Origin of the sequence: Stenotrophomonas sp. TWI819 (assembly GCF_039673075.1) — a bacterium.
Classification (GTDB): domain Bacteria; phylum Pseudomonadota; class Gammaproteobacteria; order Xanthomonadales; family Xanthomonadaceae; genus Stenotrophomonas; species Stenotrophomonas rhizophila_B.
In genome coordinates this window covers 1-114,711 of record NZ_JBDJKY010000010.1, presented here as the reverse complement: position 1 = coordinate 114,711, position 114,711 = coordinate 1, and the positions used below count along the sequence as shown (strand labels likewise).

Below are 114,711 nucleotides of genomic sequence, written 5' to 3'. Positions count from 1 at the left end.
ACCTGGGCAAGCCGTTCGATTTCCGCGAGTTCGAGGCGCGCTGCCGCGTGCTCTTGCGGCGTACCCGCGGCCAGGCCAGCGAGGTGGTGCAGATCGGTGGCTTCCAGTTCGACAACGCCGCGCACCGGGTCAGCCTGGATAGCCAGCCGATCGAGCTGCCCAACCGCGAGTACCGTCTGCTGGAGATCCTGATGGGGCGCCTGGGGCAGGTGGTGGGCAAGGACGAGATCGGCAACGGCCTGTTCGGCTTCGATGATGAGGCCGGTCCCAACGCGATCGAACTGTATGTCGGGCGTCTGCGCCGCAAGCTGGCCGAGGCACCGCTGCGCATTGTGACCGTGCGCGGCAGCGGCTATCTGCTTGAGGCGCACGATGCGGCGGCCGAGGGCAGCGCCGATGGTGACTGAGGCCCGCGCACCGACCTCGATCCGGCGCACGCTGTGGCTGTATCTGGGCGGTTTGATGGCGCTGTTCGCGGTCGCATTGTTCTTCGGTGCGCGTGACTACGGCCAGCGGGCCGCCAACCGTTCCTACGATCACCTGCTGGTGTCCTCGGCGCTCTCGATCATCGATTCGGTGGCGCTGGTGGATGCGCAGTGGCAGGTGGATCTGCCGTACGCCTCGCTCGACCTGCTGGCCATGGCGCCGGAAGACCGCGTGTTCTATCGCGTTTTCGATGCGCGCAACCAGACCGTGACCGGCTACGACGATCTGCCGGCGCCACCGCGCACGCCGACCGATCGCCCGCAGCTGTTCGACGCCCCCTACAGCGGCGAAACCGTGCGCTTCGTGGTGGTGTCGCGGCGGGTGTCATCACCGTCCGCGCAGGCCGAAGTGCGTGTGCAGGTCGGGCAGACCCGGCGGGCGCGCGAGGCGCTGGCACAGGACATGGTGACCCGCGCGCTGGTGGCGATCGTCGTGCTCTCGCTGTTGTCGCTGGCGCTGGTCGCGCTCGGCGTGCATCGGGCGCTGCGCCCGCTGGTGAGGGTCGAACGCGAGTTGTCCAGACGCGAGCCCTCCGATCTGCGCCCACTGGATGCGACCACACCGCAGGAGATGGACCAGATGGTCGGCGCCTTGAACCACTTCATGGGCCGGCTCTCGACCAGCAATGAAACCCTGCGTGCCTTCATGGCCGAGGCGGCGCATCAAATGCGCACGCCGCTGGCCGCATTGCGTGCACAGGCGCAACTGGCGCTGGATGATGAAGACCCCGAAGACATGCGCCGCAGCCTGGAGGCGATCGAGCGCAACGCGACCCACATGAGCCGCCTGCTCAACCAGCTGCTCAGCGATGCCAGTGTGATCCATCGCGCCAACCTGCAGCGTTTCGCCCTGGTCGATCTGGCCGAGATCGTGCACCAGGCCCTGCACGAGGCGTTGCCACAGGCATTGCCGGCACCCCGCGTGCAGCTGGCCGTGACCAGCGATCCGGCGTGGGTCAACGGGGATGCCCTGCTGCTGCGCGAAGCGATCAAGAACCTGATCGACAATGCGCTCAAATACGGTGGCGACGGCGCGTTGCAGCTCGCGTTGACCACGGAGGATACGCACTGCGTGCTGACCATCGCCGACCACGGCCCCGGCATTCCACCGGCCGATGCGGAGCGGGTTTTCGAGCGCTTCGCGCGTGGTGAAGGGGCGGCCGCCGGTGGTGCAGGGCTGGGGCTGGCGATCGTCAAACGCGTGGTGGACAGCCATGGTGGCCACATCGATCTGTCCAACCGGGTGGGCGGCGGCCTGATCGCCACCATCCGGCTGCCGAGGAGACACGCATGAAACGCTGGCAGGGCCTGTTGATGTTGATGTCGCTGTTTGCCGCCACGGCTTACGCCGATCCCGGCGACGTGCAGCGCTTCCCCGCCCAAGGCGCGCCGACCGCGCAGCTGCGCATCCACGGCTCGACGGACATCGAAGTGTTCGGCACGGTCATTGCCGATTACCAGCGGCTGCATCCCGGCACGGAGGTGATCTACGAAGACATCATCACCCAGGACATGTACGCGCGCTATCTGCGTGATCGCAGCGGCTCGGCCGCACCGGACATGCTGATCAGCAGTGGCATGGACCTGCAGGCCAAGCTGGTCAACGATGGCCACGCGCTGGCGCATCGCTCGGCGCAGACCGATGCGTTGCCCGCCTGGGCGCAGTGGCGGCACGAGGCATTCGGCATCAGCTATGAGCCGGTCGCGATGGTCTACAACACGCGTACGCTGCCCGCGTCGCGCGTGCCGCATACACGCCGCCAACTGCTGGAGCTGCTGCGCGCGCCGGATGCGCCGCTGCTGGGCCGGGTCGGCACCTACGATGTCCAACGCAGCAGCGTTGGGTATCTGCTCGCCACCCAGGATGGCCAGCGCGGCAGCATGGCCGGCGCGCTGCTGGGCGCACTGGGGGACAACCAGGTGCAGCTGGAGGAGCGCACGGGCGTGCTGCTCGACCGGGTCAGCAGCGGCCAGCTCTCGCTGGTCTACAACGTGCTGGGCTCCTACGCGCAGGCACGCATCGATGCCGGCGCGCCGCTGGGCATCATCGAGCCGGAGGACTACACGCTGGTGATGCTGCGTACCGCGGTGATCCCGCGCGGCGGAAAGCACCCAGAGGAAGCCCGCCGGTTCCTGGATTACCTGCTGTCGCCCCGTGGGCAACAGGTGCTCTCCCGCGAGGCGCGTTTGATGCCGATCCTGCCGGCGGCGGGCCAGCGCCGGGGCGCCTCGCCGGAGCGCAGTTATCGCCCGATCCAGCTCGGCCCGGGCCTGCTGGTGTATCTGGACGCGCTCAAGCGCCGCCAGTTCCTGGAGGCATGGCGCGGCAGCATGCAGCAGGGGCGGTGAGGCCGTTGGCGCGCCCCCTTCAACACGAAGGGGGCTCTTCTCCAGACACTCAACGTGTATCGGCAGGTTGGGTCCGCTACGCCGCAGGGATGCCGGTAGTGACGGCCGCTGGCCGTCAACCTCATTACAATGGCCCGCATGAGTGACATCACCGTTCTGGTCGCCGACGACCATCCCCTGCTGCGTGCCGCGGTCGTGCATTCGCTTCGCCAGGCGCTGCCACAGGTCACTGTGATCGAAGTGGCCAGCGCCGCCACGCTGGAGAGCGCGCTCGATCAGCATGCGGAGATCGAGCTGGTCCTGCTCGATCTGACCATGCCCGGGGCACGCGGGTTCTCCTCGCTGTTGCATGTGCGCGGCGCGCATCCCGACGTGCCGGTGGTGATCGTGTCCTCCAACGACCACCCGCGGGTGATCCGGCGTGCGCAGCAGTTTGGTGCGGCCGGTTTCATTCCCAAGTCTGCCCCGGCCGAGACCCTTGGCCAGGCGGTGGCGGCGGTGCTCGATGGCGGGGTGTGGTTCCCGGCGATGGCGGCCGAACGCTCCGAATCCGATGCGCTGCTGGCCACGCGCCTGGCGCAGCTCACCCCGCAGCAGTTCCGGGTGCTGTTGTGCCTGGCCGATGGCCTGCTCAACAAGCAGATCGCCTATGAGCTGGGCCTGGCCGAGAACACGGTGAAGGTGCACGTCACCGCGATCCTGAAGAAGCTGGAATGCCACAGCCGCACACAGGCGGCGGTGCTGGTGAAAGCGCTGGAGCCGGAAGGCGATGCGGGTGCCGGCGTCTAGCGGTACGGGCTCAGCTGCGGTGGCGTAGCAGCAGCTGTGTCATCAGGGCCCGCAGCGCGGGCGGGCGCACCGGTTTGGACAGGAAGCCCCAGCCGTTCTCCGCAGCCTGGGCCTTCAACGCGTCATCGCGCTCTGCGGTGACAAGGATCACCGGCGGGCGTGCGTGCCACAGGCCGCACAGGTGTTCGTACAGATCCGGGCCGTGCCACTGGCCCATGCGCACGTCCAGCAGCAGAAGCTTGGGCACGTTGAAGGCCGAGGCGATCTCCAGCGCGGCCTGTGGTCCATCGGCCAGCTCCACGACACAACCCCAGCGCTCCAGCAGCGCGCGGGTGGCGGCGCAGACACGCGGGTCGTCGTCGATGCTCCAGACCCGGCAGTGGCGCAACGGGCTGTCATCGCCGCTATCGACCACCGGGGCGACCGCGAGTGCCGGTGCGATCACCACGTCCGCGGCCTCACCCAGGGGCAGACTCACTGAAAACACGCTGCCACGCCCCAACGTCGAACGCAGCCGGATCGGGTGGCCGAGCAGGCGGCCGATCCGCTCCACGATCGCCAGGCCCAGACCGGCGCCACGTTCCTGATCCACGCCGTCATCGAGGCGTCGGAACTCTTCGAAAATCTCGCCCTGCAGGCTCTCCGGAATACCGGGTCCCTGGTCGTGCACCTCGATGCGCAGCTGACCGCCGTCGCGGCGGCAGCCGATCAGCACGCGGCCGCGCGGGGTGTAACGCAGTGCATTGGACAGGAAATTCTGCAGGATCCGGCGCAGCAGGGCCTCATCGCTGACCACCACCGCACGGGTGTCGACCCAGCGCAGCTGCAGGCCGCGGCTGTCGGCGGCCAGCCCGAATTCACGGGCAAGGGTTTCCAGCAGGGGCGACAGCGCGAACGCGCGCACATGCGTCTTCAGTGCGCCCGATTCCAGTCGGGAGATGTCCAGCAGGCTGTTGAGGATGGCGTCCTGCGCGGCCAGCGCGGCGTCCACATGTTCGCTGAGCTCCCGGGCATCGCCCTGCAGCTTGCCGCGCAGCACCGAGACGAACATCCGCGCAGCGTTCAACGGCTGCAGCAGGTCGTGGACGGCCGACGCCACGAAGCGTGATTTGTAGCGATTGGCCCGCTCGGCTTCCCGGCGTGCTTCATCCAGATCGCGGGTGCGCTCGGCGACGCGATGCTCCAGCGCATCGGCGAGCGAGCGCAGCTCGCGCGCGGTGTTCTTGTAGGCGGTGATGTCGGCGTAGCTGGTGACGAAGCCGCCGTCAGGCAACGGGTTGCCGCGGATCTCCAGCACGGTGCCGTCGTCTTTCTCGCTCTCACGCATGTGCGGGCGGCCGCTGCGCAGGTGGTTCAGGCGGCGCTCGATGGCTTCGTCGATCGGCCCGGGGCCGAGCAGGCCACGCCGCGCGTTGAAGTGGAAAATCTCTTCGATCGGACGGCCCACCCGGATCAGCCCGGTCGGGAAGCGGAACAGCTCCAGATAGCGGGCATTCCACGCCACCAGCTTCTGCTCGTTGTCGATCACCACCACGCCCTGTGGCAGGTGCGCCAGGCTGCGGCTGAGGCCGCTGTCGGCCTGCTGGGCGGCCTGCAGTACGCCGTCCTGGGCGGTGCGCAGCTCCTGTGCGTGCTGCTTGAGCACGCTCTCCAGCTCGCGCCGGCTGCGCTGCCGGTGTGCCGCCAGCCGCCGGCGCTGCTGCACGAACAGGCCCAGGAAACACAAGGCCAGCCAGATGCCGCCGGCAGCCAGCGCGGCGCTGCGGCCGACCGCCGTGCTGGCACTGGCGTCATGCAGCAGGTGCAGCTTCCATTGCGGCTCGCTCAGCACCAGGGTCTGCCACAGCACCGGCCGTGGCAGTGCGGGCTGCTCGATGCGCACCATGCGCCCGCCATCGGCCAGTACCTCCAGCGTACGTGCCTGCAGCGGCTGCAGTGAGCGATCCGCGTACTGGCGGGTGGCCAGCATCTCGTTGCGCTCCTGTGGGCCGAGTGGGCGCAGCAGGCGGTAGCGCCACGCATCACCGTTGGCCAGGAACACCACGTCATGCGCATCGGTGGCGAGCACGATGTCCGGGCTCTGCAGCCACTCCTGCTCCAGCGCGCGCAGCTCGATCTTGATCGCGACCACACCCAGCACGGCGCCGCGTTCGTCGTAGATCGCCTGGGAAAGAAAGTAGCCGGGCACGGCAGTGGTCATGCCGATGCCGTAGAAGTGCCCGCTGCCCTGTGCCATCGCCTGCTGGTAATAGGGGCGGTAGCTGTAGTCCTCGCCGACATTGGTGGTCGGCTGGTCCCAGTTGCTGGCCGCCACGGCGATGCCGTGCTTGTCGATCAGCGTCAGGGTCGAGGCGCGGGTGACATTGTTGGCCTGGGCCAGTTTGAGGTTCAGCCGCTGGCGTTCTGCGGCGGTGAGCGGGTGGGACACGGCCTGGTGCAGGTCCGGGTCCAGCGCCAGCACCTGCGGCAGTGTGCCGAAGCGATCGATCCGCTGCTGCAGGGTCTGCGCGTACAGGCCCAGCTGGCGGCGGACCTGCAGGCTTTCGTCATCCAATGCCCGCTGCTGCGCATAGCGCCCGGCCAGCAGCGCGCACAGCACTGTGCCGCCGAGCATCAGGGCGATGATCAGCAGCCAGGGGCGATAGCGGGAGACCCGGTACATGCCGTCAGTCTAGGCAGGACACGGCGGACGCGCGTCAACGCGTCCGCCGGGCGGGATCAGAAGTGCATCTGAGCGCGCAGTTCGAAGATTTCCGGCTGGCTGCGCACGCCGCGACGGCTGGCGTCGACCTTCACGTAGTTCGCCTGGAACTTGAAGTGCGAGGTCAGGTACCAGTTGGCACCCAGGGTCCAGTCGTGCTGACGGCCGCCAAACACATCGGCTTCGTCCAGATCGATGCGGCTGTAACGGGTCACCAGCTCGACCGCGCCATAGCTGTGGGCCGGCTTCACGTTGGCCACGGCACCGGCGTTGTACGGGCGCGATTCGCCGGTCAGGATCCAGCTCGCCATCGCGTACTGGCCGTTGCCGGTGTAATCCGGCTTGCCATCACGGCTGACCGTGGTCTGCAGCGCTTCGCCCTGCAGCGAGAACGGGCCGCGGATCCAGATGCCTTCCAGACCGGTACGGACGATCTTGTCGGCGGTGGTCAATGCACCGGAGTCGACCAGGCGGATATCGGTCAGGCCGGCTTCCGGGCGTGCGCGCAGGCGGGCGCTGGCCGGGTGCGAGACATCGCGGCCATCGCGGTAACCGCGCGGGTTTTCCTGCGAATAGGCCAGACCCAGGTGGATCACGTCGCCTGCGGCCTTGACCGGGGTCCACACCGCACGCACGGCCTGGGTGGTGCCGGGATTGTCACCCTGCAGATCCTTGCCGCCGTAGGCACCGGCCTGCAGCAGGTACTGCGGGCGCTCCAGCACCCATTCGGCACCGGTGCGGCGGCCTTCGTAGAACGCCTGCACGGGCAGGGCGGTCTCCAGGAAGCTGCCGGCGCGCGAGGAGGTACCCGCGTCCAGGCCGACCGGGGTCTTCATGTAGCCGAAGCGGAAGCGCCCGATGTCGCTGCCGAAGAAGGCCTTGCTTTCGAAGCGGACGAAGACGTCCAGCCAGGTATCGGACTGGAAGTCGTAATAGACCATGGCGTCATACACGCCCTTCTTCTTCAGGGTCGCGCCGAATTCCTTGCGGCGCACGGCGTCGGCATCTTCAATGCCGCTGTTGCCGGAGAAGTCGTTGAGGTCGTAGGCGATGTTGGCGGTGGCGGCCAGTTCGGTGCCATCGCTGAAAGTGGCCTTGGTCGGCCAGTTGTCCCAGTCGGCCGCGGTGGCGGCGAGCGGGGCCGTGGCCAGGGCCAGGGCAATGAACAGGGGTGTAGAGCGCATGGGCGGTAGCTGCAAGTAAGAGTGGGGCAGAACAACAACGGCCGCGAACGGCAAATCTTTGGGAATTTTACCCTTGATCCGCCGCAGGGCCACCCGCCGCCGTGGGGGCGCGGTGCCGGGCCAGTGTAGGCAGTGCGGTCAGCTGAACCGGGGGGCTAGTACCAATAGGTTATCTGCGTTGGCCGGATGCGGGCGTAAAAAGGCCACGCCAGATGCCGCCCAGCGCGGCCGGCATCCTTCGTGACACTGCCGGAGCTTCCCATGCACGTTCCCACCACCGCCCCGCTGGCAGCCAAGCCGCTGCCGTTCTACCGCCAACTGTATTTCCAGGTGGTGGTGGCGATCGTTCTCGGTGCCATCCTCGGCCATTACGAGCCGGCCTTCGCCGAATCGCTCAAGCCGCTGGGCGATGCCTTCATCAAGCTGGTGAAGATGATCATCGCCCCGGTGATCTTCCTGACCATCGTCACCGGTATCGCCGGCATGACCCACCTGCGCACCGTGGGCCGGGTCTTCGCCAAATCGATGGCCTACTTCCTGTTCTTCTCCACGCTGGCCCTGATCGTGGGCATGGTGGTGGCGCACGTGGTGCAGCCGGGCGCGGGGATGAACATCAACCCGGCCGATCTGGACCAGACCGCGGTCAACGGCTATGTGCAGAAGTCGCATGAGCTGACCCTGGTCGGCTTCGCGCTGGACATCATCCCGGCCACCCTGGTCAGCGCCTTCGTCGAAGGCAACATCCTGCAGGTGCTGTTCGTGGCGGTGCTGTTCGGCATCGCGCTGGCCCTGACCGGCGCCAAGGGTCGCCCGGTGCTGACCTTCCTGGAGGCGCTGACCGCCCCGGTGTTCCGCCTGGTCCACATCCTGATGAAGGCGGCCCCGATCGGCGCGTTCGGGGCGATCGCCTTCACCATCGGCAAGTACGGGGTCGGCTCGCTGGTCAACCTGGCCTGGCTGGTCGGCTCGTTCTACCTGACCGCCTTCCTGTTCGTGGCGGTGATCCTGGGTGTGGTGTGCCGCCTGTGCGGGTTCTCGGTATTCAAGCTGGCCCGTTACCTCAAGGCCGAACTGCTGCTGGTGCTGGGCACCTCCTCCTCCGAATCGGCGCTGCCCTCGCTGATGGAGAAGATGGAAAAGGCTGGCTGCAGCAAGTCCGTGGTGGGCCTGGTGGTCCCCACCGGGTACTCGTTCAACCTGGACGGCACCAACATCTACATGACCCTGGCGGCGCTGTTCATCGCCCAGGCGACCAACACCGAACTGACCCTGGGCCACCAGATCGCCCTGCTGCTGGTGGCGATGCTCAGCTCCAAGGGCGCCGCCGGTGTCACCGGTGCCGGCTTCATCACCCTGGCAGCGACCCTGGCGGTGGTGCCGGAAGTGCCGGTGGCCGGCATGGCGCTGATCCTGGGCGTGGACCGCTTCATGAGCGAATGCCGCTCGCTGACCAACTTCATCGGCAATGCCGTGGCCACCGTGGTGGTCTCGCGCTGGGAAAACGCACTGGATCGCGACCGCCTGGCGATGGTGCTGGACGGCCGCGAAGCCGAGCTGCCGCCGCTGGTCGTCGCCGACCTGCCGGACACGCTGCCGGCCCCGGCGCACTGAGCCCGCTGACCTGATGGTGTGGTGCGTGGTCGTGTCGTTCCTGCCGGGGCGGCACGGCCATGTTTTGTTCTGAAGGCTCGGTGCGCACTGTCATCTGTGCGCGGCAGGCTGGTCCGCATACGCCGGCGAACGGCCTGTGCGCTGCGTTGGATTATGTGCGGTTGCAACATCGCCGCGACAGCGTAGCGACAGGTCCGTCCACGCCAACGGGGGTATGATCCCCTGTTCCTCTCGCCCATTCATCTGCAGAAAGCGATGTCCAACGAAGATTTCAAACAGGCTGCCCTCGATTACCACCGCATGTCGCCGCCGGGCAAGATCCGCGTCGCAGCGACCAAGCCGATGCTGACCCAGCGTGATCTGTCGTTGGCGTATTCGCCGGGCGTGGCACACGCCTGCGAAGCGATCATGGCCGACCCGCAGCAGGCCAGTGAACTGACCGCCCGCGGCAACCTCGTCGCGGTGATCTCCAATGGCACCGCCGTGCTGGGCCTGGGCAACATCGGCCCGCTGGCCGGCAAGCCGGTCATGGAAGGCAAGGGCGTGCTGTTCCAGAAGTTCGCCGGCATCGATGTGTTCGACATCGAGATCGATGAAAACGACCCGGACAAGCTGGTCGACATCATCGCTTCGCTGGAACCGACCTTCGGTGGCATCAACCTAGAAGACATCAAGGCACCGGAGTGCTTCATCGTGGAGCGCAAACTGCGCGAGCGGATGAACATCCCGGTGTTCCATGACGACCAGCACGGCACTGCGATCATCGTCGGCGCGGCCGTGCTCAACGCCATGCTCGTCACCGGCAAGAAGATCGAAGACGTGAAGCTGGCCACCACCGGCATGGGCGCGGCGGGTATCTCCTGCGTCAACATGCTGGTGTCGCTGGGCCTGAAGAAAGAGAACATCCTGGCCTTCGACCGCGACGGCGTGATCCACACCGGTCGTACCGACCTGGACCCGGAAAAGGCGCGTTATGCGCGTGATACCGACAAGCGCACGCTGGCCGAGATCGTCGACGGCGCGGACATCTTCCTGGGCCTGTCGGCCCCGGGCATCCTGACCGCGGACATGGTCAAGACCATGGCCAAGGATCCGGTGATTTTCGCGCTCGCCAACCCGACCCCGGAAATCATGCCGGAAGTGGCCCGTTCGGTCCGCCCGGACGCGCTGATCGGTACCGGTCGTTCGGACTACCCGAACCAGATCAACAACGTGCTGTGCTTCCCGTACCTGTTCCGCGGTGCGCTGGACGTCGGCGCGACGGCGATCAACGAAGAAATGAAGATCGCCTGCGTGCACGCGATCGCCGCGATGGCGCGCCGCGAGGCCAGCGACCTGGGCTCGGCCTATGGCGATGAGACCCCGAGCTTCGGCCGTGACTACCTGATTCCGCGTCCGTTCGATCGCCGCCTGCTGGTGGAGCTGTCGGCCGCCGTGGCGCAGGCCGCGATGGATTCCGGCGTAGCCACCCGTCCGGTCGCCGATATGGGCGCCTACCGCGAGAAGCTGGCCCAGTTCGTCTACCGCACCAGCCTGATGATGAAGCCGGTCTACGACCGCGCGCGGTCGGACAAGCAGCGCGTGGTGTACGCCGAAGGCGAGGAAGAAGTGGTGCTGCGCGCGGTGCAGAACGTGGTCGATGAAGGCCTGGCGCAGCCGATCCTGATCGGCCGCCCGGACGTGATCGAGGCCCGTGTCGAGCGCCTGGGCCTGCGCATGAAGGCCGGTGTCGATTTCGACATCACCAACATCAACGACGATCCGCGTTTCAACGAGTACTGGCAGTACTACCACAACCTCACCGGCCGTCGCGGTGTGACCGTGGCCGCCGCCAAGAACCTGATGCGGTCGCGCCCGACGCTGATCGCCGCGGTGATGGTGGCGCGTGGCGAAGCCGACGCGATGCTGACCGGCGTGGTCGGCCGCTTCCACAAGAAACTCGGCTACGTGCGCAGCGTACTGCCGTTGGAAGCCAAGGTGACCTCCACCTCGGCGATGACCGGCGTGATCAACCAGCAGGGCGTGTTCTTCTTCGTGGATACCCACGTGCAGGAAGACCCGACCGCCGAGCAGATCACCGAAGCGACGCTGCAGGCGGCGTACCGCATGAAGCTGTTCGGCATCGAGCCGAAGGTGGCGCTGCTGTCGCACTCCAACTTCGGCAGCCACGACTCCAAGGACGCGCTGAAGATGCGGGCGGTCCGCGAGATGCTGCTCAAGCGCAACCCGCGCTTGAACGTGGATGGCGAAATGCAGGGGGATACCGCATGGGATGAAGCCCTGCGCCAGAAGCTGCTGCCCAACAGCACGCTGAAGGGCCGTGCCAACCTGTTCGTGTTGCCCAACCTGGAAGCGGCCAACATCGCCTACAACCTGGTGCGCGTGTTCACCGACGGCGTGGCGATCGGCCCGATCCTGATGGGCGTGGCCAAGCCGGTGCATATCCTGACCACCAGCGCGACCTCGCGCCGCGTGCTCAACATGACCGCCATCGCGGCCGTGGATGCGCAGATCCGCAAGCAACTGGAGGCGGAGAAGAACGCGTAAAGCGTTCTTCGCCTCTCAGTTGCCAGAACGCGCCCTTCGGGGCGCGTTCTCGTTTCGGGCAGCGAAACCGGTAGCTGCCGACCGTGGGTCGGCAGGCCCTGTTTGCCTTCGGCCTGAGTCGTTGTGGCGTGTGTATCTGCCACACGCGCGCCGCACAGCCGTCACCGCCCTGCAACGTCCCAAGCGCCCAATACCCCCACGCGGCCCGGCCGTGGTGGCGCTCCGGTGGGGGCGTCGCCACCCTGGGCCCGACCAGATCCTCCACGATCAGCCACGGGAACGGTGTCATGCGCCATCAACGGACGAAGCGGTATTTCCAGCAGTTGTTCGCGCTGTACGCCGGGTTGGTTGGCGCGCGCTGAAGACGGCACCGATGGCGCCGGTAGTGACGGCCGCTGGCCGGCTCCTGGCAGACGCCGACCGGCCACCGGCAGTAATCAGCGTGTCCGCACGTACTGCGCCCATAAGGCCGGCAACGTCACGCCGCTGAGTGTTTCCCACAACGCCGGCGTATAGCGGCCCTCGCGCAGCGCACCATCAAGCGCCTTCACCAGCCCGGGATGCTGCGCCTCGCTCCACGCCAGGAACGCACCGGTGACCCGGTAGCCGGTATCGACGTTCTGCTCCGGTTTGACCTGTGTCGGCAGTGCCCAGCCCGCCCCGGCGTTGTCGCTGCCATAGCGGTCGCGGGCGTAATCGGCGATACCTTCCACCAGCCAGCCCGGCACACGCGCATTGGCGTACTCCGGGTAGCCCTGCACGATGTGCATCGCCTCATGCGTGACCAGATCGATGTCGCCCGGGTGCTTGGCCAGCCAGGCCGGATTGATCGTGATCGTCGCCGCCTGCGCCTTCTCGCCGACGAAGGCGATGCCGTCGTACGCCGGGTCGATGACGATGCCGACCTGCGTCGGTGCGGCCGGATGGAAATCGGCGCGCTCGCGCAGATAGGCACCGAAGAAGGTCTCGATGATCCGCTCACGTACAGGCGCGGCCAGCGCATCGCTGGCGTCGCGGTAGTGCAGGGTCACGCCCTCGCGGGTCTGGGTGGTCTCGAATGCGTGTGCATCGGCGAGCCCGGCGGTGACGAGCAGGGCGGTCAGCAGGCACCGGGTGATGGGCAGGGCAGTCCTCATCGCACCGCCGCCGGGGCGAGCAGCTCGACTTCCGCCAGTTGCAGGCGACCCGGTGCACCGATGCGCAGCCGGTACTCGGCGTAGCGGCCCGGGTGGGCGATGCGGAACGGTCGGGTCTGCATGGCCCACGCAAAGGCTTCGCCACGGCGTTGGTCCACCTGCACCCAGCGGCCACCGGTGGTGCGCGCCTCCAGCGTCCAGTCGCCGTCGCGGATCGGGCCGTTGCCGCTGGTCAGCGTGTACATCGACGGCGTACCCGCCGCGACATTGCTGAAGGTGATCGTGCTTGAGCTACCCAGCGGCAGTGACGTGGAAGCATCATCATCGATCAGCGCAGCCGCCGCGCGGCCATCGCCGAGCTGGGCGGTCGCGCCGCTGCCGAGAAGATCATGCAGCAGGGCCGGCTGCTGGCCGCGCGCAGTGAGCGAGCGCGGCGCATCGTCCGGGCTGCTGCCCCAGCGCGAGGGTTCCGGGCCCATGACGAAGTCCAGCGTGGCGCCCTTGGCGAGCAGGTCGTGGGGCAGCCAGGTCTTGGTCCACGGCGTGCCGTTGACCTTCAGCGACTGCACGTAGATGTTGCGGTCCGAATTTTCAGGCGCGTTGACGGTCAGCACCGCACCGCCCTGCAGTTCCACGCGGGCATGGCGGAACAGCGGCGAGCCGATCACGTATTCCGGTGCGCCCATGCGCAGCGGGTAGATGCCCAGCGAGGCGAACAGGTACCACGCCGAGGTCTCGCCGTTGTCCTCATCGCCCGGGTAGCCCTGGCCGATCTCGCTGCCCAGGTACAGGCGTGAGAGGATCTCACGCACATGCTGCTGGGTCTTCCACGGCTGCCCGGCATACAGGTACATCCACGGGATGTGGTGCGCCGGCTGGTTGCTGTGCGCGTACATGCCCATGCGCACATCGCGTGCTTCGGTCATCTCGTGGATGGTGCCGCCGTAGGAGCCTGCAAACGCGGCATCGGCGGTTTCCGGGGTGGCGAAGAAGGTGTCCAGCTTGGCCGCCAGCTGCGCGCGGCCGCCGTACAGCGCCGCCAAGCCTTCGCCGTCGTGCGCGGCGGTGAAGGCGAACGTCCAGCCGTTGGATTCGGTGTAGTCATGGCCCCACACGCGCGGGTCGTAGTCGTTCGCATCCAGGCGCCAGCTGCCATCCGGCTTGCGGCCCTGGAAGAAGCCTGCGGCAGGATCGAACAACGTGGCATAGGTACTGGCGCGGTGACGGAAGTAGTCGGCCTCGGTCGCATAGCGTTCGCGCGCGGCCGGCGTATCGGCCTGCTTGGCCAGCACCTCGGCCATGTTGGCCACACCGAAATCGTTGAGTGCGCCTTCCATCGTCCACGACATGCCTTCGTGCACATCGGCGGTGGCATAGCCACGGAAGGTGGAGCGGTCCATGCCCTTGCGCCCGACATGGCGGTCCGGCGGCACCACGGTCGCGTTCTTCAGTGCGGCAGCGTAGGCCTCCTGCGGGTCGAAGCCGCCGATGCCCTTCAGCCACGCATCGGCGAAGGCCACGTCCGAACTGGTGCCCACCATCAGGTCGGCATAGCCGGGCGAGGACCAACGGGCGACCCAACCCCCGGCGCGGTACTGCTCGATGAAGCCCTGCACCAGCGCGCCGGCATCGTCCTTGGTGAACAGGGCGTAGGCCGGCCAGGTGGTGCGGAAGGTGTCCCAGAAGCCGTTGTTGACGTACACCTTGCCGTCGCGCACCGGCGCGAAGCTGCGCGTGGCGCTGCCGTCGGTGTTCTCATCCGAGGCGCTGGCCTGGCTGGCATAGCGCCAGTCCGGTGCCGCCGCGGTGCCGGCGTTTTCATGGCCGGAATTGGGATAGAGGTAGAGGCGGTACAGGTTGGAGTACAGCGTCGTCTTCTGGTCATCGCTGGCATCGCCCACGTCGAACCGGGCCAGGCGCTGATCCCACGCCTCCTGCGCGCGCGCGGCCACGCGATCCACATCGTCGGCAGCCGCCACTTCCAGCGCGAGGTTGTGGCGCGCCTGCTCGACCGAGATCAGCGACGTGGCGATGCGCATGGAAACGCGGCGGTCGGTGCCCGCATCGAACTTGATGTAGCCGGTCGGGCGGCCGGTCTTCACCGTGCCGCTGCTGCGCCACGGTCGGTCGAAGCTGGCCACCACATACATGCGGGTGGCGCCGGTGGACAGGCCACTGCGCGTATCGGTATAGCCGGAGAGTGTCTGGGTGGCCGCATCCAGCGTCAGCCCGCCGCGTGCGTCGACGTTGTCGAACAGCAGGTTGGCATCACCGCCTTCGGGGAACGCGAAGCGGAAGACGGCGGCGTGGTCGGTCGGTGCGATCGAGGCGGCGATGCCGTTGTCGAAGCGCACGTCATAGCGGTACGGGCGGGCCTGCTCGTTGTCGCGCGAGAAGCTCAGCGCACGCTTGCTGCGGTCGGCCTCGGGCACGCCACGGGTCGCCGACGGCATCACCTGGAAGGTCTGGCGGTCGCCCATCCACGGGCTGGGCTGGTGGCTCAGCGCCAGCGCCTGCAGGCGGGGCCGGTTGGCCGCATCGTTCTGTTCGTTCCAGCGATACAGCCAGGTCAGTGAGCCGGCGTCGGTCACCGGTGTCCAGAAGTTGAAGCCGTGCGGCACGGCGGTCGCCGGGAAATTGTTGCCGCGCGAGAAGGTGCCATTGGCCTGCGTGCCGCGGGTGGTCAGCACCCAGTCCGAGGGGCGCTGCGGCGTGCTGCGCGGTTGCGCGTCCAGGCGGACATCGTCGATCCAGCCGGCCACCGGCGCGCCATCGGCGCTGGCCACCTCCAACTCCAGCGCGACCACGCGACGCCCGCGCAGCGCCGGGGTATCGCCCAGGCGAACGGCTTTGCGCGCCCACTGCTGCGGGTACAGCGTCTTCGAGTCGCCCTGCGCACGCGCACCCAGCGCCACGCCGTGGTGATCGCGCGCGGCGCTGGCCGAGACCCGGGTGCCGTCGTCGAGCACCAGATCGAGCGAGACGTAGGTCGAGGCGACGGTGTCCTTGCCGACGATCTCGGGCAGCACCAGCCAGGACAGAGTGGTATCGGCTTCGATGGCCAGGTCGGTCGTGAACAGCTGGCGGCGCGCCTTGCCACCGGCGCTGGCGTAATGCAGCGCATGCAGGCCGCTGTAGCCGACGCCGGGCTTGGCGGCATAGGGCGCCGCCGGCCCGGTGCCGATCCGCACCTGTAGCGCGTCGTCGCCGGCGGCCGGGGCGGGCTGACCCGGCTCGAACGAGGTCTGCAGCCCCTGCGCGGCAGCCGGCAGGGCGATCAAGGTGCAGGCCAGGGCCAGGGCGAGCGGAAGGGCGCGGCGGGCAGGGCGCAGGTTGGACAGGGTCATGCAAGGGTCTCCCGGGAAGGGCAGGCGGCAGGCAGGACCCGCATCGATGGCCACGGCGGACGGCGTCGCCCCAGCCATCGGCAGACGGCAGGAAAAAGGCGATGCATGTCCGGTGGGGGTCGGGCAGGCGATCGGGTCGATGATCGGTACCGGTCGATCCTGCATCACGGGAACGGGCGCTGACAAGTGCAATTAGTTCGATCTAAATCCCGCAAATTCGTTTCATCGGCCATTGTTGACAATGCATTTGGATCGATTTAAAACCACCGGTGGTCGGTTGGACGAGAGCCGGCCGTCCCAACCCGGGCCGCTTCGCTCCAGCGGCCGTCCGCAGCCGCCAGATGCTAGAATCGGCGGTCTCGCAACCCCCTTTGTGTGTCCACGCCATGAGCCATACCGCCACCGCGCCCGCCAATGCCGAGAAGCGTTACACCGTGCACCGCAGCGATCTGCCGCTGAGCTGCCCGACGCCGGAAATGGCGCTGTGGAACTCGCACCCGCGCGTGTACCTGCCGATCGAAGACGAGCCCAACTGCGAGGCTGCGTGCCCGTACTGCGGCGCCGTGTTCGTGCTCGCCGACTGATCCGCGGACCACACTGTGCGCCGACTGACCGTGGTGCAGCTGCTGCCGGCGCTGCACTCCGGCGGGGTCGAACGCTCCACCCTTGAGATTGCCTCCGCCCTGGTGGCCGCCGGCCACCGGGCCATCGTCGTGTCCGCCGGTGGGCGCCTGGTCGAGCCGTTGCTTGCCAGTGGCGCCGAACACCTGACGCTGGATATCGGCCGCAAGTCGCTGCTGACGCTGCGCCATGTGCTGACCCTGCGCAATCTCTTCAACGAAGTGGGCGCGGACATCGTGCACGCGCGTTCACGGCTGCCGGCCTGGCTGGGCCTGTACGCCGTGCGCAACCTGCCGGCGGCGACCCGTCCGCACTGGGTCACCACCGTGCACGGGCTCAACTCGCCGGGCCGCTACAGCGCGGTGATGACCAGCGGCGAGCGCGTGATCTGCGTCTCCAACAGCGTGCGTGAGTTCGTGCTTACTCACTATCCCAGCGTGCCGGCCGAGCGCCTGCAGGTGATACCCCGCGGTGTCGATGTCGCGCAGTTTCCACGCGTGGGCCGGCAGGATCGGCGTGCGCGCCTGGCCGTGGGCGAGCAGCATCCCGGGCTGGCCGGCGATGCGCCGTTGCTGTTGCTGCCGGGCCGTGGCACCCGCCTGAAAGGGCATCGCCATGCGCTGAGCCTGCTGGCCGGGTTGCACGCCGCCGGTGTGCCGGCCACGCTGTGGATGCCGGGCACGCGCGAGCCCGGTCGCGAATCCTATGTCGCCGAACTGGAGGCGCAGGCGCGCAGCCTTGGCGTGTTCGATGCGGTGCTGATGACCGCGCCGACCTCGCGCATCGCGCAGGCCTATGCAGCCAGTGATCTGGTCCTGCAGTTGTCGGACAAAGCCGAAGCGTTTGGTCGCACCGTGGTCGAAGCATTGTCGGTGGGTCGCCCCGTGCTGGGCTGGAACCATGGCGGCGTCGGCGAGTTGTTGACTCAGCTGCAACCCTCCGGCGCGGTACCCTTGGGCGACGCTGATGCACTGCTGGCGCGCGCGCAGCAGTTGCTGCTGCAGCCGCCCTCACTGCCGACGCGGATTCCGTTTACCTTGCAGGCCATGCAGCGTGACACGCTCCAGCTCTATACCTCCCTCATCAGCTGAGCCCGTCGTCCTTCCCGGTTCGCCGGGCTCCCGCGCGGGCCGCTGGGCCCCGTGGTGGGTGATTGCGTTCGTCGCGTTGTGGCCGCTGCCCGGCATCGCCGAGGGCGTGCTGGTGCTTGGCGCGCTGTACGCGGCGGTGCGCATGGTCCAGCTGCGGCTGCAGGGCAATCAGCGCCTGCTCAGCAGCCCGGCCTGGGCGCTGACCAGCATCCTGTTGCTTGGTTATTGGTTGCCGCAGGCGTTCTCCGCGTTTGATGCGATCGATCCCGGCACGGCATGGCGCAAAGCCGCTGCCGGCCTGCGCTATCTGCCCTTCATGTGGCTGGTGGCGATTGCCGTGGCCACCCCGCAGCGGCGCGCGCTGACGCTGGGCGGGCTGGCGGTGATCACCGGGCTGTGGACGGTGGATGCGCTGGCACAGGCGATCGTCGGCAGCAGCCCGCTGTTCTGGTCGATGGACCAGCTCAAGTGGGCGGTCAGTGGCCATGGGTTGTGTTCACCGCAGGAGATGGCGGCGGCGGATCGCCTCAGCGGCGTGCTCGGCCCGTGCAACCTCAAATTCGGCCAGGTGCTGGCCAGCCTCTCGCCGTTCCTGTTGTTCGCCGCCTCTCGGCGTGCGGGCATTCTCGGCTGGTCACTGGTGGCCGCCGCGGTGGGGGTCGTGCTGGTCTTGGCGGGCTCGCGCGCGGCGTGGCTGACCTATGCGCTGGTGCTGGTGTTCTCCGGCTGGCGGTTGATCGGCGTGCGCGGGTTGCTGGCCTGCGTCGCCGTCGGTGCGGTCGCGGCAGTCGTGCTCACCGTGAGCGTGCCCCAGGTCGGTGACCGCGTCACGCGTACCGCCATGGCGTGGGAAGGCGAGAACGACGGCGTCAATCAGGCCTTGTCCGGGCGCGCCCAGATCTGGGCCGCAGCGGCGTGCATGATCGAACAACACCCGATCAATGGTGTCGGCGCACGTGGCTTCCGCGATGCCTACCCGGGCTGCAATCCGGCCCCCGCCACGCAGGACGTGTGGGGTGCTGGACCGGCGCTGCACGCGCACCAGATCCTGCTTGAGATCCTGTCCGAAACCGGCATTCTCGGCCTGCTGCTGTGGCTGGCCGCCGTGGCTCAAGCCTGGCGCGCATGGCGGTTCGCCCCGCCGCAGGCGCGGGAGCATGCACGCCCGGCGATGCTGGCACTGGCGGTGACGGTGTTCCCGCTCAACACCCACTTGGCGTTCTATTCGACTTTCTGGGGCGGCCTGACCCTGCTGTTGGCCGCATTGTATGCGGGCAGCCTGTTGGCGAAAGACGACCGGTAACCGCGGAAAACGTCCGGCGTTACCGGTAGTAATCGCTCCGCCCACCGGGCTGACGCTTGAACCGGCGGTGGATCCACAGGTACTGGTCCGGGGCCTCGCGCACCATGGCTTCGATGGCCTGATTGACCCGGGCGGTATCGGCCTCGACATCCTCGCTGGGGAAATTCTCCAGCGGTGCGCCGATCTTCAGGAAATACTTGCCGCCTTCGCGACGGTGGAAATACGGGATCACCGCGCAGCCGGTCATCCGTGCCAGCTGGTGCGTGGCCGTGATGGTCGAGGCAGTGTGGCCGAAGAACGGCACGAACACCGTGTCCTTGCCGCGCATGTCCTGGTCCGGCGCATACCAGAGGAAGCCGCCCTTCTTCAGATGCCGCACCGTGGCGCGGATGTCCTCGTTGGCGTACATCGCCTTGGCGTAGCGCAGGCGGCCGAACTTCACCGCCCACTCGTACACCGGGTTGCGGTGCTTGCGGTACATGCCGGACAGTTCAACGTGATCGCACAGCAGGCGGCCGCACATCTCCAGCGTCATGAAGTGGCCGGAGACCAGCAGCACGCCACGGCCTTCGGCCTGCATGCGGTGCAGATGCTCCAGCCCTTCGATCTGTACCTGCGGGCGGATGCTGTCGATGCTGCCCCACCAGGCACGGGCGAATTCAAAGATGCCCACGCCCAGCGCGTCGAAGCTGTCGCGCAGCAGGCGCTGGCGCCAGGCGTCGTCCTTCTCGGGGAAGCACAGCTTCAAGTTGACCTCGGCGGCACGCCGGCGGCTGCTGGCCAGCCGGTAGGCGACCGTGCCGACACCGCGGCCGAGCGCGCGCTGCAGCATCCACGGCAGGCGGGCGATCGCGAAGGCGACCAGCATGAAAGCGAAGGTCGGCCAGTGGCGCGGATTGCGCAGGGACGGCCGGGTGGCGGTGGAAGCGTTATCGGACATGCCTCGATTCTAATGGATGCGCCCGGATGCGTCCCGGCAGGGCCATCACGGCGGCGCGGCGTGTCTTCCCCGCGCCGCTCCCGTATCCTTTGTCCATGCGTAAAAGCCCTGTCGAATGGATCCTGCGCGGCCTGTACTCGGCCGTGCTCTACCTGCTGTTGCCGATCACCGTGTACCACCTGGTCTGGCGGGGCTTCCGGGTGCGCGAGTACTTCCAGCGCTGGGATGAGCGGTATGCCTCCTATCCACACTCCAGTGGCCAGCCGCGGGTCTGGCTGCACGCGGTCTCGGTGGGCGAGGTGAACGCCGCAGCGCCACTGGTTAACGCCTTGCGTGCGCTGCGCCCGGACATCCGCTGGGTGATCACCACCATCACCCCGACCGGCTCCGAGCGCGTCCGCTCGCTATGGGGCGATGCCGTCGATCATGTCTATCTGCCGTATGACGTGCCGGGCAGCGTCGGCCGCTTCCTGGGCCACTTCAAGCCCAGCCTGGCGTTGATCCTGGAAACGGAGCTGTGGCCGAACCTGCTGTTCGGCTGCCGCGACCGCAAGATCCCTGTCTACATCCTCAATGCCCGCCTGTCGGCGCGCTCACTGCGCGGTTACCGGCTGCTCAGTGCCCTGATTGGACGTGCACTGCGCACGGTCACCTGCGTGGCCGCGCAGTCGGCCGACGACGCCGAGCGGTTCATCCAGCTCGGTGCCCGCCCTGAACAGGTGCAGCCGCTGGGTAATCTGAAATTCGATATCGCCACACCGAACGTGCAGGACTTCATCGCGCGCTTCCATGATCTGGTGCCGGCCACGCGTCCGGTCTGGATCGCCGCCAGTACGCATGAGGGCGAAGAGCAGGCCACCATCGATCTGCACCGCCGCCTGCGCCAAGCGGTGCCGGGCCTGCTGCTGTTGTGGGCGCCGCGTCATCCCGAGCGCTTCCCGCGGGTCGAAGCACTGGCCCGCGAGCAGGGCTGGAAGGTGGCCACGCGCCGCCAGCAGCAGTGGCCGCAGGCGGATACGGATGTGTTCGTGATCGATACGCTGGGCGAGCTGATGTCGTTCTACGGTTGTGCGCAGGTGGCCTTCGTCGGTGGCAGCCTGCAGGCCATCGGCGGCCATAATCTGCTGGAGCCTGCGGCCATGGGCACGGCCGCGGTCACCGGGCCGCACCTGCACAACTTCGCCGAGATTTCCCGGCGCATGCGCGAAGCCGGCGCGGTGGTGATCGCCGAGGATGCCAACGGGGTCGGCGATGCGCTGCTGACCCTGCTGCGGGACCCGCAGGCGCGCGAAGACATGGCCCGTGCGGGCTGCGAGCTGGTCAGCAACGGCCGCGGTGCGTTGAAGCGCACCGTGGCATTGATCGCACCGCAGTTGCCGCCGCCGGTGGCGTGATCGCGACCCGCCTGGCCGTCTTGCATGGCGACCAGGCCGGCCGATCGATCAGCCCGCGGCGACCAGCAGATCCCCCAGGAAGGCATACGCAAACCCGAAGTAGATGAACACGCCGATGAGGTCCATGACCGAGGTGATCATCGGTGCCGACAGCGTGGCCGGATCCGCCCCGATGCGGCGTGCGGCGAAGGGCAGCAGTGCGCCGATGATGCCGCCCAACGCGGTGCACACCAGCATGCTCGAGCCCACCACCAGCAGCACGTCCATGCCCACACCTTTGCTGAAGTAGGCCAGGATCGCTTCGAGTACGGCGATGGTGATGCCCAGTCCCGCCGCGACCGGCAGTTCGCGCTGGATCACGAACCACACATCGCGCCAGCTCAGTTTCAGCTCGCCCAGCGCCATGCTGCGGATCACCAGCGTGGCCGACTGGCTGCCGGTATTGCCGCCCATGTCCACGATCGGGGCGATGAAGGCGGCCAGCACGATCACCTGCGACAGCAGCTCCTCCTGCGCGGCGACAAACGTACTGGTAACGATGCCGAAGCAGGTCAGGATCGCCAGCCAGAACACACGCACCCGGAACATCTGCTTCAGTGGCGTGCTGCGCACATCAAGATCGTTCCCGTTTCCGCTGACCGTCCCGCCAAAGCGCGCCAACTGGGAGGCATCCTGTTCCTTCTCGATGTCCATCGCATCGTCCACGGTGACGATGCCGATCATGCGGTCACCGCCATTGGTCACCGGCAGCGCGAGCAGATCGTAACGACGGATCAGTTCGGCGGCCTGCAGCCTGGGCCAGTGCGCCTTCGCTGACACCGGCTGCTCATGCATGATCGAGGTGATCGTGCGGTTCTCGTTGGCCAGCACCAGATCACGCAGGGCCACCGTGCCGCGCAGCCGCAGCGTATGGTCGAGCACGAACAGGATGTTCACCGTCTCGCTGTGCAGCGCCGTGGCGCGGATATGTGCCAGCGCCTGCGCCACGGTCATTTCCGGTGACACCCAGACATAATCGGATGTCGTCGCCGAACCGACCGTGCCTTCGGGATAGGACGCCATCTTGAGGATGTCGTCGCGCTCGACCTTGGTCAGTGCGGGCAGCAGCTTCTGCTTGGCATCTTCGCCGAGCCGGTTGTACAGGTCGGCGCGATCATCCGAAGGCATGTGCTCGAACAGTTGCACCACCGCCTCACGCGGCATCGCCGCCAGCAGCTGATCCTGGCGGATCTCGGTGAAGTGTGCGAACAGCTCGGCGCGCACCTGCGGCTCGAGCATCATCAGCAAGGGGAGTGTCTTGTCCACGCTCAGTGCATCGAGTGCATCGACCAGATCGGAGGGATGCGTGGTCGCGGCGATGCTGACAAAGCCGGCCGCGTCGAGCGAGAGCGAGAGGGTGCGGATCGAGAACAGGAGGTCTTCGCGGTTCATGGTGGTTCTCCAGCAAAAAGCAGCGCAGTGCGCTGAGGTACACAAGGCCGACGCACGGGCAGGGCTCGAGCGGGGCAGGTATCGGTGGGTGCATGGGCCGTGTGCTGACGTGCGCGCGGTCCGGTCGATCGGTGCCGTCAGGCGGCACGCAGGGCGTTACGGTGCAGAGGCCAGGTTGAAGCCGAGCGTGATCCAGTGACCGTCACGCTGGTGGTGGACACGACCGGCGAGCAGATCCACGCTGGCGCCGCGCCAGAGTTGATGGCGGACACCGAGCTGACTGCTGCGCTGGCGTGTCGCGTCACGTGCGGTTTCGGCCAGCAGCGACCAGTGCGGCGCGGTGACGATTTCCAGGCCGATGCCATCGGTGCGGCCTCGTGCGCCGGCCGTGCGGGCCCAGCCCAGGTTGAGGTGCAGCAGTGTGCGATCGCTGGCGCCAAGGGCGAGGGTCAGGGGCGCGTTGATGCCCCAGTCATCGCCACGCAGGTGGCGCCAGTCGCTGCCGACACCGGCACTCAGCGCCAGGCCCCAACGGCGCTGGTCGATGTCGCGCAGCACGCGCTTGGCACCCAGCGCCCATTGCGTGGACGAAGCAGCATGTTGATGGCTCAGGCCGAGCGACCACTCGGTATCGGCGAAGGTGCAGGCCGGTACGGCGGTCCACTCCGCCCCGGCATCGGTGTGGCGGGCCCAGCTTTCCAGCTGGCAGCGGCCGGCATCGGTGATCGAGGCATCGTCCACCATCAGGCTGGCGGCGGCGCGGGTGTCGAACGGAAGCATCGCCACGGCCACGAGCGGCAGGGCGAACACACGGGAAACGTGCATGGGCAATCTCCAGGCAAACGGAAACGCCAGCGGCACCCTTCTTGGGGTCGGTGGAACGGCGATACGGATGATGCGAGGCGGGCGAGCGTGTCAGCTGCGCCGGTGGGCCCCGTCCTGTGCGGACGGAACCGACCTTGGGGTCAGTGGGTCCGTCGGCTCAGGAGCAGCAACGAGATCGACTATGACTGTCCAAGGAGGGGGCCTCTGGAGGGAAAGGGAAGGTGGTGCGGGGCGGACCATAGTCGGCCCATGCCGAGGGGTCAAGCCATTTTCAACGGCACGTACCGGACTGTGGACCGGTTCACGGTGGAGACTGTGCGCGGGTCTGCATTACGCGATGAAATCGCCGCGGCAGTGATCGCGTGCGTGACGCGCGCGACGTGTCGGAATCAACAACCTGCACGCAAAAAAAACCACCCGCATGCGGGTGGTTTTTCTGTCTCGCCCTGCGCCGTCGATCAGTTGACGGTGGTGCTCGGCGTGGCGGCCTTCTGGGTCAGCAAGCGGTTGATGTCCTGCAGTTCGGCGATGTCCAGCGTGCCGACCGCCTGGCCCAGCTGCAGGCGGTTCTGCAGGAAGGTGTAGCGGGCGTTGGCGTAGTCCAGCTGTGCGGAGAACAGGATGCGCTGGTTCTGGATCACGTCCAGCACGGTACGGGTACCGACTTCCAGGCCGACCTGCGAAGCGTCATAGGCGCTCTGTGCCGACACGACCGCCAGACGACGCGCTTCCACTTCGCTGATGCCCGCGACCAAGGTCTGGTAGGCATTGCGGGTGTTGCGGTCCAGGGCGCGCTTCTGCTGCTCGTAGCCGTCCTGGGCGATGTCACGCTGTGCCAGCGCCTGGCGCACGCCGGACTGGGTAGCGCCGCCGGAGAAGATCGGCACGTTCAAGGTCAGGCCGACGCTGTTGGTGCGGCGGTCCGGGCTGAAGCTGCCGCTGTCGCCGACCACATCACCCCAGCTGGCCGACTTGCCGGCGCTGGCACCGAGCGACAGAGTCGGGTAGTGCGCGCCGCGGGCGGCCGAGACGCCGGATTCGGCGGCGTTGACCTTCAGTTCCTGCGCCTTCAGCGCCGGGTTCTGTGCCACGGCCTCGTTCACCAGCGTATCGATGGTGGCGTACTTGGCCGGCAGTTCCGGACGGAAATCGGCCGGCAGGGCGCGCAGGTCGTTGACCGGCTGGCCGGTCAGCTCGGTCAGCGCCTGGTAGGCGTCGGCCAGCGTGTTCTGCGCGATGATCGTGTTGGCACGCGCCTGGTCGTACTGGGCGCGGGCTTCGTGCACGTCGGTGATCGGGGCCAGGCCCACTTCCAGGCGCTTGTCGGCGAAGTCGAACTGTTTCTTGGCAGCGGCTTCGTTGGTCTGCGCGGCCGACAGCGATTCAATGCCCACCAGCACGTTGAAGTACGCCGCCGAGGTGCGCACGATCAGGTCGTCGTTGGCCGAATCCAGGGTGAAGTCGGCCGCCTTGCTCAGCTCGCGCTGCGAACGCAGGTTGGCGAACTGGGTGAAGTTGAAGACCGTCTGGCTGCCGTTGATCGTGTAGTTCCGGCTCTTGGTGGTGAATGAGCTGGAGGTCAGATCATGGTTCGGGTTGGTGCGGCTGCGGTTGAGCGAGGCCTCGCCGTTGAGCTGCGGCAGCAATGCGGCACGCGCCTGCACGGCGCCTTCCTTGTCATACAGGCGGGTCGACTCGGCAGCCGAGAGCTGCGGATCGCCATTGCGCGCCATTTCGTAGACCTGCAGCAGGTCGGCAGCAGAGGCGGTCATCGGCAGCAGGGCGGCGGCCAGCGCAAGGGCGAGGGATCGGCGGATCATTGCGGCTTCCTTGGACTCAGAGTTGGAACTGGGGTGCCGGGGCGGCACCGCGCAGGTAATCGATATCGGTTTCGAACAGCGATTCAGTGGTGCCGTCCGCCTTGACCAGCACCGCTTCCATGACCGGCGACCGGCCACGGATCACGAACAGTCGACCGCCGGGACGCAGCCACTGGGCGAAACGTGACGGGATGACATCCACCGCGCCGGTGACGCAGATCGCATCGAAGCGGCGCTCGGTGTCCCAGGTCAGGGCGTCGGCGGTTTCGATGCGGACGTTGTTGCCAAGGCCGGCCGCGTCCAGACGCGCACGCGCGGTCGTGGCCAGCTCGGTGTCGATTTCCAGGCTCAGCACTTCGCGGGCCAGCTCGCCCATGCAGGCGCTCAGGTAGCCGCTGCCGGTGCCGATTTCCAGTACTTCATCGCCCGGCTGCAGATCCAGCGCCTGCAGGGTGCGGCCTTCGATGACCGGCTTCATCATCTTCTGGCCGTTGCCCAGCGGCAGCTCGATATCGGTGTAGGCCAGGGCCCGGTGCGATTCAGCGACGAACGCCTCCCGCGGCAAGCGTGCCAGTACATCGAGCACGCGAATTTCCAGCACATCCCAGGGGCGGATCTGCTGTTCGACCATCAGTTCGCGGGCGTGGGAGTAATCGATCGTCATGAGGTTCTATATCCAGCGCAGTGGGCCGGCCATTTTACCGGTGCCGGGAGCCGGCGGCGCGCTGAGAGCATCGCTGCCGTCGCGCCGGGGTCGCAGTGCCGGAAGTCACCGCGACCTCCGGTCCATTCAGTTTAGTCCCGCCGGGCATACGCCCGCAGGAAAAAGTCGACGCTGGCGCTCACGTGGGCGTCGGCATCGCACTCGGCCGGGGCCGGCCGCAACCCGCACATCATATGCGTATGCAGCTCGCCCTTGATCAAGGTCAGGAACTGGATCGCGGCGGTCGGGAAATCGGTGATCTCCAGCTCGCCGCGGGCGGTGCGGGCACGCAGGAAGTCGGCCAGCGCGTCGGTGGTCCGCTGCGGGCCGGCCAGCCAGAACATCTCGCGGATCCGGTCATCGGTATCCGGGGACATCATCACCCGCTGCACGGCGACCGCCGCATCGGAGGTGATCAGGCTGAAAAAGGCGTGGCCGATGCCCATCAGCTGGTCACGCAGCGGGCCTTCGATGTCGGTGACGAACAGCTCGTCCGGCAGCATCTCGACGCACTTGGATTGCACAGCTTCGGTGAACAGGGTTTCTTTGTCGCCGAAATGGCTGTAAACAGTCAGCTTCGAGACACCTGCCTGGGCGGCGATGCTGTCCATGCTCACACCGTTGTAGCCCTGGTCGACGAACAGCGATTTGGCGGCTTCCAGAATGGCCGCGCGCTTGCCCAGATCCTTCGGGCGCCCCGGTCCGGCGGCCTTGGCGGGCGGCTTGGAGGGCGATGTAGAGGGGGTAGCATCAGTCATCCAAACAATACTAGACCAATCGGTTCGATATTTATACTATACCGGCTGGTTCAATATTGAAGCGGCTGGAACAGTGTGTCTCCAGCGGCTTTTCCCGGGTTACTTTTCAGGTCCAGGACCTCATGAAAAACATGCGATGGATGGGTGGTGGGTTGCTGGCGATCGCGCTGGCAGCATGTGGCAAGCAGGACGCCGAGCCGGTTGCGCCGATTCCGGTGCTGGTGGTCCACGCCGGCACCGTGGCTGGCCAGGAAGTGGCTGCCTATCCCGGTGAGATCCGGGCCCGCGAGGAGAGCCCGCTGTCGTTCCGCGTCGGGGGCAACCTGATCAAGCGTCATGTCGATGCCGGCCAGCGTGTGCGCAAGGGCCAGCTGCTGGCCGAGCTGGACGCCGCCGACTACGCCTCCCAGGCCAGTGCGTCGCAAGCGCAGCTGGCTGCCGCCGAAGCCGACCTGGTCCGCGCCCGGGATGACCAGAAGCGCTACGCCACCTTGGCCGAGCAGCAGCTGGTCAGCCAATCCGCGCTGGACAGCCAGACCGCTGCCTTCAAGGCCGCGCAGGGCCAGGCCAATGCCGCCCGCGCCAATCTGGCCGTGGCCCGCAACCAGGCCGAGTATGCGCAGCTGCGTGCGCCGGCCGATGGTGTGATCGCCAGCCGCCAGGCCGAAGCCGGGCAGGTGGTCAGCGCCGGGCAGACCGTGTTCACCCTGGCCGCGGATGGCGGCCGCGAAGTCGTGATCGCGCTGCCGGAAAGCAACATCCGCGATTACCAGGTGGGCCAGCCGGTGCAGGTGGAACTGTGGAACCGTCCGGGCCAGCTGCTGGCCGGCACGATCCGTGAGATCGCCCCGGCCGCCGATGCCCAGGGGCGTACCTATGCCACCCGCGTCAGCCTGGCCCCGGAAGCCCTGACCGAAGTGGAACTGGGCCAGAGCGCGCGCGTGTTCGCCGCGGCCGGCCGCCAGGGCACGCTGCAGTTGCCGCTGGCGGCGGTGCAGCGCGGCGCCGATGGGCGCAGCAGTGTGTGGGTGGTCGATCCGGCCAAGCACACGTTGAAGGCCACGCCGGTGACGGTCGGGGCGTATGGCGTTGAATCCGTTCCGGTGCTGAGCGGGGTGAATGCGAACGACTGGGTGGTTGCCGCCGGTGGCCATCTGCTGCGCGAGGGCCAGCCGGTGACGGCAGTGGACCGCCAGAACCGCCCGGTGCTGGCACCGGCAGCCAAGCCTGCCGCCGCCGCCGCGCCTGCCACCGGCAAGGGAAACTGATCCCGTGCGCCGCTTCAATCTTTCCGAATGGGCGCTGGGCAACCGGCCACTGGTGCTGTTTGCGATGCTCGCCTTCGCGATCATCGGCGCGTGGTCGTACAAGCACCTGGGCCAGTCCGAGGATCCACCGTTCACCTTCAAGGTGATGGTGGTGCGCACGAACTGGCCCGGCGCGACCGCCGAACAGGTCTCACGCCAGGTCACCGAGCCGATCGAGAAGGCACTGCTGAACACCGGGCAGTACGAGTTCATCCGCTCCTACTCGCGCCCGGGCGAATCGCAGGTGATCTTCGTGGCGCGCGACAGCCTGCGCTCCAAGGCGATTCCCGACCTGTGGTACCAGGTGCGCAAGCGTGTGGGCGACATCAAGCCGACCCTGCCGCGCGAAATCGTCGGCCCGTTCTTCAACGACGAGTTCGGCGATACCTTCGGCAACATCTACGCGTTGACCGGGCAGGGCTTCGACTACGCAGTGATGCGCGACTACGCCGACCGCATCCAGCTGGAACTGCAACGCGTGCCGGATGTGGGCAAGATCGAACTGGAAGGCCTGCAGGACGAGAAGGTCTGGATCGAGCTGTCCAACACCAAGCTGGCCACGCTGGGCGTGTCGCTGCAGCAGGTGCAGCAGGCATTGGCCGACCAGAATGCCATTGCCGCCACCAGCTTCTTCGAAACCCCGACCGATCGGGTGCAGCTGCGCGTCACCGGCCAGTTCAAGAGCGTGGAGGACATCCGCAGCTTCCCGATCCAGGCTGGCGACCGCACCGTGCACCTGGGCGACATTGCCGAGATCAAGCGCGGTTTTGCCGATCCGGCGTCGCCGAAGATGCGCTTCATGGGCGAAGACGCCATCGGCATTGCGGTGGCGATGAAAGACGGCGGCGACATCCTCAAGCTGGGCAGTACGCTGGATGCCGAGTTCGAACGCCTGCAGAAGACGCTGCCGGCCGGCATGCAGCTGCGCAAGGTCTCCGACCAGCCGCATGCGGTGGAAGAGTCCGTCGGCGAGTTCGTGCAGGTGCTGACCGAAGCGGTGGTGATCGTGCTGCTGGTGAGCTTCTTCTCGCTCGGCCTGCGCACCGGACTGGTGGTGGGCGTGACCATTCCGCTGGTGCTGGCGATGACGTTCTTTGTCATGCATTACTTCGGCATCGGCCTGCACAAGATTTCCCTCGGCGCGCTGGTGCTGGCGCTGGGCCTGCTGGTGGACGATGCGATCATCGCCGTGGAGATGATGGCCACCAAGATGGAGCAGGGCTACGACCGCCTGCGCGCGGCCAGCTTTGCGTGGGAGTCGACCGCCTTCCCGATGCTGACCGGTACGCTGATCACTGCGGCCGGCTTCCTGCCGATCGCCACGGCTGCCTCCAGCACGGGCGAATACACCCGCTCGTTGTTCCAGGTGGTGACCATCGCGCTGGTGGTGTCGTGGATCGCCGCGGTGCTGTTCATTCCGTACCTGGGCGACAAGATGTTGCCGGACCTGTTCAATCCGCAGCCGCCCAAGCCGGACAGCCTGGCGGGGCGCTGGCATGCCCGTCGCCTTCGGTGGGCCGACCGCCATCCCGCGTTCGCGCGCTGGATCGCGCCGAAGGTGCATGCGCACGACCATGATCCGTACCAGCGTCCGTTCTACGTGCGCTTCCGCAGGTTCCTTGATGTGTGCCTGCGTCATCGCTGGTGGGTGATCGCCGCCACGGCCGCGCTGTTCGTGTTCTCGCTGCTGATCTTCCGTTTCGTGCCGCAGCAGTTCTTCCCGGATTCGACCCGCCCGGAACTGATGGTGGACATCGAACTGGCCGAGGGTGCCTCGTTGCAGGCCACCCAGGCGCAGGCGACCAAGCTGGAAAAGCTGCTCAAGGACCGCGAAGGCATCAGCAATTACGTGGCCTACGTGGGCACCGGCTCGCCGCGCTTCTACCTGCCGTTGGACCAGCAGCTGCCGGCCACCAACTTCTCGCAGTTCGTGGTGCTGACCGAGAATGCCACCGCACGTGAGGCGACCCGCGACTGGCTGCTCAAGGATGTGATTCCGCAGTTCCCGGACGTGCAGATGCGCGTGACCCGTCTGGAGAACGGCCCGCCGGTCGGCTACCCGGTGCAGATGCGCATCTCCGGCGAGCATATCGAGCAGGTGCAGGCCATCGCACGGCAAGTGGAAGCCAAGGTGCGCGCAAACCCGCACGTGATGAACGTCAACCTGGATTGGAGCGAGCCGAGCAAAGTGGTGCGGCTGGTGATCGACCAGGACCGTGCACGCGCACTGGGTGTGAGCAGCGCGCAGGTGAGCCAGCTGCTGGGCACCTCGTTGTCGGGCATGAGCGTGAGCACCTACCGGGAGGGCAACCGCCTGATCGAGATGCTGCTGCGTGGCCCGGACAACGAACGTGTGCGGCTGGACATGCTGGGCAGCCTGGCCATTCCGACCGCCAGCGGCACCTCGGTGACGCTGTCGCAGGTGGCACGCCTGGAGTACGTGTTCGAGGACGGCATCATCTGGCACCGCAACCGCCTGCCGACGGTGACCGTGCGCGCCGATATTGCCGACGCGAAGCAGCCGCTGGACGTCGTGCAGCAGATCCTGCCGACGCTGGAGAGCATCCGTGCCGAACTGCCGTCCGGCTACCTGCTGGAAACCGGCGGTACGGTGGAGGATTCCACCCGTGGCCAGGATTCGATCAAGGCCGGCATGCCGCTGTTCCTGATCGTGGTGGCGACCTTGCTGATGCTGCAGCTGCGCAGCTTCTCGCGTGCGGCGATGGTGCTGGTCACCGCACCGCTGGGCATCATCGGCGCGACCCTGTTCCTGCTGCTGTTCCGCGCGCCGTTCGGCTTCGTGGCGCTGCTGGGGACGATCGCGCTGGCCGGCATGATCATGCGCAACTCGGTGATCCTGATCGATCAGATCCAGCAGGACATCGACGCCGGGCATGACCGCTGGCACGCGATCATCGATGCCACCGTGCGCCGCTTCCGCCCGATCGTGCTGACCGCGCTGGCGGCGGTGCTGGCGATGATCCCGCTGTCGCGCAGTGCCTTCTACGGCTCGATGGCGATCTCGATCATGGGCGGCCTGATCGTCGGCACCGTGCTGACCCTGGTGTTCCTGCCGGCGCTGTATGCCGCGTGGTTCCGGGTGAAGCCGGATGAGGCGAAGACCAGCGAAGGCTGAGGGACGATGAAGCCGGCCGATGGCCGGCTTCATGCTTTCAGTGCGAAGCGAATGCCTGTCGTCTTTGCGGTGCCAGCAAGCGCACAATGCACGCCGGGTTTCTTCGGTCGCGCATGATGTCTTCACGTTCCTTTTCTCGGTTCGCCACTGCGGCGGCGATCGTTCTGCTGATGTCTTCCGCGTTGCCAGCGCAGGCAAACCCCGCTGCCAGTTTCCAGCGCGATCTCGTCGAGCTGCTGGAGTGCCGTGCCTCACCGGCAACGATGCAGGCGGTGACGACCGCGTTGCGTGGCGCACGGTATGGCACGCCGCAGGAACGACCGGCCCATCTGCTGGGCTGGAGCTTCACGCCCAGCGGTGACGAGGAGCACGCGACGACCCTCATCGACATGCCGGTGACGTTGACGGCACACGGCATCACAACGCACCGCGTGGTGGCGGATGACATGGGCTTCTCGATTCCCATCGATGCCGGGCAGCGTGCGCGCATCGTCACCGGGAACGGGCTACGGATGCGGTCGAGTAGCCTGCGTGAGCCGTTCCAGGTCTGGTCACCATCAGAGGCATCCCGCGATGCGTCATCGCCGGGCGCCATCGTGGTGAGCAGCGACGGTGAGGGCTATCGGGTGGGATGTGATTATCCCGGTCCGATGCAGGACGCGCGTGTTCCACCGCGATGGCGCGAGACGGCCACGGCAAGTGATTTTGGCGCCGCGCTCGAATGTCGGGCTGACGACGCTGCCATGCAGCGCATCGCCAATCTGTGGGAGCGTGTGTCGGAACTGTCGCCGCTGGCATGGCCGGACAATGTCCGCGCGGTGACCGAGCGTGAGTACCGTGCTGATGGCCAGGAGATGCCCGTCATGGTCATCACCCTGGAGCAGCCGGTGGCGTTGAAGGGCTTGGCTGCGACGTCGATCGTCCTCGCGTATGGCGGCTATCTCGCAGCCGACATGGGCGATGTGCCGCTGAAGGCGGTGCTCGACGCCACTGGCCTGGGCGCGGCGGATCGTCAGGCGGAAGGGTATTGGATGCGCGAAGCTTCCCGGGAGGCGTCCTCCGGATACACGCGTGTGCAGGCATTCAGCGTGATACCCACCGACGGCGGCGCCCTGCTGGCCGGGTGCATGACGAGCGAGGTCCGCTCGGCGGACTGACCGCTGCGGCGGGAAATGCTGCAGGGCGCAGCGGATGAAAACCGCTGCGCCGCTTCACCCATCTGTCCTTAGTAAACGCCCTGCGCCAGCATTGCATCGGCGACTTTCACGAAGCCGGCGATGTTGGCGCCATCGACGTAGTTCACGCTGCCGTCGGCACGTTTGCCGTGGCGCACGCAGTTGGCGTGGATGTCTTTCATGATCCCGTGCAGCCGCTCGTCGACATCGGCGTGATGCCACGACAGGCGCTGCGCGTTCTGGCTCATCTCCAGGCCCGAGGTGGCCACGCCGCCGGCATTGCTGGCCTTGCCCGGTGCGTACAGGGTGCCGGCCTCGAGGAAGACCTCCACCGCCTCCAGCGTGGAGGGCATGTTGGCGCCTTCGGCCACGCACAGCACCCCGTTGTCCACCAAAGCGCGGGCATCGTCTTCGTCCAACTCGTTCTGGGTGGCGCAGGGCAGGGCGATCTCGGCCGGGATATGCCAGGGGCGCTTGCCGTCGAGGTACTCGAAGCGTGTGTCATCGGCCAGTTCGGACAGGCAGCCGCGGCGCTCGTTGCGCAGTTCGACCACCTCCTGCAGCGCCGCGTCATCGAAGCCATCGCGGGCGTACAGCGTGCCGCCGGAATCGGAGAGCGTGAGCACTTTCGCGCCCAGCTCGATGGCCTTGATCGCGGCATGCTGGGCGACGTTGCCAGCGCCGGAAATCAGCACCTTCGCGCCATCGGTATCGCGGCGGGCATGGTGCAGCATCTGCTCGACGAAGTAGACCGTACCGAAGCCGGTCGCCTCCGGGCGCATCAGGCTGCCACCGTAGGACAGGCCCTTGCCGGTGAACACACAGGAAGCGTCGTTGGTGATCTTCTTCATCATGCCGGTCATGTAGCCGACCTCGCGTGCGCCCACGCCGATGTCACCGGCCGGCACATCGGTATCGGCACCAAGGTGACGATGGAGCTCCAGCATCAGTGCTTGGCAGAAGCGCATCACTTCGGTATCGCTGCGGCCTTTGGGATTGAAATCCGAGCCGCCTTTGCCACCGCCCATCGGCAAGGTCGTCAGCGCGTTCTTCAGGGTCTGCTCGAACGCGAGGAACTTCAGGATCGACTGGTTCACCGACGGATGGAAGCGCATACCGCCCTTGAACGGACCGATCGCCGAACTGTGCTGCACGCGCCAGCCGCGGTTCACATGGGTCTTGCCGGCATCATCTGCCCAGGCGACGCGGAACTGGATCACCCGCTCCGGCTCCACCAGCCGCTCCAGCAGGCCTTGTTCCAGGTAGCGGGGGTTGCGCTCCAGGAACGGCCACAGGCTCTGGATCACTTCTTTGACGGCCTGCAGGAATTCCGGCTGATGCGGATCGCGCTGGGCCACGTGGTTGAGAAAGTCGGCAGAGGAACGATGGTTCAAGGGCTTTCCTTGTTGGGGGCCAGCCGCTGGCAGCGACGTGACCGACGGGACAGGGAGGCCGTGCGGGATGTGGAAACACGAACGCGGCCCTCAGGCCGCGTCCTTGCGATCATTGCAGCTTGGCAAGGACCGCGTCGGTCGCTGCGGCGGTACTCACCGCATAACCCTTGGCGGCGAGATCGGCGGTGAACACGCCGTCATCCAGCACGGCATACACCGCTGCCTCGACCGTAGCAGCCTCTTCGTCCAGCCCCAGTGAATGCCGCAGCAGCATCGCCGCGCTGAAGATCGTGGCATACGGATTGGCAATGCCCTTGCCAGCGATGTCCGGCGCCGAGCCGTGGATCGGTTCGTAGATGCCGACCGCGCCGGGTTCACCCAGCGATGCCGAGGGCAGCAGGCCGAGCGAGCCGGCCAGCATCGAGGCTTCGTCGGTGAGGATGTCGCCGAACATGTTCTCGGTGACGATCACGTCGTACTCGCGCGGTTTGGCCAGCAGATGCATGGCCATCGAATCGACCAGCTGGTGCTCCAGCGCGATCTCCGGGAATTCCTCCCGGCCGATCCGTGCAGCGACATCACGCCACAGGCGCGAGGTCTCCAGCACGTTGGCCTTATCCACCGAGGTGACCTTGCCGCGGCGGGTCTGTGCCAGCGCGAACGCGGTGCGCATGACGCGCTCGATCTCGCCCACGCTGTAGCTGCACAGGTCGCTGGCGGTATCGGCAGTGCGGGTCTTCTCACCGAAGTAGATGCCGCCGGTCAGCTCACGCACGACCACGAAGTCCACGCCCTCCAGCAGCTCTGCCTTGATCGGCGAGGCGCCGAGCGCAGCGGCATGCGTGCGCACCGGGCGCAGGTTGGCGTACAGCCCCAGCGCCTTGCGGATCGCCAGCAGGCCCTGCTCCGGGCGGACCTTGGCATTCGGGTCGGACCACTTCGGCCCGCCGACCGCACCGAGCAGGATGGCGTCTGCCTTGCGGCAGGCGTCCAGCGTGGCGGCCGGCAGCGGCTCGCCGTGGCGATCGATGGCGATGCCACCGATGTCGTGTTCCTGGAACCCGAAGGTGTGCCCGAAACGGGTGGCGACGGCCTCCAGCACCGCCACGGCGGCAGCGGCGACTTCCGGACCGATGCCGTCACCCGGCAATACGACAATTTCAGCGTGCATGTTCACTCTCGTAACGTTCAATATCAGGGGTACGGCCCAACAGATACCCCAATTGGTCCACGCCTTCCAGCAGACAGGTCTGTGAGAAGCCGTCCAGCGGGAAGGCATACACGCGCCCATCGGGGGTGCGCAGTTCGCGCGCGGCCACATCGATGGTCAATGCGTCATCCGGGCGCTGCATCAGCGTCTGCACATCGGCTTCGTCCAGCACGATCGGCAGCAGGCCGTTCTTCAGCGAGTTGCCGCGGAAGATATCGGCGATCTCGCTGCTGACGATGGCGCGCAGACCCAGGTCGGTCAGGGCCCACGGCGCATGTTCACGCGAGGAGCCGCAGCCGAAGTTGCGGCCGGCCAGCAGGATGCTGCGGCCAGCGTTATGCGGCTGGTTGAAGGCGAACGCCGGGTTCGGCACGCCCTCGCTCTGCCAGCGCCAATCATTGAACGCGTGCTTGCCCAGGCCGACGCGCTCGGTGGTGGACAGAAAGCGCGCCGGAATGATCTGGTCGGTGTCGATGTTGGTCTCGCGCAGCACCACGCTGGTCGAGGTCAGGGTACGGAAGCCGCTCATCAGGCCACCTCCAGCGTGGCATACAGTTCGCGTGGGTCGGCCACGCGGCCGTTCACCGCGGCCCAGGCGGCCGTCATCGGCGAGGCCAGCAGCGTCCGCGAGCCGGGGCCTTGGCGGCCTTCGAAATTGCGATTGCTGGTGCTGACCGCCAGTTGTCCCGGCGCGACCAGATCGCCGTTCATGGCAATGCACATCGAGCAGCCCGGCTCGCGCCATTCGGCGCCGGCCGCGCGCACCACCACATCGATGCCTTCGGCTTCGGCCTGGCGCTTGACGATTTCCGAGCCCGGCACCACCAGCATGCGCACGCCCTCGGCGACGCGGCGGCCCTGCAGCACCTGCGCCACTTCGCGCATGTCGCTCAGGCGGCCGTTGGTGCAGGAGCCGACGAAGACCACATCCACCGGCGTGCCGGCCAGGGTCTGCCCGGCGTGGAAGTGCATGTAATCCAGGCCCTTCTGCGCGGCCGCGTCGTTGGCCGCCGGGATCGGCTGGTCCACGGCGATGGCGGTGCCGGGGTGCGTGCCCCAGGTCAGGGTCGGCCGGATGTCGGCGGCCTCGATGTGGACCTCGACATCGAAGCGCGCACCTTCATCGCTGCGCAGCTGCGACCACGCGGCCACGGCAGCATCGAATTCGGCGCCCTTGGGACCACGCGGGGTGGCGGCCACCCAGTCGAAGGTGATCTGGTCGGGGGCGACCATGCCGGCACGTGCCCCGGCTTCGATGGACATGTTGCACAACGTCATGCGCTGCTCCATGTCCATCGCTTCGATCGCGCTGCCACGGAACTCCAGCACATGACCGGTGCCGCCGTTGACGCCGATCACACCGATGATGTGCAGCACCACGTCCTTGGCACCGACGCCCTGGGCCAGCGCGCCATCGACGGTGATCGCCATCGTCCTGGCTTTACGCTGCAGCAGGCACTGCGTCGCCAGCACATGGCCGACCTCGCTGGTGCCGATACCGAAGGCCAGCGCGCCAAATGCACCATGCGTGGAGGTGTGGCTGTCGCCACAGACGATGGTCATACCCGGCTGGGTGAAGCCCTGTTCGGGGGCGATCACGTGCACGATGCCGCGGCTGGCCGACTGCAGGTCGAACAGCTCGATGCCATGCGCGGCGCAGTTGTCGGCCAGCATCGCTACCTGGGCTTCGGAGGCGGCGCTGGCATAGGGCAGCTTGCCGTCGGCGCCGGCCGGCAGCGTGGGGGTGGAGTGATCCATCGTGGCCTTGGTCCGGTCCGGCCGGCGCGGGGAGAGGCCGCGCTCACGCAGTTCGGTGAAGGCCTGCGGCGAGGTCACCTCATGGATCAGGTGCAGGTCGATGTACAGCACGGCGGGCGCGCTGTCGGTCTCGGGAACGACGACGTGGGCATCCCACAGTTTGTCGTACAGGGTGCGGGGAGCTGGGGTCATGGACTGGCCTTGCTGCGGTTCGGGGTACGTAGTGGGGGCTCAGGCCGCGGCGGTGGCCGCAGGCTGCTCGGCCGTCGCGTTGCGCTGGCGCAGCAGACGGTTGGCGACCTCCAGCCACGCCAGTGCGGAGGCTTCGATGATGTCGCGGCTGGTGCCGGTGCCTTCGTACTCCACGCCCTCATGGCGCACGCTCAGGTTGGCTTCGCCGCGCGCATCGGCGCCGATGCCCACACTGTGCACGTGGTAGCTGTCCAGCATCAACTGCACGCCGGTGGCGGCCGACAATGCGCCGAACAGTGCATCGACCGGACCATCGCCTTGGGCCGTCTCGGCAACGCGGTTGCCCTCCGGATCGGACAGCTCGACCAGCGCGTTGGCCCGGCTGCCCACATCGCTGATGGTCATCGAGGCCAGGCGATAGCCGTTCTGGGTCGCGCTGCCCTGCATCAGGGTCTGCAGGTCGGCGTCGGTGACCACGCGCTGCTGCTCGCACAGCGCCTTGAACTGTTCAAAGACGTGTTTCAGTTCCTCCTCGTACAGGAAGAAGCCCAGCGCACGCAGGCGTTGTTCGACCGCAGCGCGGCCACTGTGGCGGCCCAGCACCATCTGCGAGGATTCCCAGCCCACGTCTTCCGGGCGCATGATTTCGTAGGTGCCGCGGTGGCGCAGCATGCCGTGCTGGTGGATGCCCGACTCGTGGGCGAAGGCGTTGGCGCCGACGATCGCCTTGTTGCGCTGGACCGGCATGCCGACCAGGCGCTGCAGCAGCTGCGAGGTGGCCACGATGCGCGGGGTGTTGATGCGCGTGTCTTCGTCGTAGAAGGCGTTGCGGACCTTCAGCACCATCGCGATTTCTTCCAGCGAGCAGTTGCCCGCGCGCTCGCCGATCCCGTTGACGGTGCATTCGACCTGACGCGCACCGCCTTCGATGGCAGCCAGCGAGTTGGCCACGGCCAGGCCCAGATCGTTGTGGCAGTGCGCGCTGAAGATGATGCGGTCGCTGTCCGGCACGCCGGCGATCACGCGCTGGAACATGCCGCGGATCTCTTCCGGCGTGGTGAAGCCCACGGTGTCGGGCAGGTTGATGGTGGTCGCGCCGGCGGCCACGGCCACGCGGGCGACCTCGATCAGGAAGTCTTCCTCGGTACGCGTGGCATCTTCAGCGGAGAACTCCACATCGCCTACGTAGCTGCGGGCCAGGCTGACGTGCTTGTGTACCGACTCCAGTACCTGCTCGCGGGTCATGCGCAGCTTGTGCTCGCGGTGCAGCGGGCTGGTCGACAGGAACACGTGCAGGCGCGGGTTCGCCGCTGTCTCCAGCGCCTTGGCCGAGGTTTCGATATCGGCGGCCAGGCAGCGCGACAGCACGGCCAGGATCGGGCGGCGGACTTCGCGGGCGATCATCGCCATCGCTTCGCGGTCGGACTGGGAGCTGGCCGGGAAGCCGGTTTCCATGACATCCACGCCCAGTTCGTCCAGTGCGCGGGCCATCACCAGCTTCTGCTGCGGGCTCATGCTGCAGCCGGGCGATTGTTCGCCGTCGCGCAGGGTGGTGTCGAAAATTCTAATTCGGGGGGAGTTGGGCATGGTCACCAGGAGGTCTCCTCGACGGCAAGGTCGGATGGGATGGCAGAGGTAGGATTCGAAGCGGAAATCGGGGATGTCGCGAGCACGGTTGGTAGGGGCGGGCGTGTTCGCTCGCTGGCGCGGCGGCGCGGTTTGCGCGGGGGGCGGGGACGGATGTCGGCCAGCAGCTGGGCCAATACCAGCGCATCGATGTTGCCACCGGAGACCACCGCGCACTTGCGCTTGCCGGCGACGCGGCGACCGGCGGCCAGTGCCAGCGCGCCGGCACCTTCGGCGATGACGTGCTCTTCCAGCGCCAGCCGCACCAGCGTCTCGCGCAGCTCGGCTTCACGCACGATCACCACATCGTCCAGCAGTGCACTGCACAGCTTGCGGGTCAGGAAACCGGGAATCTTCACCTTGACGCCGTCGGCCAGGGTGGCGACCGGGGCGATCTCACGCACGTCGCCGCGGATGGCGCGGGCCATCGAATCGACGCCCTCCACCTGTGCACCAACGATGCGCACGCCCTGCGATTTCAGCGCCAGCGCAACGCCGGAGGCCAGACCACCACCACCGATCGGCACGATCACCACGTCCGGCGCATGCGGGGCCAGTTCAATGCCCAAGGTGCCTTGGCCGGCGATCACGTCCGGGTCGTCGAAGGCGGACAGGAAGCGGTAGCCGTGCTGGTCGGCCAGGGCACGGGCGAAGGCGTAGGCCTCGTCGTAGCTCTCGCCGTGCTGGCGTACGGTGGCGCCCCAGTGGGCGACCCCGGCGATCTTGGTGGCCGGTGCACCGTGCGGCATCACTGTGATCGCCGGAATGTTCAAGCGGTAGGCGGCCCAGGCCACGCCCTGGGCGTGGTTGCCGGCCGAGGCGCAGATGACCGGGCGGTCGTCGCCGCGCTCACGCCCGGCCAGCAGGGCGTTCAATGCACCGCGCACCTTGTAGGAGCCGGTGCGCTGCAGGTTTTCCAGCTTCAGCCACACGCCGAAACGCTCGGCGTAATGCAGGGGCGTGGGCGGCAGGAAGCGGCGCAGCCGCGCCTGCGCGGCGAGCACATCGGCGACGCTTACGTCGCCTACGTCCGGTTCCTGCGGGGTGCGGCTAGCCGGCATCACGCACCCGGCCATGGTGATCGTCGCGGAGCGACGCGCGCTGCCACGGCGCACGGTGCGACGTACGACCGAGAAGACACCTCCGTACCGGCACCGATGCAACGGTGCGGGCGTTCATGCGGATACTCCAGTACCGGGCTCCAGTGCGCTGATGCGCACCGACACACAGTCGTAGATCTTCTCGATCTGGCGGCGCAGCGTCTCCGGCGGACGCGTGCTGTCCACCACCAGCTGCAGGTGCCAGCGACCATCGTCGGCGGCATTGGGCGCACCGGCGATCGCGCGCGGTGCGAAGCCGCGGCGTTCGGCCATGCCGATCACGCGCAGCAGCGCGCCTTCGGCTGGGGTCAGCACCAGGTCAAGCCGGTATTGCATTGGGGAACTCCTGGGACTGATGAGCGGGGTTGCTTTCCAGCATCGTGCTGTTGGCATTGTTGGGCGGCACCAGCGGCCACACGTTGGCACGCGCATCGATGGCCACATGCAGCAGAGCCGGGCCAGGCTGGGCCAGCATTGCGGCCAGGCCACCTTCGACATCGTCACGTGCTTCGATGCGCGTGGCCGGAATGCCGAACACCTGCGCCAGCGCGGCGAAGTCCGGGTTGTCGGACAGATCGATCTCGCTGTAGCGCTCGGCGAAGAACAGCTCCTGCCACTGGCGGACCATGCCCAGCGAGCTGTTGTCCAGCAGCACGATCTTCACCGGCAGGCGGCAGCGGGCGATGGTGACCAGCTCCTGCACGTTCATCATGAAACTGCCATCGCCGGAGACCAGCACCACGGTGCGGTCGGGGCAGGCGAACTGCGCACCCATCGCTGCGGGCAGGCCGAAGCCCATGGTGCCCAGCGCGCCGCTGGTCAGGTGGTTGCGCGGGTGGGTGAAGCGGCAATGCTGGGCGACCCACATCTGATGCTGGCCGACATCGCAGGCGATGATCGCATCGCTCGGCGCCAGCTCGCTCAGGCGCTTCAGCAGCGCCGGGGCGTAGATGTGCTTGCCCGGTGCGTCGTAACGCGGGGCGAAGCGTTCACGATGGCCCTGGCAGCGCTTGGTCCAGGCCTCCTGCGTGGCCGGGGCGGTGGCCGCGGCGGTCAGTGCGCGCAGCGCCGTACCGACATTGCCCGGCACCGCGATGTCGGCGGTGCGCAGCTTGGAGATCTCGTACGCATCGGCATCGATATGCACGACGCGCGCAAACGGGGCGAACTCGTTCAACTTGCCGGTCGCGCGGTCATCGAAACGGGCGCCGACCACGACCAGCAGATCGCTTTCCTGCACGGCCATGTTGGCCGCGCGGGTGCCGTGCATGCCCAGCATGCCCAGGTAGTGGGGATGCTGCGGCGGCAGCGCGCCCAGGCCGCGCAGGGTCAGCACGGTCGGAATACGGGTCGCCTCGACGAAGGCACGGAAGTCCTCCACCGCATCGCCCAGCGCCACGCCACCCCCGGCATAGATCACCGGCTTCTCGGCCCCGGCGATGGCGGCGATGGTCTGCGCGATGGCGTCGTCATTCGGGGCAGGCGGTGCGACCACCGTGGACGGCACGTGGTCCGGCAGGTGCGACGCATCGGCCACCTGCACGTCTTTGGGCAGATCGATCAGCACCGGCCCCGGGCGACCCTCGCGGGCGATACGGAACGCATCGGCGACCACCTGCGGCAGGTCATCGACCGAGCGCACCAGCCAGCTGTGCTTGACGATCGGCAGGGTCAGCCCGAACACGTCCAGTTCCTGGAACGCGTCGGTGCCCAGCAGCGGGGTTGCGACCTGGCCGGTGATGCAGACCATCGGCACCGAATCCAGCATCGCATCGGCGATGCCGGTGACCAGGTTGGAGGCGCCCGGGCCGGAGGTGGCGACGCAGACGCCGACCCGGCCGCTGGCACGGGCGAAGCCGTTGGCGGCCAGTGCCGCGCCCTGCTCATGGCGGACCAGGATGTGCTTCAGCCCGGAGTCCACCAGGGCGTCATAGAACGGCATGATGGTGCCGCCCGGATAGCCGAACAGCGTATGCACGCCCTCGGCTTCCAGGGCCTGCGTCAACCAGCGTGCGCCGTTGCGGGGCGCGGTGCTGTGTGCGGAGGTATTCATGCGGTGACCTTTACGAAAGCGGTGGGGGAGCCGCGCGTTTACGCGGCTTGACTTTGCAACCAGACCATCTTGGCGCGCAGTTCTTTGCCTACCTTCTCGATCGGGTGCTCCAGGTCGGCCTGCTTGAACTTGTTGTAGTTCGGCAGGCCTGCTTCGTACTCGGCCACCCAGTTCTTGGTGAAGGTGCCGTTCTGGATATCGGTCAGCACGTCCTTCATGCGCGCCTTGGTGCCGGCGTCGATCACGCGCGGGCCGCTGACGTAGTCGCCGTACTGCGCGGTTTCGGAGATGAATTCCAGCATGCGGGTGATGCCACCTTCGTAGAACAGGTCCACGATCAGCTTCAGTTCGTGCAGTACTTCGTAGTAGGCGATCTCCGGCTGGTAGCCGGCTTCGACCAGGGTTTCGAAACCGGCCTGCACCAGTGCCGAAGCGCCACCGCACAGTACGGCCTGTTCGCCGAACAGATCGGTTTCCGTCTCTTCCTTGAAGGTGGTCTGGATCAGGTTGGCGCGCGCGCCACCCAGGCCGCCGGCGTAGGCCAGGGCGAACTCGGCGGCCTTGCCACTCTTGTCCTGGTATACCGCCCAGATGCACGGCACGCCGCGGCCGATCTCATACTCGCGACGCACCAGTGCGCCCGGGCCCTTCGGCGCGACCAGCACCACGTCCAGATCCTCGCGCGGTTTGATCATGTCGAAATGCACGTTCAGGCCGTGCGCGAACAGCAGCACCGCGCCCTGTTTCATGTTCGGCGCGAGCACGTCTTCATAGAGCTTCTTCTGCACCATGTCCGGGGTCAGCACGGCGACCAGATCGGCATCCTTCACCGCCTCGGAAGGGGCTTTGACGGTGAAGCCGTCGGCCTGAGCCTTGACCTCGGTCGGACCGCCCGGGCGCAGCCCGACGACGACATCGAAACCGGATTCACGCAGATTCAGCGCGTGCGCGCGGCCCTGGCTGCCGTAGCCGACAACAGCGATCTTGATCTGGGGCAGGTCGTTGGTGCTCATGGGGGAGGTCCTTTGGAGGCAAGAAAAAAGAGGGCCGACGGTCAGCGACGCGTCGGCCCATCAGGGGAAGGGGTGGCACCGGCCTGGCCGCGAGCACACGCGAACGCATCCGCCGTGGGGGCGGTGGGCGTTGGCTGGCTCGAGGTGGGCTGGCGGGTCATGGTGGAAGGCAACTCGGCGGGGAGGATGGAAATCGAAGGGTTCTGAAACGAAAAAACCCGCACCTGGTCGGGTGCGGGTTTTGATGGATACCTGGCAGTCTTGCTTACACGCCGGTCCGTCCCGCACCTGTTGGTTGGGTAATAAGTACGAGTACGAGAAGCGAACGGATGGAGGCCGCGCCGTGGTCGGCGTGCTCGATGGATTCGCGGGTGGCTGTGCGCTGCAACATGAGATCGAGAAAACCACACGGGTTTCGGCGGTGTCAACCTTGGAAAGACAATTTCCATCGGTTTCGCCTGCATCCACCGCAAGCCCCCGCTGTACAAGGATGGTTGCGGCTGAAAGCGTTCCGGTGAACCGGAATTCAGCATTTTGCCGGGCGCGATTGCGCGGATTCGGGGCCGATTTGTGTGAGGTGCATGACCATAGTGGGATGTCCTCCGGCGGCATCTGCCGCCACCATCAGCTCGCTACCACCTCTCAGGAACCACCCCGTGTCCTCACGCCTTGCCCGCGGTCTGCTCGCCGCCGCCGTCCTGTGTACGCTGCCCGCCGCCGCCATCGCCGCTGACCGGATCACCGGCCACACCTTCGCCACCCGGTCGGAGGTGATCGCTCCGCATGCGATGGCCGCCACCTCCCAGCCGCTGGCGACCCAGATCGCCCTGGACGTGATGAAGTCCGGCGGCTCGGCCGTGGACGCCGCGATCGCGGCCAATGCCGCCCTCGGTTTGATGGAACCCACCGGCAACGGCGTGGGCGGTGATCTGTTCGCGATCGTGTGGGACCCCAAAACCGAGAAGCTGTATGGCTACAACGGCTCGGGCCGCTCGCCGAAGTCGCTGACCCTGGCCGAGTTCCAGCGCCGCGGCCTGAAGGAGATTCCGGCCACCGGCCCGCTGCCCGTCTCGGTCCCCGGCGCGGTCGATGGCTGGTTCGCCCTGCATGATCGTTTCGGCCGCAAGCCGATGGCCGACAACCTCGCGCCTGCGATCCGCTACGCCCGCGAAGGCCACCCGGTCGCCGAGGTCATCGCCTACTACTGGGACCGCTCGGTGCCGCGGCTGTCCAAGTACCCTGGCTTCACCGAGCAGTTCACGATCAACGGCCATGCCCCGCGCAAGGGCGAGATGTGGAAGAACCCGAACCTGGCCCACACCCTGGAGCAGATCGCCCAGGGCGGCCGCGATGCCTTCTACAAAGGCGAGATCGCCCGCACCATCGGCACCTACTTCAAGGCCAATGGCGGCTACCTGAGCTATGAGGACATGGCCAGCCATCACGGCGAGTGGGTGGAGCCGGTCAGCAGCAACTACCGTGGCTATGACGTATGGGAACTGCCGCCGAACAGCCAGGGCATCGCCGCGCTGCAGATCCTCAACGTGCTGGAAGGCTACGATTTCTCGAAGATCCCCTTCGGCTCGCCCGAGCACGTGCACCTGTTCGTGGAGGCCAAGAAGCTGGCCTTCGCCGACCGCGCGCGCTTTTACACCGACCCGGCGTTCCACCCGGCCCCGGTCGATACGCTGATCTCCAAAGGCTACGCCGCCGAGCGCCGCACGCTGATCTCGATGGACAAGGCGCTGAGTGAAGTGCAGCCGGGGACGCCGAAGCAACTGAAGGAAGGCGACACGATCTACCTGACCGTGGCCGATGCGGACGGCATGATGGTCTCGCTGATCCAGTCCAATTACCGGGGCATGGGCAGCGGCATGGCGCCTCCGGGCCTGGGCTTCATCCTGCAGGACCGCGGCGAGATGTTCGTGCTGCGCAAGGATCATCCGAACGGTTATGCGCCGGGCAAGCGCCCGTTCCAGACCATCATTCCGGGCTTCGTCACCAAGGACGGCAAGCCGTGGATGAGCTTTGGCGTGATGGGCGGTGCGATGCAGCCGCAGGGTCATGCGCAGATCGTGATGAACATGGTCGACTTCGGGATGAATCTGCAGGAAGCCGGCGATGCGCCGCGCATCCAGCATGAGGGCTCGACCGAGCCGACCGGGCAGGCGACGGCGATGAGCGACGGTGGCGAGGTGAATCTGGAAACCGGCTTCCCGTATGAGACGGTGCGCGCGTTGATGCGCAAGGGCCACCGCGTGGTGTTCGCGGATGGTCCGTACGGTGGGTATCAGGCGATCCTGCGTGATCCGGAGACCGGGGTGTACTACGGCGCGTCGGAGAGCCGCAAGGATGGGCAGGCGGCGGGGTACTGATCTGCTGGCACCCCGTAGAGCCGACCGTTGGCCCGTAGAAGCGCACAGCAGAGCGTAGAGCGTTGCGCGTTTGGGGCTGCGGACAGTGGGCCGACCTGGGTGGGTCTGCGGGACCCGCCGCAAGTACGTCCATGTAGGCTCGTATGCCGCCATCCATGGCGACATACGGTCCCGCCAACCCACCCAGGCCGACCCACCCACAGTGGGTCGGTGCGCATGGCAAAAGCGGTAGCAACTGTGTTGCTGGAGGAGCTTCAGCCCCCCAGCGGATGGGCACGGTAGTGCCGGCCGCTGGCCGGCAGCCGTTGGAGATGTGCCTAGGCGTGCTTCAGGCGGGGATCGATTCGCTTTGAGCGTCGCGCATCCGGGCGTTGAGGATGACCAGCATCTTGCGCATGACAGCTACCAAGGCGACCTTGCTCGCCTTTCCTTTGGCTTTCAGGGTCGCGTAAAAGTCACGTAGCTTGGGCTCGTAACGGATGGCAGTTAGCGCCGCCATGTAGAGCGCTTCGCGCACTACGGCCCGGCCCCCGGTGATGCTGCGCTTGCCCTGCCAGGTACCGCTCTCGCGGTTCATGGGGGCCAGGCCGACCAGCGAAGCAATGGCGGAACTCCGCTAGGCTGACAGGGTCGAGAGCTCCCCCCGCTTGCCCAGTCTTATCAGTCCGAGCGCCAACTCGATCAACTGTTCGGGCGGATCAGGGAGAAACCGGCGTGGGGACCCAAGCTACCGAGCGGTCGCAAGACCTAGAGCCACACGGTCGCCCACGCCGGGCTCTCGGCACCTAAAGTGCCAGATCGGCAAGAGATAAGAGCCACGCCATGCGTGGCTCCTTTTACTTAACGATGATCCGATGCGTCGGGTGCACGCTGCTGTGCCGAGCGTTGCTCGGCTGCTCGCGTTGGAACCACCCTGAAACTGTGAGTGGGGCGCGCTGTGCCAGGCTTTGCTCAGGGCTCTCCTCAGAACCACCTTGAAACCGTGAGCGGGACGGGGCGGGTGGGTTGTCGGGACCATGAGCGCCATGGATGGCGCGACATGAGCCTCCATGGACGGATTCACGGCGTGTCCCGCCAACCCACCCGTCCCCGCCCGCCCACCCATAGCCCCGGAACCGGGCCGCACGAAGCGACCAACCCGACCACCCTAAGGCGCTCGAGCCGCCTCATCGCGCGTCTCTTCCTGCGCCGCGATCTCCCGCTCGATCCACTCATCCATCAACCGCCGCGCGCGCTGCGCACGGCGGCGCTGCAACGCATGCTCCATATCCAGCACCCGGTACAACGACCACATCACCGCCAGCATCAACAACGCAAACGGCAACGCCGCGATCGTGATCATCCCCTGCAGCGCATTGAGTCCACCGGCCAACAACAGCACGCCCGCGATCAACGCAATCGCCACGCCCCACACCATCCGGCGCGCCAGCGGCGGATCACCGGACTCCTCCGTCGACATCGTCGCCAGCACCAGCACCGCCGAATCGGCCGAGGTCACGAAGAAGATCATCAACAGCACCAGCGCGATCACCGACAGCACCGTCGGCATCGGCAGGCTGTCGAACATCGTGAACAACACCGTCTCGTAGCCATTGCCCAGCGCCTGGGCCAGATCCACGTGGCCGAAGATCTGCGACCACAGCGCCGTGCCGCCGAATACCGAGAACCACAGGAAGCCCAGCACGCTCGGCGCGATCACCACGCCCAGCACGAACTCGCGGATGCTGCGCCCGCGCGAGACGCGCGCGATGAACGAGCCCACGAACGGCGCCCACGCGATCCACCACGCCCAGTAGAAGATCGTCCAGTCTGCCACCCACGTGCTGCCTGAGAACGGGGACATCCGCAGGCTCATCGTCACCAGTGAATTGAGGTACGAGCCGATCGTGGTGGTGAACGTATCGAAGATGAAACCGGTCGGCCCCAGTACGAGGATCAGCGCGAGCAGCAACGCCGCCAGACCGAGATTGAAATTCGACAGCCACTTGATGCCGCGGTGCACGCCACTGGTGGTGGAGGCCATATACAGCACGAATGCCACCGCGATGATGGTCAGCTGCACCGGCACCGAGGCCTGGATGCCAAACACGCGCTCAAGGCCGGCCGCGATCTGGATCGTGCCGAAGCCCAGCGTCGTGGCCACACCGATCGCCGTGGCGACCACGGCGGCGACGTTGACCACCGTGCCCATCCAGCCACGGTGATGCGCGCCGATGATCGGCTGCAGCAGATCGCTGATCAGCCCGCGCCCGTTGCGGTTGAACTGGAACCAGGCCATCGCCAGGCCGATCAGCGCATAGATCGCCCACGGATGCAGGCCCCAATGGAAGAACGCGTAGCGCATCGATGCGCGCGCCGCCTCCATGCTCTGCGGTGCCAGTCCTTCCGGTGGCTTCACGAAGTGCGAGATCGGTTCGGCCGCGCCCCAGAACACCAGGCCGATGCCCATGCCGGCGGCGAACAACATCGACATCCAGCTCGCATTGGAAAAATCAGGCTCGGCATCCTCGCCGCCGATGCGCAGCGAACCGAAGCGGCCGAAGGCCAGGTACATCAGGAACGACAGCGTGATGAACACCACCAGCAGATACAGCCAGCCGGTACTGCGGATGATGGTGGACAGGCCGCTCTGGACGACCTCGTTGAAGGGGCCCGGCGCGAGGCCGGCGATCAGCACCAGCAGTGCGACCAGTGCGATGGAAATGCGGAACACCATGCAGGCGTGTCTCCGATCAGTTGGGGGCGAGCCGAGGCTTGCAATCTCCAGCGGCACAACGGCAACGACTGGGGCGGATCAAGCCGGTCGAGGCCGGTCAGTACGGACGTCACTGGCGTCGAGCAGAGCGCGGTGTGCGCACGATCGGGAAGCTACCCCCCTGACCGCACCGCATACCGCGCTGCAGCATGGTAGTGCATGGGGTGTCGGTGCTCTGTTCACATGCAAAGGCCGATCACGTCAGTGTGGGGCGTGGTCGTGCGCCCGTGGGCGTCGCTTTGTGCTCTAATTCGCCCCGAAGCGGGGGTACCGCGGCCCAGTGGCCAAGGTTGAGACAGTCCCTTCGAACCTGATCCGGTTGATACCGGCGTAGGGAAGCTTCGCATCTGCAGATGCATTGCGCCGTAGGGCCACCGCGCCCGGAGACCGCCCGCAATCCGTCCGTCGAGCGCCGCCGTTTCGTCCCTCCCATGCGAATCCCTCGCATAGAACCGCACAGTCCCTGTGCGGGGATTGAACCTAGGACGATGCCTCGATGAACGCACAGCTCTCCGCCCTGCAGCAACAGGCCCAGCAACTCTCCGAATCGGTCACCCGGCCGATTCCCGGCTCGCACAAGATCCACGTGCAGGGCTCGCGCCCCGATCTGCAGGTGCCGATGCGCGAGATCACCCTGACCCGCACGCCCACCTTGTTCGGTGGCGAAGAGAACGCGCCGGTCACGGTGTACGACACCTCCGGCCCGTACACCGATCCGGCTGTCGCCATCGACCTCTCCGCCGGTCTGCCTGCGCTGCGCGCCGCCTGGGTAGCCGAGCGCGGCGATACCGAGGTGCTGGAAGGCCTGAGCTCGGCATTCGGCCGTTCGCGTCAGACCGATGCACGGCTCGATGCGGTGCGCTTCCCCGCGCGGTTGCAGCCACGCCGTGCGCGGGCAGGCGCCAACGTCACCCAGATGCACTACGCACGCCGCGGCATCATCACGCCGGAAATGGAGTTCGTGGCGATCCGCGAGAACCAGCGGCTCGATGCGATCCGCGACGCCGCACTGCTGAAGCAGCATCCCGGCGAGTCCTTCGGTGCCTCGATCCCCAGGATCATCACCCCCGAGTTCGTCCGCGATGAAATCGCGCGTGGCCGTGCCGTGCTGCCCAACAACATCAACCACCCGGAAAGCGAGCCGATGATCATCGGCCGCAACTTCCTGACCAAGATCAACGCCAACATCGGCAACAGCGCGGTGTCCTCGGGCATTGCCGAGGAGGTGGAAAAGCTCGTCTGGGCGATCCGCTGGGGCGGCGATACCGTGATGGATCTGTCCACCGGCAAGCACATCCATGAAACGCGCGAATGGATTCTGCGTAATTCGCCGGTGGCAATCGGGACCGTGCCGATCTACCAGGCGCTGGAGAAGGTTGATGGCCGTGCCGAGGAACTGAACTGGGCGATCTTCCGCGACACGCTGATCGAGCAGGCCGAGCAGGGCGTGGACTACTTCACCATCCACGCCGGGGTCCTGCTGCGTTACGTGCCGCTGACCGCCAAGCGCGTGACCGGCATCGTCTCGCGCGGTGGCTCGATCATGGCCAAGTGGTGCCTGGCCCATCACAAGGAGAACTTCCTCTACACGCACTTCGAGGACATCTGCGAGATCATGAAGGCCTACGACGTGACCTTCTCGCTGGGCGACGGCCTGCGCCCGGGCTGTATCGCCGATGCCAACGATGCCGCGCAGTTCGGCGAGCTCGAGACGCTGGGCGAGCTGACGAAGATCGCGTGGAAGCATGATGTGCAGACCATGATCGAAGGTCCCGGCCACGTGCCGATGCAGCTGATCAAGGAGAACATGGACAAGCAGCTGCGCGAGTGCGGTGAAGCACCGTTCTATACGCTGGGCCCGCTGACCACCGATATCGCGCCGGGCTACGACCACATCACCAGTGCGATCGGTGCGGCCATGATCGGCTGGTACGGCACGGCGATGCTCTGCTATGTCACCCCGAAGGAACACCTGGGCCTGCCCAACCGGCAGGACGTACGCGACGGCATCATGGCGTATCGCATTGCCGCGCATGCCTCGGATCTCGCCAAAGGGCATCCCGGCGCGCAGGTCCGCGACAACGCGTTGAGCAAGGCACGTTTCGAATTCCGCTGGGAGGACCAGTTCCACCTGGGGCTGGATCCGGAGAAGGCCAAGGAGTTCCATGACGAGACCCTGCCCAAGGATGCGCACAAGCTCGCCCACTTCTGTTCGATGTGCGGCCCGCACTTCTGCTCGATGAAGATCACCCAGGACGTGCGTGACTATGCAGCGGGGCAGGGCCTGGATGCGCAGCAGGCGTTGGAGGCAGGGATGGCCGAGAAGTCCGCGCAGTTCCGGGATCTCGGGGCGCAGGTGTATCGCCAGGAGTGATGTGGCGGCCGGGGCAGTGCGCGCCGCCCCGGCCATCATCCGCCGCCCGCGCAATTCCAGCTAAGCTCGGCGCGACCAGGCAGGGGCGGGGACGACGATGGCGATAGCACGCAGCACCAAATGGCTGGCCATCGCGCGCCGGCATCCGTCTGCCTGGCTGTTGGCCGTGCAACTGCTCGGCGTGTTGTTGTACCCCGCGATGGATGAGGCCGGCGCCAGTCGCGCGCTGTTTGGTGCGTTCGGCATCGCCGTGCTCGGCCTGGCCCTGTGGGTGGTGCGGCGCAGCCCGCTCGGGATGTGGGTGGCATTGCTGCTGGCCATCCCCTCGGTAGTGTTTTCCATCTCAGGCGCTCTACTGGAGCGCCCGGCGCTGGTCACCACCGCGCAGCTGCTCGAATGCCTGCTGTATTTCTATACGGCCGGCAGCCTGATCGCCTACATGCTCCAGGACCACAAGGTGACCCGTGATGAACTGTTCGCGGCGGGGGCGACCTTCACGCTGCTGGCGTGGGCTTTCGCCTTCGCCTTCTCGGTGTGCCAGCAGTGGTATCCCGGCAGTTTCATGGCCACCAGCGAGACAGAACTGCGTACCTGGATGGAGTTGCTTTATCTCAGCTTCAGCTTGCTGTCCGGGGTGGGACTCAGTGATGTGATTCCTGTCCATCCGCAGGCGCGGGCATTGGTGATGCTGGAGCAGTTTGCAGGCGTGATGTACGTCGCATTGGTGGTGTCGCGCCTGGTCGGATTGACCATGATCCGGCGCATACAAAACTGAATCGCACATAAAAAATTCGCGCCCGGAGGCGCGAATGCTGAATCAGTTTATGTAATTTCGTCGGCGAGAGAGAGCCTGATGTTGGCCGCACGCACAGCTGCGGTTAACCCACATAGGCTAGTATTCGCGGCCTTCAGTGGTTTTGCGCTTTGCGCTGATGGTTTGTGCGGAATCTGGCGGTTCGTTCGATCGGTGTCGATTGTGATGAATGCTGCGTTCCAGTAGTCCTGCATTCACTCGTGTCACCGGAATGATCAACAACGACAGTGAGCGACCCGCCGCCGATGTAGTCCGAATCGGCGATTGCACCGTAGTACTTTCCTCCCGGGAAGTCATGGTGGTGGGCGTGCGTCGCCCGCGTCGTCTCACTCCGAAGGCACTGGGTGTCTTGAAGGCGCTGATGCGCTCGCCCGGTACCGTGGTGACGCGCGATGAACTGTTCGCCGAGGTGTGGCCCGATACGCTGCCCACCAATGACGTGCTGACCCAGGCCGTCACCCAGTTGCGCAAAGCCTTCGCCACTGACGAAGACGCCGGCACCACGTACATCGAGACCATCGCCAAGACCGGTTACCGCCTGCTGGTACCCGTGAGCGTGGTCGACGAGGCGCGTGGACTGGCCGAGACGGAAGAGGCCGGTGCTGACGTCATCAGCGACGACGGTGCACCTCGCCCCGTCACCGGTGTGTCCGCCAAGCGCGTCGACAGCCCGATGCGCCGGCGCTGGCGCCGCATCCGCCGGTATGTGCTGCTGGCGATCGGCCTGACGATGATGATCGCGCTGCTGGTCATGGCCGCCCTGCTGGTGCAGCGCGAGCGGCCGGCAACGGCGGTGGAAGCGGCGGTGGAAGACGGCACGCGCGTGATCGGCAGCCCGGAACGGCCCTATCGCCTGATCACCGCCTCGGCAGGCTTTGAAACGTACCCCACCTTGTCTCCGGACGGTTCGCAGGTTGCCTACGAAGCCGGCATGCCGTCGCGCGAAGGCAACGTCATCAAGGTCCAGACCTCGGGCAATGCGCCGGCGCGGGTGCTGATGGATACCCCGGATACCTATTCGGACCGGTTCCCCAACTGGTCGCCCAACGGCCGTGATATCGCCTTCGCGCGGTTTGGCCCGGACGGCAGCTGCGAAGTCCTCATCGCCAGCGCCACCGGCGGCGCACTGCGCCACGTCACCCGTTGCGATGGCACCGAGCTGCTCAGTTTCGACTGGACCCCGGACGGCCGCGGCCTGCTGTTCGGCTCACTGTCGGGCAAGTACGCGCACCGTGGCATCCGCACCTTCAACCTGGCCAGTGGCAGTTGGAGCGCCCTGGACTACGACATGGATCCGGACAGCTTCGAATACGCCCCGCGCTATTCGCCGGATGGGCGTTGGATCGTCTTCGTGCGCAATCCCCAGGTCGGCGATCTGTGGCGGATTCCGGCCGGGGGTGGGGTGCCGGAACAACTGACCAACGATTCGGCGGAGATCCGCGGCTGGGCCTGGCGCAGCGACAGCCGCCACATCGTGTTCGGCCGCCGCGTCGACAGCGAAGCGCGCTTGTATGAACTGGATACGCGCACGCATACGCTGCGCGACCTGGGGCTGGACGATGCGCAGTCACCGGCGTTGTCGCGCAGCAACAACATGTTGGCCTTCATGCATCGGCGTGCGCAGTTCGGCTTGTTCAAGGTGCCTATCGGCGCCGATGGCCCAGGCGTGCCCGAACGCCTGTTCGCCTCCGGTGGCCGCGATGCGCAGCCGATGATCGCGCCGGATGGTCGCCAATTGGTCTTCAGTTCCAATCGCTCCGGCAGCTACTCCTTGTGGTGGGCCGATCTGCAACGTCCCGAATCACTGCGCCCGATCGAGGGCCTGCGCCCGGAAACCCGCCAGATTCCGGACTGGTCGCGCGACAGCCGCCATCTGTTGGTGCTGGGGCGCGATGAACATGCCAATCCGGCCGTGTTCGAAGTCTCCCCGCGTGATGAGCAGATCGTGCGGCTGGCGGTGCCGGCAGCGCAGCCGCTGCAGGCGCTGTACGGACAGCAGTCCAACCAGATGCTGGTGGTCGAGCGCGATCGGGATGAACGCATGCGCTTGTCCCTGTTTGATCGCACCACGACGCCGTGGCGGTTGTTGGGCAGCATCGAGGGCGTGTCCCAGGCGCGCTATGACGCGACCGGCGAACGTGTGCTGTTCACAAGGTTGTCGGCCAGTGGACTGTGGTCGGCCGATGCGGCGTTGACGCCGCAGAGCATCCGCCAGGTGCGTGGCGACCAGCCGTCACGCTGGCGCTATCGGTCCTGGGCGGTGTCCGGCGATGGGCAGATCGATTACCTGTCCAATCGGGCCGACTGCGCAACGGCGTTTGCCCGGCTCAGTGCGGCATCGAGCGACACCACGCACTGTCTGGACGCCGAGCGGCTCGGCACGGGCAACGGATTCAGCGCCAGCCCGGACGGCAGTGCCGTGTATGTGGCCCTGGCGGTGGCCGACGGCTCCGACATCGGCATCATGAGCCTGCCCGAGCCGACCTCCTCGTTCTTCCCTGCGTTCTCCAACCTCATGTTTATGAAGGGAAAAGATCCTTCGTAAGTTCTTCGTGAGGTTGTCGTGGCGAATTCGGATCAATCTCGCCAAGACGTCCTGAGAGAAGTGGCCTGACTTGGCAAAACTGCACGCCAGCAAAGGCAAACACACGGTGCAGTCATGCGTCAGCTCTCCCTGGCCGATCGCGGTCAATCTCTCTCCTTGGACAAGATCGCCGACGACGGCGTGCTGCCGAGTTGTCTCGGGGTTGCCCGCCTGGGCAGCCTGCAGACGGCCGGCACGACGTTCACGGTGTGGATGCAGGTGCGTGGCAGCGCGTGGGTGGAATCCAAGGAGGGCAAGTTCCGTCTGCGCCAGCGCGAGTGGATCGCTTTCGAGAAAGACTCCAAGCCGATGGTGCAGGCCGGACGTGACGGGCTGTGCATCGGCCTGAGCCTGTCGCCCGATGCGCTGCGTGCGCTGGGTGAACTGGTCGACTGCAACCTCTATGCCGGTCGCGGCACCATGACGCGCGGTGAGATGCGGGTGGCGATGCGCCTGTGGCGCGACGCGCTGGACAGCGACCGCCCGATGCAGGCCCTGCGTCCGGCCCTGCTGCACCTGGCCGCCCTGCAGCAGGGCATGGCCACGGGTGTGCAGCGCTGCCCCGGCCGTTCGCGCAGCCGCAAGCGTCAGGTCTTCGGTCGCATGCAGCGTGCGCGCCTCTATCTGGAAGGCAACAGCCACCGCGTGGTGCGCATTGGTGAACTGGCCGAACTCACCAACTTCTCCAGCTGGTACCTTTCCAAGACGTTCCAGAGCCTGTATGCAGAGAGTCCGCAATCGCTCTCCGCGCGGCTGCGACTGGAGCGTGCGGCCGATCTGCTGCGCGACACCGACATGATGGTGGGTGAGGTTGCCGCGGCCAGTGGATTTGACAACTGCTGCAGCTTCGCACGGGCGTTTCGAGCCCGTTTTGGGCTGTCCGCGTCACGCTACCGTGAGGCAGGTGCGAACCTGTCGCCAGAGTCGGCAAAGTCATTGGTTGCATCACGCAAATAATTAACTGCAACGCAATCGTAACTTTCCGAGGCGGTTTTAACACGCTACTAACGTACCTCGGAGAGATAAATGAATTTTCGTACTCCCGCAGTGCGGCTGGGCCTTCTGCCCGCCGGCATTGCGCTTGCGCTGACGCCGACCTTCGCTTCCGCACAGGAAGCCAAGGGCGCGACCGACCTGGATCGCATTGAAGTCACCGGTTCGCGCATTCGTGGCGCGAACATGGAGACCCAGCAGCCGATCCTGACGCTGAGCCGTGAGAACCTGGAAAAGCAGGGCTTCACCTCGGTGGCCGACGTGCTGCAGAACCTGACCTCGGCCGGCTCGCCGGCCATCTCGCGTTCGGAATCCCTGGCATCGGGCGAAGACGTGGGCGGTTACTACGTCGACCTGCGCAACCTGGGCGCCGAGCGTACGTTGGTGCTGATGAACGGCAAGCGCCTCGGCGCTACCACCAGCGGCCTGCAGGATCTGAGCCAGATTCCGATGTCGGCTGTCGAGCGTATCGAAGTGCTGAAGGACGGCGCGTCGGCCATCTACGGTTCGGACGCCATCGCCGGCGTGGTGAACGTGATCACCCGCAAGCGCTTTGATGGCGCTGAAGCCAGCGTCTACGTCGGCCAGTACGGCGAAGGCGACGGCCAGACCAACCAGTACTCCATGACCCTGGGTGCGGAAGGTGAGCGTGGCGGCGTGACGTTGTCGGCCGAATACGCCAAGTCCGATCCGGTGTGGGCGAAGAACCGTTCGTTCAGCCGTTCGGGCAATGCCGGCCCGAACTACCCGGGTTCGGGCTTCAGCCCGATCACCGAGCGTGGCAGCTGGTGCGATCCGCGCGTGTGGGGCAACTGCCTGCCGTCGGATGACGAGAATGCGCCGCTGCCGGAGTGGAACACGCTCAACGCTGGCGGCGATCCGAAGAACGCAGCCGATTACCACCAGCTGACCGCGGGCGAGTATTCCAACGCCAACGAGCAGATGATGGTCTCGACCGGCATCGAACGTAAGTCCGTGTACGTCAACGGCAACTACGATCTGACCGACGCGATCACCTTCAACGCCGACCTGCTGTACAACCAGCGCACCACCAAGCAGCAGATCGCCGGCTATCCGTACCAGTCGCAGGCGTTCGGTACCCCGCTGGCGGCCAACAGCGCGTTCAACCCGGGCGTTGGCCAGGACGTTGAATTCCGTCGTCGCCTGTGGGAAGTGCCGCGCACCACCGACAGCGACATGAAGACCCTGCGCTTCGCCCCGACCGTCAGCGGCTTCTTCGAGCTCGGCGGCAAGACCTGGGACTGGGACGTCGGTGCGCTGTGGAATCGTAACGAACTGACCAAGACCGGTCACGGCGACATGAGCCTGATCGCGTCGCGTCAGGCTCTGGGTCAGTCGTTCATCAACGGCCAGGGTGTCGCCCAGTGTGGCTCCGACGCGAGCCCGGTCCCGCTGACCGATTGCCGTCCGTGGAACCCGCTGCTGCCGTACGGCGTGGCTGGCCAGGGCTCGCTGGCGGATCCGGAACTGCAGAAGTTCCTGTTCCCGACCTTCACCGATACCGGTCTGACCAAGACCACCAGCTACACCGCCAACCTGTCGGGCTCTGTCCTGGAGCTGCCGGCCGGTGAACTGGGCGTGGCGATGGGCTATGAGCACCGCAAGGAAGAAGGCCGTTTCGTGCCGGACGCCTTCGCACAGTCCGGTGAGAGCACCGGTCTGGGTTCGACCACCACCGCAGGCGGTTACAGCCTGAACGAGGTGTACCTGGAGCTGAACGTTCCGGTGCTGGCCGATATGGCCTTCGCCAAGGAACTGAGCTTCAACGTTGCCAGCCGCTACTCCGATTACAGCAACTTCGGCAACACCCTGAACTCCAAGTTCGGCCTGGTGTGGCGTCCGATGGATGAGCTGCTGGTCCGTGGTACCTGGGCCGAAGGCTTCCGTGCTCCGACCATCAGCGATCTGTACGGCGGCAGCGCCAGCAGCTTCGAGCAGTACGTGGATCCGTGCGGTACCGGTTCTTCCAACACGGTCGCCGGCAACGCAGCCTGCACCGCGGCCGGCGTCTCGCCGAACTACGTCCAGCTGGGCCAGGGTTCGGTACCGTGTGAAACCTATCCGTGCGCTACGCCGGATCAGTTCATCCGCACGGCCAATGCCAACCTGAAGCCGGAAACCTCCACCAGCAAGACGGCAGGTATCGTGTGGAGCCCGCGTTGGGTCCAGGGTCTGGACATCTCGCTGGATTGGTACAACTACAAAATCGAGAACATGATCATTCTCGACGACGTGGACCGCATCCTGCGTGACTGCTACATCCTCGGCGACGCGTCGCGTTGCGCTGCGCACACCCGTGCGGCCGACGGCCATATCGACAGCCTGACCTACTCCATCACCAACCTCGGTGCGATGGAAACGGAAGGCTACGATCTGGGCATCAAGTACCGCCTGCCGGAAACGGCGTTCGGCAACTTCAGCTTCAACTGGGACACCAGCTACGTCGCCAAGTATGACGAGCAGGGCCAGAACGCTGCCGGCCAGACCATCACCATCGGTCGTGTCGGTGAGGCGGGCATCTTCCGCGTGCGCTCGAACCTGGGCGTGAACTGGGAGTATGGTGATTTCGGCGTCAACTGGACGGCTCGTTACTACTCGGGCATGAAGGAAAACTGCGTCAAGAACCGTCCGTGCACCGATCCGAACCACATGGCCAACGGCGAAGCCGATGCGCTGCGTTGGGTGGGCTCCAACACCTTCCACGACCTGCAGGTCAGCTGGAAGGCACCGTGGGATGCCACCATTGCGGTGGGCGCGAACAACGTGTTCAACCACCAGGGTCCGATCATGTTCTCGGCACCGAACAGCAGCTTCCCGTACTACGGTGGCTTCGACATCGGTCGCTTCATGTACATGAAGTACACCCAGCGCTTCTGATCCATCGAAGCAGTGGCGTAAAAAAGGAGGGCGGACCGCAAGGTCCGCCCTCTTTGCGCTGTGGCGTCAGGAAAATCTGAGTTTCAGCGAATAGTGATCAGCCTCACGTTTCGAGCGTAAATGCAGTTGATACCGTCAATCAGTCCAATCGTGGACCGTTGAGAGATCGATATGAAAATGACGCTCGCTCAGAAGACTTCCGCTGTACTGCTTGCCTCCCTGGCGACCGCTGCCAGTGCCTCGCCCGGCCTGATCGTCTGCGCGGGAGGGCGCTACTGCGAAGAAGTCCGCATCGAATGCCTCGCCGACGGGGGCTCCGCCGCCATGTGTGAGCGGCTGTGGCGCTTGTGCGTGCTGGACGCCTGTCCGCAGCGCTGAAACGACGATGGCGCGCCACTGGGCGCGCCATTGTTTGAAAACGCGCTACCCGACACTCAGGCGTCGGCGGCGACCAGCCCCATCAGCGCATTGGCATGTTCACGCCACAGCGGCAACTTGTTCAGCACGCCCGCGCGCTGCAGGTACTCCTCATCGACCGGGTCGCCGTTGATCAGCGCCAGCGCCACATGCACCGCACCGGTCACCCAGAAGCTGCGGGTGTTGGACTTCTGCGGCTGCAGGTGGAACGCCACCGCCTCGATGATCGGCATCGGCAGGCCCCACAGGCCGAGCAGGTAGGCGCCGGCCTCGGCGTGGCCGGGACGGTCGTCAGCGGCATCCTCCGGCACGGTGCGCTCATTGCGCACGCCGGGCAGCAGTAGGCCGATGTCGGCCAGCAGGGCCGCGGTGGCGCCCAGTTCCGCGCTGGACTCCGGCAACAGCTTGGCGGCCAGGCGCGAGGCCAGCAGCGCGCGCTGTTGCAGCGAGTTGCGCTCGGCGCCGGACAGCGGCTGGGCGGAGAACACTTCGCTGGCCAGGACCAGGTCGCGCAGGGTCGACAGTCCCAGCCGGGTTACGGCGGTGCGCAGGTCGGAAATGATCCGGCCGTTGTTGAAGAACGCCGAATTGGACAACTGCAGCACTTTGGCGGCGATGGCCGGATCGGCTGAGACCAGCTTGGCCACGTCGGCGGTGTTGGTGTCGTCGTCGTGTTCCAGCGCTTGGGTCAGCGACAGGTAAAGGTGGGGCGGGGAGGGCAGCTTCTCGATCCGGCCGATGGCGCTGCGCAGGCGCGCGCTGTCGAGCAGTTCGCGCAGCTCTTCCAGGCTGGTCAATGCTTCCAGCAGGACTTCCGGGGCCAGTGGCATCGGCAGGAAGCGATGAGCTACGCCGATCAGGCGTGCCGGCGGCGGGCGGGTGCCGTGCTCGGCATCCACCAGGGCAATGCGGATGGTCTCAGGACGCAACGTCCGGATCTGGCCGAGCAGCGTGGTGGCATTGAGGTCCGGCAATTGCGGACACACGATCACCGCATCGACCGGCGAGGCGGCGACGATGCCCATGGCGCTGTGGCCATCGATGGCGGTCAGTGGCTGCCACTCTTCCCCAAGATCGGCAATGAATTCCAACAGCTCAGCCGACAGGCTGGCTTCGTCCCCAACAAGCAGAATGCGCACGACACGGTCCCCTGGCTGACCACGGTGAAGCGCACCGTGGACGGTGTGAAGAGACGCAATGTACCCAATCCGGCACGAATAGTGATGTGCCGCATTGAAAAAACGTGATGCGCATCGCTCCGGCAGTGTGCGCCGGAGCGATGTCGTTCAGTCTCAGGCGATGTTGCCGAGGTAGCGCTGGTGGGCTTCCACCAGGATTTTCTTGGCTTCGGCGGCGCCGCCCCAGCCATCCAGCTTGACCCACTTGCCCTTCTCCAGATCCTTGTAGTGCTCGAAGAAGTGGCCGATGCGCTCCAGCCAGTGGCTGGACACCTGCTCGATGTCTTCGACGTGGGCATAGCCACTGAACACCTTGGAGATCGGCACGGCCAGGATCTTCTCGTCGCTGCCGGCTTCATCGCTCATCTTGAGCACGCCGACCGGACGGCAACGCACCACCGAGCCCGGGACCAGCGGCAGCGGCAGGACCACCAGCACGTCGGCCGGATCACCGTCGCCGCACAGGGTGCTCGGCACGTAGCCGTAGTTGCAGGGGTAGCGCATCGGGGTGGAGAGGATGCGGTCGACGAAGATCGCGCCGGTTTCCTTGTCCACTTCGTACTTCACCGGCTCGGAATCCTTCGGGATTTCGATGATGACGTTGATTTCTTCCGGCGGGTTCTTGCCCGGCGAAACGAGTTCCAGACCCATGGGTGTGCTCCAGCTGAGAGGGGGTAGGGCGCAAAGTCCGACATTTTAGGCCCATTGGCGGCCAGCGTGCAGCGGTCGTGCCGCCGATTGGTCGATCCGCGGCGGGCGCGGCCCGAGGGTCAGCCTGCGCGGGGGACGGGTGGGCAGACCACCACAGGGCGGTGCCACCAATCCCGACCCTGCCCCGGGCAGAGCGCCGATGGTTGCGCCTGGCCGAGCGGCCGATCATGGCCCTGAACCCGCTTGGAGGATGGTGATGACCCTGACAACTCGGATGGCCTGCCTGTCGATGGCGCTCGTCCTGTCCCTCACGGCGGTGGCCGGGGAGGCCCGTGCCCGCAGTGGTGCGTACGTGGATCTGGTCGACTACCCCTACAACGAAGCCAACTGGGACCGCTTCTACGATCTCCAGGATCATCTGACACGGCAGTTCCATGACCTCTGCGGCGATACGTACTGCGAAGGTGAATTCAGCAATCACATCGTCCTGCAGTTCCGCTGCTCGGTACACGCGCCCAGTGGAAGCGTCGCGTCCTGCGCGCTGGTCATCGCGGCCGGCAACCTGGAGGTGGAGCCGACCACCGGCGAGGTAGTGCCGGACAGCCGTACCTGGGCGTGCGCGGCGCCATTGGCGCCCCATACCTCCGTGGAAGCGCTGCATACCGCACTCGGGCGACGTGACGCATTGACCCTGCCGCTTCCGGGCACACACCGATCCATGCACGACGCGCTGTTCGAGTGCCTCAACTGAGCCTGCGCTTCCCCAACGCCGTACAGGAGACACCCATGAAACCGATCTTCCCGAGCGCTCTGCTGGTGCTGGCAGTCTGCAGCCTCCCGATGGACGGCCGTACCGCGGAGACCTTCATCGACGCGCGGACCTACCCAACCCAGGCTGCGGGCTGGGAGCGCTTCCGTGCGGTGGAAGCCCGCTTGGTCCGGGGCTTCAACGACATCTGTGGCGACACGTTCTGCGAAGGCGAGTATCACAACCTTCAGGCGCTGCGTTTCCGCTGCTCGGTCGAGGCCGCCAGCGGACGGGTGCAGGAATGCGTGTGGACGTTCACCGGCAGCACCGCGCGCGTGGACACTGCGACGGGCCGTATCGCGGTGGACGCGCGGACGTGGGCCTGCCGCGCGCCGCTGGCGGCCACCACGCTGCTGCCCGTCCTGCTGCAGACGCTGGAGCAGGACGATGCCTTGCATGTGGCGTTGCCCGGAACCCCCGACAGCATCTACGACGGACTGACGGCGTGCCTCTAGGGGCGCGTCGTCACATCGAAATTCCGCGCAACTCAAACGTGACTCATTCTCATTTGCGGAGTAACATGCCGCGGCTTACGGATGGCCGTCTTCCTGCGGTCCCGCTACGTGCATCGGCCCATGTCCTCCAACGCCACCCTCACCGAGCTGTTGATCCGCGAGCGCCCGGCGCTGCTGCGCCTGGTCCAGCGCATCCTGGGCAGCGACGGCGGCGCCGAAGATGTGATCCAGTCCATCTGGTTCAAGGCGCGTGGCGTGGATAGCGGCCAGCCGATCAGCAATCCCCGCGCCTATCTCTATCGTTTGGCGGCGAATCTGGCTACGGATCACGGCCGTGAGCGCACGCGGCGCACGCGTCTGCTTGCCGAGCATTACCTGTGGGGGCCGGACGAAGTGCTCTCCACCGAAGAGCAGGTCATGGCGCAGGACGAACTGCAGCGCGTGCTGGAGGCGGCCGAGCATCTGCCCGAGCCGACCCGCACCATCTTCCGGCTCAACCGCCTGCAGGGCATGACCCAGGCGGCCATCGCCAGGCGCCAGGGGGTGTCGGTAACGACCGTGGAGAATCATGTGCGCAGCGCACTGCAACGACTGGCCTGGGCACGCAGTGGCCGCTGAAGCGCGCTGATATCCGACTTGGGGATACACGTCTGCCGACCGTCTTGATCATAATGGCGTGTTGACTGCGTCCATCCCTTGCCCGCGCGTGACTGCGCCACCCATCGCCAGCCATGAGCCCGCACCCACCTACTTCCTCTCCCTGTCCGCCGCCGTCCGATGCTGTCGCTGTCCAGGCGCGGGCCTGGATTGCCTGGCTGGCCTCCGATGCGACCGATGCGGGACAGATGCGGGCCTTCGAGCGGTGGCTGGGTGAGCCCGGGCACCGGCATGCCTTCGAACACGAACGTCAGCTTTGGCGCAGTCTTGGGCCACGCCCCCCCGCGGCGGCAGTGGCGGTGCCGCGTCAACGGCGGGCCCGCTGGCACGCGTGGAGCGTGGCGACGGCAGCCGTGCTGGCCTTGGCGTGGGTCGCGCCCGATGCGTGGCTGCGGCTGCAGGCCGATCACCGCAGCGCGCGTGCGATCGAGACGGTATCGCTGCCCGATGGCAGCCGTGCGGTACTGGATGCCGACAGTGCCATCGCCGTCCACTACGACGGTCATGTGCGTCGTATCGCGCTGCTGCGTGGCCAGGCCTGGTTCGAGGTGGCGCAAGAGGCGTCCCGCCCGTTCCAGGTAGAAGCGCAGGGCAGTGTGGTTGAAGATATCTCCACCGCATTCGCCGTGTCCCGCTGGAACGACCAGGTCGAGGCGGTGGTCGAGCAGGGGCGCGTGCGGGTTGCGGCCACTGAACGAGGCGGCTGGACCTATCTCGATGCGGGCCAGCGGGCACGCATTGCGCCAGCCGGCCGGGTCACGCGGCCGGACGATGTTGCGCTGGACCGCATTGCGGCCTGGCGCGACGGCGAGCTGCTGCTGGAGACGGCCAGCGTGGAGGAGGCGGTGCAGCGCATTGCGCGCTACCGCCCGGGGGCCACTTTCGTGCGTGGCGATCTGTCGGCCTTGCCGGCGGTCAACGCGGCGTTCCGCATTGATCGCCCGGAGCAGGCGCTCGATGCGCTGGCCGTCAGCGCCGGGCTGAGCGTCACCCGCCTGCCGATGGGCGTGGCGATCGTGGCACCGGCGCACTAGCGCAACCCGTCTTGGGGCTGTGCCCCGTTCGTTCGTCTTACCCGGCATAACGTACCCGCCGCCGCCACGTACGTCCGCTGCATCCGCACCTGCGTGCGGGTGACCCGCCTCTGCGGCACTGATCTTCTGACAGGTTTTTCCATGCGCATCTCCCCCCGCGCGGGCCATCGTCCGCGCCCGTCACGTCTCTGCATCGCTCTGCTTACTGCTGGCCTGGCGGCCGCGCCCAGCCTGCCGGCATTCGCCCAATCCAGCCCGGTACCGGCTGCGGCGACGCTGCGGTTCGACATTCCCGCCCAGCCGCTGTCCGATGCGCTGCGCACCTACATGCGGCAGTCCGGGGTGCAGGTCGCCTATCCGGCCGCGCTGGCCGAAGGCGTGACCTCCACGGCGGTGGCCGGGCAGATGGATGCGCAGGCTGCCTTGCTGCGCCTGCTGCAGGGCAGCGGGCTGAGCCTGCGCCAGGTCGGGCCGGACGCGGTCACGCTGGAGCGCGCTGCAGTGGCAGCCAACGACGATGGCCTGATCGTCACCGACGCGCTGAGCGTGGCCGGTGACCGCATCGAGGGCGGCAGCGATGCCGAGCGTGCGCTGGAGGTGTACCGCACGGCCGGTTCCAGCGCGTACATCGCGCGTGACACGATCGAGCGCTTCCGCGGCACCTCCACCGCGGACATCGTCAAGGGCGTGGCCGGCGTCACCGCGGGCGATCCGCGCACCGCCAACGCGCTGGACGTGAACATCCGCGGCATCCAGGGCCAGAGCCGCATCCCGGTGATCATCGACGGTGGGCAGTCCACCATGGATACCTACCGTGGCTATGCGGGCCAGTCGCAGCGCACCTATCTCGATCCGGACCTGATCTCCAACATCACCATCACCAAGGGGCCGAGCCTGGGCGTCAATGCATCCGGTGGTATTGGCGGCGTGGTCGAGATGGAAACGCTGAAGATCGAAGACGTACTGCGCGACGGCCGCGATGCCGGGCTGCGCGTGCGCACGGGCATGGCCAATGCCAGCGCCAACAACGTGCCCGCCTATGACGCCGCACCGCGTACCGACCGCAGCGCGCTGGGCAGCCAGTTCTTCAACATCGCCACCGCCAAGCACTGGGATCGTTTCGATCTGGTCGCGGCGTACGCCTGGCGCGAGAACGGCAACTACTTCTCCGGCAAGCATGGCTACGACGATTTCCCGCAGACCCGGCGCACCCTGGCGCCGTTGAATCCGCCGGACACCGAAGTGTTCAACACCTCCTCGCGCTCGGCGTCGTTCCTGCTCAAGGGCACCTGGCGCATCGACGACAACCAGACGCTGGAAGCCGGCTACCGCCGCTATGAAGGCACCGCGGGCGAAATCATGGCCTCGCAGATCATCCGCGTGGACCGTGACCGCGTGCCGCAGTGGGATCCGGGTCATGTCGACATGGATGCCTACAACCTGCGCTACCGCTTCAACCCGGACAACGAGCTGATCGATCTGAAGGCCAACCTCTGGTACACCGACGCCGACAGCCTGATGTACAACGGCCTGACCGGCATCACACCGTGGTACTTCGATCGCCGCACCGAGTGGTACGACGGCCCGTCGTTCAATACCGATCCGGGCTACAAGGATGCCTACCGCAATGAGCTGACGCAGACGCGGCTGGGCTTCGATGTGGGCAACACCACGCATCTGGATACCGGCGCCGGCCTGTTCACGCTGGACTACGGTCTGTCCTTCAGCGACGAGGACGTCGGCCCCGGCCCGCACTCGCCGGTCATGCACGACGACCTGGTCAACAACCGCTTCCTGCGCAATGCCGAGCGCAAGGAATACAGCGCGGTGGCCTCGGTCAAATGGCAGCCGGACGAGCATTGGGAAGTGGTGGTCGGTGGCCGCTACAACCGCGTCAACGTGCACGACCGCAACCGCCTGGCCACGCCGGACACCTACGGCGTGATCGGTCAGTACCGCTACACCCAGTTGCTGGACGGCAATCCGACCCTGCCGGCATGGCGCGCCAAGCGCATCGCCATGCTGAACTGGTATCCGGATGCCAATGGCCAGTTCACCGAGGCCTCGTTGCTGGCCTCCCCGTATGAGAAGGGCACGGTCGGTGACATCACCGGTTGGAACTTCTATGACGCCGATGATGCCGAAGACCTGAGCGTGCCGGTCAGCTGGACCTGGTCGCAGCCGATCCGCCGCCGCGACAGTGCCTTCATGCCCAGCGCCAGCGTCGCCTACCGCTTCGACGAAGACACGATGGTGTACGTGAAGTACGCCGAAGGCGTAAAGCTGCCCAGCCTGTTCGAAACCACGCTGGGCCTGTTCACCGCGGCCAAGCCCACCGGTGAGCTCAAGCCGGAGCGGGCAGGGACCTGGGAAATCGGCGCGAGCACGGTGCGCCACAGCCTGTTCACCGAGGGCGACCAGGCGGGCTTCAAGCTGGCCTACTTCAACACGCGCATCGATGACCTGATCACCCGCGACTACCGCACCCTGTCGGCCGGCCTGATCCGCAACGTGGACCGTTTCAAGGTCTCCGGCGTGGAGTTCCAGTCCAGCTACGACAGCGGCACGGTGTTCGCCGATCTGTCCGCGCACTACTACATCCAGGCCAAGACCTGCGCGCCGGACATCGCCGCCGAGCGCCGCGCCTACGGGATCCAGCGCAGGATAGAGGAGCTGAAGAACACCCCGGACTGCGTCGACGGTGGTTTTGAGGGGTCCTACAGCAACACGCAGAATCCGCCGCGCTACAACGTCAATCTGACCCTGGGCTCGCGCCTGTTCGACCAGCGCCTCAGCGTCGGCACCCGGGTGATCCACAACGCTGGCCCGATCAGCACGCTGGACAAGGAATGGAACGTCGGCCTGTCGGCGATCCAGCAGCTGTACCGCCCGGCGACCATCGTGGATCTGTTCGCCAGCTGGCAGGCCAGCGAGCAGTTCGCGGTGGACCTCAACGTGGACAACCTGACCGACCGCTACTACCTCGATCCACTGGCGCTGGGCGTGATGCCCGCACCGGGCCGGACCGTGCGGCTGGCGCTGACCTACCGCTACTGATGCCCGGACACGACAGGGGCCGGCATTGCCGGCCCCTGCGTGCATCCGGCCTGCACACAGGGCGTGCGGCCGGTATCGGCATCCCGCGATCGCTCAGCCGGCGTTGGCCTGTACGGTCGCATCGGCGTGCAGGGCTTCACTGAGCTCATCGACCACGATCGCCCACTCCGCATCCGAGCGCAGCTGCTCGGTCAGGAACTGACGCTGCCCGTCGTTCCAGTACGGCGCTTCGATCAGGCGGATCTCGTTGGACAGCTGGTGATCGCGGATGAAGGCGGCAATCGCCTCCTCGCTGGCGTCCAGGCCGAGCTGCAGGAACAGATTGGTCATGCGCGGTTCGGTGGTGATCATCGTGTCATTCCAGTGGCAGGGCGTGGTCCGTATTATCGGGGCAAGGCCGTGACGGTGGCATGTGACATTCGCACTGCTGATCACGCGACAATGGGCTTGGGGTTACCCCCGTGCCAGACGTCTTCAACAGAGAACCGTGCCCCACTTCCCCATCCAAGCAGTGCCATGATCGTCATCGATATTCCCGAAGCCACCCGCAGCCAACGCCTCAAGGCGGCCACCCGTGACAGCCACGGCGCGCTGGACAAGCGCATCATGGCCGGCGACATCTTCGCCAGCCGCGACCTGTTCGCAACGTTCCTGCGCGTGCAGTACCGCTTCCACCGCGATATCGACGCGCTCTACGGCAATCCCGCGCTGGATGCACTGTTGCCCGATCTGGACGAGCGCCGCCGGCTGCCACTGATCGCCCGCGACCTGGCTGATCTGGAGCAGACCCTGCCGCTGCCCACGTCCACCCGGTTGGATGGTGACCTGCCACTGCCGGCGGCACTGGGCTGGCTGTACGTGGCCGAAGGCTCCAATCTCGGTGGCACCGTGCTGTACAAGATGGCGGCACGTCTTGGCCTGGACAGCAATTTCGGCGCCCGTCACCTGGCCGCCCATCCCGATGGTGCCGCCCGCCACTGGCGCGAGTTCACCGCTGCGCTCGATGGTGTCGCGCTGACCGAGACGCAGGAGCAGCAGGTGATCGATGCGGCCGATGCGGCCTTCCGCAGCGTGCACGGGCATGTCGAGGAAGAATTCGCGTGACCGCTGCTTGCTGCACGCCCGCCGTGCCGGACCACCACCGCCGCCCATGATGCGCTGGCTCTGGTTCGGCCTGGGCTGGATCATGGTGGCGCTGGGCGTCATCGGCGCCCTGCTGCCGGTGATGCCGACCACGATCTTCCTGATCCTGGCGGTCGGCTGCTTCGCGCGCAGCTCGCCGACGTTCGAACGCCGGCTGCTCGAGCACCCCCGTTACGGTCCATCGCTGCGGCTGTGGCGCGAACAGGGCGCGATCAGCCGCAAGGGCAAGGCCTTCGCCGGCGCCGGCATGGCATTCGGGTTCGTCATGTTCTGCTGGGGCGCGCATCCGTCCTGGCCGCTGCTGCTCGGCGTCGGGCTGTTCTTCGTCGCCAGCGCGGCGTATGTGCTGTCGCGGCCTGCGCCGCAGCCGTCGGCCACGGCCGATCGCCCGTCGCAGCGCTGAACGTGCTGTCCGCCCGGTACTGATTCCCACCGCTTCGCTCCCGATACTTTCCGCCCCTTTCCTGCGTCCGGCCCTGCACGGTGCCGCGATGCCCCTGACCGACGACTCCGCCCATGACCTTGCCCATTGCTCTTCCTGCCGCCATGGCGGCAATGCCGCACGACCTGACCCCGTGGGGCATGTACCAGGCCGCCGATGGCGTGGTGCAGACCGTGATGATCGGACTGGCACTCGCCTCGATCGCCACCTGGACGGTGCTGGTTGCCAAGACCTGGGAACTGGGCCGGCAACGCACGCGGCTGCGCCAGGCACGCGCGCTGCTGCTGCAGGCCACGCACCTGCCGGTGCTGCAGACCCACGCGTTGCTAGACGACGGCGCGGCGCATGACCTGATCGACGCCGCCCGCACCGAGCTGCGCCTCTCGCAGGATGCGCAGGATCCGGTCGGGATCAAAGAGCGGGTCGCCTCGCGCCTGGAACGCATCGAACTGGCGCATGCGCGGCAGCTGCGCACCGGGGTGGGCCTGCTCGCCAGCATCGGCGCGATCGCGCCGTTCGTCGGGTTGTTCGGCACGGTGTGGGGGATCATGAACAGTTTCATCGGCATCGCCCACGCCAACACCACGAATCTGGCCGTGGTCGCACCAGGCATCGCCGAGGCGCTGCTGGCCACCGCGCTCGGCCTGGTCGCAGCGATTCCCGCCGTGGTGATCTACAACCACTTCACCCGTGTGTTGGCCGGCATCCGCGGCTTGCTCGGTGATTTGTCCGCGGGCGTGCAGCAGCTGGTCTCGCGCGATCTGGACCGCCTTGGCAGCGCGCCTGCCGTGCGCGACGCGAGCTGAGAGTCGGCCATGGCCATCAAGACCGCCCGCCACGACGACGATGCGCTGGAAGAAAGCCACGAGATCAATGTCACCCCCTTCATCGACGTGATGCTGGTGCTGCTGATCATCTTCATGGTGGCCGCGCCGCTGGCCACGGTGGATACGCCGGTGGAGCTGCCGGCCAGCACCGCGCAGCCACAGCCGCGCGATGCCGAACCGGTGTTCCTCTCGGTGCAGGCCGATCTGTCGCTGAGCGTCAACGATGTGCCGGTCGGCACGGAGGGCCTGAACGCCACGCTGGAGCGGCTGACCGCTGGCGACCACGAACAGCGCATCTACCTGCGTGCCGATCAGGCCGTGCCGTATGGCGAGCTGATGCAGACCATGAACGCGCTGCGTGCGGCCGGGTATCACCGGATCGCGCTGGTGGGCGTGGAGCAGCGCAGCGAATGAGCCGCGACACTGCCGCAATGCTGCGCTGGGTAGGCAGTCTGGCGCTGGTCCTTGCCGCGCATGCCGTGCTGATCGGCGGTACGCTGTGGTGGCAGCAGCGTGCGCCGGTGCGGGTCAGTGACATGCCGGTGGAAGCGGTGATGGTGGAGTTGGCGCCGGTACCTGAGGCGCCGTCCGCGCCACGGAAGGACATCCCGCCTGGGCCGCTGCAGCAGGAACAGCATCGGCCCGAGCCCACGCCGGTGCCGAAGATCGATCTCCCGCCGGACGACACCCCGGACGCGCAGGACGTGCTGCGCCGCCAGACACCGCTCGAAGAAGAACCGACGGACCAGCACAACGTCGATCAGACGCTGGCGCCACCGGATGTCTCGGCACGCCCATCCGAACGCTATGCCGCCACGCAGACCGTGGCCGGCCGTCAGGGCAGCGCGGCAGTGACCTGGCAGGGCCTGCTGCTGGGCCATCTGGAACAGTACCGTCGCTATCCGCGCCAGGCCGAGCGCCTGCGCCAGCAGGGTGTGGCCTATGTACGTTTCTCTGTGGACCGCCAGGGCAACGCCTCCAACATCCGGCTGGGCCAGAGCAGCGGCCATCCGCTGCTGGATGAGGAAACGTTGGCCACGGTGCGGCGTGGCAGCCCGTTGCCGCCGCCGCCAGCAGAGATCACCGGCGACCCGGTGGAGGTGATGGTGCCGGTGACATTCTTCCTCCGGCGCCGTTGAGGGGCGTGTCACGCGCGCTGCAAGGACACGCTGGCCTGAGGCCAGCGCGTCCGTCCTGACTCAGAGCAGCGGCACCAGCAGCAATGCCACGATGTTGATGATCTTGATCAGCGGGTTGATCGCCGGGCCGGCGGTGTCCTTGTAGGGATCGCCGACGGTATCGCCGGTGACTGCGGCCTTGTGCGCCTCGCTGCCCTTGCCGCCGAAGTGGCCATCCTCGATGTACTTCTTGGCGTTGTCCCACGCGCCGCCGCCGGTGGTCATCGAGATCGCCACGAACAGGCCGGTGACGATCGTGCCGATCAGCAGGCCGCCGAGCGCGCGTGGCCCGAGCAGCAGGCCGACCACCACCGGCACCGCAACGGGCAACAGCGAGGGGAGGATCATTTCGCGGATCGCCGAGCGGGTCAGCAGGTCCACCGCGCGGTCGTACTGCGGCTTGCCGGTGCCGTCCATGATCCCGGGAATCTCGCGGAACTGACGGCGCACTTCCTCCACTACCGCACCCGCCGCGCGGCCCACGGCTTCCATCGCCATCGCGCCGAACAGGTAGGGGATCAGGCCGCCGATCAGTAGGCCGATGATCACCTCATGGTTGGACAGATCGAAGGCGAAGACCTCGCCGGGATTGGCCGCCTGCAGGTTGTGCGTGTAATCGGCGAACAGCACCAGTGCGGCCAAGGCCGCCGAGCCGATTGCATAGCCCTTGGTCACCGCCTTGGTGGTGTTGCCGACGGCATCGAGCGGATCGGTGATGTCGCGGATCTCCGGCGGCAGTTCGGCCATCTCGGCGATGCCGCCGGCGTTGTCGGTGATCGGGCCGTAGGCGTCCAGCGCCACGATCATGCCGGCCATCGAGAGCATCGCGGTCGCGGCGATGGCGATGCCGTACAGGCCACCGAAGTAGTGCGCCAGCCAGATCGCCACGCACACCGCGATCACCGGCAGGGCGGTGGACTTCATCGAGACACCGAGGCCGGCGATGATGTTGGTGCCGTGCCCGGTGGTGGAGGCCTGCGCAACGTGCTGCACCGGTTTGTACTGGGTGCCGGTGTAGTACTCGGTGATCCACACGATCAGCCCGGTCAGCACCAGCCCGATCAAGGCGCAGAAATACAGGTTCAGCGCACCGTGTGCGTTGTCGGGCATCAACTGCGTGGTGATCGGGTAGAACGCGATCGCCGCCAGCACACCGGACACGATCACGCCCTTGTACAGCGCGCCCATGATCGAGCCACCAGGCTTCACCTTGACGAACAGCGCGCCAATGATCGAGGCGATGATCGAGACGCCGCCCAGCACCAGCGGATACAACACCGCATTCGCCCCGGCCTCGGCGATCATCAGGTTGCCGAGCAGCATCGTGGCGATCACGGTGACGGCGTAGGTTTCAAACAGGTCGGCGGCCATGCCGGCACAGTCGCCGACGTTGTCGCCCACGTTGTCGGCGATCACCGCCGGGTTGCGCGGGTCATCCTCGGGGATGCCGGCTTCGACCTTGCCGACCAGGTCCGCCCCGACATCGGCGCCCTTGGTGAAGATGCCACCGCCCAGCCGCGCGAAGATCGAGATCAGCGACGAGCCGAAGGCCAGCCCGACCAGGGCGTGCAGCGTCTGCGCGACATCCAGGCCGAGCTTCAACAGCAGCGCGTAGTAGCCGGCCACGCCCAGCAGGCCCAGCCCGACAACCAGCATGCCGGTGATCGCACCGCCGCGGAAGGCGACGTCCATGGCCGCGCTCAGGCCGTTGCGGGCGGCCTCGGCGGTGCGCACGTTGGCACGCACCGAGACATTCATGCCGATGTAGCCGGCCGCGCCGGACAGCACGGCCCCGATCGCGAAGCCGGTCGCGGTGTACCAGCTGAGGAACAGGCCGACCAGCACGAACAGCACGGCACCGGCGATGGCGATGGTCAGGTATTGACGGTTGAGATAGGCGCGCGCGCCTTCCTGGATGGCGGCGGCGATTTCCTGCATGCGGGCATTGCCAGCCGGTTGCCGGAGGATCCAGCGTGCCGACACGATGCCGTAGAGAATCGCGAGGATGGCGCACAACAGCGCCAGAGAAAGCCCGTAACGTTCCAGCATGTCCCCTCCCGGGTGATGGAATGACATCCAGTGAACGGATGAACGTCTCCACGCGGGGGCACAACAGGCTGCAACCATGAACCAACCCGTTCAGACCGTGCCGGTCTTCAAGCGTGTGGCGGTGTTCAGCAATCCCTGGTGGCCCGAGTATGCGGGCAAATCCTCGATGCATGCCAGCAAGGATTTCAAACCGCGTGCCCGCGGCCTTTGCCACGCCGTTCAGCCATCCACTGGCAGCCTCGGCCCATCCCCCGCCGTTGGAGTCCTGCCATGTCCCCCCGTCATCTGTTATGGCTGGCCCTGTTGCCCGCCGTGTCCGCCTTCGCCGCCGAAACCCCCGAGCTGCAGCGCGCCGCCGGCACACCGCAGGCGGTAGGCGCGGCCCACACGCTGCGCCAGATTCCCGAAGCCTGCGCACGGCTGGAAGGCGTGTTCACCGGCGAAGTGGCGCAGCCATACAAATTCGCCGTGGTCCGCACCAGCGAGCAGTGCCAGCCGCGTGCGCGCTTTGTCGATTACGACAAGGCGCAGCCCAGCGAAGCCAAGGGCTGGAAGCTCAATGATGTGATCCGCGTGCCGAATGCCGCCTGCCCGGCACAGCAGGCGGTGGTGCGCGTGTGGCGGCTGCCGGTCACCACCAAGCCGGAACTCGATGGGCAGGGCCAGTCGCGCATCTACCTGGAAGACGCCAAGAAGCAGGCGGCTGCCGGCAAGATCGCCCAGGTGCCGATGTTCGCCGCGCAGATGAAGGTCGAGGGCAAGGCCTGCAACTGAGCTGACCACACACCGACGGTGCCGGCCAGCGGCCGGCACTACTGGGTCGATTACGCCTCGAAGGCAGGCAGTTTCTTCTTCACCGCCACGTTCTTCAGCGTCACGTACTTCGGCAGCCCATCGGACCCGTACGGCAGCGGCGCTTCACCTTTGATCAGCGGGGCCAGATACGCCCGCGCCTTGTCGGTGATGCCGAAGCCATCGCGGCGGATGAAGCCGGCCGGCATCTTCTTCTCGTGGTTGGCCACCTTGTGCAGCGGGGCCGCCTCGATCTTCCAGCGGTAGGGCGTGTCGCTGGTGCGCACGATCACCGGCATCACCGCGTTCTGGCCCTTCAGCGCGAACTGCACCGCCGCCTTGCCCACGGCCTGTGCCTGCTCCCAATCGGTCTTGGAGGCCAGATGGCGCGCCGAACGCTGCAGGTAGTCGGGCAGGGTCCAGTGGACCTTGTAGCCCAGCCCATCCTTGACCCGCGCGGCCAGCTGCGAGGCCACGCCACCAAGCTGCGTATGCCCGAATGAATCGGTACCACCGCCGGCATCGGCGACGAAGCGGCCATCGGCGGTCTGGATGCCTTCGGAGGCGACCACCACGCAGTAGCCCACCCGCTCGACCACCTGTTTGACCTTGGCCAGGAACGCGGCCTCGTCATACGCGCGCTCGGGCAGCAGGATGATGTGCGGGGCATCGTCGGCGCCTTGGCCGGCCAGGCCCGCGGCGGCGGCCAGCCAACCGGCGTGGCGGCCCATCGCCTCGTAGACGAATACCTTGGTCGAGGTCTCAGCCATCGCGGCCACATCCAGCGCGGCTTCGCGCACGGAGACGGCGGTGTACTTGGCGGCCGAGCCGAAGCCCGGGCAGGTATCGGTCACCGCCAGATCGTTGTCGATGGTCTTGGGCACGCCGATGCAGGTCAGGTCGTAGTCGAAGGCCTTGGCCAGCTGGGAGACCTTCCAGGCGGTATCGGCCGAATCGTTGCCGCCGTTGTAGAGGAACCAGCGCACGTCATGGGCACGCAGCACCTCGAGCAGGCGCTCGTATTTGCCGCGGTCGGCCTCCAGCGATTTGAGCTTGTAGCGGCATGAGCCGAACGCGCCGCCGGGAGTATGGGCGAGGGCCGCGATGGCGGCGGCGGTCTCCTTGGAGGTGTCGATCAGGTCTTCGCGGAGCGCGCCGAGAATGCCGTTGCGCGCGGCCAAGACCTTGATTCCTTTGGCCCTGGCCGTGCTGATGACCGCCGAAGCGGTGGCGTTGATGACGGCGGTGACGCCACCTGACTGGGCGTAGAGGAGGGTACCTTTGGACATGGTGCGACCTTGGTCTGGGGGGACGGACATTGCAGAGACATTACCCGGATGGGGTAAAGTGCGCGTATTGCGGTGCAGCGTGATTGTGGACATTCCCGGGGCGCGCGCCCTCCGTTTTCTTACCAAGTTGGAGTCAGGTTGATGCGATTGGTTCTGTTGGGACCGCCCGGTTCGGGCAAGGGGACACAGGCGACGCGCCTGAAGGAACATCTTTCGATTGCGCACATCTCCACCGGTGATCTGCTGCGCGCCGAAGTGGCCGCCGGCACCGAGCTGGGCAAGCAGGCCAAGGCTGTGATGGATGCCGGCAATCTGGTGTCCGACGACATCCTGCTGGGCATGCTCGAGTCGCGCCTGGGCCAGGACGATGTGGCCAATGGCTTCATCCTCGACGGTTACCCGCGCAACGTGGCCCAGGCCAATGCGCTGGATACCCTGCTGGCCAAGATCGGCCAGCCGCTGGATGCCGTGGTGCAGCTGGACGTGCCGACCGAACTGCTGGTCGAGCGCATCGCCGGCCGCGCCGCCGAACAGGGCCGCGCCGATGACAATCCCGAATCCGTGCGCCAGCGCCTTCAGGTCTACAACGACCAGACCGCGCCGGTGGTGGATTTCTATGCCGGCCGCGGCACGCTCGCACGCGTGGATGGCGTGGGTGAACTGAACGATGTGGAAGCGCGCATCCGCGCCGCGATCCAGGCCTGAGCCGGTGGGTGCCGCTACGGCGGCACCGCACCCGCACCGCGCGTGCAGGACCCGAAAACACACACGCCCGGCCCCCGAAGGGACCAGGCGTGTGGTTTGAAGGTGCCAGCGAGCGGGCTTGCTCAGAGCCCCGCAGCATGAGCCCCCCTGGGGATGGCCTCTTGGGGAGTAGGACCAATGGGGTACTGCGGCTGGCCGAGACAATTGTGTCCGTCTTCACAATACGGCGCTATCGGGAATTCCCCGACATCCCGCTGGACTTTTCTTATAGTCGACCAGGAGTTGTCTGACGGCGATCTCCATCGGCGATGGTGATCGGCGACAATCGCACGCATGAGCACGATCCACATTCTTGGCATTGCAGGCACTTTCATGGGCGGCGTGGCCGCACTGGCGCGCGAGAAGGGCCATACGGTCCGCGGCAGCGACCAGGCGATCTACCCGCCGATGTCCACCCAGCTCGAACGCCTGGGGATCGCCCTGGATCCGGGCTACCGCGCCGACAGCGTGGCGCCGGACTGCGACGAGGTGGTGATCGGCAATGCGCTGTCGCGTGGCAATCCCGCCGTGGAAGCGGTGCTGGATGCAGGCCAACGCTATATCTCCGGCGCCCAGTGGCTGTCCGAGCAGGTGCTGCCAGGCCGCGACACCCTGGCCGTCGCCGGCACCCACGGCAAGACCACCACCACCACCATCCTGACCTGGCTGCTGCACAGCGCCGGGCGTGACCCCGGCTTCCTGATCGGCGGCGTGGCCGAGGATTTCGGCGTCTCCGCCCGCGTCGGCAGCGGCCGTGAGTTCGTGGTCGAGGCGGACGAGTACGACACCGCGTTTTTCGACAAGCGCAGCAAGTTCGTGCACTACCGGCCGCTGGTGGCCATCCTCAACAACCTTGAATACGACCACGCCGATATCTTTCCGGACGTGGCCGCGATCCAGCGCCAGTTCCACCATCTGATCCGCACCGTGCCCGCGCGCGGGCGACTGATCGTCAATGGTGAAGACGGCTATCTCGCCGAGGTGCTGGCGATGGGCTGCTGGACCCCGGTGGAGCGGTTCGGCTTCGATCCCACGCTGGAGTGGCACGCCGAGCTGGTGGAGGCCGACGGCAGTGTGTTCGTCGTGCACCATCGTGGCGAGCGCGTCGGTGAAGTGCGCTGGTCGCTGCTTGGCCGCCACAATGTCCTCAACGGGCTGGCCGCCCTGGCTGCCGCGCATACGGTCGGCGTCGAGCTGGCCACGGTGATCCCGGCGCTGGCCGCGTTCCGCAGCGTCAAGCGCCGGCTGGAAGTGATCGGCCAGGCGCGCGACATCACCATTTACGACGATTTCGCGCATCACCCCACCGCGATCCGCACGACCCTCGATGGCCTGCGTGCCAAGGTGGGCGATGCCCGCATCGTGGTGGCCATGGAGCCGCGCAGCAACTCGATGCGGCTGGGGGCGCACGCGCAGGCGCTGGCGCCTTCGCTGGACGGTGCCGACGCGGTGGTGTTCCTGCATCGCCCCGAGCTGGCCTGGGATGCGGCCAGCGTGATCGCCGCCGTGCGTGGCCAGGCCCATGCCGTGCCGGACACCGATGCGTTGCTGGCTCAGCTGGGCGCGATCGCCGCGCCGGGTGACCATGTGGTGTTCATGTCCAACGGCGGTTTCGATGGGGCGCCGCGCCGCTTCCTGGCGCAGCTGCAGCAGCCCTGAGGGACGCGGGCCATGACCGACATCGCTTCACTGCCCCTGTTCCCGCTGCACACCGTGCTGCTGCCCGGCGCGGCGCTCGGCCTGCGGGTGTTCGAACGCCGCTACCTGGACATGCTGCGCGAATGCAGCCGTGCGGGGACGGCCTTCGGTGTGTGCCTGATCCTGGACGGTGAGGAGGTCGGTGCGCCGGCGTTGCCTGCCGCCTATGGGGTCGAGGCGCGGATCGAGGATTTCGACGTGGGCGCCGATGGCGTGCTGGTGCTGCGCCTGCGTGGCCAGCGCCGCTTCCATGTGGATCGGACCCGCGTGCGCGACAACGGGCTGATCATTGCCGAAGTGACCTGGTGCGCGGCCGACAGCGACGACGAGCTGCAGCCCGAGCACGCGCTGATGGCGACCGTGCTGGAGCACATCATCGAGCAGGCCGGTGCGGCCTTCGCACCGGTCAGCCCGGCGCAGATGGAGCAGGCCAGCTGGGTCGGCTGGCGCCTGGCCGAACTGCTGCCGCTGCAGGACGCGCAACGCCTGCAACTGCTGCAACACGATGACCCGCACCAGCGCCTGCAGGCGCTGCTGGACTGGATGCCGTAACGCACGGTTCCGCCCCGCGTTACGCCCCCTTGGCCGGGTAGCTCCGGCGCTGCATCACTCGGCCGGTGGCATGCGCACGCGCAGCACCGGCATCTCGGTGTCTGGATGGGTATCGACCTGCTGCGGCAGGCCGTCCAGTGCCTGGCGGACCGCATTGAGCGACGGGTCGATGCCACGCATCGGCCGCCACATCCCGATCAGCTTGAAGTGCTGCTGGTAATGCAGCGTCTGCGCACTGCCCAGCCACAGCGGTTCATTGTCCGGCGCCGCCAGGCGTGCCGGTGCCGGCCACAGGCGCAGCGCGAAGATCTCATTGGGCGCATTGCCGGCGCGAAGCATCAGCAGCGATTCGACCTGCGTATCCAGCGTGGCCGGCAGCACCGGTACCTTGTCCTTGTCGGAGGACTTGTCGAGCATCAACAGCGCCTGTTCCCAGCCGGCCTGCGGCTGCACGCGCCAGCCCTGGCTTTCCAGCCGACGCTGCAACGGGGCCAGTGGACCGGCCACCTGCACGTCCAGCGGCCAGCGCTGATCGTCATCGAACTCATTGCGGCGCGACGGCAGGTGCTGCCAGCCGGTCGTCCACCAGGCCTGGGCATCCAGCGGTGCCGGCGTCGGCTGGGCTGGCTCGAAGCGCGCCAGTTTCACCGGAATGTTGCGCGGGGCGTACCAGAGCGCGGCGATGGCGAATGTGCCGTAGAACAGCCATGCCACCGGCTTGACCCAGAACGAGCGGTTGAACCGGCGACGGTAGGCGATGCCCAGCACCAGCAGCCAGAACAGGCCGAACAGCATGCCGCCGATCACATCGCTCAGCCAATGCGCGCCGAGGTAGATGCGGGCGAAGCCGATCAGGCTGACGATGATGCCCGACAGCAGGTAGGGCCATACGCGGGTGCGCCCCGGCAGTTCACGGGCGATCAGCACGGCGAAGAAGCCGAAGGTGATCGTAGCCATCGTCACCGACACCGACGGGAAGCCGAAGCCGCTGCTCGCATCCGGCGGGCGGACCACGTCCACCGTCGCACCGAGCAGCTTGCACAGCGCCAGCCCGAAGGCGAGGGCGGCCAGCCAGTGCGCGGCCGCCATCCAGCGGCGACGCCAGAGCAGATAGCCCATGCCGGCGGCGGTGGCGGGCAGCAGGACCTGCCAGGCGCCCAGCGAGGCCAGCGCGGCCATCGGGTAATCGGCCAGCGGATTGCGCAGGGCCAGCATCGCGTGATGCACGGCCAGATCGACCATCAGCGGTTCGCCGTGGGCGACCACCGCCATCAGCAGGGCGAACCAGCCCCAGCCGAGCAACAGCAGCATCACCGCCAGCATCGCCAGCGGCACCGACTCACGGCGCTGCGGGTCGAACACGGCGACCGAGTAACGACCCAGGGTCGGGTGACGCTGCGACCAGGCCAGCAGGCTGGCCAGCCAGCTGTCCATGCGCGAGGCCGACCAGCGGTAGCCATACAGCACGATCGCCCAGACCAGGCCCATGATCACGCCGAGCAGGGCCAGTACCATCACCAGCCGGCCGGCGACCGCCGCGACCGCGTCATACGCCTCGCCGAGCACCCAGCCGGGCGCGAGGAACAGCACCGCCCAGGACAGACTGGCGATGCCGCTGGCCTGGATGTAGCGCGACAGCGGCATCTTCATCATGCCGGCGATGGCCGGCACGAACGGGCGGATCGCGCCGACATAACGCGCCACCAGGATGCTCTTGAAGGCGTTGCGGCGGAACATCGTCTCGCCACGGTCGAGCAGCTGCGGGTACTTGCTGAAGGGCCAGAAGCCCCGCAGGCGATCCCCCCAACGCCGGCCGATCCAGTAGCTGATGCCGTCACCGGCAAACGCGCCCAACGCGGCGCACGCCACCGCGTAAGGCCCGGAGATCTGGCCCAGGCCGATGAACACACCGACGGCGAACAGCAGCGGCAACGCGGGCACGATCGCGCCCAGCACGATGACCGCATCGCAGAAGGCGATGAGGAAAATGACCGCACCGGCAAGCACGGGGTGAGCTGAGATCCACGCAAGCGTGGCATCGATCCATGACGAGTCCATCGGGGGATTATAGAGGGGGCAAAGTGACTGACTGCCCGCCAGACGCCGGGAATGTGCGGCATCTGCAGTGAATGAACGCGATCACCCGCCTAGAATGGCGGCATGACACGCCCTCCCGATCCCGCGCCGACCGCCCTCAAAGCCGACAGTTTCGGCCGCATCCTGCTGATGGAGGAGGACGGCCACCGGTTCGTACGCCGTGATCTGGAGGCCACGCCCTGGTGGCTGCGGCTGCCGGCGTGGTGGTTGGCCCGGCGCGAAGCGCGCGCGCTGGCGCATCTGGATGGCATGCCCGCCACGCCGCGGTTGCTGGGCTGGAACGGGCGCTGGCTGGACCGCAGCTTCATGGCCGGTGATGCCATGTACCAGCGTCCGCCACATGGCGACCTGGCCTACTTCCGCGCGGCCCGACGGCTGCTGCAGCAGGTGCATCGCCATGGCATCGCACACAACGACCTGGCCAAGGAGGCCAACTGGCTGGTACGCGAAGACGGCTCGCCGGCCCTGATCGATTTCCAGCTGGCGGTGATCGGCGATCCGCGCTCACGCTGGATGCGCCTTCTGGCCCGCGAAGACCTGCGCCATCTGCTCAAGCACAAGCGCATGTACTGCCGGCAGTCGCTGACCCCGGTGGAAAAGCGGCTGCTCAAACGCACCTCATGGGTGCGCGATCTCTGGTTCCGTACCGGCAAGCCGGTCTACCGCTTTGTCACGCGGAGAATCCTGCACTGGGAAGACAACGAAGGGCAGGGCCCCAAGCCGTAGGCGTTGGGATGCTCAGCGCAGATCGAGAATCTGCTTCCCGCTGAAGCGGCGCTGCGCATCGAAATCGTAGGCGACGCGCAGCACCCCATCGTTGGCGCAGGCATGGCAGGTGCGCATCGGTGTGCTGTAGATCAAGCGCACGCCTCCGTCGGGCAGCGCTTCGCTGCCGCTGGCCTGCGCGGGTGCGAAAGGCGTGGCGTCCGGGTGTGCATCCAGGAACGGCTTGACCGTGGCGTCGGCGCGCGACATTTCCGGCAGCACGTCGGCGTCCACATCCTGCGTGTGGCCCGCACTGTCGACCAGCAGCGTGCCCTCGTTGGTATTGGCGCGGAACGGATACTCGATGGTGGCGATGCCGACGCCGTCCTGGTTGCGCCATGCACTCACATAGCCGGGATTGCCCTGCGCACCGAGCTGATGGGCGGCCGCGATCGCCTGCGGGCTCGCCTTGGCGGCCTGCATGACCTTGGCCAGGCAATCATCGGCAACCGGTGCCTGGCCGCGGCAGGCATCCACCTCGCCGTCCCAGATCGCCGCGTCGCTGAAGGGCGAGACGCCACCGGCGGTGCCCGGCACCGTGGCGGCCGCCGACGTGGCGGAGGTGGCCGGATCGCCGGCGGGCTGGCAGGCCGCACTACTCAACACCAGGGCCAACGCGGTCAGGGGAAGGCGGATCGCCGTCATGTCGCTCATTCCATGCAGAACGGGAGCCGCCAGTATCGACGTGGCGGATGAATCCGGCGTGTGCGCCGGGGCGGCATAATGCGGGTCCATTGCAATCGCACCGAAGGAACCTGCGCATGGCCAGTCTGCAAGGCAAGACCCTGTTCATCACCGGCGCCTCGCGCGGGATCGGCCTGGCCATCGCGCTGCGTGCGGCACGCGACGGCGCCAACGTCGCGATCGCGGCCAAGTCGTCCGTGCCCAACCCCAAGCTGCCGGGCACCATCCACAGCGCCGCCGAGGCGGTGACCGCCGCAGGTGGGCAAGGGCTGGCGCTGAAGTGCGACATCCGCGAGGAGGACCAGGTGCGTGCGGCCGTCGCCGCCACCGTCGATACCTTCGGCGGCATCGACATCCTGATCAACAACGCCAGTGCGATCTGGCTGAGCGGCACGCTGGATACGCCGATGAAGCGCTTCGACCTGATGCAGCAGGTCAATTCGCGCGGCAGCTTCCTGTGCGCGCAGGCCTGCCTGCCGCATCTGCTGCAGGCGCCCAATCCGCACATCCTCACGCTGGCGCCGCCGCCGACGCTGGACCCGAAGTGGTGGGGCCCGCACACCGGCTACACGCTTGCCAAGATGGGCATGAGCTTCGTTACCCTTGGCCTGGCCGCCGAGTTCGGCCCGCAGGGGGTGGCGGTCAACGCGCTGTGGCCGCGCACGGTGATCGCCACCGATGCGATCAACATGATTCCGGGGGTGGATATCGGTGGCTGCCGCACGCCGGCGATTCTGGCCGACGCCGCACACGCGGTGCTGTGCCGTGAGGCCGCCGGTTTCAGCGGGCAGTTCCTGCTCGATGACGAGGTGTTGGCGCAGGCCGGCATCACCGATCTGAGCGGCTACGCCGTCGATCCATCGCGCCCGCTGATGCCGGATCTGTTCCTGGAGTGACGCGCGTTCGTGGCGCGCGATGACAACAGCTGCACACACTGGGCTGCTATGGTGCGTCCCCCCATTGGTATGGACACTCGCATGTCATCTCGCACACGGACCGCGCCGCTCGCCGCCGCCATCGCATTGATCAGCCTGCTCGGCGCCTGCAGCAAGGGCCCGGGCAGCGTCGCCGATACCCAGGGCGTGGAGAAGGTGAACGCCTACATCGCCTGCTTCAATGCCGTCGAACAGCCGATCCACGAAGGCTTCCAGCAGTACATCGGCTGGATGCAGGACCCGGAGGCCGGCCCGACCGGCAACGAGAAGAAGGTACGTGGCCCGGGTACGGTGCTGTCGCATCGTGTGGACGCGTGCAACGCGCCCATGGTCGCTGCGCTGGCGATGACGCCGGCCGAGCCGGCACTGGATCCGGCAGCCCGCAACTACCAGAAGACCTTCGTCGACCTGTACGCCCTGATCGAGCAGGCCGACCGTTACTACAGCCGCGAAGACTACCTGCGCGATGATCATGCCGGGATGCGCAGCCAGCATGCGCCGTTGATGAAGGCCTATATGGCGTTCTTCGATGCAGGCACCGCGCTGGATGCCGCGCTGGAAAAGCGCGAAGACGAACGCCGTGCGGAACAGCTCAAGGAGATTGAAGCTTCCGAAGGCCGCTCGATGGCGTACTACCAGATCAAGATCCTCGGCGATGGCAAGCAGCTGACCCAACTGCTCAACACCGAGGCGCCGGACCTGACCGTGGCCCGCACTCAGCTCTCCGCATTCCAGGCGTTGCTGCAGCAGGCGCAGGATGACAAGGTCGGCAAGGGCGATGCGATGTGGGGGCACCTGGAGCGTGCGGCCGATACGCTGGCCCGTGATGCCGGTCGCCGTATCGAGCGCGTCGAGTCAAAGAAGCCGTACACCCGCAGCGAGCAGATGCTGATCGAGAGCGGCGGCCGGATCAACAACCCGCAGGGCTCGGCCGAAGCGTTGCTGGTCAGCTACAACGACCTGGTCGACATGAGCAACCGCCTGGCGCAGTCCAGCGGCGCACGCTGAGCCGGCGCGGGACGGGCGGCCAGGCGGCCCGCCCCGCGTTGATCAGACGTTGAAGACCGGGGGCAGCTTCTCGCCGCAGTGGCGGCAGTGCAGCGCATCCGGTTCGTGGCCTTCCAGCCCGCAGTGCGGGCAGCCGCGCGCATCCCGGCGCGCGGCGTGCTCGGCATCACGCATGGTATTGGCCAGTTCGGCGGTGTAGATGCCGGTCGGCACCGCGATGATGCTGTAGCCGATCAGGATCAGCACCGAGGTGACGAACCGGCCCAGCACGGTCTGCGGCACGATGTCGCCGAAGCCCACCGTGGCCATGGTCACCACCGCCCAGTACATGCTGCTGGGGATGCTGGTGAAGCCATGGTTGGGGCCTTCGATCACGTACATCATGGTGCCGGCGATGATGGTGATGGTGATCACCGTGAACAGGAACAGCAGCACCTTGCGGCGGCTGCGCCACAGCGACTCCATCAGCACGCCGCTTTCTTCGATGTAGCGGGTCAGCTTGAGGATCCGGAACACCCGCAGGATGCGCAGCGCGCGTACCACCAGCAGGCTCTGGGCGCCGGGGATGAACAGCGACAGGTAGGTGGGCAGGATCGAGGCCAGATCGATGATCCCCCAGATGCTGAATGCGTAGCGCAGCGGGCGTTTGACCACGACCAGCCGCAACAGGTACTCGGCGGTGAAAAGCACCGTGAAAACCCATTCCAGCACGTAGAGCCCGTCGGCATAGGCCGCATGGAAGCGCTGCACGCTGTCGAACATGACCACCACCACGCTGGCGATGATCGCGTAGACCAGCAGCAGGTCGAAATTGCGCGAGGGCCGGGTGTCGTGGCGGTAGATGATGTCGAACCACTGGCGGCGCCAGCCGGATTCGGTGGCGGGGTTGAGCTGGGGGGCGGTGAACGGTCGCATGGGGCGCATTGTGCCCCACCGGCCCAAAGCGCGAGAATGGGATCTTTCCTGAGCCGTTGACTGCCATGACTGCCGCTGCCACCGATCCGCTGTTGTCCCTGTCGCATTACTACCTGCCGGTCTACAAACCGCGCCAGGTGGTGCTCGAACGTGGCCAGGGCGCGCGCGTCTGGGACAACCAGGGCCGCGAATTCATCGATCTGGCCGCCGGCATCGCGGTGTGTGGCCTGGGCCACAACGATCCGGACCTCACCGCGGCGCTGATCGAGCAGGCCGGCAAGCTGTGGCACACCAGCAACGTGTTCTACAGCGAGCCGCCGCTGCGCCTGGCCGAGGAGCTGGTCACCGCCTCGCGCTTCGCCGAGCGGGTGTTCCTGTGCAACTCCGGCGCCGAAGCCAATGAAGTGGCGATCAAGCTGGTCCGCAAGTGGGCCTCCTCGCTGGGCCGCCCGGCACATCAGCGCGTGATCGTCACCTTCCGCGGCAGCTTCCACGGCCGCACGCTGGCGGCGGTGACCGCCACTGCCCAGCCGAAGTACCAGGAAGGCTACGAGCCGCTGCCCGGTGGCTTCCGCTATGTCGATTTCAATGACGAGGTGCAGCTGGAGACCGCGATGGCCGCCGGCGATGTGGCTGCGGTGATGTTGGAGCCGATCCAGGGCGAGGGCGGCGTGATGCCGGCCAAGCCGGGCTTCCTGCAGCGCGTGCGTGAGCTGTGCGACCAGCACAACGCGCTGGTGGTGCTGGATGAGATCCAGGCCGGCATGGGCCGCACCGGCACGCTGTTCGCGCACTGGCAGGACAACATCAAGCCGGACATCGTCACCCTGGCCAAGGCACTGGGCGGCGGCTTCCCGATCGGCGCGATGCTGGCCGGGCCGAAGGTGGCCGAGGTGATGCAGTTCGGCGCGCACGGCACCACCTTCGGTGGCAACCCGCTGGCCGCCGCCGTCGCCCGCGTGGCGCTGCGCAAGCTGTCCTCGCCGGAGATCGCGCACAACGTGAGCCGTCAGTCGCAGGCGCTGCGCGATGGCCTGGGCAAGATCAACGACGAGTTCAAGGTGTTCAGCCAGGTCCGCGGTCGCGGCCTGATGCTGGGCGCGGTGCTGGACAAGGATTTTGCCGGTCAGGCCGGTCCCATCCTGGATCACGCCGCCGAACACGGCCTGCTGACCCTGCAGGCCGGGCCGGACGTGCTGCGCTTCGTGCCGTCGCTGAACATCACGGATGAGGAAATCGCCGAAGGCCTGAAGCGTCTGCGTGCGGCCGTGCAATCGTTCATCGCGTCGCGCTAGCCAACGGTCGGCGCTACGTCAGGGCGTATCGCTTCATGACCTTGCCGAACGCGCGGCTGTCCGTTGCGGTCTCGGCCTGCAGGCCGGCCAGCCGTGCCCCGCGCACGTTGACGAACAGGTCATCGATGAACAGCGTGCGCTCGGCACGTGCGCCGAGCAGCGTCACCGCCTTGGCGAATATCGCCGGATCCGGCTTGCGCCCGCCCAGCGCACCGCTGCACAGGATGCGGCCGTGCAGGGCATTGGCCAGGGTTGGAACGAGCTGTGGAATCGTCTGCGCCATCAGCGCGCCGTTGTTGGTCAGGATGCCGATCGGCAGTGCCTGCGCGATCCGTGCCACGCGTTCGATCACACCTGTTTGCGGGGCGCACGCGGCGATGCGCGCGGCCTGCCACTGCGCGATGCTGATCGTGGTCTGCAACGCATCGCCCAGTTGCCGCAGGTAGGCGTCGGTCGCCATGCCGCTGTCGTAGGCGCGCTCCAGCCCACTGTCAAACAGCGCCGCCTGAACCTGCGCCGCACTGCACCCGATGCTGGCGGCCAGATGGCGCACACGCAGGTGCCGCGCATAGCGCACCAGTACGCCATCGAAATCCAGCAGCAGGCACTCGATCACACGCGGCATGGGGCCGTCTCGTCCAGATCCAGCGCTGACCGTAACCCAGTCAGTGCCTGCGCTGCGACATCACGTCGCACGTCGCCTGCACGGGCGGTCACTAGAATCGCGGGGACTGCCTGATGGAGATCGCCTTGAAACTGCTTGCCCCCGTGTTGCTCGCTGGCCTGATGCTGGCCCCGGCCGCCCATGCGCGCGTCTGCGCGATCGCCATCGACAGCACCGACCAGATGAGCTTCAGCCAGAAGGAACTCAAGGTGGCCGCGGACTGCACCCAGGTGAAGCTGACCCTGCGCCACACCGGCAAGCTCGCGGCGACCGCGATGGGCCACAACTGGGTACTGACCCGCACCGCCGATTATCAGCCGGTCGCAATGGCCGGCATGCGCACGACGCTGGCCGACAGCTACTTGCCCAAGGGCGATGCACGCGTGCTGGCGCATACCCCGGTGATCGGCGGTGGCCAGAGCACCAGCGTCACCTTCTTCACCGCCAAGCTGACCAAGGGCGGCGACTACACCTTCTTCTGCTCGTTCCCGGGCCACTTCGCGATGATGAAGGGCCGCTTCGTATTCGGTTGATTAACAGGGACGGAGGTAGTTATTAACTACCTCCGTCCCTGTTATTTGATCAGCCCTTGACGACCTTGAACGCTTCGCGCGCCGCCTCGAGCGTCGCATCGATGATGCTGTCGTCGTGGGCGCTGGAGAGGAAGCCGGCTTCATACGCGGAGGGGGCCAGGAACACGCCGCGCTCCAGCATCGCGTGGAAGAAGGTGTTGAACGCGGCGATGTCGCACGCGGTCGCCTGGGCGTAGGTCTCCACCTTCTGGTCAGTGAAGAACAGGCCGAACATCGCGCCGACCTGGGTGGTGGTCACTGCCACGCCGGCGTCCGCCGCCGCCGCTTCCAGCCCCGCGCACAGGCGCGCGGCCGAAGCACTCAGGCGATCATGGAAGCCCGGTTCCTGCACCAGTTCCAGCATCGCCAGGCCGGCTGCCATCGCCACCGGATTGCCGCTCAGCGTGCCCGCCTGGTAGATCGGGCCGGCCGGGGAAATCTGCGACATCAGCTCGCGGCGGCCGCCGTAGGCACCCACCGGCATGCCGCCGCCGATGATCTTGCCGAAGGTGGTCAGATCCGGAGTGACGCCGTAATGCGCCTGCGCGCCGCCGAGGGCCACGCGGAAGCCGGTCATCACTTCGTCGAAGATCAGCACCGTGCCGTACTGCGTGCACAGCGCGCGCAGGTGCTGCAGGTAGCCCTCGCGCGGCGGGATGCAGTTGGCGTTGCCGACCACCGGCTCGATGATCAGCCCGGCGATGTGCTCGCCCTGTTCGGCGAACAGCGCGGTGGCCGCTTCGACATCGTTGTAGGGCAGGGTCAGGGTGAGTTCGCTCAGGCCAGCCGGAACACCCGGCGAGGTCGGCACGCCCAGGGTCAGCATGCCGCTGCCGGCCTTGACCAGGAACGAGTCGCCGTGGCCGTGGTAGCAGCCTTCGAACTTGACGATGCGGCTGCGGCCGGTGGCCCCACGCGCCAGCCGGATCGCCGACAGCGTGGCCTCGGTGCCCGAGTTGACCATGCGCACCATCTCGCAGGACGGCACCAGCCGGGTCAGTGTTTCGGCCATGGTGACTTCGGCTTCGCACGGCGCGCCGAAGGACAGACCGTTGCCGATCGCCTGCTTGACCGCCTGGCGCACCGCGGTGTGATTGTGGCCAACAATCATCGGGCCCCAGGAGCCGACGTAATCGATGTAGCGGTTGTCGTCCACGTCGTACAGGTAGGGGCCATCGGCGCGCTTGACGAAGAACGGCTCGCCACCGACCGACTTGAACGCGCGCACCGGCGAGTTGACGCCGCCCGGCAGCAGCGTCTGGGCGCGGGTGAACAGGGCGTGGGACTGGTCGTGGTTCATGCGGGTTCCTGGAAGCAATCGAGGTAGGCGTGCAGCGTAGCGACCGGATCGGGTGCGGCGTACACGCTGCTGATGACGGCGATCAGATCGGCGCCGGCAGCGATGAGCGGTGCCACATTGTCCGGCGTCAGCCCGCCAATCGCCACCCGCGGCAGCCCGAGTGCGGCGCTTTGCCGCAGCAGGTCGGGCGTGGCGCGGCGGGTGGTGGCCTTGCTGTTGCTGGCGAAGAAGGCGCCAAAGGCGAGGTAGCTGGCACCGGCGGCGGCGGCGCGTTCGGCACGCGCATGATCGTCGTAGCAGGAGATGCCGATGATGGCGGTCGGGCCGAGCAGGGCGCGTGCGGCGGCGATCCCTTCATCGTCCTCCCCCAGGTGTACGCCGGCCGCACCGACCGCCTGGGCCAGCGCGGGGTCGTCATTGATGATCAGCGGCGTGGCGTAGCGGGCGCACAGCGCCTGCAGGGCCTCGGCCTGTGCGCGGCGCAGCGGGGCATCGGCGGTCTTGTTGCGGTACTGCAGCAGGGTGACGCCGGTGGCCAGCAGCGGCGCGGTACGCGCCAGCAGACGGGCGGTATCGGGCTCGTCCGGGGTGATCAGGTAGACGCCGCGCGGCGGCGTGGGGGCTGAAGCGTGATTCATCAATGGCTACCGGTAGTGCAACGGGAGTGGGACAATGCGGGCTGTCTGCCCTTGTCCCACCGTGATTATCCGATGACCGACGCTACCGCCACCACCTTCCGCACCTGGATGTGCGTTGTCTGCGGGTTCCTGTACAGGGAAGAGGACGGCCTGCCGGAAGAAGGCATCGCGCCGGGCACGCGCTGGGAAGACATTCCCGATACGTGGACGTGCCCGGACTGCGGCGTGACCAAGGATGATTTCGAGATGGTCGAAGTCGACTGAGCAACGCCCGGACGCCATCGCCCGGGTGCGCGTCTTGGTCCGCTCAATGCAGGCGCGGCACCACGCCACCGAGGCCGACCAGCTTCTCGCGCACGAATTGTGCGTCGCTGGCCTTGGCATTGCGCTTGAGATACAGCCCCAGGTCGCTGCGCGCACCGGCCTCGTAGTCCAGCTGCAGGTAGGCCATGCCGCGGTCACGCAGGGCATCGTCCTGTTCCGGCGCCAGCTTCAGCAGGCGGTCGGCACTGCGCGCGGCGCGGTCCCATTCCCCCCGTTCCACGTACACGCCATGCAGGTTGCGCAGCATCCGCATCAGGATCGCGCGCGCCGGCGCCGGGTCGAGGATCTGCGCGAGCACATCGTCGTCGGGGACTTCACCGCCCAGGTGTGAACGTGCGCGTTCGCGCAGTTCCTCCACGCCCAGCGGGCGGCCGCCGTTGAACGGGTCCATCACCAGTACGCCGTCGTTGAGCGGCAGGCGCACCAGGAAATGCCCGGGGAAGGACACCCCGTCCAGCGGGATGCCGAGCCGGCGCGAGACTTCCATCTGCACCAGTGCCAGCGAGATCGGGTTGCCCAAGCGGCGTTCGAAAACCTGGTTCAGATAGCTGTTGCGCGGGTCGTAGTACTCGCCGTGGTCGCCGCTGTAGCCCAGCTCGTCGAACAGGTGGCGGTTGACCGCGGCAATCTTCAGCGGCCACATGTCGATCGTGGCGATCTCGGTGCGCAGGTGGTCGGCGTGGCTCTGCAGGACCGCGTCGTAGACGGCGGGGTCCAGATCCGGGTATTCATCCCGGGCGATCAACAACGCGGTCGGCAACAGCGGCAGCGCCTCGTCATCCAGCTCGGCCAGTGAGTCCCACGTCGGCAATGTGATCTGCCCCTGCATGGGACAAGACTGGCGACAAACGCGCCGCGATTCAAGGGCGCGGCGCGTTTATCCGGACAGTTTTATTTGCCGTCGGCGATGCCGGGACCGAACGTGAGCTCGGTGCCGTCTTTGAGCGCCATCTTTTCGGCCTGCCCGGCATTGAGTTCCAGCACGTAGCGGGCCGGCTCGCTGCTGGGGTAGGGCGGGCAACGATCGCCGGCCGAACACGGCGGCACATCGCGCTGCTGGCTGACCAGGCGGCGCTGCGCATCGAAGTACAGGATGTCCAGGGCGATCTTGGTGTTCTTCATCCAGTACGCCTGCAGCTCTTCGCGTTCGTGGATGAACAACATGCCGTGATCCTCGGGCATCTGGTCGCGGAACATCAGCCCGCGGGCGCGGGTGTCGTCATTGGTGGCCAGTTCAACGTGGTAACGGTTGCCGTCCAGCTCCACCCAGTGACGGGCGTTGGTGCTGGCGCAGCCGGTCAGGGTGAACAGCAGGAGCAGGGGCAGCAGGCGCAACAGGGACATGGGCGTACCTCGTTGGGGTGGCCGGCGCACGGGCCGGCCACGGGGTCAGATCACGATCGGCGGCTCACCGCCGATGATCACCACATCGGCCGGGCGGCGCGCGAACAGGCCAACGGCGACCACGCCCGGCAGCTGGTTGAGCTCGCGCTCCAGCTTGACCGGGTCAGTGATCTCCAGGTGGTGGATGTCCAGGATCACGTTGCCGTTGTCGGTGACCACGCCCTCGCGCCAGGTCGGCTGGCCGCCGGTCATGTCCATGATGCGGCGGGCGACCAGGCTGCGGGCCATCGGGATCACTTCCACCGGCAGCGGGAACTTGCCCAGCACCTTGACCTGCTTGCTCGGGTCGATGATGCACACGAAGCGCTCGCTGGCCTCGGCGATGATCTTCTCGCGGGTCAGCGCGGCGCCGCCGCCCTTGATCAGGTTCTTGTTGCCGTCGCACTCGTCGGCCCCGTCCACGTACAGCGACAGGTTGCCGGTGTGGTTGAGTTCGAGCACCTCGATGCCGTGCTGCTTCAGGCGCGCGGTGCTCTGGTCCGAGCTGGACACGGCGCCCTTGATGCGGTGCTGGATCTTGGCCAGGGCATCGATGAAGTAGGCCACGGTGGAGCCGGTGCCGACCCCCACGATCATGCCGTCTTCGACGTATTCAATGGCTTTTTCAGCGGCCAGGCGCTTGGCTTCGGACATGGCGGGCAACTCTTGTAGGAAAGGGGGTCAGTGCTTTTCCAGCGACAGCAGCAGCTTCCACTGCGCGGCCGTCACCGGGAGGATCGAAAGGCGGTTGCCGCGCGCGGTCAGCGGAAAACCCTCGCCCAGCGCATCGGCGTGCAGCTTGATCTCGTCCAGCGAAATGGTGTCGCGCAGTTTGCGCTCGAAGGCGACGTCCACCAGCATCCAGCGCGGTTCTTCGCGGGTCGCCTTGGCGTCGTAATAGTCCGATCCGGGATCGAACTGGGTGTCGTCCGGATAGGCCTCGCTGGCCACCGTGGCCAGCCCGACGATGCCCGGCACCTTGGTGTTGGAGTGGTAGAACATCACCCCGTCGCCGACCTTCATGCCATCGCGCATGAAGTTGCGCGCCTGGTAGTTGCGCACGCCGTTCCAGGGCTCTCGGCCCACGCGCTGCAGATCATCGATGGAAAAGGCGTCCGGTTCGGACTTCATCAGCCAGTAGCGCTTGCGTGCGGTCATGCGGAGTCTTTGATTACGGTAGGTGCCGACCGTTGGTCGGTACGCAGACAAGGGTGGAGACGTCGGTGCAGATCGCATCCACCGCGACGTCCCACGGTTGTACCGGCAGATCATCGACCTGCTGGACCGAGAAGCCGACCCCGACCAGCCACGGCGGCGCCGGGCGCTGGTGGCGGAATGCGAAGCTGCGATCATACCAGCCGCCTCCCATGCCCAGCCGGCGACCCTGTGCGTCGAAACCGACCAGTGGCGCGACCACCAGCGCCATCTGCTCCGGTGCGAGTGTGTCGTCCAGCGCGAGATCGGGTTCGGGGATGCCGAAGCGGTTGGTGGTCAGTGCCTGCCCCGGGCGCCAAGGTGCGAAGCGCAGCGTCTTCTCGTGCAGGACCGGCAGGCAGTAGGTCAGGCCGGCGGGCAACTGCATCTGCCAGCGGTGCAGCGCGATCTCGCCATCCATCGCCCAGTAGCCGGCGACATGGCCCTGCGTGGGCGCGAAAGGAAGAGCGAGCAAGCCATCGGCCAGATGTTCGGCGGCGGCCAGGCGCACAGCGGCGGGGAGATCACGGCGGCGTTGGCGCAGCTGCTGGCGCAGTGCGGAGCGCGGGTCGGTCATGCCTGGGTCCGGAGCGTGCGGGAAAGGCGGATAAAACAAGAGCGACGTCCCAAGGGAACGCCGCTCTTGCTGGAATATTGCATTCTCCGCCGTGACGATGCATGCGAAACGACCTTGAACCCGGGGTTCAAGTGGGTACGCTGGGGTTCCATCGGGCTTCCCGCTACAAGGCGGACTTGCACTCCCGGCGCCGTCGCGCACCCGTGGTCGTAATTAAGGGACAAGGCGAATGTTTGCACACGCCGTCGTTCACAGCAGAGAACGCGACGAGGATTATAGCCCTCTTGTGCGATTCGACCAGTCCGTTCGTCGGTCCAATTGCATGTCAATTCAGATCGATGAAGACGGCGCGATGCACTTGTGCAATCAAACAACGCGTGGAACCGATGCGTGGATCAACCTGCGCCGTCAAACGCCCGATCCAGGCGCCGGTTCAGATCGCTCAGGGTCTGCTGCAGCGCGATCGCCTGGCGTGCGTGCTCGTCGCGCAGCTGCTGCAGCTCGTGGGCCAGGTTCAGCGCGGCCAGCACCGCGACGCGGTCGACTGCGGCCATCCGGTTGCTGCCCCGGATCTCGCGCATCTTGGCATCCAGCAGCCGGGCGGCGGCGGTCAGGCTCTCGCGCTCCTCCGCGCCCACGCCCACGGTGTATTCACGATCCAGGATGCGGACACTGACCGGTTCGGTCTGGCTCATGTGTGCTGCTCCAGGGATTTGAGGCGGGTGATCATCGCTTCCACCCGAGAGCGGGCCTGCTCGTTCTTGGCCAGCAGCTGGGAGCGCTCGGCCACCAGCTGCTCCTGCTGGTGGCGCAGGCTGCGGTTCTCCTCGGCCAGGCGCTGGTTGCGCTCAAGCAACGCCTCCACCCGGGCGGCGAAGGCCTGCAATTGGGCGATGGCGTCGGCGGGTTCCATGTCCGGCACGATAGGCAAGGGCGGATGGGGCGGTCAAGCGAATAATGACGGGGCCTGCCGGCAGCTGGCCCGGCGCTGCCGGGGCGGGCTCCGGGGCGGGCCATGGCAACCCGGTGGACACAGGTGGATTGCTACACTGTGGCGCTCACAAACCGTAGCCCCAAGATGACCGAACTCCCGAGTGTCGACGACGTAAACCAGGCCAGCCAGGCCCTGGGCCTGGGCGCCAGCGCCGCTGAACTGCACGGCGGCCTGTGTGGCTGGCTGTCCGCTGGCGGTGCGCCGGTGCGTGAATGGCCGGCCCGCGTGCTGGCCGATGACAACCTGCCGACCCCGGCCGATGGTGACGCCCTGGCGCGCCTGCTCGATGCCAGCGTGGCGCAGATGGAAGACCGCGATTTCGCCTTCGAACTGCTGCTGAGCGATTCAAGCGATACCGCCGCGCAGGCCGATGCGCTGTTCACCTGGGCGCGCGCGTTCCTGGGCGGCTTCGGGCTGGGCTCCGGCCAGAACCGGCCGGCCTTGTCCGAAGAGGGCGATGAAGCCCTGACCGATCTGGCCAAGCTGGCCCAGGCCTCCAGCGAAGACTTCGAAAGCGGCAACGACGATGACGAAGACGCGCTGGCCGAGATCGAGGAATTCATCCGCGTGGCGGTGCTGCTCCTGCATGGCGACTGCGTCATGGCCGCGCGCCATCGGCAGCGCCTGAACTGAGATGGATATCCGGCAGCTGACCGGCATCTCCGCCGCCGAGTACACCCGCCGCCGCCAGCAGTTGATGGAGATGGCCGGCGACGACGCGATCCTGGTGCTGCCCGCTGCGTCCGAGCGGGTGCGCAGCCTGGATACGCATTATCCGTTCCGCCAGGACTCGGACTTCTGGTACCTGAGTGGCTTCCCGGAACCGGAGGCCGTGCTGGTGCTGATCCCGGGCCGCCGCCATGGCGAGGTCATCCTGTTCTGCCGTGAACGCGACGCGGACCGTGAAGCCTGGGATGGCGCGCGCGCCGGCCAGGAAGGCGCGGTCTCGCAGTACGGCATGGACGATGCGTACCCGATCGACGATCTGGACGACATCCTGCCCGGCCTGCTGGAAGGGCGCTCGCGCGTGTACTACCACTTCGGCCGCGATGCCGAGTTCGATCTCAAGCTGATCGGCTGGGTCAACCGGGTGCGCTCGCAGGTGCGGCATGGCGCGCAGCCACCGCATGAGTTCCTGGAACTGGGCCACCTGCTGCACGAGCAGCGGCTGTTCAAATCGACCGCGGAAATCGCCGTGATGCAGCGCGCTGCCGATATCAGCGTGCAGGCACATCTGGCCGCGATGCACGTGGCGCGGCCGGGCATCCACGAGTACGAACTGCAGGCCGATCTGGAGCGTGTGTTCCGTGCCAACGATGCGTGTGCGGCCTACAGCAGCATCGTCGGTGCCGGTGCCAACGGCTGCATCCTGCATTACCGCGACAACAACGCGCGCGCGCACGATGGCGATCTGGTCCTGATCGATGCCGGCGCCGAGTACCGCGGCTACGCCAGCGATATCACCCGGACCTTCCCGGTCAACGGCCGTTTCACCGCCGAACAGCGCTCGCTGCATGATCTGGTCGGTGCGGCGCAGGCTGCGGCACTGGCCCAGGCACGCCCGGGCACTGCGTACGAGGCCGGCCATCTGGCCGCGGTGGAGACCCTCACCGAAGGTCTGCTGCGGCTGGGTCTGCTCAAGGGCACACTGGAAGAGAACATCGCCGAAGCGCATTACCAGCGCTTCTACCGGCACAAGACCGGGCACTGGCTGGGCCTGGACGTGCATGACGTGGGCGATTACCGCTTGGCAGGGGACTCGCGGATGCTGGAGCCGGGCATGGTGTTCACCATCGAGCCCGGCCTGTATATCTCACCGGACGACCGCAGCGTGGAAGCGCGCTGGCGCGGCATCGGCATTCGGACCGAAGATGACGTGCTGATCACCGAGGACGGCCATCAGGTATTGACGGCTGCGTTGGCGCGCAGCGCCGATGAGATCGAAGAAGCGATGGCCAAGCGCTGATCCGCGCCCGGGTAGCGCCACCCCATGGGTGGCGGCCCTCCGTGCCGACGTGGTCTTCAGCCACCCATGGGGTGGCTCTACGCGGATACCGGGGCGGCAATCAGCGGCCAGCGGCGGACACACGATGCCGTGCAGGTACCGACCGTGGGTCGGCACCTGCATCGCCGCTCAGCTGGCGGCCGCAAACACCGGGCGGGTCAGGTTGTCCGCATCGCCCTCGGTGCACAGCACCTCGTCCTCGATCCGGACGCCGCCATACGGGCGGAAGAAATCCACGCGGTCCCAGTTGATGCTGGCGCCATTGCCGGCCTGCTTCACTTCGTCCAGCAGCATGTCGATGAAGTACACGCCCGGTTCGATCGTGACCACCATGCCGGGTTCCAGCACACGGGTCATGCGCAGGTACGGGTGACCCTGCGGGCGCTCGATGCGGCCACCGCGGTCGCTGGCCGCAAACCCGGCCACGTCATGCACCTGCAGGCCGATCAGATGGCCCAGGCCGTGCGGGAAGAAGGCCGCGCTCACGCCGGTGGCCAACGCCGCTTCCGGCGAGACGTTGAGCACGCCGACGTCCTTGAGGATGCCCATCAGCGACAGGTGCGCGTCGATGTGCAGCTGCTTGTAATCCACGCCGGCACGCACAGCGGCGCCCATCTGCTGCTGGGCCGCGTCCACCGCATCGATCAGCGCCTGGAATTCGTCATGGCCGCTGGCCGCATAGGTACGGGTGATATCGCTGGCATAGCCGTACGCGCTGGCACCGGCGTCGATCAGGAAGCTGCGCAGCGGGGTCGGCGCGCTGCGGCCAAGATCGGTGTAGTGCAGTACGGCGGCATGTTCATTGAGGCCGATGATGTTGCCGTACGGCAGTTCGTTGGCGTCCTGCCCGACCGCACGGCAATACGCCATGTGGATCTCGAACTCGCTGGCACCGCCGCGGAAGGCCGTTTCGGCGGCACGGTGGCCGCGCACGCCCAGCCGCTGCGCTTCGCGCATCAGTGCGATTTCATACGGCGTCTTGTAGCCGCGCTGCCAGTCCAGGTAATCGATGACCGGTGCGGGATTGTTCGGCACGAAGGCCCCCAGCGCGCTCTGCGGCTCGCCCAGGATCGCGCAACGCGCCGCGTCCTTGGGCAGCAGCGCCAGCGCCTCGTCGGGCGTGCGGATGATCTGGATGTCGACATGCTCGACCCACCAGCCGTTCGGCGCATCCGGCACCACGTGCCAGTAATCGAAGGGCTGGTGGAAGATCAGGGTCGGGCGCTTGCCCGGGGTGTACACCAACCAGCTGTTGGGCAGCTTGGTCAGCGGCAGCCAGGCCTTGAAATTCGGGTTCACCGCATAGGGGTAATCGCGATCGTCGAACGCCTGGTAATGCTGGGTGCCGCTGGGAATCACCAGATGGTCGAAGCCGCCACGGGCCAGCGCTTCATCGGCGCGCTGGCGCATGACGCTGGCATGGTGGGAATACAGGGCGCCGAGGTCTGGCTGGTTCATGGCATGAAGCTCGCTGACAGTGCGGAATGCAGCCCTAGATTCTGCCGTAATCGGGCTACCGGTGCTGTGCCGGAACCGGCGCTCAGACTGCCGAAGTTTCCTCGGCGATCCACTGCCGCAGCTGCTCGCGTGATTCGCGGGCCAGGGTCAGGAAGCGGAAGCCCACCCAAGCCTGGCCCGGTGCGTGGGTCTGCTCGCTCCACAGCAGGTGCACGCCAACGTCGATCAGCAGTGGCTGCCCCTGCGGGCCGGTGATGGTGAACTGCAACTGGTGCAACGCATCGTCGTGCATCGGCACCGAGGCCAGCATCAGCATGCCGGTTTCGGAGACGTTGCCGAGCCGGCCGATCACGGTCTCGGCCATCAGGTCGGTGACGGGCACCAGCTCGGTCACCTGGCGGCGCGGCGCGCGGCGGGTATCGGGTGTAGTCATTCGGCGTTCTCCGCGGGGCTGCCGGCCAGCGAGCGCAGGGTGCGCAGCGTGGCCTGCCAGGCACGATCAATCAGCCTGCCCTTGTCTTCGGTGACGATCCGCACCTGGCCGTGTGCCATCAGCCGTGCCAGTGCATCCAGCGAATGCTCGCCGACCTTCTGCCCGCGTTGATTGACGAACAGGGCGTTGTCGGTGATCAGGCTGTACCAGGACAGTCGCTGCCGGCGGACGTCGCCCTGCTGGTTGGTGGTGAACTCGAACCAGGTGCCGAAGGGCAGGGTGCGCAGCTGGCGATAGCAGTCGTCCTCGGCCGTGCTGCGCGCGAGCGGGGCGACCTTGCGCGGATCGCTGGCGTCGGCCTGCTCGCCCAGCCGGGTGCGCGCACGCAGGCGTGCGGTGAGTTCGGTCCGCGAGCTGCTGTCGTCCTCGCCGCCGGGCGTGGACAGGCGCCGCGCGATCGCGGCCGCTTCGTCCTGGTGGTAGCCGACCTGCAGCAGGGCGGATTCGACTTCGTTGCCCAGCACGTCATCGCGCTCGGCTGCACCGGGCGTCAGGCAGGTTACCTCGGCGATCCGGGCGGTTTCCTGCTGGCGCTGCTGCCACTGCGGCGAGGTCTCGCCGTTGCGCAGCAGGGTGAGCGTGAGCACGTCCGACCAGGCCTGTTTCAGCAGCGCCTGCACGAAGCGCGGAGGCGCGGCCTGCGCGCACAACTGTTCGATGCTGGTGCTGGCCTGTTGCTTGGCCGCCTCCAGCCGCTCCTTGCCGCGGGCGGCTTCGACATGACGACGCTCGGCCAGTTCGGCCTTGTGCGCCAGCGCGCGGAAGTGCTGCTGGATCTCCTCGTTGGCGGTGTCGAAGACCGCCACATCGCCGTCGTACGCCTTGACCACCTGGTCGACGGCGTGGCCGAGCTTCTGCACCAGCTGCGGATCCACATCTTCCTCGCCCAGCCAGTTGGCGCCGGCCTCGGCCACCGCATTGAGCAGCTCGCGCGCCGGGTGCTGGTCGCGCACGAAGAAGGCCGGGTCGGACAGGGCCGCGCGGGCGACCGGCACCTGCAGGCGGGTCAGCAGGTCGGCGGCCACGGCCTCGGGCCGCACCTCGCGCTGGATCTGTCCATACAGCATGTCGAGCAGGTCGAAGGTGTCGCTGTCCTTGACCGTCAATGAGGCCTGCGCGCCATGCTCGGCACGGACCTGGGCGAGCAGCGCGTTGTGCAGATCGGCCATGCTGCGGCGGGCGCCGCCGGGAGCGACCGCTTGGCCCTGCAGCCTGGCCAGCGTGGCGTGCACGGCTTCGGCGGGTACCGCCAGCGCGGGGAGCGCCTCGGGCGCCAGGAAGGCGTTTTCCGTGGGGGTGGCAACGGCCTGGGCCGAGGCGCCGACGGCTTGCGCGGCCAGCGCTCCGCCGCCAGGTACCGCGCCGGCCGCATGTGCCTGCCGGGCAGCGCCCAACAGCTGGTGCAGCGCTGACATCGCCGGTGCACCGAGGTCGGCGGCAATGGGGCTGGTGGGGAGGCTCGGCGCTGACACAGACACTGACGCCGATGCCGTCGGCGAGGCCGCCGCCGCGCCACCGATGGGTGTGGTGCTGTCCGGCGCGGTGGACGCCGTGGTCAAGGCCATGGCGTGCTCGGTCATTGCTGCCCAGCCGGTGCTCGGCGCGCTGCCGTTCCAGCCGGTCAGGGGCCGCGCCGCCGCGCCGCCGCGTGCGCCGGGCAGGCCGCGCTCGGGGCCGGTGATGATCCGCCGCGTCGTGGCCGAGCGCGCCAGATACGGGGTGTAGACCAGCCCGGGCAGGACGCCTTCGTGCCCCAACAGGATGTTGGCGCGCTCCAGCAGTTCACCCAGCCGCTCCAGCAGTTGACGGTCGAACACGCGGTACAGCGCCAGCTGTGTTTCCAGGCCCAGCGCGAAGTCTTCACCCAGTTCGCGCACGATCCGGCACAGCGCCTGCGGGCCGAACGGCAGGTCATCGACATCGAAGGCCGGTCCGGCGGCGAGCACCCCGAAGCGTTGGCCGAGCAACTGCAGGGCGGTGGCCGAGCGCTGGGCTTCGCGGCGGATGATGTCCACCAGCACGATGTCGCGGTCCACGTCGGTGTCGTTGACCAGGGTCAGCGCGGTGGCCGAAACGGATACCTCGGTCGGGACGATGCGCTGGGCGTGGCGTGGGCCGCGCAAACTGGCCAGGCTCACCGCCACCGCCTCCAGGAAGCGTGGGCCGAACTGCGCGTTGACCTCATGCAGCTGGCGGGCCTGCGCGAAAATGTCGGCCTGGATCTGGCTGTTGCGCGCGCGCTCGGCATCGCGGAACAGCTCGCGCTCGAGCTCCACGATGGTCAGCTTGAGCGGCGCGGTGAGGGTCTGCACTGCCAGCCCGTGCAGCGCGGCCAGCAGGCGACGCACGCGCGGCGGCGCGGCCACGTCCGCAAAGCGGGTCATGTCGGGCTGGGACGACGAAGGTGCGGGCGCAGACATCCGATGTTCTTCCAGCTCCCCTGAGAACACGGAATCTAACGGTTTCGCCCGGTCCCTGCCAGAAGCGACAAGGTTCGAGGTTCCCGGCGCCGGCCAGCGGCCGGCATTACCGTCCGGGCAGGCGCCGCCTGCTCAGGGCAGGAACAGCTCGACCACGTCGTTGGTGAAGCGCCGGCCCAGTTCGGTTGGCATGGCGTCATCGCCGGCCACGGTCATCCAGCCCTTGGCCACGGCAATGCGCAGCGGCTCGGCGATCCGTGCCCGGTGCAGGCCGGTCCGCGATTCGAAATCCTTCAGGCTGAAGCCTTCATGCAGGCGCAGCAGGTTGAGCATGTACTCGAACGGCAGTCGCTCGGCGCTGATCACATCGTCGCCGCCGATCGAGGCTGCGGTTCCGGCAGTGTCCATGAAGGTCTGCGGATGCTTGTGCTTCCAGCGGCGCAGCACGTGTTCTTCAGCGCCGCTGCTGATCTTGCCGTGTGCACCGGCGCCGATCCCCAGGTAGTCGCCAAAGCGCCAGTAATTGAGGTTGTGCTGGCTCTGTCGGCCCGGTTTTGCGTAGGCGCTGACCTCGTACTGCGCATAGCCGGCCTCGGCCAGCATCCGCTGGCAGTGCTCCTGGATGTCCCATGCCGAATCTTCATCGGGGATGCCCTGCGGCGGCCGCGCGAAGAACACGGTGTTCGGCTCCAGGGTGAGCTGGTAGTGCGACATGTGGGTGGGCTGCAGCGCGAACGCGCGCTCCAGGTCATGTTCGGCCTGGGCCAGCGTCTGCTGCGGCAACGCGTACATCAGGTCGATGTTGAAGTTGTCGTAGCCCGCATCCTGGGCCAGCTTCACCGCACGCTCGGCTTCGCCGCTGTCGTGGATGCGGCCCAGGCGCTTGAGCGCCTCGTCGTTGAAGGTCTGGATGCCGAAGCTGATCCGGTTCACCCCGGCCGCGCGGTAGCGGTCGAAACGGCCGTGCTCGGCGGTGCCCGGGTTGGTCTCCAGCGTCACTTCCAGGTTCGGCGCGAAACGCAGCCGGGCCGAGGCCGCCTGCAGGAAACGGTCGATCGCCTCCGGCGGGAACAGGCTCGGCGTGCCGCCACCGAAGAACACACTGCTCACCACCCGGCCCCAGACCAGCGGCAGATCCTGATCGAGATCGCGGATCAACGCGTCGATGTACGCCTCGAACGGCAGCTCGCCCTTGGCCGCATGCGAGTTGAAATCGCAGTACGGGCATTTGCGCACGCACCACGGCAGATGCACGTACAACGCCAGCGGCGGCGTAACCAACCGCGGAGCGTGGTCGTGATCACCCGTGCAGGTTTCGCCGGGCAGGTGGGAGCAGGGGTCGTGTGCCATCAGAGCAGGGCGGGCAGCTTCTGCTTGAGCAGCTGCAGGGCTTTGGCGCGGTGGCTCATCGCGTTCTTCAGGTCCGGTGCCATTTCAGCTGCGGTCTGCGCCAGCACCGGGTCCAGGAACAGCGGGTTGTAGCCGAAGCCGTGGCTGCCACGCAGCTCATCGAGGATCACGCCCTCCCAGCTGCCTTCGCAGATCAGCGGCTGCGGGTCGTTGGCATGGCGCAGCAGCACGATCACCGCGTAGAAGCGGGCGCTGCGGCGATCGGCCGGTACGTCGCGCATCGCCTCGAGCAGCTTGGCGTTGTTGGCGGCATCGTTGGTCGGGATGCCGGCATAGCGCGCGCTGTACAGGCCGGGGGCGCCGTCGAGGGCATCCACGATCAGGCCCGAGTCGTCGGCCAGCGCGGGCAGACCGGTGCTCTGGCAGGCATGGCGCGCTTTGATCAGGGCGTTCTCGACGAAGGTCAGGCCGGTTTCCGGGACGTCGCTGACGCCCAGTTCGCCCTGCGCCACGATCTCCAGCGGCAGGCCGCCGAGCATGGCCTGCAGTTCCTTCAGTTTGCCGGCGTTGCCGCTGGCCAGGACCAGTTTCATTGCTTGGGCTCCAGCAGATCCCACGTGTTGCCGTACAGATCGCGGAACACCGCGACCGTCGCGTAGACCTCCTCGCGTGGGGTTTCGAGGAAGACCACGCCACGCGCGGTCATCGCCGCGTGGTCACGCCAGAAATCATCGGTGTTCAGGAAGAAGCCGACCCGGCCACCGGTCTGGTTGCCGATCCGCGCGCGCTGCTCGTCGTTGCTGGCACGCGCCAACAACAAGGCCGCCGCGCTGCCATCGCCCGGCCCGACCACCACCCAGCGCTTGTCGCCCTGGTCGATGTCATCGATCAGGCTGAAGCCCAGCGCGCCGGTGTACCAGGCGATCGCCTCGTCGTAGTCGGCTACCACCAGGGTGGTCAGGGCGATACGACGGTTCATGCCTTGGCCAGGGCTGCCTGCTGCGCAGCGAACAGATCCTTGATGCCCTTCTCGGCCAGGACCAGCAGCGCATCCAGTTCATCACGGCGGAAGGCATGGCCTTCGGCGGTGCCCTGCAGTTCGATGAAACCGCCACCGTCGTTCATCACGACGTTCATGTCGGTATCGCAGTCGCTGTCTTCGGCGTAATCCAGATCCAGCACCGGGGTGCCGCGGTACACGCCCACCGACACCGCCGCGACGGCGCCGAAGATCGGGTTGCGCTTGATGTCGCCGCGCTTGATCAGGAAGTTCACCGCATCCACCAGGGCCACGTAGGCGCCGGTGATGGCGGCGGTACGGGTGCCGCCGTCGGCCTGCAGCACGTCGCAGTCCAGGGTGATGGTGCGCTCGCCCAGCGCGCCGCGGTCGATGCAGGCGCGCAGCGTGCGGCCGATCAGGCGCTGGATTTCCAGCGTGCGGCCCCCCTGCTTGCCGCGGGCGGCTTCGCGGTCGTTACGGGTGTGGGTCGAGCGCGGCAGCATGCCGTACTCGGCGGTCACCCAGCCTTCGCCCTTGCCACGCAGGAAGCCCGGCACGCGGTTTTCCACGCTGGCCGTGCACAGCACGCGGGTCTCGCCGAAGCTGACCAGGACCGAGCCTTCGGCGTGACGGGTGAAGGCGCGCTCGATGCGCACTTCGCGCAGCTGGTCGGCCTGGCGGCCACTGGGACGGGAATCAGTCATGCTCAAGTTCCGGTAAGACGGGGGATGCGGGGCCACGCCCGGGCCGGGGACCGGCGGGCGAGGAGGCTCTAAGGAGACCGCTAGGGTACCATTTGCACTTTGAGAGCACCGGAAACCCGCATGATTCGAAGCATGACCGCCTATGCCAACGGCGAGCGCGCCACCCGCTGGGGCACGCTGGCCTGTGAGCTGCGCTCGGTCAACCACCGGTTCCTGGAGGTCGGCGTGCGCCTGCCCGAAGAACTGCGTGCGTTGGAGCCGCACCTGCGCGAGCGCGTCGCTTCCCGCTGCAGCCGCGGCAAGATCGATCTGGTCATGCGCCTGCGCGCGCCGGAGGTCACCGGTGCACTGGTGGTCAACGATGCGCTGCTGGGCCAGCTCGGCGAGCTGGCGACCCGGCTGTCCTCGGGCTTCCCGAGCCTGCAGGTGAGCTTCACCGAACTGCTGCAGATGCCCGGCGTGATGCAGGGCGAGGCCGTCGATGCTGCCGCGCTGCATGCCGAAGCCCTGGCGCTGCTGGATACGGCGCTGGACGGCTTCGTCGCCGCGCGTGAGCGTGAAGGCGACAAGCTGGCCACCGCGATCCAGGAACGCGTGGACAGCATCGAGCGCATCGCCGCCGAGGTCACCACCCTGATCCCGCTGATCCGCGAAGGCCAGCGCACCAAGCTGGCGGCCCGCCTGGCCGACCTGCCGCACCCGGTCGATCCCGGCCGTGCCGAACAGGAACTGGTGATGTGGTTGCAGAAGCTGGACGTGGATGAGGAGCTGGACCGCCTGGGCAGCCACATCGCCGAGATCCGCCGCGTCTTCAAGCAGCGTGAGCCGGTCGGCCGCCGCCTGGACTTCCTGCTGCAGGAGTTCAACCGCGAGGCCAATACGCTGGGCTCCAAATCGGTGGACAGCCGCACCTCCAATGCCGCCGTCGAGCTGAAGGTGCTGATCGACCAGATCCGCGAACAGGTGCAGAACATCGAATGAGCAGCCAGATTCCGCCCGTCGGCGCGCCTGCGCGCGGCACCCTGTACATCGTGGCCGCGCCTTCCGGGGCCGGCAAAAGCAGCATCGTCAACGCCACCCTGGCCCGCGACCCGCAGATCGCCCTGTCGATTTCATTCACCTCGCGCGCCACGCGCCCGGGTGAGATCAATGGCGAGCATTACCACTTCGTCAGCGCCGAGGAATTCGAGCGGATGATCGCCGCCGGTGACTTCTTCGAGCATGCCTGGGTGCATGGCGACTGGAAGGGCACCGCGCGGCAGTCGGTCGAGCCGCAGCTGTCGGCCGGCCAGGACGTGCTGCTGGAAATCGATTGGCAGGGCGCCCAGCAGGTCCGCCAGCTGGTGCCGGGCACGGTCACCGTGTTCATCCTGCCGCCGTCCAAGCGGGCGCTGCAGGACCGGATGCGCAAGCGCGGGCAGGACAGCGAGGCGGTGATTGCCCAGCGCCTGTCCGCCGCGCGTGAAGAAATGCTGCACTTCAACGACTTCGACTACGTGATCGTCAACGAGGTCTTCGAGACCGCGGTGGACGAGCTGTGTGCCATCTTCACGGCCAGCCGCCTGCGCCGGGAGGCCCAGAAGGTCCGCCACGCGGGCCTCATCCAGGCCCTGCTGACCCAGGATCCGGCCACAACCGACTGATTCTCAACGGGGTGCTAGCCGGTTGGCTTGATTTTGTCCAGCCCTGGCCGGTACAATCCGTCCCCTTTCCCTCATTCGATTGAGCAGCCCTCACCGGCTGCCGGGAGCCCGCATGGCCCGCATCACCGTAGAAGATTGTCTGGAAGTCGTGAACAACCGTTTCGAACTGGTCATGATGGCGTCCAAGCGCGCCCGTCAGCTGGCCAATGGCGTCCAGGCCACCCTGGACAACAGCGAAACCGAAGACAAGCCGACCGTGCTGGCGCTGCGCGAAATTGCCGCCCGCAAGATCGACAACGCCCTGATCGACGAAGTCGAGAAGGCCGAGCGCGAGCGTGCCGAGCGTGAAGCACTGGAATGGGCCGCTGCCGAAGTCGTCGCCGACGAAGACATGTCCAAGAACGACGACTGATCGCCTCGCGCGTTCGTTGTTGTTGCTGCGAACAGCCCGCCTTTTGGCGGGCTGTTTCGTTTGTGCCGCCAGTGGCTGCGGTAAGGGTGTGTTGTTGCAGGTGAAACTCCCTGTTCAGGGATTTGCCGATCTCACGCCGCTGGCATAGTCTTTGAGCATGAACCCAGGCCCCACTGCCAAGGTCGCCACGCCCGCCGGCGCGGCCGTACCCGACTATGTCCTCCAGCTTGAGCGCGCAGCGCACTATCTGCCGCCCGACCAACTGCCACTGCTGCGCCGCGCCTGGGAAGTAGGCGCCGCCGCGCATGCTGGCCAGACCCGCAAGTCGGGCGAGCCCTACATCACCCATCCGGTCGCCGTAGCCCAGGTGCTGGCCGAGCTCGGCCTGGACGTGGAGGCGTTGATCGCCGCGATCCTGCACGACACTATCGAAGACACCCCGCTGACCCGCGAGGAGCTGGCCGCCGAGTTCGGCGAAGCCGTGGCCGAACTGGTCGATGGCGTCACCAAGCTGGACAAACTGAAGTTCCGCGACCGCCAGGAGGCGGCCGCCGAGAGCTTCCGCAAGATGCTGCTGGCGATGTCGCGCGATCTGCGCGTGATCATGATCAAGCTGGCTGACCGCCTGCACAACATGCGCACGCTGGGTGCGCAGAGTCGCGAAGCGCGCGGCCGCATCGCCCGCGAAACGCTGGAAATCTACGCCCCGATCGCGCAGCGGCTGGGCATGAGCCTGGTCAAGAGCGAGCTGCAGAACCTGGGCTTCAAGGCGCTGTACCCGTGGCGCCACGCGATCCTGGAAAAACACATCCGCAGCCAGCCGGTGGTGCGCCGGGAGGCCATGGCGCAGGTGGAGGTGCAGTTGAGCCAGCGCCTGGCCAAGGAAGGGCTGGAGCATCGCCTGGTCAGCCGCATCAAGACCCCGTGGAGCATCTACAACAAGATGCACGACGAGAACAAATCCTTCGACCAGGTCATGGACGTGTTCGGCTTCCGCCTGGTCGTGCGCAACGTGCCCAGCGCCTACCACGCGCTCGGCGCGGTGCATGCCACCTTCAAGCCGCTGGATGGGCGCTTCCGCGATTTCATCGCGATCCCCAAGGCCAACGGCTACCAGTCGCTGCACACGGTGCTGTTCGGGCCGTATGGCTCGCCGATCGAGGTGCAGATCCGCACCGAGGAAATGGACCTGATCGCCGAGCGCGGCGTGGCCGCGCACTGGACCTACAAGTTCGGTGGCGACTCGCCCAACAGCGCACAGAGCCGTGCACATGCGTGGATCGTGGAGTTGATCGATTCGCAGCGTGCCGCCGGCTCGTCGCTGGAATTCCTGGACAACGTCAAGGTGGATCTGTTCCCGGACGAGGTCTATCTGTTCACGCCCAAGGGCAAGATCCTGGCGCTGCCGCGCAATTCCACGGCGCTGGATTTCGCGTATGCGGTACATACCGACGTGGGCAACATGGCGGTGGCCTCGCGGGTCGACAAGAAACTGGTCCCGCTGCGCACCAAGCTGGTCAGTGGGCAGACGGTGGAAGTGATCACCGCGCGTTCGGCCACGCCCAAGCCGCAGTGGCTGGAGTTCGTGGTCAGTTCCAAGGCGCGCACGGCGATCCGTCACCAGCTCAAGCAGCTGGAGCACGAGGACGCGGTGCAGTTGGGTCATCGGATGCTGGACCGCGCGCTGGAGGCGATGGACAGCTCGCTGGAGCGGTTGCCGAAGGGGCGCCTGGATGCGTTCCTGGCCGAGCACCGGTATCCGCGCCTGGAGGCCCTGCTGGCCGAAGTGGCGCTGGGCAACTGGATGCCGAACCAGGCCGCGCAGGCACTGATGGCGTATGCGGAGCTGCGCGGTGGGGCGCATTCGAAGCATTCGCAGGAAAAGATCCTGATCAATGGCAGCGAGCGCGGGGTAGTGAGCTTCGCGAACTGTTGTCAGCCGATTCCGGGCGACGACATCATGGGCTACCACACGGCCGGCAAGGGCATCGTGGTGCACCGTCTGGACTGCCCGAACCTGGCCGAGCTGCGCAAGTCGCCGGAGCGCTGGGTGCCGATCGGGTGGGATACGACGGTGTCGGGGGATTACGACACCTCGTTGATCGTCGAGGTGGAGAACGGGACCGGTGTGCTGGCGCAGTTGGCGGCGGCGATCGCGCAGAGCCATTCGAACATCGAGCGGGTGGATTATCTGGACCGCGATTTCAATGCGGCGGTGCTGGCGTTCAATATCCAGGTGCGCGATCGGAACCATCTGGCGGAAGTCATGCGGCGTCTGCGGCGGTTGTCGGTGGTGCAGTCGGTCAGGCGCCAGTAACGCGCGAACTGCTACCCGCCAACGGCGGTTCACGTGCGCCTTCTTCCTGCGTGGAGGAGGTGACGGGCAGGCCGGGGCAGGACCCGCTGCAAGTACGTCCCTGTAAGCTCGTGTGTTGCCATCCATGGCAACACACGGTCCTGCCCCGGCCCACCCGTCACCTCCCTGCCAAGGGATGCTGGGGGTGCGGTCAGTGGAGGCGGGCAGCGTGGCGCGGATAGGGTGCTGGCGCTGCGCGGTTGGGGGGCGTCCACGCATGGCGTGGCGCTACCCTTGGGGGCGCTACAATTGCGTTCCCCCTTTTGAATCGTGGAGCTTCCATGTCCCGTCAGATCATTACCAGTGCCAAGGCCCCGGCGGCCATCGGTCCGTATTCGCAGGCTGTGCGCGCGGGCAATACCGTGTACTTCTCGGGCCAGATTCCGCTGGATCCGGCCACCGGTGACATCGTGGGTGTGGGCGATATCGAGGCGCAGGCGCGTCGTGCGTTCGACAACCTGAAGGCCGTGGCCGAAGAGGCCGGTGGTTCGCTGGATCAGATCGTCCGTCTGGGCCTGTACCTGACCGATCTGGGCGAGTTCGCCAAGGTCAATGCGGTCATGCAGGATTACTTCAAGGCGCCGTTCCCGGCACGTTCGACCATCGAAGTGGCGGGTCTGCCGAAGGCGGCCAACTTCGAAGTCGATGCGGTGATGGTGCTCGACCAGGCCTGACGTGGCGCGGTCACGGGCTCCTGCACCGGCGCTGGCCGCAGCCGGGGAGGCATCGTTGTCGATGCTCTCCGGTATCGGGCCGGCGGTGGCGATCAAGCTGGCCGCCCGTGGCCTGTCGTCGCTGCAGGATCTGTGGCTGCATCTGCCGCCGCGCTATGAAGACCGTACCCGGCTGACCACCATCGCCCAGTTGCAGCCGGGCGTGGCGGCGCAGGTGGAGGGGCGGGTGAGTGCGGTCGAGCGCGGGTTCCGCTATCGGCCGGTGCTCAAGGTCGCGATCGAGGACGATTCGTACGGCACGCTGGTGCTGCGTTTCTTCCACTTCCGCGCCCAGCAGGTCGCGCAGTTTGCCGTGGGCACGCGCATCCGCTGCTACGGCACCGCCAAGCCTGGCCATCACGGGCTGGAGATCGTCCACCCCAGTTACCGGGTGATGGGCGGCAATGAGGATGACGAGCTGGGCGACAGCCTCGATCCGGTCTATCCGGCGGTCGAGGGGGTTGGCCCGGCCACGATGCGTAAATTCATCGGCCTGGCACTGGACAAGCTGCCGGAAGAATCCCTGCTGGAACTGTTGCCGGCGGATTGGCTGTCCGGGCTGGGCCTGCCGTCGCTGCGCAGTGCATTGCTGACCGTGCACCGCCCACCACCGGACGCGGATCTGGTGGCGCTGGCCGCGGGCCGGCATCCGGCGCAACGCCGGTTGGCCATCGAAGAATTGCTGGCACACCACCTGAGTCTGCGCCGGCAGCGCATGGCGTTGCAGGCGCACCACGCGCCATCGCTGCGCGGGCAGGGTGCGTTGGTCGCACAGCTGCGCGACAGCCTGCCGTTCCAGCTGACCGGTGCGCAGCAGCGCGTGTTCGAGCAGATCCGCAAGGACCTCGCCAAGGCGCATCCGATGCTGCGGCTGGTGCAGGGTGACGTCGGCTCGGGCAAGACCGTGGTGGCCGCGTTGGCGGCGATGCTGGCGGTGGAGCGGGGCAAGCAGGTCGCATTGGCCGCACCCACCGAGCTGCTCGCCGAGCAGCATATGAACAATCTGCGCGCCTGGCTGGAGCCGCTGGGCGTGCGCACCGCATGGCTGGCCGGCAAGGTCACCGGCAAGGCGCGCACCAAGGTATTGGCTGAGGTCGCCTCGGGCGAGGCGCAGGTGGTGGTCGGTACACATGCGCTGATGCAGGACAGTGTGGTCTTCAAGGATCTCGCGCTGGCGATCGTCGATGAGCAGCACCGTTTCGGCGTACACCAGCGGCTGGCGCTGCGCGACAAGGGCGCGGACGGGCGCAGCGTGCCGCACCAGCTGGTGATGACCGCGACACCGATTCCGCGCACCCTGGCGATGTCCGAATACGCCGATCTGGATGTCTCGGCGATCGATGAGCTGCCGCCCGGGCGTACGCCGGTGCAGACCGTGGCGCTCAACAATGATCGTCGTCCGGAACTGATCGAGCGTATCGCCGTTGCCTGCCGCGAAGGCCAGCAGGTGTACTGGGTCTGCACGCTGATCGAAGAAAGCGAAGAACTCGATGCCACGCCCGCCCAGGCCACGTTCGAATCGTTGCAGGCGCTGCTGCCGGGCGTGCGCGTGGGGCTGGTGCACGGGCGCCTGAAGGCGAGTGAGAAACTCGCCACGATGGTTGCCTTCAAGGCCGGTGAGATCGATCTGCTGGTCGCCACCACCGTGATTGAAGTGGGCGTGGATGTGCCCAACGCGTCGTTGATGATCATCGAGAACGCCGAGCGTCTCGGCCTGGCCCAGCTCCACCAGCTGCGCGGCCGGGTAGGGCGCGGCTCGGCTGTGTCGCGATGCGTGCTGCTGTACCAGGCGCCGTTGTCGAACATGGCGCGCGAGCGGCTGGAAACGATGCGGCAGACCAACGATGGCTTCCTGATCGCCGAGAAGGATCTGGAGCTGCGCGGCCCGGGCGAACTGCTGGGCACACGGCAGACCGGCCTGGCCGGCTTCAGGATGGCCGATCTGGCCCGCGACGCGGATCTGCTGCCGGGCGTGCATGACCTTGCCGAGCGGCTGCTGACCGAAGCGCCTGACGTGGCTGATCAGGTGGTGCGGCGCTGGATCGGCACGGCCGTGCGGTACGCCTCGGCGTAGAGCGCGGGCGGTCGGCAGGAGAGCGAAGGCCGGCGCACGTCCTTCCACGATCAGAGCCATTTCGCGGCTGGTAGGCCTGTCGGCAAAATCAAGGAGGAGGTAGCCGCCGTCAGGCGGATACCGGGGGACATTTGCAGACAGGCCTGCCGGCCGCGAAGTGGCCCATCCGATTGCGGTCGAGTAATCGAAGCAGGAGCCACGCACATTCAAGGCCAGTCGGCTTTGTGGCCAACGTGAGGTGTGGGCGGGCCCCGCCTTGTATTTGTCATGACAGGGTGCGAAAGTCCCTTGCCGATTATCAAGACGGCAACGATGAGCAAGAAGATTCCGCTGTTGATCGACACCGACCCGGGTGTCGATGATGCCCTGGCCCTGTTGATGGCCTTCGCCGATGAGCGCCACGACATCGTTGGCCTGACCATCGCCGCCGGCAACGTAGGCCTGGACCACACGGTCCGCAATGCCCTGAAACTGTGCGAAGTGGCTGGCCGCGACGATGTGCCGGTCTACGCCGGTACCGCCGACCCGCTGCTGCACCCCTCTGTCGATGCCGCCCATGTACACGGCGCCGATGGCTTTGGCGATGTGAACCTGCCGGCCGCCAAGCGCCAGGCCGAGGCCGAGCACGCCGCGCTGGCGATCCTGCGCCTGTCGCACGAGTACGCCGGTGAGCTGTTCCTGGTCGCACTCGGCCCGCTGACCAACCTGGCGCTGGCCCTGAAGCTCGACCCGACCCTGCCGCAGCGCGTGAAGCGCTTCCTGGTCATGGGTGGGGCGGTGACCTGCCACGGCAACATCACCCCGGCCGCCGAGTTCAACATCGCCTTCGATCCGGAGGCGGCGCACATCGTGTTCACCGGCTTCCCGCACATCGAAGTGGCCGATTGGGAGGCCACCGTGGCCCACGGCCTGCTGCATGCGGACGTCGAGCAGTGGCTGGCGGCCGACAGCGACAAGGCCCGTTTCTACGAGCTCATCTCGCGCCAGACCCGCCTGTGGTCCGAAGACAGCCGTGGCGAGCGCTGGTACGCCGCCGATGCCCTGGCGATGGCCTGGGCGCTGCAGCCGGAAGGCGCGCTGCGGGTCGAATCGCGTCCGCTGAACGTGGAACTGGCCGGTGTGCACAGCCGGGGTGCTACCATTGTCGACTGGAACCGCCAGACCGGGCAGCCTGACAACACTCAGCTGCTGATGGCCTACGACCAGGGTCGCTTCGAGGCCCAGGTGAGGGCGGCACTCGGCGTCTGATGACGCCGCTGCGGCGGACCTTTCGCACGGTTGATGGACCCGGCTTGCCCTTTGCGGCGGCCGGGACTATAATGCCGCTCTTGACCACCAGCCCTTATTACGGTGCGCGCCCATGAAGGCCGATATTCATCCTGCTTACCGCGACGTGGTTTTCCACGACGTTACCTCTGATTTCAAGATCCTGACCCGTTCGACCATGTCCACCAAGGACACGATCAAGTGGGAAGACGGCAACGAGTATCCGCTCGTCAAGGTTGAAATCTCCTCGGCTTCGCATCCGTTCTACACGGGCAAGCACAAGGTGATCGACACCAGCGGCCGTATCGACAAGTTCCAGAAGCGTTTCGGCAAGCCGGCGCCGACCGCGGCCTGATCTGTCGACGCAGCTGCTTGAAAACAACGGTCGCCTTGGCGGCCGTTGTTTTTTGTTGTTTCCGCTTTGCTGAACGCCAGGTGAGGCCTGCATGCCCCGCCGACGGAACGCTGTGTCCGTGCGTTGGCGCGAGCCCTTGTGCGCGTTGGAATAGCGCCTGCGGCGCGGTCGGGACCGTGCGTCTACGACTTCCGTCCTAGGGCGTCGAAAATGTTGCTGTGCGATAATGGCGGGATCCACGATAACGATCGTGGACTTCCTTCACGTGCCTGACCCATGCGCTTGGGCGGGCGCCTTCCCTCGAGGAGCGCACACAGTGTCCGATCTTGATCAGGTCACGCTCAACGCCGGCGACACGTCGGTTGTTCTGCCAGTCATCAAACCCACGCTCGGCAACGATTGCGTCGATATCTCGAAGCTGACCAAGGAAACCGGTCTCTTCACGTACGACTCCGGCTTCACCGCCACCGCCAGCTGCAAGTCCGCCATCACCTATATCGACGGTGACAAGGGCGTGTTGCTGTATCGCGGCTATCCCATCGAGCAGCTCTCGGAAAAGTCGAGCTACGTCGAAGTGGCCTACCTGCTGATCAACGGCGAGCGTCCGAGCGCCGAGCAGCTGAAGGCCTTCACCGACGAGCTGGCCGCCGAAGCCGATGTGGATCCGTCGATCAACACGCTGATCGGCAGCTTCGCCAAGGATGCCCATCCGATGGCCATCCTGACCGCCGCCATCGCGCAGCTGTCGGGCATCTACCACGCCTCGCTGGACCTGTCCGACGCCGAACAGCGTCGCCACGCCGCGGTGCGCCTGATCGCCAAGGTGCCGACCCTGTCGGCCCTGATCTACCGCCACGGCAAGGGCCTGCCGGCCAACAAGCCGGACACCTCGCTGGATTACGTCAGCCGCTTCCTGAAGCAGACCTTCGAGTCGGCCGATGGCCAGTACGAGCTGAACCAGGACGTGGTCAAGGCGCTGGATCTGCTGTTCATCCTGCACGCCGATCATGAGCAGAACGCCTCGACCTCGACCGTGCGTCTGGTCGGTTCGACCGGTGCCAACCCGTACGCATCGGTCGCCGCTGGCGTCACCGCGCTGTGGGGTCCGGCCCACGGCGGTGCCAACGAAGCCGTGCTGAAGATGCTGGAAGAGATCGGTTCGGCCGACAACGTCGAGTCCGCCGTGCTCAAGGCCAAGGACAAGACCTCCGGCTTCCGCCTGATGGGCTTCGGCCACCGCGTGTACAAGAACTTCGACCCGCGCGCCAAGGTCATCGGTGTGATGACCGGCAAGGTGCTGGAACAGCTGGGCGTGCAGGATCCGCTGCTGGACGTAGCCGTCAAGCTGGAGCAGGCCGCGCTGCAGGACGACTACTTCGTCGCCCGCAAGCTGTACCCGAACGTCGATTTCTACAGCGGCATCATCTACAAGGCGCTGCAGATCCCGACCGAAATGTTCACCGTCATGTTCGCCCTGGGCCGTACCTCCGGCTGGGTCGCACATTGGCTGGAACAGCAGGTGGATCCGGAAATGAAGATCGGCCGTCCGCGCCAGGTCTACACCGGCAGCGACGTGCGCGACTACCAGGGCTGATCGCTCCGGCAGGTTGTGTTGAAAGCGCCCCGCACTGCGGGGCGTTTTTTTGCCTGTGCGGCTGTGGCTACGTCGTCCGGCGCGTTTCCACATACCGGCTGGGTGCTTCGCCGAGCACGCGGCGGAATGCCGAGGTGAACGCGCTTGGGCTGGCGTATCCCAGATCCAGTGCGATCCGGGTGACCGGCTGCCCGGCACCCAGGCGTTCGATCGCGGCGAGCAGACAGATCTGCTGGCGCCATTCGGCAAACCCCACCCCGGTGTCCGCGCGGAACTGGCGGGTAAAGGTGCGTCGGCTCATACCCGCTTCGGCGGCAACCTCATCGAGCGAGGCGGCGATCGAGGGCGCATCGAACAGCGGCTGGCAGGCGCGCACAAGGCGCGGGTCGCGGGGCAGCGGTGCATGCAGTGACAGGCGTGGCATCGCGGCGATCTCCGCGACCAGCAGCTGCATCAGCCGACCGCCGCGACCGTCCAGGTCGTACAGTGCCGGCAGGTCGACCGCATCGTCCATCAGGTGCCGCAGCAGCGCCGATACGGCGTACACGCCGCAGCGCGCAGGCAACCCGACCACCGCCACTTCGTCCGCTGCCACGAACACGTTGAGCATCGTGACCGGGCCACGCATCGCCATGGCGTGCGCGACGCCTGCGGGCACCCAGCAGGCACGCCGTGGTGGCACCAGCCAGTGTCCTTCGGGTGTGGTGAGGCTGATGGTGCCGCGCGAGGCAAACGCGAACTGACCGCGCCGATGCGCGTGATCGGGGAAGACGGATCCGGCGGCGTAGTCATTGGCGGTGACCACCACGGCGCGCGGTAGATCTTCAAAGGGATCAAGCAGGGTATTACGCATGGCCCGGATTCTATAGGTATTGACCTGGTATCGAAGGTGGGCCGCGCGCCGACGCCCTACGATCATCGCCCAGCCTTTCTTCCTGACGATGCCTCCATGCCCCCCACCTTTCATCGCGTCGGCACTGGCGCCCATCCTGTCCTGGTCCTGCACGGCTGGTTTGGCGACGCGCATGCGTTCGAACCCATCGAGCCGTGGCTGTCCGGTGAGGAGTTCACCTATGTGTTCATGGACTGCCGCGGCTACGGTGGCATGCGCGGGGTGCCCGGTGACTACACGATCGACGAGATCGCCAACGACGCGCTGACCTTGGCCGACACGCTGGGCATCGAGACCTTCAGCCTGATCGGGCATTCGATGGGCGGCATGGCCATCGAGCGGATCGCGGTGCTCGCCCCGGATCGCGTGCGCGCGCTGGTCGCCGTGGCGCCCGTGCCGTGCGGCGGCATCGCCTACGATTCACCCACGCGGCAGTTGCTCGAAGCGGCCGCGGGCAGCGTGAGCATCCGCCGGGGCATCATCGACCGCAGCACCGGTGGACGGTTGCCCGCCGCGTGGCTGGACTGGAAGGCGCAGTACTCGATGGCGCACGCGTCGCCGGAGGCATTCGCGGCGTACTTCCCGGCCTGGGCGGACACGGACTTCCGCACGGAGATCATCGGCCGACATCCGGTGAAGGTGCTGATCGGTGAGCACGATCCGGTGTTCAACGCGGCCCTCATGAAAAGGACCTACCTGAGCCGCTATCGGCAGGCGACCCTGGAGGTGCTGGAAAGTGCGGGTCACTACCCGATGAACGAAACGCCGTTGGCCTTGGTTGCGGCGATCGAGCGCTTTCTGGTCCCGTTCGCCGAGGCCTGAGGGAGGCCGCGCGTAGTCTTAGCGGCTGCCCAGGTAACCCTCGATCTCGCCGTCGGCCAGCAGTTCACGCAGCTGCGTGGCCGACGCGCGCCGCATCGGCTTCTCATCGATGGCCGACAGCGGCGGTTGGCGCAGGCCATCGTAAGGCAGCACGGCGATGTCGAAGGTCAGGTCCTCGGCACTGAATACCCAGACCGGTGCATCCAGGCTGCGTTCGCGGTCCAGCCGCAGCCGACGCGTGCGCGATTCGGCCGGGATGCCATGTTCATCGAGGTAGCGCTGCACGGCATCGGCATCGTCGCTGTGCACCTGCAGCTGCACGGGGCTGTTGGCATCGGCGGTGCCGTCCAGCACCGGGCCGCACAGGCGCGGTGAGAAACCCTGCAGGAAATCCATCGCGCGCAGGGCGGCCTCGCGGCGCTGGCGAAGCTGTGCGCCATGGTCGGCACCGGCGAACAGACGCTGATATTCGCGTAGGGCGTCTTCGATCTCGGTGTTGCGGGGCAGGGAGGCATCGTCATGGATGCCGAGCCGGGTGGCGGCCTTGAGCTTGGCCTGGTGATAGTCGCGGATGCCGCCCTCGGCCATCAGACGGGCGGCTTCATGCGCCAGCTGGTGGCGACGCTCACGGGTCTGGGTGGCTGCATGCTGACGGGCTCGATGCATGACCGGTACTCCTTGGCGACCTGCACGGCAATGTACACCGGCGATGTGACAGGGAGGTAGCCATGCCGCGCGGTGCCCGCCCCGCAGCGACCGGCAGGCCCCTCGGCAAATGTCCCCCGGCCGCCGCCTGACGGCGACGGGCTCCTCCTTGATTTTGCCCAGGCGCCCACCGGCCGCTGCGGGGCTCGCGTCCCAGCGCCCGACTCCCGGGCTGCCGCGCCTGCAAAGATGCAGAGCGCGCTCCATGCTTGCCATGCTGATGGAAAAGATGACCCGTCCTGCCATAGGTTGACACCTGTGGCGGATGTAGAGGCCGCCGTCAGGCGGCCAAGGACGCCCGATGCACTGCATCGGGCGTCTGCATTTTAAGGGACAGATGT

99 protein-coding genes, 1 other RNA gene, 1 pseudogene and 1 riboswitch (1 of these 102 only partly in view) are annotated in these 114,711 nt (G+C 66.8%); of the genes and pseudogenes, 52 read left to right on the top strand and 49 right to left on the bottom strand.

The genetic code is table 11. The features are described 5' to 3' along the window. From ABE463_RS14470 to ABE463_RS14455, 4 genes are all read left to right on the top strand, one after another. Positions 1–407: the 3' portion of a response regulator transcription factor gene (locus ABE463_RS14470; protein ID WP_346468633.1), read on the top strand. Its footprint begins 292 nt before the window's first position; 407 of the gene's 699 nt are visible here — the last part of the coding sequence; its start codon lies off the left edge, out of view; the stop codon is at positions 405–407. Next, positions 397–1,779, top strand: coding sequence for a sensor histidine kinase (locus tag ABE463_RS14465; protein WP_346468632.1), 1,383 nt, complete (start codon positions 397–399; stop codon positions 1,777–1,779). Before ABE463_RS14470 ends, ABE463_RS14465 begins: the two co-directional genes overlap by 11 nt. Positions 1,780–1,799: 20 nt before the next feature. Continuing rightward, complete coding sequence (locus ABE463_RS14460; protein WP_346468660.1) at positions 1,800–2,834, top strand: ABC transporter substrate-binding protein; 1,035 nt, start codon at positions 1,800–1,802, stop codon at positions 2,832–2,834. Between the two features lie 138 nt (positions 2,835–2,972). After that, complete coding sequence (locus ABE463_RS14455; protein WP_123730234.1) at positions 2,973–3,623, top strand: response regulator transcription factor; 651 nt, start codon at positions 2,973–2,975, stop codon at positions 3,621–3,623. A 10-nt stretch (positions 3,624–3,633) separates the two neighbouring features. Here the strand turns inward: ABE463_RS14455 and ABE463_RS14450 are convergent, their stop codons facing one another. Next, entirely contained in the window at positions 3,634–6,285 is a 2,652-nt protein-coding gene (locus ABE463_RS14450; protein ID WP_346468631.1) for a PAS-domain containing protein, read from the bottom strand. Between the two features lie 56 nt (positions 6,286–6,341). After that, positions 6,342–7,508 (bottom strand): porin, encoded by a 1,167-nt coding sequence (locus tag ABE463_RS14445; protein WP_346468630.1) that lies wholly within the window; start codon positions 7,506–7,508, stop codon positions 6,342–6,344. Between the two features lie 261 nt (positions 7,509–7,769). Here ABE463_RS14445 and ABE463_RS14440 point away from each other — a divergent pair, with 261 nt between their 5' ends. Together ABE463_RS14440 and ABE463_RS14435 are read left to right on the top strand one after the other, a co-directional pair. Further along, complete coding sequence (locus tag ABE463_RS14440; protein WP_121039654.1) at positions 7,770–9,119, top strand: dicarboxylate/amino acid:cation symporter; 1,350 nt, start codon at positions 7,770–7,772, stop codon at positions 9,117–9,119. 255 nt (positions 9,120–9,374) lie between these two features. After that, positions 9,375–11,666, top strand: a complete 2,292-nt coding sequence (locus tag ABE463_RS14435) for an NADP-dependent malic enzyme (RefSeq protein ID WP_259259179.1) — start codon at positions 9,375–9,377, stop codon at positions 11,664–11,666. Positions 11,667–12,103: 437 nt separating this feature from the next. Here the strand turns inward: ABE463_RS14435 and ABE463_RS14430 are convergent, their stop codons facing one another. Both ABE463_RS14430 and ABE463_RS14425 read right to left on the bottom strand, forming a co-directional pair. Beyond that, positions 12,104–12,802: a basic secretory protein-like protein gene (locus tag ABE463_RS14430; protein WP_346468629.1), complete on the bottom strand. Its 699-nt coding sequence runs from the start codon at positions 12,800–12,802 to the stop codon at positions 12,104–12,106. Continuing rightward, on the bottom strand, positions 12,799–16,149 hold the full coding sequence (locus tag ABE463_RS14425) for a GH92 family glycosyl hydrolase (protein ID WP_346468628.1): 3,351 nt from the start codon (positions 16,147–16,149) through the stop codon (positions 12,799–12,801). Before ABE463_RS14425 ends, ABE463_RS14430 begins: the two co-directional genes overlap by 4 nt. Before the next feature lie 386 nt (positions 16,150–16,535). Here ABE463_RS14425 and ABE463_RS14420 point away from each other — a divergent pair, with 386 nt between their 5' ends. Genes ABE463_RS14420 through ABE463_RS14410 form a run of 3 tightly spaced genes read left to right on the top strand, consistent with a single transcriptional unit; the run spans position 16,536 to position 19,164 of the window. After that, positions 16,536–16,733, top strand: coding sequence for a zinc-finger domain-containing protein (locus tag ABE463_RS14420; RefSeq protein ID WP_019183790.1), 198 nt, complete (start codon positions 16,536–16,538; stop codon positions 16,731–16,733). Between the two features lie 15 nt (positions 16,734–16,748). Next, positions 16,749–17,861 carry a glycosyltransferase gene (locus ABE463_RS14415; RefSeq protein WP_346468627.1) on the top strand — a complete coding sequence of 371 codons (1,113 nt, stop codon included), beginning with the start codon at positions 16,749–16,751 and terminating at the stop codon, positions 17,859–17,861. 58 nt (positions 17,862–17,919) lie between these two features. Continuing rightward, a complete protein-coding gene (locus ABE463_RS14410) occupies positions 17,920–19,164 on the top strand; it encodes an O-antigen ligase family protein (protein WP_346468626.1) in 1,245 nt (414 codons plus the stop codon). Positions 19,165–19,183: 19 nt separating this feature from the next. On the opposite strand, the gene ABE463_RS14405 is transcribed toward ABE463_RS14410, so the two are convergent. Further along, the gene (locus ABE463_RS14405) at positions 19,184–20,104 is read right to left on the bottom strand and encodes an LpxL/LpxP family Kdo(2)-lipid IV(A) lauroyl/palmitoleoyl acyltransferase (protein WP_019183794.1); all 921 of its coding nucleotides are present in this window, start codon (positions 20,102–20,104) and stop codon (positions 19,184–19,186) included. 95 nt (positions 20,105–20,199) lie between these two features. On the opposite strand from ABE463_RS14405, the gene waaA reads away from it, so the two are divergent. Continuing rightward, a complete protein-coding gene (waaA, locus tag ABE463_RS14400; RefSeq protein ID WP_346468625.1) occupies positions 20,200–21,498 on the top strand; it encodes a lipid IV(A) 3-deoxy-D-manno-octulosonic acid transferase in 1,299 nt (432 codons plus the stop codon). Between the two features lie 48 nt (positions 21,499–21,546). Here the strand turns inward: waaA and mgtE are convergent, their stop codons facing one another. The 5 genes from mgtE to ABE463_RS14375 form a co-directional block, all read right to left on the bottom strand. Continuing rightward, positions 21,547–22,929: a magnesium transporter gene (gene mgtE / locus ABE463_RS14395; RefSeq protein WP_346468624.1), complete on the bottom strand. Its 1,383-nt coding sequence runs from the start codon at positions 22,927–22,929 to the stop codon at positions 21,547–21,549. Between the two features lie 156 nt (positions 22,930–23,085). Further along, positions 23,086–23,754, bottom strand: coding sequence for a hypothetical protein (locus ABE463_RS14390; protein WP_346468623.1), 669 nt, complete (start codon positions 23,752–23,754; stop codon positions 23,086–23,088). A 458-nt stretch (positions 23,755–24,212) separates the two neighbouring features. Beyond that, positions 24,213–25,574 (bottom strand): TolC family outer membrane protein, encoded by a 1,362-nt coding sequence (locus ABE463_RS14385; protein ID WP_346468622.1) that lies wholly within the window; start codon positions 25,572–25,574, stop codon positions 24,213–24,215. A gap of 16 nt (positions 25,575–25,590) precedes the next feature. Further along, positions 25,591–26,238 carry a protein-L-isoaspartate O-methyltransferase gene (locus ABE463_RS14380; protein WP_346468621.1) on the bottom strand — a complete coding sequence of 216 codons (648 nt, stop codon included), beginning with the start codon at positions 26,236–26,238 and terminating at the stop codon, positions 25,591–25,593. A 131-nt stretch (positions 26,239–26,369) separates the two neighbouring features. After that, on the bottom strand, positions 26,370–27,035 hold the full coding sequence (locus tag ABE463_RS14375; RefSeq protein ID WP_123730250.1) for a TetR/AcrR family transcriptional regulator: 666 nt from the start codon (positions 27,033–27,035) through the stop codon (positions 26,370–26,372). A 122-nt stretch (positions 27,036–27,157) separates the two neighbouring features. Between ABE463_RS14375 and ABE463_RS14370 the strand changes: the two genes are divergently transcribed. The 3 genes from ABE463_RS14370 to ABE463_RS14360 all read left to right on the top strand — a co-directional run bounded on the left by ABE463_RS14370 (position 27,158) and on the right by ABE463_RS14360 (position 32,635). Beyond that, positions 27,158–28,303 (top strand): efflux RND transporter periplasmic adaptor subunit, encoded by a 1,146-nt coding sequence (locus ABE463_RS14370; RefSeq protein ID WP_346468620.1) that lies wholly within the window; start codon positions 27,158–27,160, stop codon positions 28,301–28,303. A gap of 4 nt (positions 28,304–28,307) precedes the next feature. Further along, entirely contained in the window at positions 28,308–31,478 is a 3,171-nt protein-coding gene (locus tag ABE463_RS14365; protein WP_346468619.1) for an efflux RND transporter permease subunit, read from the top strand. A gap of 116 nt (positions 31,479–31,594) precedes the next feature. After that, the gene (locus tag ABE463_RS14360) at positions 31,595–32,635 is read left to right on the top strand and encodes a hypothetical protein (protein WP_346468618.1); all 1,041 of its coding nucleotides are present in this window, start codon (positions 31,595–31,597) and stop codon (positions 32,633–32,635) included. Between the two features lie 68 nt (positions 32,636–32,703). Here ABE463_RS14360 and gdhA read toward each other — a convergent pair whose 3' ends face one another. The 9 genes from gdhA to ilvC all read right to left on the bottom strand — a co-directional run bounded on the left by gdhA (position 32,704) and on the right by ilvC (position 42,999). Then, positions 32,704–34,047 carry an NADP-specific glutamate dehydrogenase gene (gene gdhA, locus ABE463_RS14355; RefSeq protein WP_346468617.1) on the bottom strand — a complete coding sequence of 448 codons (1,344 nt, stop codon included), beginning with the start codon at positions 34,045–34,047 and terminating at the stop codon, positions 32,704–32,706. Between the two features lie 109 nt (positions 34,048–34,156). Next, positions 34,157–35,218, bottom strand: a complete 1,062-nt coding sequence (gene leuB, locus ABE463_RS14350) for a 3-isopropylmalate dehydrogenase (protein WP_346468616.1) — start codon at positions 35,216–35,218, stop codon at positions 34,157–34,159. After that, complete coding sequence (gene leuD / locus ABE463_RS14345; protein WP_088432620.1) at positions 35,208–35,786, bottom strand: 3-isopropylmalate dehydratase small subunit; 579 nt, start codon at positions 35,784–35,786, stop codon at positions 35,208–35,210. Before leuD ends, leuB begins: the two co-directional genes overlap by 11 nt. Beyond that, positions 35,786–37,207, bottom strand: coding sequence for a 3-isopropylmalate dehydratase large subunit (gene leuC / locus ABE463_RS14340; protein WP_346468615.1), 1,422 nt, complete (start codon positions 37,205–37,207; stop codon positions 35,786–35,788). The genes leuD and leuC overlap by 1 nt, the downstream gene beginning before the upstream one ends. Positions 37,208–37,246: 39 nt before the next feature. After that, entirely contained in the window at positions 37,247–38,794 is a 1,548-nt protein-coding gene (locus tag ABE463_RS14335) for a 2-isopropylmalate synthase (RefSeq protein WP_346468659.1), read from the bottom strand. 2 nt (positions 38,795–38,796) lie between these two features. Continuing rightward, the gene (locus ABE463_RS14330) at positions 38,797–39,894 is read right to left on the bottom strand and encodes a threonine dehydratase (protein WP_259259206.1); all 1,098 of its coding nucleotides are present in this window, start codon (positions 39,892–39,894) and stop codon (positions 38,797–38,799) included. Between the two features lie 114 nt (positions 39,895–40,008). Then, positions 40,009–40,269, bottom strand: coding sequence for an ACT domain-containing protein (locus ABE463_RS14325; protein ID WP_070473596.1), 261 nt, complete (start codon positions 40,267–40,269; stop codon positions 40,009–40,011). Next, on the bottom strand, positions 40,253–41,986 hold the full coding sequence (gene ilvG / locus ABE463_RS14320) for an acetolactate synthase 2 catalytic subunit (protein ID WP_152154263.1): 1,734 nt from the start codon (positions 41,984–41,986) through the stop codon (positions 40,253–40,255). Before ilvG ends, ABE463_RS14325 begins: the two co-directional genes overlap by 17 nt. A gap of 38 nt (positions 41,987–42,024) precedes the next feature. Then, positions 42,025–42,999 carry a ketol-acid reductoisomerase gene (gene ilvC / locus ABE463_RS14315; protein WP_261997264.1) on the bottom strand — a complete coding sequence of 325 codons (975 nt, stop codon included), beginning with the start codon at positions 42,997–42,999 and terminating at the stop codon, positions 42,025–42,027. A gap of 656 nt (positions 43,000–43,655) precedes the next feature. Here ilvC and ggt point away from each other — a divergent pair. Then, positions 43,656–45,374 carry a gamma-glutamyltransferase gene (gene ggt / locus ABE463_RS14310; protein WP_346468614.1) on the top strand — a complete coding sequence of 573 codons (1,719 nt, stop codon included), beginning with the start codon at positions 43,656–43,658 and terminating at the stop codon, positions 45,372–45,374. 328 nt (positions 45,375–45,702) lie between these two features. Here ggt and ABE463_RS14305 read toward each other — a convergent pair. Next, positions 45,703–45,981, bottom strand: a pseudogene (locus tag ABE463_RS14305) (transposase); the annotation flags it as partial. 540 nt (positions 45,982–46,521) lie between these two features. Further along, positions 46,522–48,090, bottom strand: coding sequence for a BCCT family transporter (locus ABE463_RS14300; protein ID WP_259259211.1), 1,569 nt, complete (start codon positions 48,088–48,090; stop codon positions 46,522–46,524). Between the two features lie 292 nt (positions 48,091–48,382). Then, positions 48,383–48,484: riboswitch (TPP riboswitch) on the top strand. A gap of 141 nt (positions 48,485–48,625) precedes the next feature. Between ABE463_RS14300 and thiC the strand changes: the two genes are divergently transcribed. The 6 genes from thiC to ABE463_RS14270 all read left to right on the top strand — a co-directional run bounded on the left by thiC (position 48,626) and on the right by ABE463_RS14270 (position 58,170). After that, complete coding sequence (gene thiC, locus ABE463_RS14295) at positions 48,626–50,503, top strand: phosphomethylpyrimidine synthase ThiC (RefSeq protein WP_346468613.1); 1,878 nt, start codon at positions 48,626–48,628, stop codon at positions 50,501–50,503. A 97-nt stretch (positions 50,504–50,600) separates the two neighbouring features. Further along, complete coding sequence (locus ABE463_RS14290; RefSeq protein WP_346468612.1) at positions 50,601–51,278, top strand: ion channel; 678 nt, start codon at positions 50,601–50,603, stop codon at positions 51,276–51,278. 250 nt (positions 51,279–51,528) lie between these two features. Then, positions 51,529–53,862, top strand: coding sequence for a winged helix-turn-helix domain-containing protein (locus ABE463_RS14285; protein WP_346468611.1), 2,334 nt, complete (start codon positions 51,529–51,531; stop codon positions 53,860–53,862). Between the two features lie 114 nt (positions 53,863–53,976). Further along, complete coding sequence (locus ABE463_RS14280; RefSeq protein ID WP_346468610.1) at positions 53,977–54,858, top strand: helix-turn-helix transcriptional regulator; 882 nt, start codon at positions 53,977–53,979, stop codon at positions 54,856–54,858. 69 nt (positions 54,859–54,927) lie between these two features. After that, positions 54,928–57,792: a TonB-dependent receptor gene (locus ABE463_RS14275; RefSeq protein WP_346468609.1), complete on the top strand. Its 2,865-nt coding sequence runs from the start codon at positions 54,928–54,930 to the stop codon at positions 57,790–57,792. 171 nt (positions 57,793–57,963) lie between these two features. Further along, a complete protein-coding gene (locus ABE463_RS14270; RefSeq protein ID WP_346468608.1) occupies positions 57,964–58,170 on the top strand; it encodes a hypothetical protein in 207 nt (68 codons plus the stop codon). A 56-nt stretch (positions 58,171–58,226) separates the two neighbouring features. Here ABE463_RS14270 and ABE463_RS14265 read toward each other — a convergent pair whose 3' ends face one another. After that, positions 58,227–59,348: an HDOD domain-containing protein gene (locus ABE463_RS14265; protein WP_346468607.1), complete on the bottom strand. Its 1,122-nt coding sequence runs from the start codon at positions 59,346–59,348 to the stop codon at positions 58,227–58,229. Positions 59,349–59,501: 153 nt separating this feature from the next. Continuing rightward, a complete protein-coding gene (ppa, locus tag ABE463_RS14260; RefSeq protein WP_019183821.1) occupies positions 59,502–60,038 on the bottom strand; it encodes an inorganic diphosphatase in 537 nt (178 codons plus the stop codon). 256 nt (positions 60,039–60,294) lie between these two features. On the opposite strand from ppa, the gene ABE463_RS14255 reads away from it, so the two are divergent. From ABE463_RS14255 to ABE463_RS14235, 5 genes are all read left to right on the top strand, one after another. Next, a complete protein-coding gene (locus ABE463_RS14255) occupies positions 60,295–60,789 on the top strand; it encodes a hypothetical protein (protein WP_346468606.1) in 495 nt (164 codons plus the stop codon). 35 nt (positions 60,790–60,824) lie between these two features. Next, the gene (locus ABE463_RS14250) at positions 60,825–61,301 is read left to right on the top strand and encodes a hypothetical protein (RefSeq protein WP_346468605.1); all 477 of its coding nucleotides are present in this window, start codon (positions 60,825–60,827) and stop codon (positions 61,299–61,301) included. A gap of 120 nt (positions 61,302–61,421) precedes the next feature. Continuing rightward, a complete protein-coding gene (locus ABE463_RS14245; protein WP_346468604.1) occupies positions 61,422–61,919 on the top strand; it encodes a sigma-70 family RNA polymerase sigma factor in 498 nt (165 codons plus the stop codon). 113 nt (positions 61,920–62,032) lie between these two features. Next, positions 62,033–62,992, top strand: coding sequence for a FecR domain-containing protein (locus tag ABE463_RS14240; RefSeq protein ID WP_346468603.1), 960 nt, complete (start codon positions 62,033–62,035; stop codon positions 62,990–62,992). A 141-nt stretch (positions 62,993–63,133) separates the two neighbouring features. Further along, a complete protein-coding gene (locus ABE463_RS14235; RefSeq protein WP_346468602.1) occupies positions 63,134–66,049 on the top strand; it encodes a TonB-dependent receptor in 2,916 nt (971 codons plus the stop codon). A gap of 93 nt (positions 66,050–66,142) precedes the next feature. On the opposite strand, the gene ABE463_RS14230 is transcribed toward ABE463_RS14235, so the two are convergent. Then, the gene (locus tag ABE463_RS14230) at positions 66,143–66,400 is read right to left on the bottom strand and encodes a DUF2789 domain-containing protein (protein ID WP_259259230.1); all 258 of its coding nucleotides are present in this window, start codon (positions 66,398–66,400) and stop codon (positions 66,143–66,145) included. A 165-nt stretch (positions 66,401–66,565) separates the two neighbouring features. On the opposite strand from ABE463_RS14230, the gene ABE463_RS14225 reads away from it, so the two are divergent. The 5 genes from ABE463_RS14225 (at position 66,566) to ABE463_RS14205 (ending at position 69,600) form a co-directional block, all read left to right on the top strand. Further along, a complete protein-coding gene (locus tag ABE463_RS14225) occupies positions 66,566–67,153 on the top strand; it encodes a biliverdin-producing heme oxygenase (protein WP_346468601.1) in 588 nt (195 codons plus the stop codon). Between the two features lie 49 nt (positions 67,154–67,202). Continuing rightward, complete coding sequence (locus ABE463_RS14220) at positions 67,203–67,595, top strand: YbaN family protein (protein ID WP_310443492.1); 393 nt, start codon at positions 67,203–67,205, stop codon at positions 67,593–67,595. Positions 67,596–67,708: 113 nt separating this feature from the next. Next, a complete protein-coding gene (gene exbB, locus ABE463_RS14215) occupies positions 67,709–68,440 on the top strand; it encodes a tonB-system energizer ExbB (protein WP_346468600.1) in 732 nt (243 codons plus the stop codon). A 9-nt stretch (positions 68,441–68,449) separates the two neighbouring features. Then, the gene (gene exbD, locus ABE463_RS14210) at positions 68,450–68,875 is read left to right on the top strand and encodes a TonB system transport protein ExbD (protein WP_346468599.1); all 426 of its coding nucleotides are present in this window, start codon (positions 68,450–68,452) and stop codon (positions 68,873–68,875) included. After that, positions 68,872–69,600 (top strand): energy transducer TonB, encoded by a 729-nt coding sequence (locus ABE463_RS14205; protein WP_346468598.1) that lies wholly within the window; start codon positions 68,872–68,874, stop codon positions 69,598–69,600. Before exbD ends, ABE463_RS14205 begins: the two co-directional genes overlap by 4 nt. A gap of 60 nt (positions 69,601–69,660) precedes the next feature. On the opposite strand, the gene ABE463_RS14200 is transcribed toward ABE463_RS14205, so the two are convergent. Further along, a complete protein-coding gene (locus tag ABE463_RS14200) occupies positions 69,661–71,688 on the bottom strand; it encodes a sodium-translocating pyrophosphatase (RefSeq protein WP_346468597.1) in 2,028 nt (675 codons plus the stop codon). Between the two features lie 270 nt (positions 71,689–71,958). On the opposite strand from ABE463_RS14200, the gene ABE463_RS14195 reads away from it, so the two are divergent. Continuing rightward, positions 71,959–72,462, top strand: coding sequence for a hypothetical protein (locus ABE463_RS14195; RefSeq protein ID WP_346468596.1), 504 nt, complete (start codon positions 71,959–71,961; stop codon positions 72,460–72,462). Positions 72,463–72,512: 50 nt separating this feature from the next. Here the strand turns inward: ABE463_RS14195 and ABE463_RS14190 are convergent, their stop codons facing one another. Continuing rightward, positions 72,513–73,769 carry a 6-phosphofructokinase gene (locus ABE463_RS14190; RefSeq protein WP_346468595.1) on the bottom strand — a complete coding sequence of 419 codons (1,257 nt, stop codon included), beginning with the start codon at positions 73,767–73,769 and terminating at the stop codon, positions 72,513–72,515. 141 nt (positions 73,770–73,910) lie between these two features. Here ABE463_RS14190 and ABE463_RS14185 point away from each other — a divergent pair, with 141 nt between their 5' ends. From ABE463_RS14185 to ABE463_RS14175, 3 genes are all read left to right on the top strand, one after another. Further along, entirely contained in the window at positions 73,911–74,474 is a 564-nt protein-coding gene (locus ABE463_RS14185) for an adenylate kinase (protein WP_259259244.1), read from the top strand. 333 nt (positions 74,475–74,807) lie between these two features. Further along, positions 74,808–76,172 (top strand): UDP-N-acetylmuramate:L-alanyl-gamma-D-glutamyl-meso-diaminopimelate ligase, encoded by a 1,365-nt coding sequence (mpl, locus tag ABE463_RS14180; RefSeq protein ID WP_346468594.1) that lies wholly within the window; start codon positions 74,808–74,810, stop codon positions 76,170–76,172. A gap of 12 nt (positions 76,173–76,184) precedes the next feature. Continuing rightward, a complete protein-coding gene (locus ABE463_RS14175) occupies positions 76,185–76,763 on the top strand; it encodes an LON peptidase substrate-binding domain-containing protein (RefSeq protein ID WP_346468593.1) in 579 nt (192 codons plus the stop codon). Between the two features lie 54 nt (positions 76,764–76,817). On the opposite strand, the gene ABE463_RS14170 is transcribed toward ABE463_RS14175, so the two are convergent. Beyond that, positions 76,818–78,821 (bottom strand): bifunctional DedA family/phosphatase PAP2 family protein, encoded by a 2,004-nt coding sequence (locus ABE463_RS14170; protein ID WP_123730282.1) that lies wholly within the window; start codon positions 78,819–78,821, stop codon positions 76,818–76,820. Positions 78,822–78,923: 102 nt separating this feature from the next. On the opposite strand from ABE463_RS14170, the gene ABE463_RS14165 reads away from it, so the two are divergent. Beyond that, positions 78,924–79,586: a serine/threonine-protein kinase gene (locus ABE463_RS14165; RefSeq protein WP_346468592.1), complete on the top strand. Its 663-nt coding sequence runs from the start codon at positions 78,924–78,926 to the stop codon at positions 79,584–79,586. Positions 79,587–79,598: 12 nt separating this feature from the next. On the opposite strand, the gene ABE463_RS14160 is transcribed toward ABE463_RS14165, so the two are convergent. Beyond that, a complete protein-coding gene (locus tag ABE463_RS14160) occupies positions 79,599–80,270 on the bottom strand; it encodes a hypothetical protein (protein ID WP_123730284.1) in 672 nt (223 codons plus the stop codon). 116 nt (positions 80,271–80,386) lie between these two features. On the opposite strand from ABE463_RS14160, the gene ABE463_RS14155 reads away from it, so the two are divergent. Together ABE463_RS14155 and ABE463_RS14150 are read left to right on the top strand one after the other, a co-directional pair. Further along, complete coding sequence (locus tag ABE463_RS14155) at positions 80,387–81,205, top strand: NAD(P)-dependent oxidoreductase (protein ID WP_346468591.1); 819 nt, start codon at positions 80,387–80,389, stop codon at positions 81,203–81,205. A gap of 81 nt (positions 81,206–81,286) precedes the next feature. Then, positions 81,287–82,252 (top strand): YiiG family protein, encoded by a 966-nt coding sequence (locus tag ABE463_RS14150; protein WP_346468590.1) that lies wholly within the window; start codon positions 81,287–81,289, stop codon positions 82,250–82,252. Positions 82,253–82,294: 42 nt separating this feature from the next. Here the strand turns inward: ABE463_RS14150 and ABE463_RS14145 are convergent, their stop codons facing one another. Then, on the bottom strand, positions 82,295–83,167 hold the full coding sequence (locus ABE463_RS14145; protein ID WP_346468658.1) for an ion transporter: 873 nt from the start codon (positions 83,165–83,167) through the stop codon (positions 82,295–82,297). Between the two features lie 65 nt (positions 83,168–83,232). Between ABE463_RS14145 and ABE463_RS14140 the strand changes: the two genes are divergently transcribed. Then, positions 83,233–84,462 (top strand): acetylornithine transaminase, encoded by a 1,230-nt coding sequence (locus tag ABE463_RS14140; protein WP_346468589.1) that lies wholly within the window; start codon positions 83,233–83,235, stop codon positions 84,460–84,462. A 13-nt stretch (positions 84,463–84,475) separates the two neighbouring features. Here ABE463_RS14140 and ABE463_RS14135 read toward each other — a convergent pair whose 3' ends face one another. Next, positions 84,476–85,087 carry an HAD-IA family hydrolase gene (locus ABE463_RS14135; protein ID WP_346468588.1) on the bottom strand — a complete coding sequence of 204 codons (612 nt, stop codon included), beginning with the start codon at positions 85,085–85,087 and terminating at the stop codon, positions 84,476–84,478. Between the two features lie 113 nt (positions 85,088–85,200). Here ABE463_RS14135 and azu point away from each other — a divergent pair, with 113 nt between their 5' ends. After that, positions 85,201–85,659, top strand: coding sequence for an azurin (gene azu / locus ABE463_RS14130; protein WP_346468587.1), 459 nt, complete (start codon positions 85,201–85,203; stop codon positions 85,657–85,659). Between the two features lie 49 nt (positions 85,660–85,708). Here the strand turns inward: azu and hemL are convergent, their stop codons facing one another. Then, positions 85,709–86,998, bottom strand: coding sequence for a glutamate-1-semialdehyde 2,1-aminomutase (gene hemL, locus ABE463_RS14125; RefSeq protein ID WP_346468586.1), 1,290 nt, complete (start codon positions 86,996–86,998; stop codon positions 85,709–85,711). Further along, the gene (thiE, locus tag ABE463_RS14120) at positions 86,995–87,636 is read right to left on the bottom strand and encodes a thiamine phosphate synthase (protein ID WP_346468585.1); all 642 of its coding nucleotides are present in this window, start codon (positions 87,634–87,636) and stop codon (positions 86,995–86,997) included. Before thiE ends, hemL begins: the two co-directional genes overlap by 4 nt. 72 nt (positions 87,637–87,708) lie before the next feature. Here thiE and ABE463_RS14115 point away from each other — a divergent pair, with 72 nt between their 5' ends. After that, the gene (locus ABE463_RS14115) at positions 87,709–87,900 is read left to right on the top strand and encodes a rubredoxin (RefSeq protein WP_037553342.1); all 192 of its coding nucleotides are present in this window, start codon (positions 87,709–87,711) and stop codon (positions 87,898–87,900) included. Positions 87,901–87,943: 43 nt separating this feature from the next. Here ABE463_RS14115 and ABE463_RS14110 read toward each other — a convergent pair whose 3' ends face one another. From ABE463_RS14110 to ABE463_RS14075, 8 genes are all read right to left on the bottom strand, one after another. Beyond that, positions 87,944–88,789 carry a tetratricopeptide repeat protein gene (locus tag ABE463_RS14110; RefSeq protein WP_123730293.1) on the bottom strand — a complete coding sequence of 282 codons (846 nt, stop codon included), beginning with the start codon at positions 88,787–88,789 and terminating at the stop codon, positions 87,944–87,946. Positions 88,790–88,851: 62 nt separating this feature from the next. Then, the gene (locus ABE463_RS14105) at positions 88,852–89,304 is read right to left on the bottom strand and encodes a DUF192 domain-containing protein (protein ID WP_123730294.1); all 453 of its coding nucleotides are present in this window, start codon (positions 89,302–89,304) and stop codon (positions 88,852–88,854) included. A gap of 45 nt (positions 89,305–89,349) precedes the next feature. Beyond that, positions 89,350–89,997 carry a ribose-5-phosphate isomerase RpiA gene (gene rpiA, locus ABE463_RS14100; protein ID WP_346468584.1) on the bottom strand — a complete coding sequence of 216 codons (648 nt, stop codon included), beginning with the start codon at positions 89,995–89,997 and terminating at the stop codon, positions 89,350–89,352. A 27-nt stretch (positions 89,998–90,024) separates the two neighbouring features. Then, complete coding sequence (locus ABE463_RS14095) at positions 90,025–90,501, bottom strand: EVE domain-containing protein (protein ID WP_313213073.1); 477 nt, start codon at positions 90,499–90,501, stop codon at positions 90,025–90,027. Positions 90,502–90,514: 13 nt separating this feature from the next. Then, positions 90,515–91,114 (bottom strand): 5-formyltetrahydrofolate cyclo-ligase, encoded by a 600-nt coding sequence (locus ABE463_RS14090; protein WP_346468583.1) that lies wholly within the window; start codon positions 91,112–91,114, stop codon positions 90,515–90,517. A 79-nt stretch (positions 91,115–91,193) separates the two neighbouring features. Then, positions 91,194–91,378: non-coding RNA, 6S RNA (ssrS, locus tag ABE463_RS14085), on the bottom strand. Positions 91,379–91,509: 131 nt separating this feature from the next. Beyond that, positions 91,510–91,809 (bottom strand): cell division protein ZapA, encoded by a 300-nt coding sequence (locus ABE463_RS14080; protein WP_123730298.1) that lies wholly within the window; start codon positions 91,807–91,809, stop codon positions 91,510–91,512. After that, the gene (locus ABE463_RS14075; RefSeq protein ID WP_017355837.1) at positions 91,806–92,027 is read right to left on the bottom strand and encodes a TIGR02449 family protein; all 222 of its coding nucleotides are present in this window, start codon (positions 92,025–92,027) and stop codon (positions 91,806–91,808) included. Before ABE463_RS14075 ends, ABE463_RS14080 begins: the two co-directional genes overlap by 4 nt. Positions 92,028–92,192: 165 nt before the next feature. Here ABE463_RS14075 and ABE463_RS14070 point away from each other — a divergent pair, with 165 nt between their 5' ends. Next, on the top strand, positions 92,193–92,741 hold the full coding sequence (locus tag ABE463_RS14070) for a UPF0149 family protein (RefSeq protein ID WP_346468582.1): 549 nt from the start codon (positions 92,193–92,195) through the stop codon (positions 92,739–92,741). A gap of 7 nt (positions 92,742–92,748) precedes the next feature. Further along, on the top strand, positions 92,749–94,074 hold the full coding sequence (locus tag ABE463_RS14065; protein WP_346468657.1) for an aminopeptidase P N-terminal domain-containing protein: 1,326 nt from the start codon (positions 92,749–92,751) through the stop codon (positions 94,072–94,074). Between the two features lie 168 nt (positions 94,075–94,242). Here the strand turns inward: ABE463_RS14065 and pepQ are convergent, their stop codons facing one another. The 7 genes from pepQ to rph all read right to left on the bottom strand — a co-directional run bounded on the left by pepQ (position 94,243) and on the right by rph (position 101,538). Further along, complete coding sequence (pepQ, locus tag ABE463_RS14060; protein WP_346468581.1) at positions 94,243–95,571, bottom strand: Xaa-Pro dipeptidase; 1,329 nt, start codon at positions 95,569–95,571, stop codon at positions 94,243–94,245. An 82-nt stretch (positions 95,572–95,653) separates the two neighbouring features. Next, positions 95,654–96,004, bottom strand: coding sequence for a PilZ domain-containing protein (locus ABE463_RS14055; RefSeq protein WP_259259265.1), 351 nt, complete (start codon positions 96,002–96,004; stop codon positions 95,654–95,656). Continuing rightward, positions 96,001–98,484, bottom strand: a complete 2,484-nt coding sequence (locus ABE463_RS14050; RefSeq protein ID WP_346468580.1) for a DUF1631 domain-containing protein — start codon at positions 98,482–98,484, stop codon at positions 96,001–96,003. The genes ABE463_RS14055 and ABE463_RS14050 overlap by 4 nt, the downstream gene beginning before the upstream one ends. A 132-nt stretch (positions 98,485–98,616) precedes the next feature. Next, a complete protein-coding gene (gene hemW, locus ABE463_RS14045; protein ID WP_346468579.1) occupies positions 98,617–99,834 on the bottom strand; it encodes a radical SAM family heme chaperone HemW in 1,218 nt (405 codons plus the stop codon). Next, on the bottom strand, positions 99,834–100,427 hold the full coding sequence (gene rdgB / locus ABE463_RS14040; RefSeq protein WP_346468578.1) for an RdgB/HAM1 family non-canonical purine NTP pyrophosphatase: 594 nt from the start codon (positions 100,425–100,427) through the stop codon (positions 99,834–99,836). The genes hemW and rdgB overlap by 1 nt, the downstream gene beginning before the upstream one ends. Next, complete coding sequence (locus tag ABE463_RS14035) at positions 100,424–100,813, bottom strand: VOC family protein (RefSeq protein ID WP_259259268.1); 390 nt, start codon at positions 100,811–100,813, stop codon at positions 100,424–100,426. Before ABE463_RS14035 ends, rdgB begins: the two co-directional genes overlap by 4 nt. Beyond that, positions 100,810–101,538, bottom strand: coding sequence for a ribonuclease PH (gene rph / locus ABE463_RS14030; RefSeq protein WP_123730306.1), 729 nt, complete (start codon positions 101,536–101,538; stop codon positions 100,810–100,812). Before rph ends, ABE463_RS14035 begins: the two co-directional genes overlap by 4 nt. A 120-nt stretch (positions 101,539–101,658) precedes the next feature. On the opposite strand from rph, the gene ABE463_RS14025 reads away from it, so the two are divergent. The 9 genes from ABE463_RS14025 (at position 101,659) to ABE463_RS13985 (ending at position 111,951) form a co-directional block, all read left to right on the top strand. Further along, entirely contained in the window at positions 101,659–102,519 is an 861-nt protein-coding gene (locus ABE463_RS14025) for a YicC/YloC family endoribonuclease (protein ID WP_121039457.1), read from the top strand. After that, positions 102,516–103,181 (top strand): guanylate kinase, encoded by a 666-nt coding sequence (gmk, locus tag ABE463_RS14020; RefSeq protein WP_346468577.1) that lies wholly within the window; start codon positions 102,516–102,518, stop codon positions 103,179–103,181. Before ABE463_RS14025 ends, gmk begins: the two co-directional genes overlap by 4 nt. A 112-nt stretch (positions 103,182–103,293) precedes the next feature. Further along, positions 103,294–103,593, top strand: a complete 300-nt coding sequence (rpoZ, locus tag ABE463_RS14015) for a DNA-directed RNA polymerase subunit omega (RefSeq protein ID WP_005410877.1) — start codon at positions 103,294–103,296, stop codon at positions 103,591–103,593. A gap of 157 nt (positions 103,594–103,750) precedes the next feature. Further along, entirely contained in the window at positions 103,751–105,910 is a 2,160-nt protein-coding gene (locus ABE463_RS14010) for a bifunctional (p)ppGpp synthetase/guanosine-3',5'-bis(diphosphate) 3'-pyrophosphohydrolase (protein WP_121039451.1), read from the top strand. 320 nt (positions 105,911–106,230) lie between these two features. Continuing rightward, a complete protein-coding gene (locus ABE463_RS14005; protein ID WP_121039448.1) occupies positions 106,231–106,623 on the top strand; it encodes a RidA family protein in 393 nt (130 codons plus the stop codon). A 1-nt stretch (position 106,624) separates the two neighbouring features. After that, positions 106,625–108,736, top strand: coding sequence for an ATP-dependent DNA helicase RecG (recG, locus tag ABE463_RS14000; protein WP_346468576.1), 2,112 nt, complete (start codon positions 106,625–106,627; stop codon positions 108,734–108,736). Between the two features lie 312 nt (positions 108,737–109,048). Then, positions 109,049–109,984, top strand: coding sequence for a nucleoside hydrolase (locus ABE463_RS13995; protein ID WP_088432679.1), 936 nt, complete (start codon positions 109,049–109,051; stop codon positions 109,982–109,984). A 112-nt stretch (positions 109,985–110,096) separates the two neighbouring features. Next, positions 110,097–110,357, top strand: coding sequence for a type B 50S ribosomal protein L31 (locus ABE463_RS13990; protein WP_019183873.1), 261 nt, complete (start codon positions 110,097–110,099; stop codon positions 110,355–110,357). 316 nt (positions 110,358–110,673) lie between these two features. Next, on the top strand, positions 110,674–111,951 hold the full coding sequence (locus ABE463_RS13985) for a citrate synthase (protein WP_313219666.1): 1,278 nt from the start codon (positions 110,674–110,676) through the stop codon (positions 111,949–111,951). A gap of 67 nt (positions 111,952–112,018) precedes the next feature. On the opposite strand, the gene ABE463_RS13980 is transcribed toward ABE463_RS13985, so the two are convergent. Next, the gene (locus tag ABE463_RS13980; protein WP_346468575.1) at positions 112,019–112,804 is read right to left on the bottom strand and encodes a helix-turn-helix transcriptional regulator; all 786 of its coding nucleotides are present in this window, start codon (positions 112,802–112,804) and stop codon (positions 112,019–112,021) included. Positions 112,805–112,900: 96 nt separating this feature from the next. On the opposite strand from ABE463_RS13980, the gene ABE463_RS13975 reads away from it, so the two are divergent. Continuing rightward, positions 112,901–113,665: an alpha/beta hydrolase gene (locus tag ABE463_RS13975; protein WP_346468574.1), complete on the top strand. Its 765-nt coding sequence runs from the start codon at positions 112,901–112,903 to the stop codon at positions 113,663–113,665. Positions 113,666–113,683: 18 nt separating this feature from the next. Here ABE463_RS13975 and ABE463_RS13970 read toward each other — a convergent pair whose 3' ends face one another. Next, entirely contained in the window at positions 113,684–114,331 is a 648-nt protein-coding gene (locus ABE463_RS13970) for a hypothetical protein (RefSeq protein WP_346468573.1), read from the bottom strand. Positions 114,332–114,711 lie beyond the last annotated feature (380 nt).

Coding starts and splice junctions, on each gene's coding strand:
- ABE463_RS14465 (WP_346468632.1), top strand. CDS start 397: ATGGTGACTGAGGCCCGCGCACCGACCTCGATCCGGCGCACGCTGTGG.
- ABE463_RS14460 (WP_346468660.1), top strand. CDS start 1,800: ATGTTGATGTCGCTGTTTGCCGCCACGGCTTACGCCGATCCCGGCGAC.
- ABE463_RS14455 (WP_123730234.1), top strand. CDS start 2,973: ATGAGTGACATCACCGTTCTGGTCGCCGACGACCATCCCCTGCTGCGT.
- ABE463_RS14450 (WP_346468631.1), bottom strand. CDS start 6,285: ATGTACCGGGTCTCCCGCTATCGCCCCTGGCTGCTGATCATCGCCCTG.
- ABE463_RS14445 (WP_346468630.1), bottom strand. CDS start 7,508: ATGCGCTCTACACCCCTGTTCATTGCCCTGGCCCTGGCCACGGCCCCG.
- ABE463_RS14440 (WP_121039654.1), top strand. CDS start 7,770: ATGCACGTTCCCACCACCGCCCCGCTGGCAGCCAAGCCGCTGCCGTTC.
- ABE463_RS14435 (WP_259259179.1), top strand. CDS start 9,375: ATGTCCAACGAAGATTTCAAACAGGCTGCCCTCGATTACCACCGCATG.
- ABE463_RS14430 (WP_346468629.1), bottom strand. CDS start 12,802: ATGAGGACTGCCCTGCCCATCACCCGGTGCCTGCTGACCGCCCTGCTC.
- ABE463_RS14425 (WP_346468628.1), bottom strand. CDS start 16,149: ATGACCCTGTCCAACCTGCGCCCTGCCCGCCGCGCCCTTCCGCTCGCC.
- ABE463_RS14420 (WP_019183790.1), top strand. CDS start 16,536: ATGAGCCATACCGCCACCGCGCCCGCCAATGCCGAGAAGCGTTACACC.
- ABE463_RS14405 (WP_019183794.1), bottom strand. CDS start 20,104: ATGTCCGATAACGCTTCCACCGCCACCCGGCCGTCCCTGCGCAATCCG.
- waaA (WP_346468625.1), top strand. CDS start 20,200: ATGCGTAAAAGCCCTGTCGAATGGATCCTGCGCGGCCTGTACTCGGCC.
- mgtE (WP_346468624.1), bottom strand. CDS start 22,929: ATGAACCGCGAAGACCTCCTGTTCTCGATCCGCACCCTCTCGCTCTCG.
- ABE463_RS14390 (WP_346468623.1), bottom strand. CDS start 23,754: ATGCACGTTTCCCGTGTGTTCGCCCTGCCGCTCGTGGCCGTGGCGATG.
- ABE463_RS14385 (WP_346468622.1), bottom strand. CDS start 25,574: ATGATCCGCCGATCCCTCGCCCTTGCGCTGGCCGCCGCCCTGCTGCCG.
- ABE463_RS14380 (WP_346468621.1), bottom strand. CDS start 26,238: ATGACGATCGATTACTCCCACGCCCGCGAACTGATGGTCGAACAGCAG.
- ABE463_RS14375 (WP_123730250.1), bottom strand. CDS start 27,035: ATGACTGATGCTACCCCCTCTACATCGCCCTCCAAGCCGCCCGCCAAG.
- ABE463_RS14370 (WP_346468620.1), top strand. CDS start 27,158: ATGAAAAACATGCGATGGATGGGTGGTGGGTTGCTGGCGATCGCGCTG.
- ABE463_RS14360 (WP_346468618.1), top strand. CDS start 31,595: ATGTCTTCACGTTCCTTTTCTCGGTTCGCCACTGCGGCGGCGATCGTT.
- leuB (WP_346468616.1), bottom strand. CDS start 35,218: ATGCACGCTGAAATTGTCGTATTGCCGGGTGACGGCATCGGTCCGGAA.
- leuD (WP_088432620.1), bottom strand. CDS start 35,786: ATGAGCGGCTTCCGTACCCTGACCTCGACCAGCGTGGTGCTGCGCGAG.
- leuC (WP_346468615.1), bottom strand. CDS start 37,207: ATGACCCCAGCTCCCCGCACCCTGTACGACAAACTGTGGGATGCCCAC.
- ABE463_RS14335 (WP_346468659.1), bottom strand. CDS start 38,794: ATGCCCAACTCCCCCCGAATTAGAATTTTCGACACCACCCTGCGCGAC.
- ABE463_RS14330 (WP_259259206.1), bottom strand. CDS start 39,894: ATGCCGGCTAGCCGCACCCCGCAGGAACCGGACGTAGGCGACGTAAGC.
- ABE463_RS14325 (WP_070473596.1), bottom strand. CDS start 40,269: ATGCAATACCGGCTTGACCTGGTGCTGACCCCAGCCGAAGGCGCGCTG.
- ilvG (WP_152154263.1), bottom strand. CDS start 41,986: ATGAATACCTCCGCACACAGCACCGCGCCCCGCAACGGCGCACGCTGG.
- ilvC (WP_261997264.1), bottom strand. CDS start 42,999: ATGAGCACCAACGACCTGCCCCAGATCAAGATCGCTGTTGTCGGCTAC.
- ABE463_RS14300 (WP_259259211.1), bottom strand. CDS start 48,090: ATGGTGTTCCGCATTTCCATCGCACTGGTCGCACTGCTGGTGCTGATC.
- thiC (WP_346468613.1), top strand. CDS start 48,626: ATGAACGCACAGCTCTCCGCCCTGCAGCAACAGGCCCAGCAACTCTCC.
- ABE463_RS14290 (WP_346468612.1), top strand. CDS start 50,601: ATGGCGATAGCACGCAGCACCAAATGGCTGGCCATCGCGCGCCGGCAT.
- ABE463_RS14285 (WP_346468611.1), top strand. CDS start 51,529: ATGATCAACAACGACAGTGAGCGACCCGCCGCCGATGTAGTCCGAATC.
- ABE463_RS14280 (WP_346468610.1), top strand. CDS start 53,977: ATGCGTCAGCTCTCCCTGGCCGATCGCGGTCAATCTCTCTCCTTGGAC.
- ABE463_RS14275 (WP_346468609.1), top strand. CDS start 54,928: ATGAATTTTCGTACTCCCGCAGTGCGGCTGGGCCTTCTGCCCGCCGGC.
- ABE463_RS14270 (WP_346468608.1), top strand. CDS start 57,964: ATGAAAATGACGCTCGCTCAGAAGACTTCCGCTGTACTGCTTGCCTCC.
- ppa (WP_019183821.1), bottom strand. CDS start 60,038: ATGGGTCTGGAACTCGTTTCGCCGGGCAAGAACCCGCCGGAAGAAATC.
- ABE463_RS14255 (WP_346468606.1), top strand. CDS start 60,295: ATGACCCTGACAACTCGGATGGCCTGCCTGTCGATGGCGCTCGTCCTG.
- ABE463_RS14250 (WP_346468605.1), top strand. CDS start 60,825: ATGAAACCGATCTTCCCGAGCGCTCTGCTGGTGCTGGCAGTCTGCAGC.
- ABE463_RS14245 (WP_346468604.1), top strand. CDS start 61,422: ATGTCCTCCAACGCCACCCTCACCGAGCTGTTGATCCGCGAGCGCCCG.
- ABE463_RS14240 (WP_346468603.1), top strand. CDS start 62,033: ATGAGCCCGCACCCACCTACTTCCTCTCCCTGTCCGCCGCCGTCCGAT.
- ABE463_RS14235 (WP_346468602.1), top strand. CDS start 63,134: ATGCGCATCTCCCCCCGCGCGGGCCATCGTCCGCGCCCGTCACGTCTC.
- ABE463_RS14230 (WP_259259230.1), bottom strand. CDS start 66,400: ATGATCACCACCGAACCGCGCATGACCAATCTGTTCCTGCAGCTCGGC.
- ABE463_RS14225 (WP_346468601.1), top strand. CDS start 66,566: ATGATCGTCATCGATATTCCCGAAGCCACCCGCAGCCAACGCCTCAAG.
- ABE463_RS14220 (WP_310443492.1), top strand. CDS start 67,203: ATGCGCTGGCTCTGGTTCGGCCTGGGCTGGATCATGGTGGCGCTGGGC.
- exbB (WP_346468600.1), top strand. CDS start 67,709: ATGACCTTGCCCATTGCTCTTCCTGCCGCCATGGCGGCAATGCCGCAC.
- exbD (WP_346468599.1), top strand. CDS start 68,450: ATGGCCATCAAGACCGCCCGCCACGACGACGATGCGCTGGAAGAAAGC.
- ABE463_RS14205 (WP_346468598.1), top strand. CDS start 68,872: ATGAGCCGCGACACTGCCGCAATGCTGCGCTGGGTAGGCAGTCTGGCG.
- ABE463_RS14200 (WP_346468597.1), bottom strand. CDS start 71,688: ATGCTGGAACGTTACGGGCTTTCTCTGGCGCTGTTGTGCGCCATCCTC.
- ABE463_RS14195 (WP_346468596.1), top strand. CDS start 71,959: ATGTCCCCCCGTCATCTGTTATGGCTGGCCCTGTTGCCCGCCGTGTCC.
- ABE463_RS14190 (WP_346468595.1), bottom strand. CDS start 73,769: ATGTCCAAAGGTACCCTCCTCTACGCCCAGTCAGGTGGCGTCACCGCC.
- ABE463_RS14185 (WP_259259244.1), top strand. CDS start 73,911: ATGCGATTGGTTCTGTTGGGACCGCCCGGTTCGGGCAAGGGGACACAG.
- mpl (WP_346468594.1), top strand. CDS start 74,808: ATGAGCACGATCCACATTCTTGGCATTGCAGGCACTTTCATGGGCGGC.
- ABE463_RS14175 (WP_346468593.1), top strand. CDS start 76,185: ATGACCGACATCGCTTCACTGCCCCTGTTCCCGCTGCACACCGTGCTG.
- ABE463_RS14170 (WP_123730282.1), bottom strand. CDS start 78,821: ATGGACTCGTCATGGATCGATGCCACGCTTGCGTGGATCTCAGCTCAC.
- ABE463_RS14165 (WP_346468592.1), top strand. CDS start 78,924: ATGACACGCCCTCCCGATCCCGCGCCGACCGCCCTCAAAGCCGACAGT.
- ABE463_RS14160 (WP_123730284.1), bottom strand. CDS start 80,270: ATGACGGCGATCCGCCTTCCCCTGACCGCGTTGGCCCTGGTGTTGAGT.
- ABE463_RS14155 (WP_346468591.1), top strand. CDS start 80,387: ATGGCCAGTCTGCAAGGCAAGACCCTGTTCATCACCGGCGCCTCGCGC.
- ABE463_RS14150 (WP_346468590.1), top strand. CDS start 81,287: ATGTCATCTCGCACACGGACCGCGCCGCTCGCCGCCGCCATCGCATTG.
- ABE463_RS14145 (WP_346468658.1), bottom strand. CDS start 83,167: ATGCGACCGTTCACCGCCCCCCAGCTCAACCCCGCCACCGAATCCGGC.
- ABE463_RS14140 (WP_346468589.1), top strand. CDS start 83,233: ATGACTGCCGCTGCCACCGATCCGCTGTTGTCCCTGTCGCATTACTAC.
- ABE463_RS14135 (WP_346468588.1), bottom strand. CDS start 85,087: ATGCCGCGTGTGATCGAGTGCCTGCTGCTGGATTTCGATGGCGTACTG.
- azu (WP_346468587.1), top strand. CDS start 85,201: ATGGAGATCGCCTTGAAACTGCTTGCCCCCGTGTTGCTCGCTGGCCTG.
- hemL (WP_346468586.1), bottom strand. CDS start 86,998: ATGAACCACGACCAGTCCCACGCCCTGTTCACCCGCGCCCAGACGCTG.
- thiE (WP_346468585.1), bottom strand. CDS start 87,636: ATGAATCACGCTTCAGCCCCCACGCCGCCGCGCGGCGTCTACCTGATC.
- ABE463_RS14115 (WP_037553342.1), top strand. CDS start 87,709: ATGACCGACGCTACCGCCACCACCTTCCGCACCTGGATGTGCGTTGTC.
- ABE463_RS14110 (WP_123730293.1), bottom strand. CDS start 88,789: ATGCAGGGGCAGATCACATTGCCGACGTGGGACTCACTGGCCGAGCTG.
- ABE463_RS14105 (WP_123730294.1), bottom strand. CDS start 89,304: ATGTCCCTGTTGCGCCTGCTGCCCCTGCTCCTGCTGTTCACCCTGACC.
- rpiA (WP_346468584.1), bottom strand. CDS start 89,997: ATGTCCGAAGCCAAGCGCCTGGCCGCTGAAAAAGCCATTGAATACGTC.
- ABE463_RS14095 (WP_313213073.1), bottom strand. CDS start 90,501: ATGACCGCACGCAAGCGCTACTGGCTGATGAAGTCCGAACCGGACGCC.
- ABE463_RS14090 (WP_346468583.1), bottom strand. CDS start 91,114: ATGACCGACCCGCGCTCCGCACTGCGCCAGCAGCTGCGCCAACGCCGC.
- ABE463_RS14080 (WP_123730298.1), bottom strand. CDS start 91,809: ATGAGCCAGACCGAACCGGTCAGTGTCCGCATCCTGGATCGTGAATAC.
- ABE463_RS14075 (WP_017355837.1), bottom strand. CDS start 92,027: ATGGAACCCGCCGACGCCATCGCCCAATTGCAGGCCTTCGCCGCCCGG.
- ABE463_RS14070 (WP_346468582.1), top strand. CDS start 92,193: ATGACCGAACTCCCGAGTGTCGACGACGTAAACCAGGCCAGCCAGGCC.
- pepQ (WP_346468581.1), bottom strand. CDS start 95,571: ATGAACCAGCCAGACCTCGGCGCCCTGTATTCCCACCATGCCAGCGTC.
- ABE463_RS14055 (WP_259259265.1), bottom strand. CDS start 96,004: ATGACTACACCCGATACCCGCCGCGCGCCGCGCCGCCAGGTGACCGAG.
- ABE463_RS14050 (WP_346468580.1), bottom strand. CDS start 98,484: ATGTCTGCGCCCGCACCTTCGTCGTCCCAGCCCGACATGACCCGCTTT.
- hemW (WP_346468579.1), bottom strand. CDS start 99,834: ATGGCACACGACCCCTGCTCCCACCTGCCCGGCGAAACCTGCACGGGT.
- rdgB (WP_346468578.1), bottom strand. CDS start 100,427: ATGAAACTGGTCCTGGCCAGCGGCAACGCCGGCAAACTGAAGGAACTG.
- ABE463_RS14035 (WP_259259268.1), bottom strand. CDS start 100,813: ATGAACCGTCGTATCGCCCTGACCACCCTGGTGGTAGCCGACTACGAC.
- rph (WP_123730306.1), bottom strand. CDS start 101,538: ATGACTGATTCCCGTCCCAGTGGCCGCCAGGCCGACCAGCTGCGCGAA.
- ABE463_RS14025 (WP_121039457.1), top strand. CDS start 101,659: ATGATTCGAAGCATGACCGCCTATGCCAACGGCGAGCGCGCCACCCGC.
- gmk (WP_346468577.1), top strand. CDS start 102,516: ATGAGCAGCCAGATTCCGCCCGTCGGCGCGCCTGCGCGCGGCACCCTG.
- rpoZ (WP_005410877.1), top strand. CDS start 103,294: ATGGCCCGCATCACCGTAGAAGATTGTCTGGAAGTCGTGAACAACCGT.
- ABE463_RS14010 (WP_121039451.1), top strand. CDS start 103,751: ATGAACCCAGGCCCCACTGCCAAGGTCGCCACGCCCGCCGGCGCGGCC.
- ABE463_RS14005 (WP_121039448.1), top strand. CDS start 106,231: ATGTCCCGTCAGATCATTACCAGTGCCAAGGCCCCGGCGGCCATCGGT.
- ABE463_RS13995 (WP_088432679.1), top strand. CDS start 109,049: ATGAGCAAGAAGATTCCGCTGTTGATCGACACCGACCCGGGTGTCGAT.
- ABE463_RS13990 (WP_019183873.1), top strand. CDS start 110,097: ATGAAGGCCGATATTCATCCTGCTTACCGCGACGTGGTTTTCCACGAC.
- ABE463_RS13980 (WP_346468575.1), bottom strand. CDS start 112,804: ATGCGTAATACCCTGCTTGATCCCTTTGAAGATCTACCGCGCGCCGTG.
- ABE463_RS13975 (WP_346468574.1), top strand. CDS start 112,901: ATGCCCCCCACCTTTCATCGCGTCGGCACTGGCGCCCATCCTGTCCTG.
- ABE463_RS13970 (WP_346468573.1), bottom strand. CDS start 114,331: ATGCATCGAGCCCGTCAGCATGCAGCCACCCAGACCCGTGAGCGTCGC.